Raw genomic sequence first — 115,343 nt, 5'->3', positions numbered from 1 at the left:
TGGCGTGGTCGAAATCCAGGGAGATAAACGCGATCTGCTAAAACAGCTGCTGGAAGCGAAAGGAATGAAGGTTAAGCTGGCTGGCGGCTAATCATTGTAGATATACTCTAAATAATTCGAGTTGCGTGAAGGCGGCAAGAGAGGGAATCCCGATGAGCTTACATAAGTAAGTGATTCGGGTGACAAATCTGCCGGGAGCAGATTTGAACGCTGCTTGCAGCGGCCCTTCAGGGCGAGGCTCACGACGGGCCGAGTATTTGAACGTAGCCAACGTACATGCAGCTTGAAGTATGACGAGTATAAAAGCAGCAGGTTTACTCCCGTTAACCTGCTGCTATCAATTCGTTATTTATCGACCTGACGGCCAATCAGCCCACCGATAGCGGCTCCGCCCAGCGTTCCTAATGTTCCGCCATCCGTTAAGATAGCCCCACCTACCGCACCGGCACTGGCACCAATCGCGGTATTACGATCACGTTTAGACATGTTTGAACAGCCTGCGAGCGTAACAGCAAGCGTAATTGCCAGAGCGGCTGTCGCAAAACGTTTGTTTAATTTCATCTTTTTTCCCCTTCTGCTCTTGGTCTCACGTTTCTTGTGAGGAAATATCGAACAACGTGCTTTTTACGGTATTAAATAAACAAACCGAGCCTTTTACCGCTTGATGACAAGTATAATCATCGGAAAAAACTGCAACAGGTAAAAACTCTTAATTCCCCTGCGTTATGTTAACGATAGCAATAATTGATAAAGCTGGCGGTTTTTTACACAATTCTGTGGTGTGTCTCTTTCTTTTTCCCATAGCAGAACACCGCTAGGTCTTTAGCGATTTAGCCCATAGCGACGCGCTCGTCAGGCCGCGAAAATGGTGTCATCTCGCCGATGGGAGGCCGACATGTTAGAAACGCTAAAAAAACAGGTGCTGGAAGCCAATCTGGCCTTGCCGCAGCACAACCTGGTGACGTTTACGTGGGGAAATGTCAGCGCGGTGGATCGGCAGCGTGGCCTGATGGTGATCAAACCCTCCGGCGTGGAGTATTCAGCCATGACGCTGGAGGATATGGTGGTCGTTGAGCTGGAAAGCGGCAAGGTGGTAGAAGGCACGAAGAAACCGTCGTCAGATACCGATACCCACCGTGTGTTATATCTGGCGTTTGCCGATATTGGCGGTATTGTGCATACCCATTCCCGCCATGCCACGATCTGGGCGCAGGCCGGTAAAGATATTCCCGCCTGGGGAACCACACACGCAGACTACTTTTATGGCCCTATTCCCTGTACACGCCTGATGACGGATGACGAAATCAATGGTCGCTACGAGTGGGAAACCGGGCAAGTGATCGTCGAAACGTTCCAGCAGCGTGGCATTTCTCCGGTAGATGTCCCCGCCGTATTAGTTAACTCGCACGGCCCCTTTGCATGGGGGAAAGATGCCGACAACGCGGTGCACAATGCTGTTGTTTTGGAGGAACTGGCCTACATGGGGATTTTCTCGCGCCAGTTAACGCCTCAACTGGGCGAGATGCAGCAAACGCTGTTGGATAAACACTACTTACGCAAGCACGGTAAGAACGCGTATTACGGACAATAAACCATCGTGCTGTCGGGATCATCGTTTGGATATATCCCGGCGTTTTAAATAATGAAAGGATGTTCTTACCCTGCCAGCATATTGCTTGCGGGGTGTTATCCTATTTTAAAATAAAATTTTTTTATTTTTCCGGCAGGCAGTAATAAAATGTGAGCACTCTCACGCCGCGCAGGGAATAGCAGATTATTACTGGTCGCTAGCGAGACATTCATGACTGCGCTTTCTATTACAGGGTAACGTTGCTCGCATCAATACGGGCATATTTCCGGTAATGAGAACGCGAGGGTATCATGATAGATTCAAATAAAAATTATTACATGAGCTGTTTGTTTTTCCTTTTTTTCTTCATCGGTTGGGGGTGCTGCTTCCCTTATTTATCATTATGGCTAACGGAGACCATTGGCATTAGCTATGGAGATGTTGGTCTGGTGTACTCCTTTACTGCCATTGTGGCGGTATGTGTTCAGCCATTATTTGGTTTTATTTCTGACAAACTTATTTATCGTAAGCATCTTATGTGGATGCTGGCTCTTATCATTACGTTTTTCGCACCTTATTGGATATTCGTCTTTGCCCCGCTATTGAAATTTAACATTATTCTCGGTGCGTTTGCGGGCGGGATATATATCGGTATGGCTTACGGTGCAGGCTGCGGAATTTGTGAGGCGTATATTGATAAAGTCAGCCGGGCATCGGGTTTTGAATTCGGCCGTGCGAGAATGTTTGGCGGTATTGGTGCAGCATTAGGAACCTTTATTGCAGGGAAACTTTATGGCATCGATCAGAACTTGATCTTCTGGACGGCTAGCGCAGCGGGCGTGTGCTTATTGTTTGTTGTATGGAAAACGCAGGTCAGTTCCTCGCATCAGTATTCAAAGCAAATACGTATTCAATCGCCTGTTACACTCAATGATGCGGCCGCACTACTAAAACTAAAACAATTCTGGTTCTTCGCCATCTATATGATAGGCGTAGGCGCCGTTTATGAAACTTATGACCAGCAGTTTGCGATTTATTACACCCACTTTTTTGAAAACAAGGCACGTGGTGCGGAAGTCTTTGGTTATTTAACCACTGGACAGATTTTCCTGGATGCCGTGGTAATGTTCTTCGCCCCGTGGTTTGTGAATAAGATTGGACCAAAAAATGCGTTACTCTATTGTGGGTTTATTATGAGTTTTCGCATTATGGGTTCCGCATGGGCTATTGGTCCGGTATCTATTAGTTTAATCAAATTACTCCATGGGTTCGAAAGTTCAGTGCTGCTGGTTGCGGCGTTGAAATACATTACTGCGAATTTCAATCCGCTGCTTTCCGCTACGGTCTATCTTATTGGATTCCAATTCTCTAAAAGTTTCAGCTCGATTTTCCTATCCACCGGGATTGGCCATTTGTATCAAAAAATGGGATTTTCCAGTAGCTACCTGGTACTGGGAAGTGTCGCCTTGTGCTTCACCGTTATTTCATTCTTCACACTGGATAAAAATAGAGTGTTTGCCCATAAGCCTGGCTTGGTTTATTAATTTAAGGAGGAAGGCGTATGTCAAAATTATATTATGGTGTTGCCTATTACGATGAGTATATGCCGGAAGAACGTCTGGAAAAAGATATTTCACTCATGCTGGAAACGGGGATCAATGTTGTACGTATTGCAGAATCGACATGGAGCACGTTAGAACCGACAGAAGGTGAGTATAATTTTTATCACATCGATCGTGTTTTGGATGCGATGCATCGTGCAGGGATCGCTGTCATTATCGGCACGCCAACCTATGCGATTCCGTCGTGGCTTGCTCTCAAGCACCCCGAGGTCATGGTGACGACCGTCGAGGGTCAGCAAAAATACGGGCCCCGGCAAGTCATGGATATTGTTAGCCCTGTGTTTCGCCGTTATGCAGAAAATATCATCCGCGTGTTGCTGGAACATGTGCAGCATCACCCTGCGATCATCGGATACCAATTAGATAATGAAACTAAGCATTACGATAATATTGGACGCGACATGCAGGAAGGTTTTATTCAGTATTTGCGCGAAAAATACGTGAGTCTCGATAGGCTTAATCATGATTTCGGCCTCGATTATTGGAGCAACCGTGTCGATCGCTGGGAAGATTTCCCCCCCGTTGAAAACACCATTAATGCCAGCCTCTCTTGTGCTTTCAGTCGCTATCAGCGGCAGCAAGTGACGGATTATTTGGCCTGGCAGGCCAATCTTGTGCGGGAATATGCACAACCACATCATTTCATTACGCACAATTTTGATTTTGAATGGCGCGGTTATTCATTTGGCGTACAGCCTCGCGTCGATCATTTTGCTGCAGTGAAATGTCTGAGTGTTGCGGGCGTCGATATTTATCACCCAAGTCAGTCATATTTAACCGGGAGAGAAATTGCCTTTGGTGGTGACGTTGCGCGGAATCTGAGACAGGGGCGAAATTATTTTGTCCTCGAAACGCAGGCACAAGGGTTTCCGCAGTGGACACCTTATCCAGGGCAATTACGGCTACAAGCCTTTAGCCATATTGCCTCGGGGGCGGCGATGGTGGCGTACTGGCACTGGCATTCCATCCATAACTCGTTTGAAACCTACTGGAAAGGGCTACTGAGCCATGATTTCTCTCGCAATCCTACCTGGCAAGAAGCCACAACGATTGGGGCTGATTTTGCCCGGTTGTCTTCGTCTCTTGAATCATTACGGGCAGATCATGATGTGGCATTATTGGTCAGTAATGAAGCGATGGATGCCCTAAACCAATTCAAACCTGGAGACGCAAAAACTAACGTTTATAACGATATTATTCGTCGGTTTTATGATGCGCTGTATGATCACAATATTTCTCTCGACATTATTAACGATGTGGACGAAAGCACGGCGCGCTATAAGGCTGTGATTATTCCGGCGCTCTATGCCGCTGATAATGGGCTGTTGGAAAGGATTAATGGTTATATTGAACGGGGTGGCCATGCGTTGATTGGCTTCAAGTCGGGGTTCAGTGACGAAAATGTAAAAGTTCGACACAGCACCCAGCCAGGGTTGCTCAGCCGTGTTTGTGGCGTGAGCTACAGTCAGTTTACGTTGCCGGATGCGGTCACCGTTGCCGCCTGCTTGCCGGATATTGATTGCAGCCGTGATAATCGGGCTGATTTATGGATGGAGCTACTGACGCCTTTATCTGAAACTCGCACGTTGTTGCGTTACCTGCATCCGGCCTGGCGTGATTACGTTGCCGCAACCGAGGCGGATTATGGCGATGGACTAGCGATGTATGTAGGATTTCTGCCGCAACCTTTTCTTATTTGCCAGTTATTTGATCATTTGACGCGAGGCATATCGCTTCGTTCGCGCACATCACGCTATGCATTTCCGCTTATTGTGAAACGAATGAAAAATGCTCACGGTAAGTCAATTTCTTTTGTATTTAACTACTCAGGGAAACCCCAATCTTATCACTGTGAAATGGGTGGTTACGCTTTATTAACTGACACTGAGGTTGTAGAGGGTTCATCGTTACTGCTTAACGCTTGGGATTTTATTATTATTGAAAGCTAAGCCTATGCCAGCGGCCATATCGAGAGGTTAATATGGAACTCAATATCAATGAATTATTGAATTTTTCTCCGTTGATGAAAACCTTTACCTTTAATGCCTGGATGGTCGCTGGTTTCACTCCGATATCTCGTGGTTCGGTACTGGATTATTATATTAATCGGCCACAGGGAATGAAGGGATATATTATTAACCTGACGCTGCGCGGACAGGGATGTGCCAAAGTAGGGGAAGGATCGTTATTGTCCAAGGAGAATGAGTTATTGCTTTTTCCGCCGGGAGTTCCACACCATTATGGCCGAGATAAACACAGCGATCACTGGGATCATGTATGGATTTATTTTATTCCCCGGCCTTACTGGAATGACTGGTTAAAATGGGATGACAAAATGCAGGGTATTGGGAAAACAACCATCCAATCCGCTGCAATGAGCCAGAATATACAAGCACTTTTCTATGAGGCGATCCGCCATAACGCCGATTCAACGCCGCTGTCAGAAGCGTTGGCGATGAATGCGCTGGAGCGGTTGATCCTCGCCTGTTTTCAGTTACAGCCTATTAGCAGCCGGTTCGCGCACGATCCAAGGATAAATACGGTATGCACCTACTTAAACGAACATATTGCTGAAGAGCTGAAAATTGAAGCACTGGCGGGGATGGTATTTCTTTCTCCTTCTCGGCTGGCGCATCTGTTCAAAATTGAATTGGGGCAAACTATTTATGCCTGGCGTGAAGTTCAGCGCATCAATTGTGCCAAGCTCTTGATTCAGTCGACGCCATTGCCCATATTTAAAGTCGCGCAGTCAGTGGGGTACAGCGATCCGGTCTATTTCACGCGCTTATTTCGCAAGCATAATGGAATTCCACCGGCGGAATATAAAAAACGCTATGAAAGAATGGGCAGTCTACACGAACCCTGAAGCTGTTGGGCATTTCTCATGACCCCTGCTGGGTTTATCGAAAGGGATAAAAACCACCGTATACCATTACAGAAGTGCTTATTCCGGGCAAAAAAATCCCTCCGCGAGGGAGGGAATGAAGGGGGTACGCCGATGGCGTTTAAGGCTGAGCGCCGTCTCGTAAGACAATCGGGCTCTCTTTTGCCGTTGGGACATCGCTGTTCAGTGCACGACGAATGACGAAGAATGCGGAAACCAGCATTGTCACCGCCACCAGCATGAAGAAGCCACACAGCGCGGCGTTGATCTGGTTACTGAAGACGATGGTTTCCATGTCTTTAATCGATTTGGCCGGTGCGATCAGCGTATTTTGCTCAATACCCGTCGCGAAGCGTTTCGCCTGTGCCAGAAAACCGATGCTAGGCTTTTCATGGAAGATTTTTTGCCAACCCGCCGTCATCGACGTAATAAACAGCCAGACGGTAGGGACGATCGTCACCCACGCATAGCGCTGTTTCTTCATCTTGAACAACACCACGGTACCGAGAATTAACGCCATTGAAGCCAGCATTTGGTTACCGATACCGAACAACGGCCAGAGCGTGTTGATACCGCCCAGCGGATCGATGACACCCTGATACACGAAGAATCCCCAACCGGAAACGGCGACGGTCGTACCGGCCAGATTCCCCAGCCAGGAGTGGCTGTTGGCCAGTCTGGGAATCGCAATCCCAACCAGATCCTGCACCATGAAGCGACAGGCGCGCGTTCCGGCATCTACTGCGGTCAGAATGAACAGGGCTTCAAACAGAATCGCGAAGTGATACCAGAATGCCATCATCGCCCGGCTGTTAAAGATCTCGGTGATGATGTAGGCCATGCCTACTGCGAAGGTCGGCGCACCGCCAGCGCGGGAAAGAATAGAAGCTTCGCCAACGTCATGGGCAATCGCGCTCAATTCCTGCGGGGTAATCACAAATCCCCAGCTATTGATGGCCTGCGAGGCGCTTTCAACCGTGGTGCCGATCAGCGCGGCAGGTGAGTTCATGGCGAAGTAGATGCCTGGTTCGATGACCGAGGCACAAATCAGCGCCATGATGGCGACGAAGGATTCCATCAGCATGGCGCCATAGCCAATGAAGCGGATGTGGCTTTCACGTTCAACCAGTTTCGGCGTGGTGCCACTGGAAACCAGCGCATGGAAGCCCGAAATCGCGCCACAGGCGATGGTAATAAACAAGAAGGGGAACAGCGTACCGGAGAAGACCGGGCCGGTGCCGTCAATAAAGCGGGAAACGGCGGGCATTTTCATTTCCGGCATCGCGAACACGATACCGAAGGCCAGCCCGATAATGACCCCGATTTTCAGGAAGGTGGAGAGGTAATCACGCGGCGCCAGCAGCAGCCAGACCGGCAGCACGGAGGCGATGAAGCCGTAAATCACCAGAACCCAGGTGAGCGACGTGCCTTTCAGCGTAAAGAACGGCCCCCAGTAGGGGTGTGCGGCAATGTTACCGCCATACACAATCGCCAGCATCATCAGAACAAAACCGATGATGGACACTTCCGCGATTTTACCCGGACGTAAAAAGCGCATGTAAACGCCCATAAAGAGCGCGATAGGGATAGTGGCGGCAATGGTGAACAATCCCCACGGACTTTCTGCCAGCGCTTTAACGACAACCAGCGCCAGCGCCGAGAGAATGATGATCATCACGCCCAGTGCGCCAAGCATGGTGATAATACCCGCGAACGTGCCCAGTTCCTGTTTTGCCATCTCCCCCAGAGAGCGACCGTCCCGGCGGGTTGAGATAAATAGCACCAGAAAATCCTGTACGGCACCCGCCAGCATAACGCCGACCAGAATCCAGATCGTGCCGGGGAGGAAGCCCATCTGTGCGGCGAGGATCGGCCCGACCAGCGGTCCGGCCCCGGCGATGGCGGCGAAGTGGTGGCCGAACAGGACCCATTTATTGGTGGGAACGTAATCCAGACCGTCGTTATGACGCTCCGCCGGTGTCAGGCGGCGATCGTCGAGCTCAAAAACTTTTTTGGCGATAAACAGGCTGTAAAAGCGATAGGCAATGCTGTAACACGATACAGCAGCGACGACTAACCACACGGCATTGACGTGTTCACCGCGGCTCAGTGCCAGCGTGGCGAACGCAAAGGCGCCCGCCAGGCCGACTAGCAGCCAGATCACAATGCTCTTTACGTTACTCATAACAACGGCTCCTTCGTTATTCAGAAAGGGTGTAGCGCGAGTGTTAATGCAATTTAACAATAGTGGGTTTAATGGCGAAGAGAAGGGAATGGATGAGAAAATGTGAGCGAAGGTGAGTTTTTGTAAAGAAAATTAAAGCCCAAACAAGGGCTAACGAAATGCGCGGACATAACCCGCGCATTTTTGTATGTGCTGTTTATTTCATCAATGGCATTCTACTGATGCAGTCAACGGGCTGCTTCGTTTATCGACCACACCAACTGCGATAGCAAGGATCAGCGCACTCAGCGACAGGATCCCGCCAGCCCAGTTTGGTGCCGTGAAACCGAAGCCGTTGGCGATAACGCTCCCGCCTACCCAGGCACCGAGGGCATTACCAAGATTAAAGAGACCAATATTGACTGCGGAAGCCAGCGTTGGCGCACCTGCAGCTCGGGCCTTGTCCATCACCAGCTTCTGAATGGGAGAAACGGTCGCAAATCCAAAAGCCGCCATCAGGAATATGCACAATACTGAGGCAATCTGGCTGCTGGCCGTCAAATGGAAGATGAACAAAATGGCAGCCTGTCCAAACAACGTGATGTACAGCATGGGCATTAACGCTCTGTCAGCGAAACGGCCACCCAGCCAGTTGCCAACGAATAAGCCCAAACCAAATACCATCAACAGCCAGGTAATCGATCCTTCTGAGAAGTGGGCGACCTCCGTCATCATGGGCGCGATATAGGTAATTGAGGTAAAGAAAGCCGCGGGACCCAGAATAGTGATGCCCATTGACAACAGGACTTTTGAGTTTCCGAATGCGGCAAACTCATGCCCGATATGCTGTGCTTTGGGTTTGGCGGTGGGAGGAATAAGCATAATTACGCCAACCGCCGTGGCGACCCCAATCACCGTGATGACGTAGAACGTGGCTTGCCAGGAGAACTGATGGCTAATCCAGGTTCCCACTGGGACGCCGATAAGGTTCGCGACCGTAAGGCCGGAGAACATAAAGGCGATGGCACTGACACGTTTCTCTTTAGGCACCATTTCCGCGGCGAGTACAGAGCCAATCCCGAAGAAGGCACCGTGTGTCAGAGACGTGATAATGCGTCCAACGATCGCTATGCCTATAGACGGTGCGAGAGCGGTGACCAAATTCCCCAGAACAAAGAGCCCGGCAAGAAAAACCAGCATGGTTTTTTTGGGTAGCCGGGAGCCCAGAATAATAAGTACAGGCGCGCCGACAAAGACCCCAAGCGCATAGCTTGTCGCCATATACGCCGCCACAGGGATCGTTACTCCGTAATCGGCAGCGATTGCCGGCAGCAAACCCGCGATGATGAATTCTGTCGTTCCAATTCCAAAGGCGCCAATAACCAGGGCCCATAAAGCAATAGGCATGATATCCCCTATGTCTAACAATTTTTGCATGTGATAAATTATGCCTAATACCATTAGGGCAAGGAAACAAAATGACTAATGAAATAGAAAAAACGAATGTGCTTAGGCAGGAAAGACACATCCCCGCAAAACTGGATGATGTGGACCGAAAAATATTAGCCCTTCTGGCCACCGACAGCAGTCGGAGCTATGCCGAGTTAGGGGAAGCGCTGCACCTTTCTGCGCCGTCCGTGCATGAGAGAGTGAAGCGACTAAAAAAGGACGGGGTCATCAAGGGGACCATTGCAAAGATTGATGGCTGTAAGGTCGGTCGGACCTTATTAACCTTTGTGCTGGTAAACACGAAGAATGTCGTGAGTACCAAACGTTTACTGGCACTAAGTCATTTGCCGGAAATTGAGGAGTTTCATACTGTCGCCGGAGATTGTGGCGTCATGCTCAAGGTTCGTGCCCGGGATACGGAAGACTTAGAGGAACTGTTAGGTAAGCTACAGGAAGTGGAAGGTGTCGACAGCACACGTAGCTATATTGTCCTGTCGACCTTTGTTGAACGTGGCCCTATGCCTAGTTTGTAACGCGTTCCCGTTACCCGAGACGCAGGGCCTGTGCGCTTAAGACAACATGTGTCTTAAGGCAGAACGTTTCCGGCGGCACGGTAAATCTCGTACCATTCTTCGCGGCTGAGCGACAGGGTGGACGCCGCCGCGATGTCACGGATACGTTCCGGGCTCATGGTGCCGATAACTACCTGCATCGCGGCAGGGTGACGCAAGATCCACGCGGTGGCGATCGCGGTGTTGGTGACGCCATGCTGCTCGGCAATGTGATTAATCGTCGCGTTCAGCTTGGGGAATTTCTCATTATCGAGGAAAACGCCCTCAAAAAAGCCGTACTGGAAGGGTGACCAGGCCTGAATGGTCATGGTATTCAGGCGGCTGTATTCCAGAATGGCGCCATCGTGATTCACCGATGCCGGGTTCGTCATATTCACGTTAAAACCCGCATCAATCATCCCTGTGTGCATGATACTGAACTGCAATTGATTGGCGATAAGCGGCTGGCGCACGGATTGTTTCAGTAGCTCAATCTGCAACGGGTTCTGATTGCTGACGCCAAAATGGCGCACTTTCCCGCTGCTTTCCAGCTCATCGAAGGCGGCGGCAACCTCATCGGGTTCAAACAGCGTGTCTGGGCGATGCAGCAGGAGCGTATCAAGATAGTCCGTTTTTAAACGCTGTAGGCTGCCTTCAACGGAGGCGATGATGTGTGCTTTAGAGAAGTCAAAAAATCCCTTACGAATTCCGCACTTGGATTGCAGAAAAATCGTGTCCCGTTGGATGGACGTCTTTTGTAAACCGGCGGCGAAAATCTCTTCCGACAAGCCGGAACCATAGATATCCGCGTGATCGAAGAAATCGATGCCTGCCTCGACGGAAGCATTGAGGATCTCAGCCGCTTCATTCGTGCTTTTCTTCGCCATTCGCATACAGCCCAGCGCAATGTTGGAAGCCTGTATCGCGGATGTGCCGATTGTTATTTTTTTCATCGGGAACACTCCTGTTAGTAGGGTTGCCGCCTGCCGTTGACTGCTCTTAAAACGGTTCAGGCGTGGCTATTTCGATAAACAAATCATTGATCAAAGTCGGTGGTAAAGCATATCGCGGAATAAACGATGATGACGCGCGGAGTCGTTCGCGATGAACGCCCGCGCGGAGATGCTGTCCGCCGAGATGAATCGGCGGTATGACGCTTAGGCGGCTGGTTTTGCCACGACGCTGCGGGTTTCCAGACGCACTTCCGCGATGACGACGTCCAGCGTATCCCCCTGACGATAGACGACTTCGCCTTTCACTGCGAGCGTGCCCATTTCCTGGCTGCACACCAGTTCATCGCGCACGGCGTGGATAAAGGAGGACGGGATAAAGGCGACCGCGCCGTTATCCAACAGACGGACACGCAGACCGCCGCGTGTGACATCAATGATTTCCGCATTGAAGCGCACATCGGTACCCGCTTTGTCGCTGAGGTAGCGAGCATATAACCAGTCGCCGACATCACGCTCGGCCATACGGTTAAGGCGACGGCGTTCTGCCAGCTGTACCGTAACATCGTCCTGCGGTTTTTCCGCAGCCTGTCCGGTGATAACCGCTTTCAGCAAACGGTGATTCACCATATCGCCGTATTTACGGATAGGGGATGTCCAGGTGGCATAGGCTTCCAGCCCCAGACCAAAGTGCGGCCCCGGCGTGGTGCTGACTTCCGCGAAAGACTGGAAGCGGCGAATGCGACTATCCAGGAACTGTGTCGGTTGGGCATCCAGCTCGCGACGCAACTTACAGAACCCTGCCAGCGTCAACAGCGCCTGCGCATCGGCCTGAATACCGTGGGTGTCCAACACGGCAACGGCTTGGTCAATCGATGCCGGATCGAAGCCGTTATGGACGTTATAGATACCAAAGCCCAGTTTGTCGCGCAGCACAATGGCCGCACAGACGTTGGCGGCAATCATAGACTCTTCAACGATACGGTTGGCGATGCGGCGGTGTTCAACCACGATATCCAATACATCGCCTTTTTCACCCAGCAGGAAGCGGTAATCAGGACGATCTTTAAATACCAGCGCATGGGTGGTGCGCCATTCGCTGCGGGCCAGACAGACGCGGTGCAGCAAACGAATTTGTTCAGCAATCGCGTCATTTTGCGGCTGCCATTCGCCTTGTTCTTCCAGCCAGTCGGAGACATTGTCATACGCGAGCTTGGCTTTGGATTCGATCCAGGCGGCAAAGAAGTGAATATCTTCACCCAGCGCACCATCGGCGGCAATCGTCACGCGGCAAGCGAGGACAGGGCGACGTTCGTCCGGACGCAGGGAACAGATATCATCGGACAGCGAGCGCGGCAGCATCGGGATGTTGAAGCCGGGCAGGTAGTTGGTGAAGGCACGCTGGCGTGCAATCTTGTCCAATTCGCTACCCGCGTCGACATACGCGGTCGGATCGGCAATCGCGATAGTTAATTGTAGAGAACCATCGCCGTTGTCCTGTACGTACAGCGCATCGTCCATATCTTCAGTGCTGGCGCTGTCGATAGTGACAAAGCTCAGCGCGGTCAGATCTTCGCGGATGAGTTCACCGTCATGGCGCTCCGTTGCTTCAACGTCCGGTGCAGCACGCTCCAGATTATGCCGTGACAATGTCACCCACCACGGCACCAGCGGGTCATCGCCCGTGGTGATGTACTGCGTCAGTTCTGCATGAAATCCACGGTCACCCTTCAGCGGGTGACGGCGCATCTCTGCCACCGCCCAATCGCCGTCCTGAAAATTGTGCGTCACATCGCGCGCGGCACGGCAGGGAATCGCATCTTTCAGCAGCGGATGGTCAGGCGTAATGGATAAACGATCGTCTTTTTTATGAATGCGGCCAACAAATCGGGTCAGGAAGGGTTCGATTAGCGTTTCTGGCTCGACAATTTCCCGCTCTTTTTCTGTATGCAGGGTGGCGGTAATCCGGTCACCGTGCATCACTTTTTTCATGTGCGGAGGGGGAATGAAATAGCTTTTTTGTCCGTCAGCTTCAAGAAAGCCAAATCCTTTATCGGTGCCTTTGACGACACCTTCAACACGCGGTGTCTGAGAGTGAAGTTGCTGTTTTAGCTGTGCAAGCAGCGGATTATCTTGAAACATAGCGTCCAGAAATACGGTTGTGAATGGCTCAATTAGCGGTTCACAGTTTTACTCGAATCGGGTGCTGGCGGCAAGAATAATCGGGGGGAAGGTGGGCGCAGAGCGGCGGCCAAAGCGCGGATAAATTCGAGTCACGTCAGGGCCGACTTGAACACGTCCCCCTGCCGTACACGCTATCGATTTTACGGCACGGCAGGGGGAGCTTTTGATGCGGCGGCTAGAGGGCAGATGCCTAGGCGATGCGCAGCAGAGATTCAGTTTGCATACTACGACGAACGCTAACTGGTACCGATTTAGACGTCGGCGTGTGCGTTTCATCCCCGAAGCTAGACAGCGGTACCAGCGGGTTGGTTTCCGGGTAATACGCTGCCAGATTGCCGCGCGGAATGGCGTAGCTCACCAGCTTGAAACCGTTGACGACGCGGGTGATACCGTCGTTCCACAACGTTTCGATATCGACCCGATCGCCATCTTCCAGCCCCAGCGCGCGGATATCATCCGGGTGCATGAACAGAACTTCCCGCTGCCCGTACACGCCGCGGTAGCGGTCATCCAGCCCATAAATGGTGGTGTTGTACTGGTCGTGCGAACGCAGGGTTTGCAAGGTAAAAGGCACGTCGCTGCCTTGTAGCTGTGGGAACAGCGTATCGGGCAGCGCGACATGGCTGAATTGCGCTTTCCCGTTGAGGGTATTGAAGCGCAGCTCGGCGGCAGCGTTACCGAGATAGAATCCGCCCGGGAGGTCGCAGTTGGCATTGAAATCGGTAAAGCCGGGAATGGTCGCGGCGATGTGATCGCGGATGCGTGAGTAATCGTCCGCCAGCGCCAGCCAGTCGATCTGTTCATGACCGAGAACCGCATTGGCAATCCCGGCAACAATTGCTGTTTCCGAGCGCTGCAACGGCGAAAGCGGCTGTCCGACACCCTGTGACGCATGCACCATGCTGAAAGAATCTTCGACGGTAATAAACTGCGGGCCGCTGGCCTGCATGTCGAGATCGGTACGGCCAAGCGTCGGCAGAATCAATGCATCAACCTTGCCCGTAACCAGGTGGCTGCGATTGAGTTTGGTACTGATATGTACGGTCAGATCGCAACGGCTGAGCGCCTCTTCGGTACGCGCTGAATCCGGTGCAGCAGCGGCGAGGTTACCGCCCAGCGCGATGAGCACTTTTATCTCATCACGCAGCATCGCTTCCAGCGCTTCTACCGTGTTGTGGCCTGCGACGTAAGGCGGTGTGAAACCATAATGCGCCGCCAGACGATCGAGAAATGCCGCTGTCGGCTTCTCATCGATCCCCATGGTCCGGTTACCCTGCACATTACTGTGGCCGCGCACTGGACACAGACCTGCACCCGGTTTCCCTAACTGCCCGAACAGCAGTTGCAGGTTTACGATCTCCCGCACGGTAGCGACGGAATGCTTGTGCTGAGTAATGCCCATCGCCCAGGTGCAAATCACCCGCGGAGACTGCTGATAAATCGCCGCCACATAGCGCAGTTGCGCTTCGTTCAGGCCGGACTGCTGTTCGATTTTCTGCCAGCTTGTCGCGTCGACAACGGCCAGATACTCGTCCACCTGTTGGGTATGCGTAGACAGGAAATCCTGATCGAATAAACCCGCTTCCCCGGCAGACAGACGCTGGCGATGCGTTTCCAGCAGCGCTTTTACCATGCCGCGCACGGCGGCCATATCGCCGCCCAGATTAGGTTGCAGGTAGGTTTCACTAATGGTGCCGGACAGTGGCGTGAGCAGCTCCAGCGGATTCTGCGGATTGGCAAAACGTTCCAGACCGCGTTCGCGTAGCGTATTAAAGGAGACGATATGCGCGCCGCGATCGGCGGCGTGGCGCAGGCTGTGCAGCATGCGTGGGTGATTGGTGCCAGGATTCTGACCAAAAACGAAGATGGCGTCAGCGTGTTCAAAATCATCCAGCCGGATCGTGCCTTTCCCCACACCGATACTCTGTTTCAGGCCAATTCCGCTGGCCTCATGGCACATATTCGAGCAGTCGGGAAAATTGTTGGTGCCCAACATGCGGCCAAAAAGCTGATACAGATAAGAGGCTTCATTACTGGCACGGCCGGACGTATAAAGCTCCACCTGATCGGGATGAGCCATATTATTGATGTGCTGAGCAATCAGCGCAAACGCCGCGTCCCAGTCGATGGGAACATAGCGGTCGCTGGCGCGGTCATAGCGCATCGGGTGGGTTAAACGCCCCTGATACTCAAGGAAATAGTCGCTTTGCTGGCGTAGCGTCGTGACGCTATGGGCGGCGAAGAAATCCAGATCGACCGCTTTGCGCGTCGCTTCCCAACTGACCGCTTTCGCGCCGTTTTCGCAGAAACTGAACGTGCTGCTGTTGTCATCACCCCAGGCGCAGCCGGGGCAGTCAAAACCTTTCGATTTATTGACCCGCAACAAGTTTCGGATATTTTTCAGCGCTTGCTTGCTGTCGAGCACAAAACGCGTGGTGGCTTCCAACGAGCCCCAGCCGCCAGCCGCATTGCGGTATGGCTTGATGGATGGTTTGAATTTCATAGCATGTTCCGCAGGTGAATAAACCCGTCATACTTCAAGTTGCAGGTGTGTTGGCCGCCTCAAATACTCGGCCCGTCGTGGGCCTCGCCCTGAAGGGCCGCTGCAAGCAGCGTTCAAATCTGCTCCCAGCAGATTTGTCACCCCAGTCACTTACTTGAGTAAGCTCCTGGGGACTCGCTGCGTTGCCGCCGGCCTGAAACTCGAATTATTTAGGGTTTTGTTTTTTTTATGTGAACAAAATTTTAAATATTTGCTCTTGAGGGAAGTTTAGGTGCCGTCGGCGATCCCGTCTAATCAAATGCGGCTATGGTGGGATAGAGGTTATTTATCAGAGTATACTTATGGCTTACCCACTACAGAGTCTGACGATGGATATTAAGCAACTGCAATACCTGTGCAATCTGGAGAAAGAGCGCCATTTTGGCCGGGCAGCGGAAGCCAGTTTTGTCAGTCAGCCAACGCTCTCCATGCGGTTGAAGAATCTGGAAAAAGAGCTGGATCTGGCGCTAATCAACCGGGGTAACAATTTTGAGGGCTTTACCGCCGAAGGCGAGCGCGTGCTGGCCTGGGCACGGGAGATCGTCTCGGTGTATCAGGGGCTGAAGCTGGAAGTGGCGTCGCTGAAGCGTGGCGTGAGTGGCGTATTGCGCATCGGTGCGGTGCCGCAAAGCAGCATCGCGTTATCGAGCCTGCTGGCCGCGGTCAATGAGGTTTACCCGCAGTTGGATTTTCAGATTTCTCTGTTCAGTGCGGATCAACTGCTGGAAGCGCTGAATGCGCACTCGGTGGATGTCGGTATCGGCTTTTTTGAGTTTTCGACGCTACAGGAGCTGCACTTTCAGGCATCGCCGCTAATGGAGCAGGGCATCGATCTGTTGTTTCATCCTCACCATTTCCCGCAGTTAGTGGGTGACACGCCGCTGCCTCTCACCGCACTCTCCGATGTGCCGCTTTGTCTGGCGGAGGCCAGCCGTTATTTCCGTCGCTATCTGGATAGCCATTTCCGCGAAATGGGTGTCTCGCCGTGGGTAAAAGTGGAAAGCGCTTCTGTCCTGCAACTGATCCAAAGTACCTATGTCGGGCTGGGGTGTGGGATTGTTCCCCGCGGCAGCTTGATCTCGGAAATGACGCCCGCGTTAACGCTGCGGCCGCTGCACTTTCCGCCGATGCGCCGCCGCGCCGCGGTTGTTGTCGCACAGGCAGGCAGAGCGACACCGCTGGCGCAGAATTTCTTTGATGCGGCACAGCAGTGGTTGCAGGCTCAGTCGTAAAGGCTTTCGTCCTGTACGGGTGCTACCGATTTACTGGCGCGCAGCCGCCTGACGGATTGGCGAACGACCAGCGTACCGTTGAGTAGCGTGTTGCCAACCGGGGCTTCGGGACGGATCAGGCGGTATTGCAGCAGCCTGACGGCCTCTTCGCCCAGCGCTTCACGCGGCACGTGTACCGACGTGAGCGGCACATCGTGAATGGCCGACAGATTGAAGCCATCCATACTCATCACCGAGACGTCCTGCGGTACGCGCAATCCTGCCTTATGCAGCGCATTGACCACCCCGACCGCGATGAAATCACCGCCTGCCAGAATAGCCGTAGGCCATTTATCCTGCGGACAGCGGGACAAAAAGGCGTTCATCGCCTGTTCCGCATCTGCCGTGCTGAAATTATCTAACGACAGCAAGTTCTCCCCACTGGAAAACGGCAGATTATGGTACTGATAGGCATCCCGGATACCGTCCAGACGTAGCTCCATGGTGTAGCGACGCAGGCATAACAGCGTCAACACGGTATGGTGTCCTTGCTCGAAGAGATAGTGCGCGGAGAACTCGCCGATTAACCGGTGTGCCGGTGCCACACCCGGCAGTCGCATCTTACGGTCGAGACAGTTAATCAATATGCAGGGCTTACCGCTGTCTGCCGCCAGCGCGTGAATATAGGGATCGTCGATGCCGATCAGCAGTGCCGCCTCCGTGGCCGGATCGCGCATTTTGTCTAAAAAGAGCGCGGCATCGCTGTCATTTTCTTCCAGTCCACAGTATCGCACTCGCACATCGTGCGGCTTTAGGGCATCAATGATGCTCTGTACCACTTTGTGATAGAAGATGTCGGACCGAATATCAAAAGCGCGCGGTGGAGCGAATATTGTCAGCCCGTTCAAGAGCAGGCGGCCGTTGGCAAGATCGGCCAGTACGCCGCACTGGCGGGCACAGTTGAGAATCTCTGCTTTTGCGTGCTCGCTGGTATTGGACTGACCAGACAATACGCGTGAAACCGTACTGATCGAGTAGCCTGTCCGCTGCGCAATTTCACGTATTTTCAGGTTTCCTTTCATTTTGTGATCCCGTTCACCTTAGAAAATGACAAAGTTTTCATTGCTATCTGTTTCCTGTTTTCAGGCGATACAGAGGGTTTTTTGCCTGCATTTTGACCATAGCATGAAAATGTTTTCAAAAAAGTGAGTGTTTCACGATTTTCAATTGTTCTACTCTCGATTTGGTAAACCAATTTCAGTGGTTAGAGGCAATAAAAAAAGGATTTAAATTAATAAATACAATGACATGAAAATGGTTTGAGTGTTCGGCAGGCTATAAATACAAAAATGCCGCTGAGATATCAGACCAATGTAACCCTACTTTCCTGTATAGGAGTCACCATGAGTCTCGACATCAATTCGTCCTCCATCGCTACCAAAGGCAAACGGACATTCAGAAACCTGCGCTGGTGGGTTCTTGGCCTGTTTCTGCTTGGCGTTACTGTTAACTACATCACGCGTAACTCGCTCGGTATTCTGGCACCAGAACTGAAAACCACGATGGGTATCACCACCGAGCAATATTCCTGGATTGTGGGTGCATTCCAGCTTGCGTACACCATCTTTCAGCCGATTTGCGGCTGGCTGATCGATGTCATCGGTCTGAAAATGGGCTTTATGATCTGCGCCACAATCTGGGCGCTGATGTGCATCTTCCACGCGGGGGCGGGAAGCTGGCTGCATCTGGCGATTCTGCGCTTTTTTATGGGGGCATCGGAAGCCGCGGCGACACCGGCGAATGCGAAAACGTTGGGGGAGTGGTTCCCGAAAAAGGAACGTCCGATTGCGGCAGGTTGGGCCGGTGTCGGTTTCTCCATCGGCGCGATGCTGGCACCGCCGATTATCGTCGTGGCGCATGCCTATCTGGGCTGGCAGGGCGCATTTATGTTCACCGGTGGGCTGGCGCTGCTGTGGGTGGTACTGTGGTGGCTGTTCTACCATAACCCGGAAGATCACCCCAATTTAAGCCGCGAGGAGCTGGATTTCATCCGTCAGGACAATGAAGCGCCTCCTGTCAAACTGCCTTTCTTTACCGCGCTGAAAACCGTCTCAAAAAACAAACGCTTTTACGGTATTGCGATTCCCGCTTTTATGGCGGAACCCGCGTGGGCCGTGCTCAGCTTTTGGGTACCGCTCTATCTGGCAAATGAACGCGGTATGGATCTGAAACAAATCGCGATGTTTGCATGGCTACCGTTTCTTGCCGCCGATCTGGGCAGCGTCGCCAGCGGCTACCTCACTCGGCTCTACACCCGCTGGTTCGGCTGTTCGCGCGTTAACTCGATTGTGGCCAGCTCGGTAACGGGTGCGTTTCTGATGCTGTCGCTGGCGTTGGTCGCCATCAGTAAAGATCCGTGGGTCGCAATTCTGCTGATTTCCATCGGCGGGTTCGGCCATCAGGTGATTTCCTGCATGCTGAGCGCACTGGTGGTGGAATCGTTTGATAAAGGTCAGATGGCCACGGTGAACGGGATGCGCGGTTCGTTTGCCTGGATTGCCAGCTTCCTGTTCTCGCTGTTGATTGGCGTCACGGCCGACAAAATCGGGTTTAACCCGCTGTTTGTCGCCATGGGATTCTTCGATCTGATCGGTGCCGTCTTCCTGATCGCATTTATTGCTGAACGTCGTGGGAAAACGCGGTCGCAGGCATAACGGCTTATGCCATTCGTTTAAGACGCGAGATACACGGAGCGACCACGGGGCGAGGCTTCCCTAAGGGAACCTCATCCCCGTGTTTCTCCTAAAAATGGGCTTAAGGGACCTGCATTAAGCATAACGACGAGTTTATTCTTTCCTGAAAAGGACGCTGTATGAAAACGTTGAAAAATTGGGTGTTTCGTCATCAGAGCGCCGATCATGTTGAGCTGTTGGTGGATGATAAACATGTTTTTCGTCTGTACGTGCTGGAACCGATGTTGGCCCGCGTGCTGGTTAAACAAAATGGTGAACTCAAGCTGAACCGCACCTGGAGCATCGCGCCGCAGCAGGATGTTCCCTGGCAGGGACGCAGCCGCGAAAGTAGCGAAGGCTTTAGCCTGCCGGGATTCTCACTGGAACAGCTGGACGATGCATTGCGTATCAGCACCGCGCGGATGCGAATTACGATTCATCAACCGCTGTGGCTGGCATGGGAGTACCTCAATGAACAGGGCGAATGGCAGCCGTTTGCCGCCGATCGCCCCACCAGCGCCTACCTGCTGAACCCGCATGGTGACGGCGTGGCGCATTATCAGCGCCGTTTCGCGACAGAGCGTTATTACGGTCTGGGCGAGAAGGCGGGCGATCTTGAACGCACCGGACAGCGATTTGAGTTTCGCAATCTGGATGCGATGGGCTACAACGCGGCGAGCACCGATCCGCTGTATAAGCATGTCCCGTTTACCATTACCCGACGCGACGATGTCAGCTTCGGCCTGTTTTACGATAATCTGAGCACGACCTGGCTCGATCTCGGCAATGAAATCGATAACTACCATCTGGCTTATCGGCGCTATCAGGCGGAGGCGGGCGATCTCGACTATTACCTGTTCATCGGGCCGCGCGTGTTGGATGTAACGAAAGCGTTCGTTCGCCTGACGGGGAAAACGCTCTTTGGGCCAAAGTGGAGCCTCGGCTATAGCGGTTCCACCATGCATTACACCGACGCGCCGGATGCGCAGCAGCAACTGATGAAATTTATCGCGCTGTGTCGTGAGCACCATATTCCGTGTGATTCGTTCCAACTCTCATCGGGCTACACGTCGATTAACAATAAGCGCTATGTGTTTAACTGGAACTACGACAAAGTCCCCCAGCCGGAGGTGATGTCTCAGGCCTTCCACGATGCGGGCCTCAAGCTGGCTGCCAATATCAAGCCCTGTCTACTGCAAGATCATCCCAAATATGAAGAGGTATCGGCGCAGGGGCTATTTATCCTCGATTCCGAAGCCGATGTGCCAGAACGCTCCAGCTTTTGGGATGACGAAGGGTCGCACCTTGATTTCACCAACCCGGCAACGGTGGCGTGGTGGCAGGAGAACGTCACCCGGCAGTTGTTGGAGAAAGGGATTGATTCGACGTGGAATGACAATAACGAATATGAAGTCTGGGATGGCGAAGCCCGCTGCCACGGATTCGGCGACACGATGGCGATCAAACACATTCGCCCACTGATGCCGTTGCTGATGATGCGCGCCTCCCTAGAAGCACAGCAGCGTTTTGCCCCGACGCAGCGCCCTTATCTGATCTCCCGTTCCGGCTGTGCGGGAATGCAGCGCTACGTGCAAACCTGGAGCGGCGATAACCGCACCAACTGGCAGACGCTGCGCTACAACACCCGAATGGGCGTGGGAATGAGTCTGTCCGGCCTGTTTAATGTTGGGCATGACGTCGGCGGCTTCTCCGGTGACAAACCGGACGCTGAGCTTTTTGTGCGCTGGGTACAAAATGGCGTGATGCATCCGCGTTTCACTATCCATTCCTGGAATGATGACCATACGGTGAACGAACCGTGGATGTATCCCGCGGTAACGCCTGCGATCCGCAGCGCCATTGCGCTGCGCTATCGCCTGTTGCCGTATTTTTACACCTTGCTATGGCAGGCTAGTGCGGATGATGAGCCGATGCTGCGCCCAACGTTCCTCGACCATGAGCAGGACAGCGCGACGCTGGCAGAAACCGACGATTTCATGCTGGGACGAGACATTCTGGTTGCCAGCGTGGTTGAAGCGGGGCAGCGCAAGCGCACGGTGTACCTGCCGGCGAATACGTCAGGCTGGTACGATTTCCATTCCGGCCAGTGGTTCAGCGGCGGACAGACGATTGTGTTGGATGCTCCGCTGGAACGGCTCCCGCTGCTGGTCCGTGCGGGGGCGATGATCCCGCTGTCCGGACGAACGGCGCACGTCAGCCCACAGGAAGACGAACAGCGTGAATTCCTGCTATTCCCGCCTGCGGCGGGTGGCACGGACAGCGGGCTACTGTTTGAAGACGATGGTGAAACGTGGCAATGGCGTGAAGGTAATGCGCTGTGGCTGCGCTGGGAAATCTGTACTGATAGCCAACGGATTGACGTGACGTTCACATCGGAAGGGCGATATCAGCCTGCCTGGCGGCACGCGACGCTACGTCTTCCAGCGGGTGAGCAGCGTCAGCTGTACATTAACGGCGTCCACACGAATACCTATCAACACCAATAGCCATCCCATTTTTGCCCCGGTCTTATTTGTTTACCGGGGCGTTTTTTTGTTATGCAGAATATCAATAATATTCGATTGGTTATTTTCAGGATAAGAAAATGTTAACGAAGTGAATGGAGTATTAAATATAAAAAAGAGTTGTGCGAATACCCTTAATAAAAGCGGATCTACAAAATAGTTTAAATAGTAAGAAAACATTTTATAACATCAAAAAAAATAGATACTTGGTAAGTAATAAGTTCGCAAATTATCAGCCAAAAGAATTAATAAAAACAAACATGGCGGCTTCTGATTCATTTGCGAACAGAGTTTCTATTTTAAGTGGAGTATTCGCTATGAAGAATAATCACCATGATCTATTTGCCGCTTTTACACTCCCCAACGGCGCGACGCTGAAAAATCGGGTACTGATGGCACCCATGACCACCTGTAGTGGGTTTTACGATGGGAGCGTGACCAAAGAGCTGGTGGAATATTATCAGGCCAGAGCAGGCAGCATTGGTACCGTGATTGTGGAATGCTGTTTTATTGATGACAAAGGGTTGGCTTTTCCCGGTGCGATAGGAATAGACCACGACGACAAAATTGCCGGATTGGCCAAAATTGCGACGGCGATTAAAGAGAAAGGTTCGACGGCGATCCTGCAAATTTATCACGGCGGCCGCATGGTCGAACCGCGTTTTATCGGTGGTGCGACGCCGGTTGCGCCGAGCGCCATTGCCGCGCCGCGCGCAGGAGCGACGGTTCCGGTCGCGCTGTCGGGCGACGAGGTTGACGCCATGATCGGCAAGTTTGGTGATGCCGTCCGTCGTGCCATTCAGGCGGGGTTCGATGGGGTAGAAATTCACGGCGCGAACACCTACCTGATCCAACAGTTCTATTCTCCCCACTCTAATCAACGTTCAGATAAATGGGGCGGCAGCCGTGACAACCGTGCAGCATTTCCGCTGGCGGTACTGGATATCACCCATGAGGTCGCGGCTCAATACGCCGATCCTGCATTTATTATCGGCTATCGTTTCTCGCCAGAAGAGATCGAAGAGCCGGGTATTCATTTTGATGATTCACTCTATCTGCTGGAAAAATTAGCGGCGCGCGGGTTGGATTACGTCCACTTCTCTATGGGAAATATCCTGCGCTCATCCATTATTGAGATTAATGACCCGACGCCGTTGATTAAAAAATATGTTTCCCGTCGTTCTGCAACATTAGCCGCGATTCCGGTTATTGGCGTCGGGGATATTGTGAATCAGGCAGACGCCGATGCGGCGCTGGAAAATGGTTATGACCTGATTGCCGTCGGCAGAGCCTGTATTGCTTATCCAGACTGGGCAGATCGTATTGCCAAGCAGGAAAAGCTCGAACTTTATATTGCCAGTGATAAACGTGAAGCATTAATGATTCCCGAACCGCTGTGGCGTTTTTCATTAGTAGAAGCCATGATTCGGGATGTAAATTTAACCGGAAAAAAATTTAAATCCGGGGTTTATCAGGAAAATGTTCAGGATGAATGTGGCGAGCTGCGAATTCATGTTCATTTTGAGCAGAATCGGGTCGCCGATATCGCGCTGGAGAATAGCGAGATCGATGATTCATTGAAAATCAGTTTTGAGATTATCCGCGAACGCATTCTGGATACCAATAGTCCCCACGTTGATGCCGTAACGGGTGCCACGGCGCAGAGTGAAGCCATTAAAAAGGCGGTCACCAAGGCGATGGTGAAATCCAGCAAAGACGCCATTATTGCTGATGGCGGTAACCCAAACGCGCGCCGCGAAGCGGACGTGGTGGTGATTGGCAGCGGCGGTGCGGGGCTGGCGGCGGCGATTCAGGCCAGCGAAGAGGGCGCGCGCGTTATAGTGATTGAAAAGATGCCGGTCATTGGTGGGAATACCATCAAGGCGTCTGCTGGTATGAACGCGGCGGGAACCGTCTTCCAGCAAAATAAAGGCATCGAAGATAGCCACGCGCTGTTCTATGACGAAACCCTGAAAAGCGGTAAACAGAAGAACAATCCCGCGCTGGTGAAGTACTTCGTCGATCATGCGTCAGACGCCATTAACTGGCTGGCGCAGCACGATATTGAACTGAGCGATATCACCACGACGGGCGGCATGAGCGTTGACAGAACACATCGGCCAGCCAACGGCGCAGCGGTGGGCGGCTATCTGGTCAGCGGGCTGATTAAAAACCTCAATAAATACAATATTGAGGTGCTGCTGGAAACGTCAGTGACTGAAATTGTGCAGGAGAAGGGCAAGGTTACTGCTGTCAGCGTCGTCAATGAGGAGCAGGAAGAGAGCCAAATTGCGACAAAAGCGGTGATTGTCGCGACGGGCGGCTTTAGCGCGAACGCATCGATGGTGGTGTCATACCGACCAGACCTGAAAGGTTTCGTCACCACCAACCATAAAGGGGCGACGGGCGGTGGCATTCGCCTGCTGGAACAGATCGGTGCGGATACGGTGGACATGGGGGAAATTCAGACCCATCCGACGGTGGAACAGACGACGTCTTATCTGATTTCCGAATCCATTCGCGGCGGCGGAGCTATTCTGGTGTCGCAGCGTGGAGAACGTTTCTTTAACGAAATGGAGACGCGGGATAACGTCTCATCAGCCATCGTGAACCTGTCGGAAGGCTATGCGTACATCCTGTTTGATGAACAGGTGAGAAGCCGCAACCGGGCGGTCGAAGAGTATGTCGCGCAAGGGCTGACCGTTAGCGCGGACAGCATCGCGGAACTGGCCGACCTGCTGGATATGCCGCCAACTGCGCTGCAAGCCTCCCTCGAACGCTACAATGCCTTCATTGCCAATAAACAGGATGAAGATTTTGGTCGCACGACGGGGATGCGCGACCCGCTGAATCAGGCGCCTTACTACGCCATTAAGGTGGCGCCGGGCGTACACCATACGATGGGGGGCGTCACCATCAACGAGAAAGCGGAAGTGCTGAACCGTTATAAAGAGACGATTTCCGGGGCTTACGCAGCAGGGGAAGTGGTTGGCGGTATTCACGGGGCGAACCGGATTGGCGGCAACGCCGTAGCGGATATCATTATCTTCGGGATTCAGGCGGGTATTCAGGCGGCGGCCTATGCGCGGGCGCCGCGTCGTTCCGACGTTTTTCCAACGAAAGCACGTCAGCCAAAGTTTGCGAAAGCGGCGGCGAAAACGGCTGAAAACCAGCCGATGCTGATAGAGGAATAAGTGGTAGAAGAGTCAGTCATAAAATAGTCGTGCTGATGGCGAGCGTCTGAAAGGGCGCTCGCGATTGCCCACCCGTTTTCTCTCTGTTCCGCCATTCGTTCATGGGAGCCGCCTTATGCCTTCAGTCGATAACGCTTACGTTTATTCCGTTCATCTGATGGGCAGCCCGATTCTGCTCAAACTGTTTGTTCATGATGAAACTGCCGTCAGGCAGGTTTTCCAGCGCATCAAGCAGCTTGAAGACCTGCTAACCGTTAACCGAGCGCAGTCGGAAGTGATGAGCATCAATCACGCGGCGGGCAAGGCGTATGTGTCGGTCAGCCCGGTTGTCTTTGAGTTGATTAAGCGCGCCAAAGCGGTGAGTCTGATTGAAAATAGCGGCTTTAACGTTGCGATTGGCCCTGTCGTGAAACTCTGGAAAATCGGGTTTAGCGGCAGCACGGTACCTGACAGCGAACCGATACAACGGGCGCTGGCATTAACACATCCCGAACGCATTATTCTCAGAGAGCAGGACTGCGCCGTATTGCTAGAAAGCGCCGGAATGGAGATCGATCTGGGGGCGATTGCGAAAGGCTATATTGCCGATATCGTCCGTGATGTCCTGCATCAACATGCGATTCAGGATGCGCTGATCAATCTAGGGGGGAACGTGCTGGCAATCGGCAGTGCGCTGACGGATGAGCAAGGGCTCTGGAACGTCGGGTTGCAGAAACCTTTTGCGGATCGCGATAGCCTGCTTGGCATCATTAAGGTGAAGAACAAATCCGTAGTGACATCCGGCGTCTATGAACGCTTTTTTACCGTGGACGATCGCATCTATCACCATATTCTCGATCCTCGGACGGGTTATCCGCTGGATAACGAACTGCACAGCGTCACGGTTATCTCGAATGACTCTCTCGACGGTGATATCTACACCACGCTGCTCTACGGCATGGGCGTGAACGCGGGCATTGAGTTTCTACAAAACCAGCCGGATATCGAAGCGATATTTGTGACAAAAGCACGAGAGATTATTTTCTCTTCGCAGCGGGATTATACGTTTGAACTATTGAATAAGGATTATTCGGTGACCGTTGGAATTGAAAAGAAAGAGTAACAATCTGTTTACTAAAGGGATATTTAGTCCAGAGAGGCGTGACAAGCGTATTGTCTTACCCTATTTAACCGAGCCGCACCATTTAGGTGTTATAGCCGAAGGAGGAAAGTAGCCTATCAGGGATAGGCTACTTTTGATGACTTACTTCAGTTCCAGCTCGTTCATTGCAGCGATGCTGAAGCCGCCGTCAACGTGCAGAACTTCACCGGAGATACCGGCAGCCAGATCGGAACACAGGAACGCAGCAGAGTTGCCCACGTCTTCAATGGTAACGACACGGCGGATTGGCGTAACGGCTTCGCAATGCGACAGCATTTTCTTGAAGTCTTTGATGCCGGAGGCAGCCAGTGTACGAATCGGGCCCGCAGAGATGGCGTTAACGCGCACGCCCTGAGCACCCATGGCGTTCGCCATGTAACGTACGTTTGCTTCCAGAGACGCTTTTGCCAGACCCATCACGTTGTAGTTAGGGATGGCACGCTCAGCACCCAGGTAGGACAGGGTAACCAGCGCAGAGTTCGGGTTCAGCATTTTACGGCAGGCTTTCGCCATCGCGACGAAGCTGTAAGAGCTGATATCGTGAGCGATGTTGAAACCTTCACGGGTCACGGCATCAACGTAGTCACCGTCCAGTTGGTCGCCCGGTGCGTAAGCAATAGAGTGCACGAAGCCATCAAAGTTCGGCCATACGTTAGCCAGTTCGGTAAACAGTGCTTCGATGCTCGCATCTTCAGCGACATCACACGGCAGAACGATGCTGGAGCCCAGCTCGCTGGCAAAGCCTTCAACGCGTGCTTTCAATTTGTCGTTCTGATACGTGAAGGCCAGTTCGGCACCTTCACGCTGCATTGCTTGTGCAATACCGTAGGCAATAGAACGGTTGCTGGCAACACCTGTTACCAGAATGCGCTTACCGGTAAGAAAACCCATAGCAGTAATCCTTGTGATCATTGTTGCTGCGATCGCCACTTCGGTGCCGGTAAACCTACGCGGCAAGTGACGACCGAGATGAATAAACCGCGCGATTCTACCATGTTGGGGACGGTAGCGGTACTCCGAGCAGTATCCTCCCTTTTTTCACCGTCCTGCGGCCGTTGCGGGGATACCGTCGTCGTGCGCGGAGATTAACGTTGTGCGCCGTCGCGTCGCCAGGCATCGGCGCTGAGTGCTTCGCCGAAGTGGCTGGCAATTAAACGTTTCGTCAGGTCGTGGAGCGGGGCGGACAACACATCGGCGGTACTGCCGCGCTCGACCACTTCGCCAGCCTGCATCACCAGAATCTGGTCGCTGATATGCTTCATCATGCCCAGATGCTGCGTCACGTAAATATAAGAGATACCGTGCTTTTCCTGTAACTCCAGCATCAGATTGATAATCTGTGACCGCATAGACATATCCAGTGACGCCAGCGCCTCATCGGCAACAATCACCTTCGGTTGCAGGATCAGCGCACGTGCCAGACCGACACGCTGTTTTTGCCCCGGTGCGAGCGCATGTGGATAGTAATAGGCGTGATCGGGACGCAGCCCAACCTGATGCAGAGCCTGATTAATCGCTCTTTCGCGTGCTTCGGCGCTGAGATCGGTATTTAGCCGCAGCGGAACATCCAGCAGTTGCCCGATACGTTGACGCGGGTTGAGCGCATTGCCTGCATCCTGAAAGATCATACGAATGCGCTGGCTGCGATAACGGTAATCGCCGTAGTGCAGCGGGTGATCGTCAATAACCAGTTCGCCAGACGTCGGGGCAAGCATGCCCGACAGCATCTTAGCCAGCGTCGATTTCCCCGAACCGTTCTCACCGATAATGGCGAGCGTTTGTCGTTCACGCAGCGTAAAGCTGACGGATTTCACTGCCTCAACGTGCTGACGGCGGAATAGCCCGGTCCGATAGCGGAACGTCTTGGTCAGGTTGCGGGCTTCAAGCAGCATCTCAACCATCACGGTTCCTCCATGTTGAGCGGGAAGTGGCAGGCATATAAGTGGTTCTTAACCGAAAGCAGCGGCGGTGTTTGCATACACTGCTTTTGTGAATACGGGCAGCGCGGGCCGAGCCGGCAGCCAATCGGCAGGTGCTCCAGCGAGGGGATCGCACCGGTTAGCGTGTTCAGCCGGCTTTTGTGCGGCAGCGAACGACCGAAATCGGGCATCGCGCGAATCAGCGCCTGCGTATAAGGGTGGTGCGGCGCGGTGATCAAATCTTCACTGGTTGCGCTCTCTACCGTTTGCCCACAGTAGAGCACGTTGATCCGGTCAGCCCATTTGCTCATGGTTTGCAGGTCATGGCTGATGAGCAGAATCGTGGTGTTATTGTTCTGATTCAGCCGCGAAAGCAGGCGGAAAATCTGGGCCTGCGTGGTGGATTCCATCGCGTTGGTGGGTTCATCGGCAATCAGCAGGCGCGGCTGGTTCGCCAGCGCGATGGCAATCATCACTTTCTGGCATTCGCCGTCGCTCAGTTCATAAGGGTAGCTACCCATAATATCTTTATGATCTTTAATCCCGACGCGGTGCAGCAGTTCGATAGCGCGGCGTTTGCGCCAGTTGAATCGCTGCCACCAGCGGCCTTTATACGTCCAGCCGGGAATCGCCTGCACCAACTGCCGCCCGATACTCTCGGACGGATCGAGACAGGATTGTGGCTCCTGAAAAATCATGGAGACGTTATGGCCGACCAGTTTACGCCGTTCGCGCGACGACAGTTGCAGCAGGTCGATATCATCAAAGCGGAAGCGATCGGCGGTCACGCGCCAGTTCTCTTTGGTGATCCCGCAGATGGCTTTGGCGATCAGGCTTTTACCTGAGCCGGATTCGCCCACCAGCCCGCGAATTTCCCCTTCGCTCAGCGTCATGCTGACGCGGTCGACGGCTTTTACCGGGCCGTCGGCGGTGAGGAATTCAATCGTCAGGTTACGGATATCAAGTAATGGCATAGGGAGTCGTCGCCTCTTATTCCGTTTCCGCGACGAGCGCGCGGCGGATGCCGTCGCCCAGCAGGTTGACGATTAATACGCTCAGCGCGATAGCCGCGCCGGGCAACATCACGGTCCACGGTGCGGCATAAACCAGCTCCAGCGAGTTGCCAAGCAGCGCGCCCCATTCGGTGGTCGGCAGCTGTGCGCCCAAATCGAGAAAGCCCAGCGCGGCGATATCCAAAATGGCGATCGACAGCGCGCGGGTAAACTCGGAAACCAGCAGCGCGGCGATATTCGGCAGCACAACGTACCACACCAGATAAAACGTGGACGCACCGTCAAGACGGGCGGCGATCACGTACTCTTTGTCCATTTCTGCGTGTACGGCGCTGTAGATGGTGCGCACCATGCGCGGCAGCAGCGCTAGCCAAACGGCGAGCATCGCGTGTTCGAGCTTAGGGCCGATAAAGGCAATCACCACAATCGCCAGCAGCAGCGAGGGAATCGACAGCAGCGTATCCAGAATGTGGTTGAGCATTGCGGAGCGCAGCCCGCGAGTAACGCCCGCAAAGACGCCCAATACGATGCCGCACAGCGCCGCCGCGTAGGTGACGATGAGCGATGCGCCGACGGTCGGCGCCGCACCGCTCAGCAGACGGCTTAGCTGATCGCGCCCCAAATCGTCGGTGCCGAGAAAGAACGAGACTTCACCGTAGTGTGACCAGGAGGGGGGCAGCAGTTGGTAGCCCAAAAATTGCTGATCCACTTCATAAGGCGCGAGAAACTTGCCGAACAGGCACAGGCCAATCAGGATCAGAAAGCCATATAGCCCGATCATCGCCAGCATATCCTGATGGAATGCCCGCCAGGTATCGCCTAGTCGGCTAGGCAACCGCTTTTCGCTATAAACGTTATCGAAGGGCATACCATTCCTTGTGTTTCAACGGATTTGCCATAGCACCCCAAATGTCAGACAGGATGTTGACCGTGATGACCATCGCGCCCACCACCATTACGCCCGCAGAAATTGCAGCGAAGTCCTGCTGGCGAATGGCATTCACCAACCAGCGACCGATACCCGGCCAGTTAAAGACCACTTCGGTAATCATCGTCAGCGTCAGCATCGTGGAAAATTGTAATCCCAGTTTGGGAATAATCGGCGGCAGCGCGTTGTGAATCAGATGGCGGCGAATGATCGTAAAGCGCGACAGTCCGCGAGTTGCCGCCGCTTTAATGTAGTTTTTGCTGATAATGTCCGTGGTACTGACGCGCATCAGGCGGATCACTTCGGTGGTTGGCCCGACGGCCAGCACGGTAATCGGCAGAATCAGGTGGCGAATAGCGCTGACGATCATTTCGCCGCGATGTGGTGAATCTGACAGCCAGGCGTCAATCAGTGCAAATCCGGTGACGGTTTTCACCTGATAGAGCAGGTCGAAGCGGCCTGAAACCGGCAGCCAGCCAAGGTGCAGCGAGAAAAAGAGCGTCAGCAGCAGCGCCAGCCAGAATACCGGCAGAGAGAAGCCGATAAGCGCTAACGTACTGATCACAATGTCCGCGCCGCGGTTCTGCATCACGCCAGCGGTAATTCCCAGCGGAATACCGACCAGCAGCGAGAGCGCAAACGCCAGCAAACAAAGCTCGATCGTGGCCGGGAACACTTCTTTCAGCAGCTCGCTGATGGCCTGTCCGTTAATGCTGGAACGGCCGAAATCCCCCTGAAGCAGGCTGGTGAGGTAAAAATGATAGGCATCAAACAGCGCCGCGCCGTTGAGCGGGGCGTTGGGCGTGTAGTAACTGAGGCTAAAGCCAACCAGCGTCAGGAGTGACAGTGTCACTATCAGTAACACCAGACGTCGCAAGGTAAAAATAATCACGGCTGTGCTTCCTCCACGGTTTCCGGTGCAGAGGGTTTCTGCTGTGCCTCGCGGAAGACGCCTGCGAACGAGGCATTGCCGAAGGGGCTCAATACCAGCCCTTTCATATCATAGCGGTAGGCCAGCAGTCGCAATGACGACGCCAGCGGCAGAACGGGTAACTGTTCTGCCAGAATACGCTGTGCCTGCTGATAATAGTCAATCCGCTTAGAAAGCTGTTGTGACGAGAGCGCGTTTTGCAGCACTTCGTCAAACGTAGGATCGCACCAGTGTGCGTAGTTGCTCTGGGAACGAATTGCTGCGCAGCTTAGCAACGGTCGGAAAAAGCTGTCCGGGTCGTTACTGTCCGTTGCCCAACCTGCCAGCGTTAAATCGTGGCTGAGTTCCATCAGCCGTGCTTCCTGAAAACGGCCTTCCACGGGAACGATGGTCACGGTGACGCCAATTTGCGCCAGATCGGCCTGTATCAGCTCTGCGGTTTTCAGCGGGCTGGGGTTGTAGGACTGTGAGGCGCTGGGTACCCACAGGCGCAGGTTGAGGTTCGTTAGCCCCAGTTCCTGCAAGATTTGCCGCGCTTTCTGCGGGTTATATTCCGTAATCTGCGATTCATTATCGTACGCCCATGAGGCGCGGGGCAGAATCGACGCGGCGGTTTCTGCCGTGCCGTAATAGATCGACTGCATCAGCCTGTCGTTATTGATCGCCAGCGCGATGGCTTCCCGCACGCGGCGGTCGTCCAACGGCGGTTTACGCACGTTGAAGGCCAGATAGGCAACGTTCATGCCGGGGCGCAGCGACAGACGCAGACGGGGGTCGTTACGCAGAATCGTCAGCTGACTGGCAGCCGGATAGGCGAGAACATCACATTCACCGGTCAGCAGCTTGGATAAGCGACCCGTACCGCCGGAACCGAGATCGACAACCACCTGCCGCATACGTGGCAAGCCGCGCCAGTAATCGCCGTTACGCGTCAGCCGGATATATTGCCCGTTGCGGTATTCATCGAGCAGATAAGGGCCGGTGCCGACCGGTTCACGATCCAACAGCTCCTTTTTGTCCTCTTTCGCCAGACGTTGCGCGTATTCTGCGGACAGAATCGGCGCGTAGTGCGTAGCCAGATGCCAGAGGAAAGACGCATCCGGGCTGTTGAGCCGAATCTCAACGCTATACTCGCCCAGCTTACGGATGCTTTGCACCGAATCGGCGAATTGCAGGCTGTCAAAATAGGGGTATTCGCCGCCGTTGACATCATGATACGGGTGCTTTTCGTCCAGCATGCGCTGGAAGCTGAATATCACGTCATCGGCGTTCATATTGCGGGTCGGGCTGAACCAGGCGGTACGCTGAAACGGCACATCGCGGCGCAGATAGAAACGGTATGTCGAACCGTTGTCCAGCACTTCCCAGCGCTGGGCTAGTTCTGGCATCAGACGATAGGTATAAGGATCGACATCCAGCAGACGATCGTAAAGCTGCGCCGCCAGCGTATCAATGGTGACGCCGCTGCGCGCCATCTGCGGGTTAAACGTGTTCAGGACATCATTGACGCAATAGACAAAACCGCTCTGGTGAATACTTTCCAGCGGAGCAGATGATGTTGGCACGGGCTGCGGTGCGGCCAGTGCAGGCAATGCCAGCCAGGTGAATGCCAGTGCGAAACAGGTTTTTCCGAACATACGGGATTTTTCAGTCAATACGGTTATATACAGAGTGTATCGCACTCTTGGCATCCTCCCCACTCTTGTTATGCGCGTCTGGCGACTTTCCAACCGATTGAGTCATCAGATGAACAATTGAAAACGTCATAATGAATGCTATAGTTAAGTCATAATGACGAGGAAATAACTATGAATGCAGAAATCAGTCTTAAAGTTGAAAACTTTGCTCGCGAAGCTGAACTGCCTGATGGCGTGTTTCATGACCCGTTAATGTTCGTTAATGTCGTACGCGGCGGGATTTCCGGCGCGATGCTGAAACGTGGTGCGGATGCCAGCGGGTTAAGCCGCAAGCTGATTGGCTCGGCGCTGTCCGTCGATCCCTCTAATATCTCCCGTTTGTTTCGCCGTAAACATTTAACGCTGGAGCAGGGAGAGGCGGCGTTGGAGACGTTTCGCCTGTGGCTGAAAGCCATGACGACGTTTGAAGATGAGGCGAAGGCGCAGCTGTGGATGGAGAGCGGCATCCCGGCCTTTGGCGGGAAAACACCAGCGGAAATGCTGGACACGCACAAAGGGCGTCAGCTGGTTGATCATGCGCTGAGCCGGATCGAATACGGCGAATTTATATGAGGCTGTACCGCATTACTAAAGCGATCTGGCTGGAGTCATTTTCAGGGCAGACGGGCGTGAGCTTCCTGCACGGCGCACGTTTTAATCAGCCTAATACGCCGGTACTCTATTTTAGCGAAACGCCTGCGGTCGCCATGCTGGAAATGGGCAATTATCTGCCTTCGCCGCAGTTGCTGCCCGCCAGCTATCGTCTGGGCGTGTATGAACTGCCGGACGACGTCCCGCAAGAGTCCATTACGCTGGACATGCTGCCTGAGGATTGGCACCGCTACCCGTTTATGCCGGATGTGCAGGCGTTGGGGTCGCGCTGCCTGAACGCCGGGCAATCGCTGGTGATTTGGGTGCCGACCAGTACGGTTAAGCCGTTTGGCAGTATGCGGAATGCGCTGATTAATCCGCGACATCCTTCGTTAAGCCAGTTGCGATTGATTGAGGCGATCCCGGATTTTTACAGTCATAGGTTGTTTAACCCTATAGGGCACTAAACCTGCTACCGACAGCAATGAGGCAGGGAGGAACCCCATAGTCAGTATGGAAATGAGAAAAATTCTCAACAAAGTGCTTTACAGATGATACTGATAACTATTATCATTATTTTCGCACTTCGGAAGTGGCTTCTCGCAGGCACTGAAGGAGAGCACGACATTGCTCACATTGCTTCCAGTATTATTTTAGCCAGCCTACGTGCTGGCTTTTTTTTTGCCTGAAAAATGACCTCGCCAGATACTTACCTTGCTTTCTATTTTTCTGTAAATAATTAATAAAATCAATATCATTGGGATATTTCCTAAATTATTTGCGGGAACAGAAATCTCCCTTATCATGCCTGTACCCAAGATCATGGGTGTTCACAATGGAGATAAGGAATATGTGGATCAGAAGGAATCAACTCGTCAGGAAATTGACGTTAGGTGTGGTAACAGTAGCACTGGGGATGTCACTCAGTTTCTCTGCATTATCCGCCACACCGGTGGAAACGCATGGCCAACTGTCCATTGAAAATGGGCGGCTGGTGGACGAACAGGGAAAAAGGGTGCAACTGAGAGGGATCAGTTCGCACGGTTTGCAGTGGTTTGGTGACTACGTCAACAAAGACTCGATGAAGTGGCTGCGTGATGACTGGGGGATTAACGTATTCCGTGTTGCCATGTACACGGCAGCGGATGGCTATATTTCCAATCCTTCCCTTGCCAATAAGGTCAAAGAGGCCGTTGCGGCGGCACAAAGCCTCGGCGTCTACATCATCATTGACTGGCACATCTTGTCGGACAACGATCCTAATATTTATAAAGCACAGGCAAAAACCTTCTTTGCCGAAATGGCGGGGTTGTACGGTAATTCGCCGAACGTGATTTATGAAATCGCCAATGAACCCAACGGCGGCGTGACATGGAACGGGCAAATTCGGCCTTATGCGCTGGAAGTGACTGACACCATCCGTAGTAAAGATCCCGATAACCTCATTATCGTTGGCACGGGTACCTGGAGTCAGGATATTCATGACGCGGCGGATAATCCGCTGCCCGATCCGAATACGCTGTACGCGCTGCATTTCTATGCGGGTACGCACGGGCAGTTCCTGCGCGATCGCATTGATTATGCACAAAGCCGCGGTGCTGCGATTTTTGTCAGCGAGTGGGGCACAAGCGATGCGTCCGGCAACGGTGGACCGTTCTTGCCTGAATCGCAGACCTGGATCGATTTCCTGAACAACCGTGGCGTGAGCTGGGTTAACTGGTCACTTACCGACAAAGCCGAGGCCTCCGCCGCGCTGGCTCCGGGAGCGAGCAAATCTGGCGGTTGGACAGAGCAGAATTTGTCGGCGTCAGGAAAATTTGTCAGAGAGCAGATTCGTGCAGGTGCGGATCTGGGCAATGGCGATACCCCGACTACACCAACGGAACCGACCAATCCGGGTAACGGAACCACGGGTGACGTCGTGCTGCAATACCGTAATGTGGATAACAACCCTTCCGATGATGCGATTCGCATGGCGGTCAACATCAAAAATACCGGAAGTACGCCGATCAAATTGAGCGATCTGCAAGTGCGTTACTACTTCCATGATGATGGCAAACCGGGTGCGAACCTCTTTGTTGACTGGGCGAACGTCGGTCCTCACAACATCGTGACCAGCACAGGAACCCCTGCCGCCAGCACCGATAAGGCTAACCGCTACGTTCTGGTGACCTTCAGCAGCGGAGCCGGTTCTCTCCAGCCGGGTGCGGAAACGGGTGAAGTTCAGGTGCGTATCCACGCCGGTGACTGGAGCAACGTGAATGAAACGAATGATTATTCATACGGTGCTAACGTCACGAGCTACACCAACTGGGATAAGATCACCGTACACGATAAAGGTACGCTGGTCTGGGGTGTGGAGCCGTAATAGCGCGCTGTTAACCGACTAATCCATTTACTCTGCGGGCGTGAATTCGCCCGCCTTTTCTTTCCCGCCTCTCATTCATTCACTGCAATATCGTGTTTTTTCAGCAATCCACGCAGCTGATGATAGGTTAATCCCAGCAGTTCCGCGGCTTTACGCTGGTTAAACTTTGCCTGAGTTAATGCCCGATCGATCAAACCTTTCTCTTGTTCCAACAGCCACGGCTTCATGTCCAGCGGTAAATCCGGCTGAGTAGATGTTGTTTGTGTTTTTTCCTGAACGGCGGGAGTTCGGCGGAAGGGATTCAGAATGATGGCATCAAGAGGCTGTTCGCTGTCGCCGTGACGGTACACCGAACGTTCAACCACGTTTTTCAGCTCACGAATATTGCCCGGCCAGTCGTAATTTAGCAGCGTCTCACGCGCAGCAGGCGTAAAACCGGGAAACAGCGGTAGATGTAATTCACGGCACATCTGAATCGCAAAATTATCTGCCAGCAGCATGATATCCTGCTGGCGTTCACGCAGCGGCGGAAGCTGCACAACGTCAAAGGCCAGACGGTCGAGCAGGTCGGCACGGAATTTACCGCTGGCGGCAAGCGCAGGCAGGTCGTCATTGGTTGCACACACCAGCCGCACATCAACCTGTAGCTGATCTCTGCCGCCGACGCGCTCCAGCATGCCGTATTCGATCACCCGCAGTAATTTTTCCTGCACCAGCATCGGCGCGGTGGCTAGCTCATCCAAAAATAGCGTTCCGCCGTCGGCGCGCTCGAAGCGTCCCAGATGGCGTTTCTGCGCCCCGGTAAAGGCACCGGCTTCGTGACCAAATAGCTCAGAGTCGAGCAGGTTCTCGTTGAGTGCCGCACAGTTGAGAGAAACGAATGGCCCTTGCCAACGGGGGGAAAGGTAGTGCAGGCGGCTGGCTATCAGCTCTTTACCCGTACCGCGTTCGCCGATTACCAGCACTGGCTTATTCAACTGGGCCAACTGTGACACCTGTTCCAGTACCTCTAAAAAGCTGTTGGCCTCGCCCAGCAGATTCTCTTTTTCCTGAAGCATGATGTTCCACCGTGTTATTTTTACTAACTGTTAGCATATTTGACTAATCTAACGAAAAGAGAAAAATAGTCAAAATTATCTACTCCTTAATTTTCAATTAGTTAACGGAAGCTAAAAGTTGGCATGCTTATTGATATACCTATAGGGAGATCGCGACTGGCTCGGCTGGTCACGGTGATAAATCAGGCGTAATCAGACGCTGGAAATCATGAAGAGGATGTAATTATGGGTATTTTTTCTCGTTTTGCCGACATCGTGAACGCCAACATCAATTCATTGCTGGATAAAGCTGAAGATCCGCAGAAATTGGTGCGGCTGATGATTCAGGAAATGGAAGATACGCTGGTTGAAGTGCGTTCAACCTCGGCGCGGGCGTTGGCAGAAAAGAAACAGATTGCCCGCCGTATTGAACAAGCGCATGGTCAGCAAGATCAGTGGCAGGAAAAAGCCGAGCTGGCACTGCGTAAAGATAAAGACGATTTGGCCCGTGCGGCGCTGATTGAAAAGCAGAAACTGACTGATCTGATCGCTGTATTGCAGCATGAAGCCGAAAGCGTAGATGAAACGTTGGAGCGCATGAAGCGTGAAATCGGTGAGCTGGAAAACAAATTAAGTGAAACCCGCGCTCGGCAGCAGGCGCTGACGCTGCGTCATCAGGCTGCGGCATCGTCGCGTGATGTGCGCCGTCAATTGGATAGCGGTAAGCTGGACGAAGCGATGGCGCGTTTCGACCAGTTCGAACGCCGCATCGACACGATGGAAGCGGAAGCCGAAAGCCACGGGCTAGGGAAACAAAAATCGTTGGATCAGCAGTTTGCCGAGCTGAAAGCGGACGATGAAATCAGCGCGCAGCTGGCGGCGCTTAAAGCTAAAGTTAAGCCAGCAGAGTAATAAACGCGTAGACGCCATCGGATGGCTGTCGTTAGAAAACGGCAGCCACTGGCGTGTGAATAATAACTAAGGAGACACAATGAGTGCGTTGTTTCTTGCCATTCCGCTGACCATTTTCATGTTGTTTGTGGCGCCGATATGGCTTTGGCTACATTACAGCCAGCGTAAAAACAGTGCTCAACTGGGACAAACTGATATGCAACGTCTGACACGCTTAACGGAAGAGTCCAACCGCATGCGTGAGCGTATCAGAGCGCTGGAAGATATTCTGGATGCAGAACACCCGGACTGGAGAAACTCGTAATGAAAAATACGTGGTCAGGTAAAACGTTATACCGCATACCGGAAGAAGGCATGCTGAAAGGGGTTTGTGCTGGTTTAGCGCGTTATTTTGACGTGCCGGTGAAGCTCCTGCGGATAATCGTGGTGTTGTCGATGTTTTTCGGCCTGTTCTTTTTCACCATCGTGGCCTACATCATTCTGACCTTTATGCTCGATCCGGCTCCGGCGGGAATGGGATTTGAGGATGAAAAAACGGCTCGCACACCCAGCCAACTGCTGAATGAGGCGGATGCGACATTGCAGGCCAGCGAACAGCGCCTGCGCAGCATTGAGCGCTATGTCACCTCGGATACGTTTGGCGTTCAGAACCGCTTTCGTCACCTGTAATTTGTCATCGGTTATACGCTTTCGCTGACGTTATCCACCGTACGACTTACGTCGAGAGTGGATAACGTCACGCTGCTTTTTCGCTGCAATCTCTATGATCCGATCCCACTGTGCATCGGATGCCAGCCATTTCCTTCTTTCGCGCTGTAGCGCACATTCTGCAGAGGTATCAGTTTCCACTGACCATGACTGTCCTGCACGATTTCGCTGGCAATCGCACGACATTGATAATGCAGCGTATCGGTTTCCAACTGGAACTGATACTTTTTGCCTTTTTCTGGAATAAAGCGAGTGGTGATCAGGCATGAGTATTTACTTTCAACATAAACGTTGACTATCGCTGTTTCAACGCCTGCTACTAATGGTGTTTCGTAGTAGTCGATATCGTATTTTTCTCCAGATACTTTTGGCATTCCGCGATCCTGGGTGTTTTGTAAAACCCATTCACTGGAGCGAATAAGACCGCCAGTGCGTTGACCCTTTAGGGTCTGGTAAATGCTGGTTTGTTCAGTATTGTCTATAATACGAACCCATGCTGAATCAGCGTCTTGAGAGGCGGGGACAAAAAAATCATTATTTGGCATGATGGAGCAGGCAGAGCTCAAAGATGCAAGAATAGCAAGTTTAAATTTTAAGATATTTTTCACTTTATGTTCCTTATAAATAAGGCGTCCTTGCCTTATCGTAACATCTCAGCGGTTTTAGGTATTATTTCCCTGGTAAACCATAATGCGCGGGTAATTGATAACCTTCAGGGATCTCAGGCCAGTTATTCATTTTCAATAACACCTCACTATCTTCAGCTATGGCCTCGAAGAAACTTGAGAGAGTCATTGCGTGACTCCTTAACTTTAGCAAAGCTGATTGCATTGCCAGTTCATCATGTTCAGTACTGGCTTTTTGTAGTAAGTCAGTATGAACTTTCAGACAATTTAATTGATTCAGGAATTGTTCATTCAGTTGCCCATTGTAGTCAATCGACAGGTCATCTATTTCGATAGAAGATGTATTTTTTTTCTTCAATACCGCGATGAAATTGTTCTTCATTAACTCAAAAAAGAGATCATTTATCATTTAGGCAGCCTCCGTCCTTCTTTAATTGCACTAGCTGTTTTCGAATCGTTGTAAGAGCCATCCAGGTTCAGAACGGCTTTGACTTTTCCTTTGCTGTCAAAAACTTCAATATGATCTTTGTGGAGGCCATCAAGGTAGAACTTGTCACCTTTAGCAATATGGTCGCCGACAGTTCCTTTCGCCTGATAAACACTTTGTCCCTGAAATATTTGGTTGGTTTTTTGCGAGCTAGTCTTCATCTGGCCGCCAAAGCCTGACTGCTTGAAAAATTCTCCCATATTACCAACCGCGCCCTTATTTGGCTGGTACTTTGCTTTACCTACGCCAGTAATGGCACCCAGTGCGGCACTTGCAATCAGGTCAGCCTGTACCTGATCCAGACCATATTTAGCTCGCAGATTTTCCGATACGAAGTTACTGGAAACGACACCATCGGCATCCATCTGATGCATCCATAGAGCAGATAAATCATAACTCATACTCCAGGGAAGGTCTTCGCCCATTGCCCGGTCAATTGCCTGCTTAACCGCCAGACTATTGGCAAGAACACTGCCATATTTAGCCTGACAACTATCTGGATCGTTAGCGCAGTCGCTCATCAACTGCTCCTGCTGCACGATGCTGAGTTGCTGATATTTCTTCATAATAGGGCCGCAATCGCCGCCCTTAGCCTGGCAGGATTTGACTTCAGCGACCCAGTCATCGATCTGCTTCACGGTCAGATAGTTATTATCCACTGCATTTTTGCCAGCATCATGGCCACTCACCGCACCAGCAGAAGAGTCGCTTGCTACGCCGCCTGCCAGCATCGCCGCCAGCGATGCCAGGTTACTGATCTTACTCTTATCACTATCGGCCAAATCAGCAGTTGCGGTATCCGGGTAGAGATAGTCTTTGATTGCGCGCGCTGCAAGTTCGCCGGCTGCTGCGCCAACTGCGCCGGCAGTGGCATTACCACCGGATAGTTCAGCGATCACGCCACCCAGCACTGCGTGGCCAATCGCGTTTGCTGCAATTTGCCCGGCTGTAGGATTTTCATCAAACCCGACAGTCATGTCTTTAACCACACCCGTCATGTAAGGCGCAGCGCCCTGTGCCAGTGCTTTGACTGGATCGCCGCCTGCCAGCGCTGTAATGGCGGCTGCCGCTGCGCGGATACCTTTTTCCAGGTCGCCACCTGCCTTATACTGCTCGCTGATATCTTTATAAGCCGCAGTATTCTGCACGCGGTCCCAGTACTCTTTGCGCGTCTCTTTCGTCTTATCCCACTCACCCGCAGCTTCGATCCCGGCACTGTTCGCCATGATCTGCCCTTGGGTAAGGGTGATATTCACGCCCTGATTAACAACGTCACCAATCAATCGCAGCTGGCTCAGACGCTGCTGTTCCTTCGCCTTATCAAAGATGGGGCTGATGCTTTGATTCGCATGCTCAACATCGCGGCTCAGCTCGCTGACATCCTGCTGCTGGTTCGCCTGGTCACGGATAATCAGCGATCCCGGCGAAACGGCGGCATAAGTCGTACCGGAAGCATTCCCATCGCTGCCATCCGCTCCCAGACCATTGGCCGCCAGATTCTGTACGGCATTTTTCAGCAGATCCTGTGCACCCAGTCCGCCAGTGCTGATGCCGACGCTGCTGTGCGACACCTCAAACTCGGCACTGTTGTCGATGTTGCTGAAGCCCAGCGTGCCAGTACTGAGACGGTTTTTATCTTCGCTGGCGGTGCTGCCAATCACGGCGCCATCTAACTGCGTGTGGTTACCGACGGTGATATCGAAGCCGCCGTCACCCGCAAAGATGCCGGTCTGCTCCTGAACGCTGTTATAGGTGCTGTGGATTTTGTCCTTCGCCACGCTGACGCTGACGCTGCCAGTCATGCTGCCAAAGGTAAAGCTGGCGCCTGCTGAGCTGTTCTTCTGCTTCGAGTCGTAGTTGTTAACGTCCTGCTCACTCTGCAGCGTCAGGTTACGGCCGACATTCGCCACCACCTGATCGGCACTCAGCTGTGCGCCGCGCAGGGTGGTGTCACGCCCGCTGTTGAGCGTCAGCTTATTACCGGCGTCGACGGTGGTTTCGGTATGCGTCAGGCCATCGCCATTTTCGTTACCGGAACCTTTACTGGCGTTAGCAAACACACTGAGCCCCGCGCCGCCTTGGCCAGCGCCGATGCTGACACCCACGCCGCCGCCGCTGCTGCTGTTTTTTCCAGTCTGCAACTGCGCATTCTGCGCCGACAGCAGGTTGATATCGCGGTTCGCCGACAGCAGCACATCGTTGCCCGCTTTCAGTTGGCTGCCGCCAATCGTCAGATCGCCATCGTTGCCATTCTCTGAACCGGTCGCCACCAGATTGATATTGTTGCCCGCCTGCACGGTACTGCCGGAAGCGTTAACCGCTTCGCTGTGGCTCTCGCTCTTCGACTTTGAAGTGCTCAGCGACAGGCTGACGCCAATGGCATTCTGATCCTCGGTATTCTGCGAAGCCAGTACCGCGGCCTGAGCGGCCTGTACGCCTGCCAGACCTGATTTCAGCTTCTGCAGCGATGCCATACGGCTATCCTGCTGCTCATCGGCGGCTTTCGCGCTGGTGTAGGCGGCATTAATCGCGCTGCCGATCGCGCCGGACAGCGCCAGCGTCAGACCCGTCTGTTTACGCTCATAGGTGGTGTCGGTGGTGCTCTGGTTATTCGCGGCATCAATGGTGATATTGTTCGCCACCATATTGATGTCGTTACCGGCGATCACATCAGAACCCTGCACGGCGATGTTATTGCCCGCCACCAGACTGGTATTGCCATCGACGCTGCCCAGTGTGCTGTTGTTGTGGGTCAGCGCCGCAGTATCGGAGGTCGAACTCTCTTTGATTGAACCGACAAAGAAGCCAATGCCGCCGCTGCTCATCAGGCCTGACTTGGTGGTTTTTTTCATCGACCAGCTGTCGCGGCTCTCTTCTGCCGCCGTGACGTTGAGGTCATTACCGGCACGCAGCGCCAGATCCCGATCCGCCGCCACATCGCTGCCAGTGATGTTCAGGTTGTTACCCGCGCTGACGGAGATATTTTCCCCGCCCAGACTGCTGCCGTTTGCCAGCGTGGCATCGTAACCGGCGCGGGTGGTAGTGGTGCGTTTCGACAGGAAGCCGGAACCTTTCACCTTCGAATTCATATCCAGATATTCCTGGCTGCTGGCGCTGCCGAGGTTGATATCATTGGTGGCGGTCAGCGCAAACTGCCGATCGGCATTCAGTTTTGCCGCCTGGGCGTTAATATTATTGCCGGCATTCAGCGAGATATTGCCGTCGCTGGTGACTTCACTGCCCTGTACCTGAGTCAGCGTCTGCGTGACGTGGTTATCTTTATCCCACACGACTTTGTCGCTGCTGCCGGTGGTGACGGTGGTCATAGTGATATCGCGGTTAGCCGCGATCTGCGTCTGGCTGTTTTCACCGGAGCTGACCACCTGCGCGGCCTGCAGATTGACATCACGGCCTGCCTGCAGCAGCAGTTTGCCATCGTCACCCTGCACATACATGCCTGCCACTCGGTCGATATTGTCGCGGCTGAAGCGGTTACTGCCGTTCTGGCTCTCGGCGTGATTGGTCTCGCTGGCAACGGTGATATCGCGTCCGGCTTGCGCCAGCAGGGTATCGGTGGCACGCACCGTGCCGCCGGTGTTAGTGATATCGTTGGTCGCCTGCAGCGACACGGACTTACCAGCAATAATGCCGCCGACGTTAACGATATCGTCGCCGGAAACACTAACCAACTGGGTGGCGCTGATGCGTCCGCTGTTCAGCATGCCGCCGCTGATGCCAATGCTAACGTTCTTACCGGCCAGCAGCGCACCGCTGCCGTTCATATCACCTTGCTGCACCTGTGCATACACCTGCGGTACCAGTACGTTCTGGATGGTGCCATCCGGCATCTTCACATCCTGCGCCACCAGCCACACCATATCCTGAGTGATCTGCTTCATCTGCTCGGCGGTGAGCGCCACGCCCGGCACCAGATTGAATGTCTTCGCGAAGCTGACGCCCGCTTTCATCAGGCCCTTATACTGCTCTTCATCGCTGGTGTAATCGGCCAGATAACGCTGACCCACCAGCTCAACGATCTGCTCACGTACCAGACGTTGCTCATAGAAACCATCGCCGAGGCGTTTTTGCGTGATCGACGGATCGGTCTGCAGCTGGCGCAGCATATAGTCGGAGCTCAGCCAGATTCTCTGATTGGTGAAGCGCGGATCGGTTTCGATCAGGTAGCTGCTGGTGGCATCCGGCAGGGTGGTGAACAGACTGCCGGTTGGCAGAGAAGCATCCGGCGTCATGGAACGAATCACCTCGGTGTTGTGTCCGGCCACTTCCACGCGCTGCGCGGCGTAATCAGCCAGCGATGGGGCGCTGCTGGTCGCCTGAGTATTCTCCTTCATCACGCTCGGGCTGAGGCTGATGGACTGAATTTCCGCTGGTGGGGTATAGGCGGACGCTCTGGCTTTCTGGCTGTCTTTGCCTTTTTTATGGATACGATCCCATTCGATGACCTGACCGACTTTTTCCGTCAGTTTCTGACCGGTGACTTCGGTGTTCACCAGTTCCTTCACCGCCGTCAGCAGGCTGCTGCCAGCAATAATCTGGCTCTTGTCGTTCAGCAGCTTATCGCCGGAGAGCGAAATCTGACCGCCCGCGATGATTTTCGCCGGGTCGATCTGGGCGATCTGTTCTTCGCGCACCGTTTCGGTGTAGCTGTACTGATAATAGTGGTCACGACCACACACCACGCCTTCGATACAGATATGACGCACTTCATTTTTGTAGAAACTGATGTTGTAGTCGTCAGGACTGTAGTGGACGCCATTATTCAGGTCCACCACCATGTACTCATCTTTCTGCCTCTGGGACAACTGCACCATACTGGTGGCGAAGTTGTCATTGATATTGTTCAGCGCGGTGAAGCTGAGCGCCATATTGCCGACAGATTCGATAGTCGAACTGTGGTTGTTAATTTCGCCTGCCTTGCCGGTCGCCAGCGCATCCGCATCCAGCGCGCCGCCGATGGCCATATCACCATTGCTGTAGATCAGGGCGTGGTCGCGGTTATTCAGCGTGCCGACGCCCAGATCGAGACGCTGACGCGCCGCAATGGTGGCGCTGCTGTTATTTTCCGCCAGGTTATTCAACGTCGCTGCGCCGATCGCCAGGCCGTCGCCATAAATACGGCCGGTACCGATATTGTTGATGGTGCTGGCATTGATACGGGTCAATATGCCGTCGATCAGGCCGCGGTTGCTCAGCGTATCGCTGGCGTTCAGCGTGGTCTGTTGGGAACTTAGTTCGCCAGTGGTCTGGTTGTCGATGTTGCTGGCCTGCACATTCAGCTTACCGCCTGCGCCAAGCAGCGCATTGTTAATCAAACTGTTGTTGACGTTCAGCGTCAGATTGCCATTTGCCAGCGTTTTATTGTTGTTGCTGAAGCCGTCCGCGAAGCTGAGATCCATATCGCCAAGCGACAGAATTTCACCGCTGCCGTTAATCTCGCGGCCGCGGAAGGTCAGTTGCTGACCTGCCACTAGACGACCACCTTCATTGCTGATACGCAGATCGCTGCTGGTGGCTGCGGCGTGGGCGAGGGCGCTGCTGTTTTGCTGATCGAGCGTCAGCTGCTTATTGGCGGAGATCTGTCCCTGGTCGTTATTCAGCACCGGCGTGGCGATCGCCAGATCGCTGGCGGCGGCCAGCGTACCGTTCTGGTTATTCAGTTCACTGCTGGCCGCAACTTCCAACGAGCCGGAACTGGCTGCCATAATGGTGCCGCCTTGGTTATTCAGGCTGACGCTCTGTACGCTGAATTTTTTGGCATTGGTGGCGATGCGGCCATTCTGGTTATCAATGCTGTCGCTGCTGAGTTGCAGATCGCTGTCGCCGCTCTGCAGTAACTGGCCACCGCGGTTACTGATAACCGGGGTGCTGACCTGCAACGCATTGGCGTTAATCACGCCGCGATCGTTGCTGAGTTTACCGGCGGCGGAGAGTTTCAAATCGCCGCTCGCCAGCAGCTGCGCGTCGTCGGTGATGATATCGCTGCTGCTGGTCAGCGTGGCGTGATGCGCGGCGGTATCGCTGCCGCTGAGATCAATTTGGCTGGCGCTGGCGTTCAGATCGCCACCGGCCAGCGCCTGACCTTTGCTGGTCAGCTTACCGTCGCTGGCGAGTGTCAGATTGCCGCTGTCGGCCAGCGTGCCATCGGTTTTCATCCCGGCGGCAATGGCCGCGCCTTTGCTGTTGCGGATGCTGGCACCGCGCACACGGGTATTGCCTTTGGCGGCGATCAGGCCGGTATTCGCCACCGCGTCGCTGGCGGTGGTGCTGTGATCGCGCTGGGCAAACAGCGTACCGCTGTTATCGACTTTTTTACCGCCTAGCAGCAGATCCTGACCAGCATTGATCGTACCGCTGTTGACGATATCGCCATTAGCGTTAATGGTGATATCACCCGCCTGCGTGCCGAGTGTGCCTTTGTTGCTGACGCCGACCCCTTGCTCGGTCGCCACCAGACGGATTTTACCGGCATACATGCCACCCAACTGGGCGACGTCGATCGCCAGCGTCGGCTTGACATCGTTGTCCGTCGCGCTTGTGACTGTGGCGGTGCTGTTATCGGCGGCCACTTCGTTTTTGCCGGTGGTGACGGTCACATCTTTCGCCCAGATACCGGCATTGACTTTCACGGTACGGGCAATCAGGTCGGTGTAGTCCTGCCGACTGCTGTCCATGCCAGCGCCTTCCACCACGATTTCACCCTTGCCTACGCGGTAACCGCGCAGTTCACCGTTGGCGATTTGCGGTGTGCCAGTGGTCAGGGTGGCGCGATTGGCATTAATAAAGCCACAGCCGTCGCAGCTGATGCCCGCCGGGTTGGCGATGACCACCTGCGCCTTACGGCCTGCCACTTCGACATAGCCGTTCAGCTTGCTCGGGTCGCGCGAGTTGACCTCGTTAAGAATAATTTTGGCTTCGCCTTTCGCCAGCCATGGGTTACCCGCCACCCAGCCGCCCATCTGGGTCTGCACCTGTTTGTGCGAGTTATTCAGAATCGCACCTTTGTTATCGACGTCAAACTGGGTGTATTTGTTATGCGAAACACCACCGGCGCTCGGCGTCTGGATATTGACCTGCGGCGTGCCGTTGGCGCTCTGCATCACATTCGGCTGCTGGCCGCCCGGGGCGCTTTTGTCGGCGACAATTCCGGCCGCCAGCGCCTGTGGCGCGAGCGTGACCAGACCGAGTGCGGTCATGGTCAGGAAGGCGGCGGGCTTCATGCGGCCAATCAGCTGGCTCGGCGTATGGCCGACGCCGTTGGCGCCGCTTTTACCCTGGCCGCGGTTGATTTCGGAAACCACCATTAACAGGCCGCGAGCCTTGTTGAAAATGATGCGATAGAGGTTCTTATTCACGAAAAGTTATCCCTGCTAAAAGTGATGTTAAGCAACCAGCGGCGTGTTCTGCTGCCAGAGTCTGAATTGTTGTTGGGTGACGTCATCGCCACGGAATTGGAGTACCCGTTGTCCGCGTTCCGCCCCTTTGTGGTACAGCGCACGGCCACATAAGTGGGGAAACAGCGTGCCGCCGACGATGCGACGAAATGCCTGCTGATCGCCGAAGGGCGCGACCCAGTCGCGGAACCACAGGCGGTTGCCGCTGGTCCAGTCCTGCGGCTGCACCAGAATGCCGGGGCCGGTGAGGTAGCGTTGTTCCGCGTCTTCATCCATCCACGCCCAACTGAGGAAAAACATAGGCTTGTCATCGCGGCTGGCGATAACAAACTGCTGATGTTTGATGGCGGGAAGCAGCAGCGTTGGCAGCACACTGAGCGGAATATCGCGGTGCTGTTCCGAATGCATCCACAGCCAGACTGCCGCGCCAAGCGCCTCCGCTTCGCTGAACTGACCGCCGAGCAGCGGGGCGGTTAACTGATAGCCATTAACAGGAATCTTCATCACGCACCTCCTTAGTACTGCCAACTGAGGTTGAAACCGAGGGTGACCGGGCTGGTGTGGAAACCTTCCGGTTTGGAGAACGGCATACCGACAAACAGGTCGTAGCCGGTGTTAAAGGCGTTACCGCGTAGACCAAGCACGCCGCCCGCCAGATGTTTCCCTGCGAGGTAATCACGCGTGCCGTCCACTTCGCCGTAGTCAGCGCCGAGATACAGTTCTTGGTTAGGCAGCGGGGTGCGCCAGGCCAGATCGTTGCGCACGAACCAGCCGTTGTCGGCCGTCAGGGTGCGTTCACCATCAAAGCCGCGCACGGTCCAGCGGTTACCAATCGACAGCTGATCCTGTGGCGTCAGTTTGGTATGGTTGATCTGGCGCAGATACTGCACGTTGTAGCGGAAGGTCTGATTGCCCAGCGTAAACGGCATATCGAGTTGTGCATTCAACTGGATAATTTTCGCCAGCGCGGTGCCTTCATCGAAATACTCTTCCTGCGCCGGAATCGCGCCGAACCAGCGGGTGCCGCGCTGGTAGCTCACGGCGGCATCAAGGGTGGTGGCGCCGAAATAGTGGCGATGCTGGAGGCCCAGACGCCAGGCGCTGGTTTTACGCCGCTGCACATCCACTTCGGTATCGTTGACGAAGTTCTGCGATTCGCGCGTCAGAATTTCATAGCTCATTGAGGTTTTCTGACTGCCGCTGCGGTACAGCACCCGGCTCAGTTGGAAGTTAAGGTTTTTACTGTTGCCGCTGTAGTTGTAGTCTTCATAGGCGCCCGCCACATTCTGGTTGTAGTCGTAGCCGCTGGCGGTGACGCCCGCCATCCAATAACCGAACGGTACGGAGTAGTGCAGCATATAGTTCTTGCTGCCTTTTTCGCTGCCGGATTCAAGGTCATGGTTGCCGGAAATGTAGAACAAGTCGCTGAGTGCGAAGGGATTATCGATATACAGCGTCAGGCCGCCCTGATAACGACCGGTGGTTTCGGTGCCTGAATCATCGAGTGTCGCGCCGAGACGCCACATTTTTTCCTGTTTCCAGGTGACGTCAATGTCGCTTTCGCCGGGCTGTTCGCCCGGTACAATCGCCATCTCTGCCTGTACGGTGGGCACGCGCTGCAGGTTTTCCAGTCCCTGCTCAATATCACGCAAATCCAGCAGGTCGCCTTCACGTGCCGGCAGGGCGCTCCAGAGGCTCACGTAGCGATCGCTCTCTTTGGTCCGTTTGAGCTGGCGCGTTTTGCCCGGAATCAGGGTGATATGCAGGGTGCCGGTTTTCAGGTTTTGCGGCGGTGCCATTACGCGCGCGGTGACGTAGCCATGGTCGATCAGACGGTTTTGCAGCGCGCTCATCAGCAGGTTGACACCCTGAGCGCCCAGGCACTGGCCTTTACCCTGATCGGCCAGCTGTTGCAGCGGGATACGCAGCCAGGAGGGGAAATCGTCTTTGCCGGTCAGTATGATGTGATACAGCGTAAAGCACTGTTGCTCCTGCGGAAACTGCAACGTAGTAAAGAACGAGGAGGGGGGCTGCAAACGCACATCAGGCGTCTGCGGCGCTAATTGCTGCTGCATCGCACGCTGGCGATCCTGCTGGTTGATATTTAGCTGTTCATCCACCCGGTTCGGTGCGGCAAGAGGCGTCAGATTATTATCTGCCGCCCAGCTGCTTGCTGAGATGGTCAATAAAATAAATAGCGCAAGTGGGCTGAGACGCGCAGGTTGATACCCGTCAGTGAATGACGCATTCCGTAGCATAATTAATTAACCTGAATTATTAATTGTTATTGGGACACTATTCGTTTCCAGAAACAATTGGTTACTTGGTACAATTTCAGGTTATATACGTTAACAATTTGTTGGCTAAGAGTTGTCTTATTGCTTGCTAAGAGTTGTCTTAAAATTATCGTTTATTTACATTTTGGCGGTAAAAATACGGTATGAGATAGGTGATCGTGGTTGAACTTATATCGGCGTGAGCGTGAGGCGTTTGTCTGATTTTATTATATTGATACGATATATCTCTCAACCAAAGGAGTGATAGTTCATTCGATGAGTCGACTACAGAACGAAATTAACTCTCTGGTCAATCGCGGAGTGGATCGCCACCTGCGGATTGCCGTCACTGGGTTGAGCCGCAGTGGCAAAACCGCGTTTATCACTGCGTTCGTCAATCAATTATTGAATACCCACAGCGGTGCACACTTGCCGATGTTTTCTCCCGTGCGCGAAGAGCGTTTGCTGGGGGTGAAACGCGTGCCGCAGCGCGATCTGGGTGTACCGCGTTTTGCTTATGATGAAGGCATGGCGGCGCTGTATGGCTCGCCGCCGGCTTGGCCGACACCGACGCGCGGCGTGAGTGAGATTCGTCTGGCGCTGCGCTACCGCTCTAAAGATTCGTTGCTGCGTCATTTCAAAGACACCTCGACGCTCTATCTGGAAATTGTCGATTATCCCGGCGAATGGCTGCTGGATCTGCCGCTGCTGGAACAAACCTATTTGAGCTGGTCGCAGCAAATGAGCGGCTTGCTGCAAGGGGGACGCACCGAGTGGGCAAAGCCCTGGCTGGCGCTGTGTGAGAAAATTGATCCGCTGGCTCCGGCGGATGAAAATCAGCTTGCCGAGGTGGCGCAGGCTTACACCGACTATTTGCATCGCTGCAAACAGGAAGGGCTGCACTTTATTCAACCGGGGCGGTTTGTGCTACCGGGCGATCTGGCGGGTGCGCCGGTGCTGCAATTCTTCCCCTGGCCGCAGGTGAATCAGATCGGTGAAGCTAAGCTGGCGCAGGCGGATGAGAAAACCAACATCGGCATGCTGCGTAAGCGTTTTGACTATTACTGTCAGTCGGTCGTCAAAGGATTTTATAAAGATCACTTCGTGCGCTTCGACCGGCAGATTGTTCTGGTTGACTGCCTGCAACCGCTCAATAGCGGTATTCACGCGTTTAACGATATGCGACTGGCGCTGACCCAACTGATGCAAAGTTTTCATTACGGGAAACGCACGCTGTTCCGCCGTTTGTTCTCGCCCTGTATCGACAAGCTGATGTTTGCGGCGAGTAAAGTGGATCACATTACCGCCGATCAGCACGCCAATCTGGTGTCGTTGCTTCAGCAACTGGTGCAAGAAGCGTGGCAGAACGCCGCGTTTGAAGGCATCGATATGCGCTGTGAAGGCATTGCGTCGATCCAGTCAACGCAGAGTGGCGTCGTCGATCATCAGGGCCAGAAAATACCGGCGCTGAAAGGACATCGGCTCAGCGACGGCCAGCCGTTGACGGTCTATCCCGGTGAAGTGCCCGCGCGTTTACCGGGGGCGGCATTCTGGCAAACGCAGGGCTTCCATTTCGATCAATTCCGTCCGCGAGAAATGACGGTAGACACGCCGTTGCTGCATATCCGGCTGGATACGGTCATGGACTTTTTGTTAAAGGATAAATTGCGATGAACGAGCCACTGAAACCCCGTGTCACGTTCGATGATGCTTTACCGCAAGAGCCGCAACCGCAGTTGCGTGCCGGGTTAGCATTTGACGAGCAGAGCGGTACGCCATTTTCCCCCATCAGCCGCGAAGAGGAAGTGCCGGAAGAAGGGGTTGCGGAAGAGGCGATCAGCGCGGCGCTGCGGCCGAAGCGCAGCCTGTGGCGGCGTATGGTGATGGCGGGAATAGGGCTGTTTGGCGTCAGCGCGCTGGCGCAGGGCGTGCAGTCGCTACATAACGCCTGGGTGCAACAGGATTGGATCGCATTGGGTGGCATTACCGCGGGTAGCCTGATTGTGGCGGCGGGCGTCGGTTCGCTGGCCGTCGAGTGGCGACGGCTCTATCGCCTTCGGGAACGTGCGGAAGAGCGCGACGTGGCCCGCGATCTGCTACACAGCCATGGTGTCGGGCGTGGGCGTGAGTTCTGTGAAAAGCTGGCGCGGCAGGCAGGGCTCGATAGCGGCCATCCAGCGATACAGCGTTGGCAGGCTTCACTCCATGAAACCCATAATGACCGCGAAGTGCTGGAGCTTTATGCACGTCTGGTTCAGCCTGTACTGGACACGCAAGCACGGCGTGAAATCAGCCGCTCGGCGGCGGAATCCACCTTGATGATCGCCGTCAGCCCGCTGGCGCTGGTGGATATGGCCTTTATTGCCTGGCGCAACCTGCGCCTGATTAACCGTATTGCCGCGCTGTACGGTATCGAACTGGGCTATTTCAGCCGCATTCGCCTGTTCCGGCTGGTGCTAGTCAATATCGCGTTTGCCGGTGCCTCAGAGCTGGTGCGGGAAATTGGCATGGACTGGATGTCGCAGGATCTTGCCGCGCGGCTATCAACCCGTGCCGCACAGGGCATTGGTGCAGGGCTGCTGACCGCGCGTCTGGGCATCAAAGCGATGGAACTGTGCCGCCCGCTGCCGTGGCTGGATGACAAACCGCGTCTCGGTGATTTCCGCCGCGAGCTTATTGGTCAGGTGAAAGAAACGCTGCAAAAAGGGCGTTAGGGGTGAAAAGCATATCGAGCGTAGTAATGGATAGCTGACAAAGGTGGTCGCCAAGCGGGAGTAACGGATAGATCGTCCGTTACTCCCGTTTTCGTTCTGCACAAATAGGCTTGTCAACGGTCTGAGGAAGGGAATCCCCTTCCTTTTCTTTTGTTTATTCTCCATACAGTCACGCAGAAAACATCCATTAATATAATAATGTTCACGTTCACATTTGTGTTTTATCTGTGATCTTGATCGTTTTTTCAGTCTTGAATGAGAATGTGAACGTGCACATAATGCCCGCAGGCTGTATTCGGGGTGAACTATGAAAGTTACGCAGTTAAATGTTTACGATGTGGATCTAAGGCACCGTGCACCGGCACACAATCTTATCGTTGTTGAGATTGAAACCGATGAGGGAGTGACGGGGATTGGCGAAGTGGCGATGAGTTATGGCGTGGGCGCTAAGTCGGTCATTCCGATATTAGACGCGCTCACGAAAAAATTCCTGATCGGGCAATCGCCATTCGATTCTGAGAAAATTTTCCAGCAGTGCTTTGATAATACCTATTGGGGAAGAGGGCGCTCGCTGGCGATTTATGGTGCGATTAGCGCAATAGATATGGCGCTGTGGGATATCAAAGGCAAGCTATTAAACGTCCCAGTTTACCAACTGCTGGGAGGGAAATGCCGCGATACTATCCGGCTTTATGCCAACCATTGGTATTTTGATGCCTGGCGGCCTGAAGAATTTGCGGAAAAAGCACTGAAGGTGATCAACGACGGCTATACCGGATTAAAGTTTGATCCTTTCAAAATGTCGCCAACGGGTGAGAAATCAACGCCATCGCGTCCTATCAGTAAAGAATGGGGAGATATGGCGGTTGCTCGGGTGAAAGCCGTCAGAGAGGCCGTGGGTGAACATGTCGATATTATGCTCGACCTGCACGGCTGCCTGAGTGTTTCTGATGCCATTAAATGGGGAAAAAAATTAGAAGAATTTAATCCTTATTTTTATGAAGAGCCGACGGATACATTATTAATCAATTCAAGTCTGGAGGTAAAAGCAGGCGTTAATTTATCGCTGGCTGGCGGAGAGCGCTTATATACCCGCTTTGACTTCGCCCCTTTTATTGAAAATCGCGTATTCGAGCTGATTCAGCCAGATATGGGGCTGGCTGGCGGATTCACGGAAATGAAAAAAATTGCCTCTTATGCGGAAACACATCAGATCCAGGTTCAACCGCATAACGCCTCAGGGCCAATCTTAACCGCGGCCTGTATTCAATTTGATATCTGCACGACAAATGTACCAATACAAGAGTGGTTTCCCTATTGGCAGGATGAGCGCTACCACATTGTGCTGGAGGCTTTAGAACCACAGGCTAAAAATGGCTATTTCACCGTCGGTGAAATGAAGCCAGGTTTAGGTGTGACGTTAAATATCGATTATTTATCGAATTTTAAAAAGCATACTTTTCAATAAATAAAACTTGCTAAGGTGAAAAAATGAAAAAGATCTTCCTTTGCTGTAATGCAGGAATGAGCACATCCATGCTCGTAAAAAAAATGAAAGAAGCCGCAGCGGCAGAAAATATTGATGTGGAACTGACCGCGCTCCCGTTAGAGAAATTCAACGAAGGGATTGAGCAATACGACCTGTGTTTATTAGGCCCTCAGGTAAGATATAAACTGGATGAGTTCAAGAAAATTGCCGCACAGAAGAACAAAAAAGTGGAGGCAATAAACCCGATGGATTACGGCATGATGAAAGGCGATAATGTACTTAAATTCGCCCTCGGCCTGCTTGCATAAAATTTTGTCAACACCAGGGGGATGATAATGAGCATCTATAATAATGTAATCTCTTTTATTGAAAGAAAAATTGCACCCTTAGCCGGGAGTATTGGTGGACAACGGCATGTGCTTGCCGTTCGCGATGGTTTTATTTCCGCTATGCCTTTCATGATTGTCGGCAGCTTCTTGATGATTATGGCGTTTCCGCCTTTTTCAAAAGATACGACGTTCACGTTAGGGCAGATATGGTTGGAGTTCGCGACCAATAATAAAGACGCAATCATGATGCCGTTCCGCATGACAATGGGGATTATGACCATCTATATTGCCGTTGGGATCGGGTATAACCTTTCACAGGGTTATAATCTTAGCCCGCTGATGGGCGGATTACTGTCACTCTGTTCTTTCCTTATTGTTGCCGCGCCTTTTACCAACGGCAGCATTCCGGCGGCATTTATGGGAGGAACCGGTATTTTTACGGCATTGCTGACATCGATATACTCCGTCGAGCTAATGCGGTTTTTAAAAACCAGAAACCTGACTATTCGTTTGCCGGAGCAGGTGCCGGAAAAGATCGCCCAGTCATTTGAATTACTTGTACCTGTACTGGTGATGATTGCGACGCTCTATCCCTTATCGCTGCTGATTCAGCACTTTACGGGCATGCTGGTGCCTGAAGTGATTATGGCTGCCTTCAAACCGTTTGTTGCTGCTTCCGATAGCTTAACGGCAATACTCATCTGTGTACTGGTTTCCCACCTGCTATGGTTCTGCGGTATTCATGGTGCCGCTATCGTGACCAATTTACTGCAACCGTTCTGGCTGGCGAATATTGCAGCTAACCAAACGGCGCTGGAATTAGGGCAGGCGCTTCCCCATAGCTTCGTTGATCCATTCTGGCGCTTCTATATTGTTATTGGTGGCTGTGGTTCTACGCTTGCGCTGGTGATCATGTATTTGCGCAGTCGTTCCGCGCATTTGCGTTCGATCGGAAAATTGAGCGTCGTTCCCTCGTTTTTTAATATCAATGAACCCGTTATTTTTGGTTCGCCAATTATCATGAATCCTCTGATGCTGCTTCCTTTCGTGGGTGCGCCGCTAATTAATGCAACCGTCGCCTGGTTTGCATTGAGTTCGGGGTTTGTTGATAAGCCAATGTCTATCGTTCCCTGGACGACGCCTTCTATTTTAGGCGCGCCGTGGGCGGCCGGATGGTCACTTGGGCCAATACTCTTAGTGCTGACTAATTTCGCTATTTCTTGTGTGATTTGGCTCCCTTTTTACCGGGCATATGAAAAGCAGCTTTTAGCGCAAGAAGCAGAATCGAAAGCGTAACAGATAATTTAATGTTGAAAGAGGGTAACGTTATGGATCTTGAATTGGAAATAATGGAGATCATTACCAATGCGGGAGAAAGTAAAAGCGAAGCGATGATCGCATTACAGCATGCGAAAAAAGGCGAATGGGAAGCCTGTGATAATGCATTGCTTCGTTCTCGAGAGGCGGCAAGCCGAGCGCATGGCGTGCAAACTAAATTGATCGGTATGGATGAAGGGGAAGGTAAAATCCCCGTCACGCTAGTTATGGTGCATGCACAAGATCATTTAATGACCTCGATGCTGGCGAATGACTTGATCAAAGAAATGATTGAAGTTTATCGCGATAAAGTGTAATAGTTTCAGCCAATTTAATAGTAAATAAGCAGTGCCGCAGTCAGGCATTGCTTTTCTTTATAATGGAATTCTATGTCAACAATAGTCGATGTGGCACGGATGGCAAATGTTTCGCGCGCAACGGTAACTCGCGTACTTAACGAGCCGGAAAAAGTTAAGGCAGAGACAAAGTTACGCGTCGAGAATGCCATTAGGCTGTTGAACTATAAACCCAATTTAAGCGCCCGTTCTTTGGTGAGCAAAAGTAGCGGCGTGATAGGCATGCTTATTCCTAACAACGTGTCAGGCTTCTTTGGCTCGGTGATGAGCGCGGTTCATAAAGAAGTGAATGCCAAAGGAAAGATGCTCATGGTGCTGGAAAGCGCCGGTCAAGCTGAAGAAGAAAATGCATTAAGAAAATTGGATGAAATTAACTGTGATGGATTTCTTCTCTATACCCGCCATTTATCAACCGAAACGATTAAAGCCTATACGGAAAATAAACCTGTAGTATTACTCGATTCCTCTGGTTCAGCGGATATTCACTCGGTTTCATTCGATCATTATTTATCTGCGTTTGATGCGACAAATAAATTGATTGCAGCAGGCCATAAAAATATCGCGGTAATTGGTGGCCCCGAGTCGCGTCACAGCGCGTCTCAACGATTAAAAGGCTGCGTTGATGCCATTCGCGCGGTGAATAAAGAATGGAACGACGAATATTATATTCAAGGCAGCTATGATCATGCCTTTGGTGAGAAAGCGACGTTAAAATTAATAGAACGAAAACTCGATATGACCGCCATTGTATATTGTGGTGAGCGAGCCTGTTCGGGAGGATTAAAAACGCTACGCTTACAGGGTTTGTCTGTTCCTGACGATATTTCGGTTATTTCTTTTGACAGCTTCGGGCTTACTGAATATCTGGCACCGCATATTGATAGCGTGGTTTATCCGGTAAAAGAAATGGCGGAATACGGGGCAAGAGAAATTCTTATGAAACTGACCCGTAAGGACTATCTTATACAGTCGCGGCAGTTCCCTCACTCCTTCATCGAAGGGCAATCCATTAGCCCGGTGCGTGATACCGCGCGATAGTCCGTTAATATATACCCTAAATAATTCGAGTTTCAGGAAGGCGGCAAGAGAAGGAATCCCGATGAGCTTACTCAGGTAAGTGATTCGGGTGAGTGACAAATCTGCCAGAGGCAGATTTGAACGCTGCTTGCAGCGACCCCAACGGGGCGAGGTACACGCCAGTGTGCCGAGTAGCGCAGCCAACGCACATGCAACTTGAAGTATGACGGGTATAGACAGAATACCGGTACGGCAGACAGTACCGCTATGACAGAATCGTGTGTAGGATAAAAACTCCTCATCGCTATATAACAGGACGTTTTTATGATTCCCGGTAAAAAATTGACGCTGGCGGCACTGTCGCTGTCGGCCGCCATTCTCTGTTTACCTGCCAGCGCACAGTTGGTGCTGACACCTGCCGATGCTGAGCGTTATGCGCAACACAGCTTTCCTGAATATCTCGAATTACTCACGCTGCCAAATGATGCTGCCGTGCCGGCGGATATCCAGCGCAATGCTGACTGGCTGGAAAAGGCTTTTCAGAAGCGCGGCTTCACCACACAGCAATTGGCGAATGGTGATAAACCGCTGGTTTATGCTGAGCTGGGCACGCCAAGAGACGATCGTAAAACCATCTTGTTTTACATGCATTTTGACGGACAGCCCGTGAATCCGACCGAATGGCAAACGCCACCATGGCAGCCCGTGCTGAAAGAAAAAGATGCTGCGGGCAAATGGCAGACGCTGCCTGAGTCACGTCTTCTGAAAGGGGATATCAACCCGGAATGGCGTCTCTTCGCCCGGGCATCGGCCGATGATAAAGGACCGATCGCGATGTTTCTCGCCGCCATGGACGCCATGAAAGATAAGGGTGTTGAACCCGCGGTTAACATCAAAGTGCTGCTGGACTCCGAAGAGGAAAAGGGCTCGCCCGGCCTGACGACGGTGATGGCCGAACATTTGAGGCTGCTGAAAAGTGATGGGATGGTGATTTATGACGGCGCGATGCCGTCCAGCAATCGCCCTGGCATCAATTTCGGCAACCGTGGTTCCATTCAAATCGATATGACAGTTTTCGGTGCTAACGCGGCGGCGCACAGCGGCGGTTATGGCAATGTCATTCCCAATCCGGTACAAAATCTGGTTACGCTGCTCGCCAGCATGAAAGATGCGGACGGTAAGGTCACGATTCCCGGTTACTATGACCGCGTCACGCTTAGCGATAGCGATAAAAAACAGGTAGCTGAGACTGCACCACCTGCGGGTTCGTTGGAAAAACGCTTTGGTGTGGCTCAGTTAGAGAAGGTCGCCAGCAATGCGGCAGAGGCCGTGCAATATCCTTCGTTGGATATTCTCGGCATTAAAGCGGGCGATACAGGCAAAAAAGCGGCTAATGCCATTCCGTCAACCGCAACGGCCAGCGTGAATATTCGCACCGTGCCGGAGACGTCGCCGGATGAGATGTATACCCTGTTACGCCAGTATATCGCCAGCAAAGGTTTTCATATCATTGCCGGTGAAGCACCTACGCAGGCTGAGCGCGAGCAGTATCCGCATTTGATTTCCCTTCATCTGACGGCGTATCCGAGCAGTGCTTATGCGGCCAGAACCGAGATCGATTCTCCGCTGGGGCGCTGGGCAGTCGCGACCACAACCGCGCCGCGTGGCATCGCACCGGAGAAGAACCGTATGATGGGCGGAACGTTGCCAATGAGTGGGGCAGTCAGCGTGCTGAAAGTGCCTTACGTCATCGTTCCTTTGGTGAATGCCGATAATAACCAGCATAGTTTTGATGAGAATTTACGTCTCGGTAACTACCTGGAAGGCGTTCGAACCATTGTGACGATGGCCACGACGCCGCTGCCATAATTCCGTTTCACTATTGACGTGGAAAAAACATACAGATGTGTCAACTTTTGCTGCCACCTTACTTCATCCGGCGCAAACGAAAGGGTATTATCAGCAGCAATAGCCATATCGTGTCTCTTGAAGAAGGTAGCCGTTGATGCATCTGGAAGTGATTTGTGAAGACCGCATTGGTATGGTCCGTGAACTGTTAGATCTGCTGGCGTCACGCAATATTGATTTACGCGGCATCGAAATTGCACCCATTGGCCGTATTTACCTCAATTTCGCCACTCTCGATTTTGATGCTTTTCGCCTGCTGATGACAGAAATCCGCCGCATTGACAGCGTCAGCGATGTGCGTACTGTGGCATTTATGCCGTCTGAACGCGAGCATCGGGCGCTGAATGCGTTGCTGGAATCCATGCCGGAGCCGGTATTCTCGCTGGATATGAAAGGGAAACCTGAACTGTTTAACCCCGCCGCGCTGGCGCTGTTTGAACAGTCGGCAGAGACCATTAGCGATTTGACGATTGGCAGTATGATCCCCGGTTTTAATTTCGCCAGTTGGCTGGAAAAGAGTAGCAGCGTTGTCGCCGAGCGCGTCGTGATTCGCGGTCAGGATTTCTTGCTGGAAATGACGCCAGTCCGTCTGGAAGATGATGCTGGCAAAACCGCCACGGCGGGAGCGCTGGTGATGCTGAAATCGGCCGCTCGCATGGGGCGGCAATTACAGAATCTCACCGTAAACGATGAAAATGAATTCGATCACATCGTTGCCGTTAGCCCGAAAATGCGTCAGGTGGTTGAGCAGGCGCGCAAGCTGGCAATGTTGGACGCGCCGCTGCTGATTGTCGGCGACACGGGGACAGGTAAAGATATGTTGGCACGAGCGTGCCATCTGCGCGGACCACGCGGCAAAAACCCTTTCCTGGCGCTGAACTGCGCGGCGTTACCTGATGATGTGATGGAGAGTGAACTGTTCGGCCATGCGCCCGGTGCGTATCTCAATGCGCAGGAAGGTAAGAAAGGGTTTTTTGAACAGGCTAACGGCGGTTCGGTTCTGTTAGATGAAGTCGGTGAAATGTCAGCGCAGATGCAGACTAAGTTACTGCGTTTCCTGAATGACGGGACATTTCGTCGCGTGGGTGAAGATCACGAAGTCCATGTCGACGTGCGGGTGATTTGCGCGACTAAGAAAAACCTGTTGGAGCTGGTGCAGCGTGGTGAGTTTCGGGAGGATCTTTATTATCGCCTCAATGTGCTCACGCTGATGTTACCGCCGCTGCGTGAGCGTCCGGCGGACATTATGCCGTTGGCCGAGCTCTTTGTGGCGCGGTTTGCCGATGAACAGGGGATTTCACGGCCTAAACTGGCAGCAGATGTGGAACATTTCCTGCCGCAGTACGGTTGGCCGGGTAACGTTCGGCAGTTGAGGAATACCATTTATCGGGCGCTAACGCAGTTGGAAGGCAACGAACTGCATATGCAGGACATCGATCTCCCAGCGTTTTCGATTGATACGCCACAGGATGAAACCCTGCTTGATGGCTCGCTGGACGACATCAACAAACGTTTCGAGCGCTCTGTGCTGACCCGCCTTTATCAATCCTATCCAAGCACACGTAAACTGGCGAAGCGGTTAGGGGTATCGCACACGGCGATAGCCAACAAACTGCGGGAATATGGACTCAGCCAACGCAAATCGGCAGGGGACGACGAAGAGTAAATAACAAAACGGCTGCGTAAGCAGCCGTTTTTTCAATACTGACAGTGCGAATAGCTGTCAGCGTTGTTTATTTCAGAACAGCCAGTGCTGCGTCGTAGTCTGGTTCAGTGGTGATTTCGTTCACCAGCTCGCTATGCAACACGTTGTCGTTTTCATCCAGTACGACAACCGCACGAGCGGTCAGGCCTTTCAGCGCGCCATCAGCGATAGCAACACCGTAGTTTTCTTTGAACTCACCGCCACGCAGGGTAGACAGCACAACGACGTTGTTCAGACCTTCCGCGCCGCAGAAACGGGACTGCGCGAACGGCAGATCGGAAGAAATACACAGAACAACAGTGTTATCCAGCTCAGAACCCAACTGGTTGAATTTGCGCACGGACGCGGCACAAACACCGGTATCGATGCTTGGGAAAATGTTCAGGATTTTGCGCTTGCCAGCATAGTTGCTGAGTGGGGTATCTGACAAATCTTTAGCCACCAGAGTAAATGCCGGGGCTTTGCTTCCTTTGGCTGGGAATGACCCTGCTACTGGCACAGGATTGCCTTGAAAATGTACGTTCTGTGACATGTTTGCGTCCTTAATTACAGGTGATTAACACGCTGCTCAGTTTAGGGCAACATTAGCAACATTGGTATAAAAATTACGATTAAAATTGCTGGCTTAGCAGCGCGACCATCGCGTTAAGGTAGCATTCGCTGGCGGCATCTGCCGAGATCGGCGGAAGCTCAGCGGTAATGCAATGAAGCGAACGATCGGCGCACCAGCTTCCGAAAGAGCCAGGTGTGTCGTAACCGATACTCGATACTAACGGCAGCTCGCATTGCTGCGCCAACCATTGCCCCAATTCGGAACGATGTGGATCTTCAATGCAGGCGAGTGGCTCATGAAAAGAGACAACCCAGTGAGGATTAAGTTTCTCAATCAGTGTGCAAAGGGCTTTCGTTTCCGGTTCTGAACCGGCGGTTTCACCCGTAGATAACTCGACATCGCGTTCATCCGCCGCGCTATTCCAGCGGTAAACGGTTTTCCCCGGCTGCCAGTTACTGGCTGGAAAATTGCGGTTGAGATCGACGCCGTTAGCATTGGCGCGCAGACCCAACTGACACCCGTCTGGGTTCACGGCAAGAATGACGTGATGGCGACGCTGCCCCGAAAAAAGCGTACGCAGCGCGCAGGAAAGCGCCACCACCGCTGCGGTTTCATCACCGTGTGTTCCAGCAATAATCAGCCCGCTCTCCGAGGGCGCTAGCTCGGCGGGGAAATACAGCAGCGGTGCGCCCAGCAGCGATTTTCCATAAGGTTCGCCCAACGACGGCAAATTGCCTCGCTGCTGACGTGCCTGAAGAGGAATAATCGTGTTTTCCATGATATTGCCCTGTGGTTGCGTATGCGCTTCATCATAAAAAAATCAACCAGGAGACGCAAACAGCGATGTGAGCTGACAAATTGCGGGGGATCGCTGGATGATAGCGTTGATTTCTGACTATTATATTCTTCAATCATTTCATTATGCTTTCAGGTCAAATCATCATGCACTATGGGTATTCTGCATTTTATATCGCGTTGATGGCGGCCATGGCGGGCAATGCCGTCGCGGCACAGGTTCCGGCGGGAGCGGCTCTGGCCGAAAAACAGGAAATCGTCCGCCATATTAAAGACGAACCGGCTTCTCTCGATCCGATAAAAGCGGTGGGGCTGCCGGAAGCACAGGTAGCACGTGACTTATTTGAAGGGTTGGTCAATCAGGATGCCAACGGAAACATCGTTCCGGGCGTGGCGCTACGCTGGCAGACGACCGATAACCGCGCGTTTATCTTTACCCTGCGCGATAATGCCCGCTGGTCTAACGGTGAACCCGTTACGGCAAACGATTTTGTCTACAGTTGGCGTCGTCTGGTTACGCCTGAAAATAGCTCGCCATTCTCCTGGTTTGCCCGCCTTGCGGGGATTCAGAATGCCGAGCAAATTCTTGCGGGCAAGCTGCCTGTCGATCAGCTCGGCGTGACGGCGGTCAATGACCATACGCTGAAAGTGCAGCTCAGCAAGCCAGTCCCTTATTTTGTCAGCCTGACGGCGAATTTCAGCCTGTTTCCGGTACATCAGGCCACGGTAGAAAAATTCGGGAACGACTGGACGAAGCCGGGTAACCTGGTTGGTAATGGCGCGTTTAAGCTGGATCAGCGCGTGGTGAATGAGAAACTGGTGCTGACGCAGAATCCATATTATTGGGATAACGCTAACACGCGCCTGACAAAGGTGACTTTTGTTCCCATCAATCAGGAATCGAACGCGACGAAGCGCTATCTGTCTGGGGATATCGACATCACCGAGTCGTTCCCTAAGAACCTGTATCAAAAGTTGTTGAAAGACTTGCCCGGTCAGGTTTATACGCCGGATCAGCTGGGTACGTATTATTACGCGTTTAACACGCAGCGGGCGCCAACTAACGATGCCCGAGTGCGAAAAGCGCTGTCTTACGCCATCGATCGCAAAGTGATTGCGGAAAAAGTGCTGGGCACGGGGGAAAAACCTGCCTGGCACTTCACGCCGGATGTCACCGCAGGCTTCAAACCGACGGAAAGCCTGTTGCAGCAGTATTCTCAGGATGAGCTGGACGCGCAGGCAAAAGCGCTGATGGCGGCGGCGGGCTATGGTCCAAACAATCCGCTGAAATTATCGCTGCTGTACAACACGTCGGAAAGCCACCAGAAGATCGCGATTGCCGTGGCGTCCATGTGGAAAAAAACGCTGGGGGTAGACGTCCGCCTGTCCAATCAAGAGTGGCAAACCTACATCGACAGCCGCAATAGTGGCAATTTTGATGTCGTGCGGGCGTCGTGGGTGGGTGATTATAACGAGCCGTCGACATTCCTCTCACTGCTGACGTCGCACCACAGCGGTAACATCGCGCGCTTTAAAAATGCGAATTACGATCGCGTTCTGGATGAAGCGGGCAGTCAGACTAACCCGCAGGCGCTGAATGCGGACTACAACCGGGCGGAGCAGATTTTGATGGATGAAGCACCGATTGCACCGATCTATCAATACACCAACGGACGCTTGATCAAACCGTGGGTGAAGGGCTATCCGATTACTAACCCGGAAGACGTGGCCTACAGCCATATGCTTTACATCGAAAAGCATTAAGTACCGTAGTAATACATTGAATGATGTAGCAATAAAGTCGGAGCGGGTGTGATGTCGCTCCGGCTGGTAGAGAGCAGTACTGATAGCAAAAGAACTGATAGCAAAACCGTTGGAGGCAAGACGTGGAATCCTTGGCAGGAAAAGAGTTGCAACACAGCGGTGCGGTTCATGCGTATCAGTTGGATGGAAAGGGGGGGATAACCCCGATTGGCGAGCAGGACGTGGTTAACAGCGAGAAACCCTGTTGGCTGCACCTGGACTCTACGTTGCCCGCCAGCGCGCGCTGGTTGAATAAAACGACACTGGTGCCGGATAGCGTGCGCAATGCGCTGGCGGGGGAAAGCGTCCGCCCCAGAGTGACGCGATTGGGGGAAGGCACGTTAATTACGCTGCGCAGCATTAACCTGAATGCCAATGCGCGGCCGGATCAACTGGTGGCCGTTCGGGTATTCATTACCGACAAACTGATTATTTCTACCCGACGCCGTAAAATTCTGGCTATCGACGAGATTCTTACCGATCTCAAGGAAGGCAATGGTCCGACGGACAGCGGAAGTTGGCTGGTTTCCATTGCGGAATCGTTGACCGATCATACCAGCGAGTTTATTGATGATTTGCATGAGAAAATCATCGATCTGGAAGAGGATTTGCTGGAGCAAAAAATTCCGCCGCGCGGCGAGCTGGCGCTGATTCGCAAACAGCTTATCGTATTACGCCGCTATATGACGCCACAGCGTGACGTATTCTCGCGTATTTCCGGCGAGAAACTGCCCTGGATGCAGGATGACGATCGCCGCAGAATGCAGGAAATTGCCGATCGGTTAGGGCGTGGCCTGGAGGATCTGGATGCCAGTATTGCACGTACCACGGTGCTTTCGGATGAAATCACTGCACTGATGACCGAAGCGATGAACCGCCGCACCTATACGATGTCGCTTTTGGCGATGGTTTTCCTGCCGACGACGTTCTTAACCGGGCTATTTGGCGTCAATTTAGGGGGAATTCCCGGCGGCGATGCGCCGTTTGGTTTTTTCACTTTCTGCCTGATGTTGGTGATATTGGTGGGCGGCGTTGCATGGTGGTTAAAACGCAGTAAATGGCTATAACGACTTGCGGCGACTGGGTGCGCCGATAATCACAAACTGTCGCGAACGGCTAAAAAACCACGCGTAAATTGAGCAATATCAACATTTTTTACCCTGTAGTGCGGCACTATCATTCCCGCAGGTGAATGCAACGTCAAGCGATGGGCGTTGCGCTCCATATTGTCTTACTTCCTTTTTTGAATTACTGCATAGCACAATTGATTCACACCATGCCGACAGTTTTGTCGGCTTTTTTTTTGTCTTCCGATCCCACTCGTGCCTGTTCATCCAAGCGACGTTGCCAAATGCCTTTGGCATTTTATTGTCAGCTTTAAACCACCTCCCGAGGAGATTTAAAGCTGACAATAAAAACGGTGGCGAAACAGCAACTGCTGCTGTTTGCCACCGTGTTCAGTGTCTTAATGCTATTCCTGACGAGATTTTGCGCTTATTTAATTTCCAGCACATCGAGGCGGGTGAGTGATGGTGTCTCATCATCGTCTTCCGGTTGCCAGCCAACAGGCTGCAGCGGCAGTTCTTCTCGGTCGAAAGCCAGATCGCCACCATCCACCACGTCACTACCGTGACGAATGCCTTTGAAATCAAATAGCGCATGATCGGCAAGGTGAGACGGCACAACGTTCTGCATCGCGCTGAACATGGTCTCAATACGGCCAGGGTAACGTTTGTCCCAGTCGCGTAGCATATCTTTAATCACCTGACGTTGCAGGTTTGGCTGTGAGCCGCACAGGTTGCACGGAATAATCGGGTATTGGCGAGCTTCCGCAAAACGTTCGATATCTTTTTCACGGCAGTAGGCTAGCGGGCGGATAACGACATGTTTGCCGTCATCGCTCATCAGCTTCGGTGGCATGCCTTTCAGTTTCCCACCGTAGAACATATTTAGGAACAGCGTTTGCAGAATATCGTCGCGGTGGTGACCAAGGGCGATTTTTGTCGCGCCGAGTTCCGTCGCGGTACGGTACAAAATCCCGCGACGCAGGCGTGAACACAGTGAACACGTGGTTTTGCCTTCTGGGATCTTGTCTTTCACAATCCCGTAGGTATTTTCTTCGACGATCTTGTATTCCACGCCGATGCTATCAAGGTATTGCGGCAGAACGTGCTCTGGGAACCCTGGTTGCTTCTGATCTAAATTCACCGCGACCAGAGAAAAATTAACGGGCGCGCTCTGTTGCAGATTGCGCAAAATTTCCAGCATGGTGAAGCTATCTTTCCCGCCAGACAGGCACACCATGATGCGGTCGCCTTCTTCAATCATATTAAAGTCAGCGATAGCTTCGCCGACGTTACGCCGCAGGCGCTTTTGCAATTTGTTGAGGTTGTATTGCTGTTTCTGGTTAATTTGTTGATTTTCTGACATTTTATTCTATTCCTACACCCGTAAGGGGCACCAAAGGGGCAAAACGATTCACAGCGCGAGTTTCCGATTCAGCATGCCAACCTGATCTTCATTCATGTCTTCAATCCATTTCCCGTAGATTTCGTACACCATTTGCGCGTTCTCATGTCCCATTTGGCTCGCAATAAACGAAGGGTTTGCACCTGCCGAGAGTAACCAGCAAGCATAAGTATGGCGCGTATGGTACGGATTACGGCGACGAATACCAGATCGTTTTACAGCGGCGTTCCACAATGGCCCTATAGTGGCGCATGCGTAACTGATTTTTTGTTCACCATTACATACTCGTGGTAGAAAAACGAAACGTAAACGCTGAATTTCAGTAAGGCCATATTCTCTGTGGTGATAGACAATATCGTTGGTACGCTTGCTACCTGTGATTTTCATTTGAGACTGAAGTGCTTCCAGGGCTGGTTTAAGCAAGGTGACTGTACGGATACCAGCCTGAGTTTTAGGCGGGCCAAAGTGCCCGAGGATGGTTAAATTACGTGAGATATGGATAACACCTGCATCTAGGTCGATATCTTCCCAGGCCAATGCAGCTAACTCACCATGGCGTAGCCCGGTGTAAACCGCCAATTGCCATAGGTTCTTGCTTTGCCCCGACAAACTACCGATAAGCTGGTCAAACTCATGCTTAAGCAACGGATCGGGGCGTGGGCGGCTTTTTTGTAGCTTCTTTACAGGCTCAGAGCAATAACCTGGCACAACAGCGGTTTGATTTTCAGGTGAACGAACAAAAGCGGAAAGAACGTCTGGATTCTGAAACCCCTATAGCGAAAGCAGCGTGGGATCGTCTTGGTGCAGGAATTTATGACGATGAATCTTTGCGCCTTATGAATATGATATCTGACGATAATCCGCTGAGTCCGAAACGGTTGTTTGGTCCGGATAAAATCCAAACTGTCAGAGACATCAACATGCTTATGCCAAAAGTAAATGATGGTTCCATAGCCTATGACGACCCTGCGGTAATTCGTGTCGGTAATACGGTTCTCTCCGATTTGATTCAACGAAATGTTGGTGAAACCGATCCCCAGACGGGCAAAGTAATTAAAAATAAAGAGTTGGCACATTGGGGCTTAACAGAAGATCAACGAGGTATTATTCCAACGTTGAAAGTAACATATGGTGATGGCTCGACAGCAATGAAACCAATGACGAAAAATGGTTCGTCAGACGAACGAGACGATGGAGTTGCTGCTATTCCGGTTGAGAAGTTGTATGAGCGTATTCGTGGCTACAGCCAAATGGTGGGGGCTGCAAATGATCCACGACTGGCGCAGTTCATGAATAGTATCGTCAACCCGCCAGATAAGACAGCGGTACGAGAGGAAGCAAAAGGGCTGCGTAAAGACTTGCTGGATGTTGGCAAGGCGAGAGCGAAGGCTCTGGCTGATCCAATGGCGCAAGATCCGCAGACTGCGGCGGGGATTAACTCACAATACGACCAGTTGGAACAGCAGGTGAGAGATTCATATGGGCAGCCTCAGCAGCAGCCGAAAGCAAAGGATGACAGTGGGTTGCAGCAATGGGCAGCAGGCGATCAGGGCAAAATTGCATTTGCTCAGAAAGCTATAGCTATGGGGGTGCCAGTCTCCTCATTGAGCGCTGAGCAATTGGATACTAAGTATTTGCAGTATACGAAAGGAGCGAAGTCGTCTGCCGATGCTGCTGTAGCCAATCAGTTGAGGCAGTCGCAAACTAGTCAGCCAGCGCATCCACCGTATTATACTGGGAAGTAAGTGGTTAATTTCTTTGATTTAAGATAATTTAACTAAAATTTGGTAAATAATGCATTTTAAATTATTAATAACACCAGGAATTACCTGTTAAAATAAGTTGCGCAGATGGTTTTTGCCAAAATTGCGCAATGATTTAAAAGTCATAAGATATATTAATAACGTCATCTATCTTGGGGGGAGATGGTGAAAATATATTATTTTTCTTTAACGTTATTTTCTAATTTTTTTCTTCTTATGTAGGTAGTAAATTCTTTTCCGTACTTAGAGAGGGATAGATATTTTTCTTTGTCTTTAATTGCATGTTTTTTCTTGGATGGCTCTATAAGCTCTAAAGCTGATATGTCAGCCATTATTTCGTTGAATTGGTTCAATGAAATAGGGTGGGCGATGTCTATGATTGATTGGTTCTTAGATAAATACATTGCGATCAATATTCTTGTTTCTTTTTCAGAATACTCACTAATCATGAATGGAGAGAGCCAAGTGAATATTGTATATAAATCAGAGTTATATTTCTTGCAGTCCCTCCATTCTTGGTCTTCTTTTTCTTTTACAGGTATTGAGAGTTTATTGGCTTTTAAGATGTCAAAGGTTTTTTGGAATGATTCTTTAATGTTATTTTCTTTACTTATTTTTATCTTAAGTGTTTCATTTTCTTTTCTTAACTCATTTAACTCTGATAAAACTTCATTTGAAGCTATAGTATTAGCTCTGACCCAGCCGATAGCCGGAAAGGTTGTTATTGTTTTATTGAGGCTAACGGAAACCAAACCTGGTATTTCATCTTTTGAATTCCAAAATTTAACCAGTCTTCCATTACATACTTTATTTCTAAACTCTTCAAGTTTGTCTGCAATATCTGTTTTTGATTCTGTTTTAGCTTTAGTAAGAGAATTTATGTCTTTATGAACTAGAGCTATAACTTTTATCCCTTTACTAACAGCATAATCATACTCCATCTCGGTATAACTAAGCTCAGTGTCAGGAGAAATACTCCCATACTTACCAGCAACCAAAATGATATAATAATCGCTATCGTCAATTACCTTTTTGATGAAATCAAACTGTTCTTGATCTATGGCTGGGAAGTGTTCCATTCCTGCGGGAATGCAATCCATTTCCATTAAAGTCTGAGTGATGCGCTGCCGTTCTTCAACTAAATCTTTATAAGTTGAGCTAACAAATACTTGGTATCTTTTATTCATGATTGCCCTTGAGGTATATGTAGATATTATTATTTTTTCTTTTCTTGATTCATGCTGAATATCATAACTTCTCTCATGTATTCATGAGGTTTTAAACCACGCTTTTGAGATTCATTATTAATGATTTCGGCCAAACTTTCAGGGAGGTAAACTGTGAACTCAGTTTCACCTTCTGGATTTGGTTCTTGAATCATATCTTTGGTGTCGCCGTAGGCAAGCCATGAGAAAGGAACCATGAGCCCTTTAGCCAACTTAGCAATAACGTTTGCCCGAGGTTCGTTGATACCTGCTTCGTAGCGGGAAATTTGAGCGGCAGCAACCCCTGATTCTTTAGAAAGCTGTTCTTGCGACCAGCCCAACTCAGCTCTGCGTTCGATGATTCTTGATATCAAAGTGTCTTTTTTAGTCATGATGGGTGTTTAGGTGCATTGGTAAGTCGAGTTTCATTACATAAGATTAATAGAAACTCATCCAAAGATTAACACAACGTCAGGTGGTTATTTTGTTGGTCATTTACCCAGGGATTTCCACCAGAAAGCCTTCGACATCCCAAGATGTTTCTCCAATGATGTATCCCAATTCTTTTAGGCGGTTAAAAGTTGGCTGGAATACTGAATTAAAGTCATCATCATTAAGGCCTGCAAGATCAAGGTCATCTAGGTCAACATTGAAGGTTGTGTGTCCGATACGTATCTTTTTGTTAATCTCAGCAAAAGTTCTTTTGAAGATGATGCCGGAGAGTTCCTCTTTGGCCTTATTCACAATCTGAATGGCATCTTTAGCCGAAATTATTTCATCAGTAGGGATTTCGTTCAGAAAACTCACATCTAGCCTTTGAACTATTTCAGCATTCAGTGACCGGCTGTTTGCTTTTGCTGACTCTTCAATTTTTTCTTTTAATTCAATCGGCAGCCTGATTCTAAACTGAGGATCTTCTCTGCTCATTGTGAGTCCAAATTAGCGTAAAAATGAGATTTATAGAAGTATGCCCCACCGTGTGCTTGACTTCAATGACGCACGGTGTGACAGTTTATTCGTCACGCCGTGGGGCATTCGGGGGAAGGGTGCAAAAAGCTAAAGATATGTATCAACGTAAAATTCGCTTCCCAGAAGAGATATGTCTGGAGATTCAACGTAATGGCGAGAAACAGTGCCGCCAAGCCATGGTGCGCAATCACTTCATGACGCAACTTGGCACGTAGTTCACGGGCGTTTGCGATGTTGTCCGCGATGACGATCACACGGCTCAGCTCTGGCTGGTAAATGGCATGAACTGTGCCGAATTCCGCAGGAATGCCGTTAGGTATCATCGCGGCGGCTTCGGCCTGCGTCTGCACCGCTTTCACTTTAATTTTGGCCGCTCCGTTAAGGTGGGAGACAAACCCATCGGCGGCCAACTGTACGCGGTCGCGCAACATGCCAGTTTCAGGCTTACTACCATCACGGCTAAAGCTACCATCGTGAATGATGTTGCCGCCGCCAATATCAGCCCCAGAAACAGAAACGCCCCCAGATTTGGAGGCGTTTTGGCGGGAGTAGAAAGCTGTTCCCTTATCAGTTTCTTTGGTCTTTAGCGTTAGGAAGAGTTTATCGAACGCCTCGCGAATACCGCCATCCAATTCCGCATTCGTTGGATAAGCATAGCTTTGCGGATCTGCATGCTCATCTGCCTTTCGGATATTAACCAGGTAATCATTGCTTATGCCTTTCGCTTGGGCTTTATCCAGCACGTAGCGTTCGAAAGAACGGGCGGAAAGCTCGACTACCGTAGACCAGTAAGACTTGCTGCGGGAAGCATCGAGTGTCTGAGCACGCTCAATCATGCCGCTGTTGTTAATGGCCTGCATTGCGCCCTTAAAAGCGTCGAACACCTCTTACCGAGCCTTCACGATGATCGACTTGGAGCGTAGTAACTCTCTGTTCATGCGAGCTGCGCGACAGGCCAAGCGCGTGTTAACGATCGGCACCACATCAATGCCAGACTTCATCATCCGTAACTTTATGCGTGATGCTATCCATTCATGGGCGATAAATAAGGACGGGTTCAAACCTGCAATTTCCTCATGGCAGGGGCTGAAGAAAGCCATGCGCACAGATGATACGCTGGTGGATATGATGTTTGCTGGCGCTACGTTCGGTGGTGGCTACTCCAATGTTTACGATCCAGCGGGCACCGCTTCCAGTATCCGTAAGGTGCTGCGGCGCAAGGGTTATAACGATAGCCAAATCCGTGAGTTTGAATCATCGATTGTGCGTAATAGCAAAGAGGTGATGGATAAAATCGGTGCAGGATTGGAGAAATACCAGAAAGTCAGTGAAGGGGCGGAGAACGCTAACCGAATCGCTACTTACGATGCGGCGCTAAAGGCAGGAAAGAGCAAGGCACAGGCTGCCTTTGAATCTCGCGATCTGATGGATTTCAGCATGCAAGGTTCCAGCGGCCTGGTAATCGCGCTGTCTGATATGGTGCCGTTCTTCAATGCGCGTTTGCAGGGCATGAGCAAACTTGGCCGCGCAATTAAAGAGGATCCGCGAGAAGTTCTGAAGCGAGGCGGCTATATTGCGGGGTTATCGCTAGCGCTGCTGGCGTTGAACTGGGACGATGATCGCTATGAGGAGCTACCTGATTGGGATAAGGACGCCTACTGGCATGCATGGATTGGCGAACAGCATGTTCGCTTCCCGAAACCGTTTGAAATTGGCCTGATGTTCGGCACGTTGCCAGAGCGTTTTGTCCGCACGCTGGGTGGCGCTGATACGCCTGAAAAATTCGGCAAAGTCGTTGCACATAACTTCTTTGAAACGATGGCATTCAACCCGATACCGCAGGCGACCCGACCGATTCTGGAAACATTCGTTAACTACGATTTCTTCAGGGGCGGACCGATTGAGAACATGGCCGATAGTAACGTGATAGCCGGCGCTCGTTATAACGATCAGACCAGCTTGTTGATGCGTGAAATCGGCGGGGCTGCGAATCTTTCACCTAAGATGTTAGATCACATCATCACTGGGTACACCGGCACGCTGGGTTCGTACATTCTGGGTGCGACGAATATTATCATGCGCAACATGGGGGATAGTGGTACGTCACCGTCGCTGCGGCTGGATGAAATGCCCGTTATTAAAGCATTCGCCCGTGGTGCCGATCCTGCGAAGTCTACTCAATTTACTGAGGACTTTTACCGTATGATGACGGAGGCCAACCAGATAAACAGCACGATTAATGATTATCGGAAACAGGGGAAGCTGGGTGAGGCTAACGAGCTGCTGCAAGACAACCGTGAAAAACTATCGCAGCGCAAGGCATTCACGGCAACACAAAAGCAGGTGAAGCAACTCAATGACCAAATCGAGCTAACCCGGATTGATCGTATCTTAACGGCAGACCAGAAGCGGGAACGTATTGATCGCCTGATGGGTAAGCGGAACGCGCTGGTTCAGCAGACCGTGAAGCGGATACATCCGTATTTCGACTAATCAGATTACTTCAACCAACTCCTGATACACATAACGAGTGTCAGAAGTAACAGAAAACCGGTAATGCCCAGAATGATGCTGGTCGTGCTATCCAGGTGCATTCGGCACTTACCGGTTATCAGGCATGCGCCAATGATAAATGGCACTGAGAATATCGGATGTACCAGCACCATAACGGCGGCAAAAATCAGGCAAATAATGAAGGCAGTAGATGACATATTTATCCTTAAATGTCGGTGGCAAAAAAGGGCAAAACAGAGAGAAAAGGGCAAGAAAGGGGCAGTTTATGGGGTGCAAAAGGTAGCTTGTGGTAATAAGTTTATTTATCTAACACCATGAAATATAAATAAAATATAGATGTTTCAGTTGTTTATATTTCAGGGTGAAACTTGTTGCGGTTGTATTGCTGTTTCTGATTAATCTGTTGATTTTCTGACATTTTTATCTGTGCTCGTTGCAAAAAGCGTTGCGGATGGAAAACGGTTCAGCGCAGACGCCAACACGGTCTGCATGATCATGGCGTGTATGGTACGGATTACGGCGACGAATACCAGATCGTTTTACAGCGGTGTTCCAGAATTACCCGGTGAGTGAGGGGGAATCACTACTTTGACTCACTTTTTCACAGGGATAACAGCAAAGCACAACCTGCATTCTGTTTGGCTGTACTCGTGACATGAAGCCATTTTTGGCAACGGTGTCGCTTATGACTATCCTGATAGAGGAGTGTTCACCAAGAGAGGAAGATATCATGAGTAAAGGCGCATCAAGAGGAGCATCGTCAAGTCACCCTCAACAGGGAGGGAATTGGCCCAGCACAACCGGAAATCCATCGGGTGGTAATAGAGGTAATGCTCCTTCATCCTCAGGCGGAAATTCAGGCAAGGCAGGAGGCGGTTCTGGCAAAGCAGGGAAGTAGAAGATATAAAACCACGCTACGGCTAGTGAGTTAAATCCACTAGCTGTAGCGTTATTTATTGCGTTATTGCGGCAGGACTTCTTCAATTTTAGTAATGTGCGCATCGCCGCTCAGCGGCTTATAAATATGAATTTTGACAATTTTTAGCGGGGATTCTGGGGTTGTGACCGTGCCTTTCGTCAGGAACGAGTAATTCGTCCCGGATACTACCTGTGTTGCAACAAACAGCGGTGTGTAAGCCACCCCCAGCAAATGTACGGTAGATTTAAAAAGTGATTTATCAGCATCATTCAAATCACGGAAAGCAGTCCATCCACCAGAAAGTTGATCTGACATTATTTCACCTCATTTAATTTGATTGATAATGTATTGCTATGTTGCCCTATTAGTCTATTCACAGGGCAGTGAAATGAGACTAGGTTGTTTAATTTTCTTTGGCAAGGAGGAATGCTATTTTCTTTATATAAATAAGATGAAATTATATCAAAAAATAAAATAAGGGGGATAGATGTCTTCCCAGTGACGAATATATTTAAAAGTCAGGTTTGTAATCATTGAAATTATCGCATATAAAATTATATTTATTGATATAAGTATCAAGAATACTATGCAGCAAGCCATCGACGTAACCACGTTACGTTCTGACTGAACGCTGTTCCCTTTTCCCTCCCCATGATATTGCCATCGAAGGCTGTCGTAAATTTCTACTGCCGCTTGTTTGCTCGTTAATGCAAGCCGAGTCGTACTCAGTGCTGACCAAAAAATCATTGGGTTAGTAAAGTGCTTTAAAATAATAAAATAGGTATTAAACGTAATATACCTCTTGCGCTGTGACAGCTGCCATTGGCTGAGCGGAAATTTCCACCATGCTCACGAATCAATTTAATAAAGAGGGAAAAATGGAAAAAGAAATCAATGAACGTTTGAAGAATGAACGTGTGTCAGAAGAAATTAATAAAAAAGAGGAGGGCGCTGATAAAGAGCATCGCGCCGATGACTCAAATAAAAGACGGCCAGGGTGCAATCGCGCGAAGTGTTTCTGTGCGCGATGAAATAAATTTTCACTATTAAAAAAGGATGCAGAAATGGCGGTTTATAACGTTAGAGATTTAACTACGGGGGCTGTAATTCAAGTTCCTGATGACGTGTGTATTTTAGATGCATTTGAAGAGGAGGGGGTCAATTTACCCTACTCATGCCGTGCTGGAGCATGTTCTTCATGTGTTGCGCTACTGATTACCGGTCTCGTCGATCAGTCGGATGGCTCATTCCTAAGTGATAAGCAAAAAGTTAAATTTATATTAACATGCTCTGCGTATCCTCAAAGCGATTGTGTTATTCGGACATATGCAGAAGCTCTTCTGGATGATGAAGAAAAAGCAGATCAAGTCTTCTTTGACGACTGGCAGAGATGGAACTGATTGCGGATTTTTTAAACTTGGATCTTTAAAATGGAAAAATATGTCCCCTTCACGAAGAAGGGGACATTATCAAATTTTATCTTTTCCCGATCACCCGCATTGAATCCTGTGTTGTCATCACGAGGTGTGATAGATATAGTCCTTGTCTGAAAAATCTATTCGATAAGTGTTGATGCCAAACGTGGTGTCAGAACTTTCGCTCCACCCGATCCGAGGCCAAAACATGAAATTATTGCCATGGCTATGTACTGCCGCTGTGTTGTTGCTGGCAGGATGCAGCAATCATAGTGAGAACGCTGCCGCTGCCCAGCAAGGTGCCACGCAAGATGATGATAAAAACGCCGTCGTGTTACTGAAAAGCAGTTCTCCGGTTGACGTCAACTGTACGCTGATTGGCGGAACGATGGCGATCTCCCGACAGTTGGACGGTGCGAGCGTAGGGGCCTGCCAGTTAGCCAATGGTAAGCGCTGTAGCGAACAGTCGCTGATGAATGGAAGCTGTCCGGCGGGGTAAGTGTGCGGCAGTCAGCACTGCCGCAGGAAAACTTAAGATGTAACCAGATTTGCACAAGGCGCGTTCTGGCTGATGTCTTTCAGGTTCTGGAGCGTGGTTTGTGAAATGCTGATCAGCGCTTCTTCCGTCAGGAATGCCTGATGTCCGGTAAACAGCACGTTGTGGCACGCGGATAAGCGGCGGAAAACATCGTCCTGAATCACATCGTTGGATTTATCGGCAAAGAAGAGATCGCGCTCGTTTTCATAAACATCCATACCCAGCGCGCCAATTTTCTGTTGCTTCAATGCGTCGATAGCCGCCTGTGAGTCGATCAGTCCACCACGGCTGGTATTGACGATCATGACGCCGTTTTTCATTTGCGCAAAGGCCGTCTGATTCAGCAGGTGATGATTCTCCGGCGTCAGCGGGCAGTGCAGGGAAATGACGTCCGCGTTGGCATACAGCGTTTTCAGATCGACATACTCAGCCCCTAATTCCAATGCCTGTGGGTTCGGATAGGGATCGAAGGCCAGCAGACGCATGCCAAAACCTTTCAGGATACGCATAGTCGCGATGCCGATTTTTCCGGTGCCGATAATGCCCGCCGTCCGGTTGTGCATATTGAACCCAATCAGCCCTTCCAAAGAGAAGTTCGCGTCGCGAGTACGCTGATAGGCACGATGAATGCGGCGGTTAAGCGTCAGCATCAGGCCGACGGCGTGTTCGGCGACGGCCTCAGGGGAATACGCGGGAACGCGCACCACACTGATACCCAGTTCCTTAGCGGCTTCCAAATCGACATTGTTAAAGCCTGCGCAACGTAGCGCCAGCGTTTTAATGCCCATCTCTGCCAGTTCGGTCAGCACTTCACGACCACCGTCATCGTTCACAAAGATGCAGACGGCCTGACTGCCCGCCGCTGTTTTGGCAGTGCGCGACGTCAGCATGAAATCAAAAAATTCCAGCTCATAACCAAACTGCTGGTTGACCTGTTCCAGGTATTTACGGTCATACTGCTTAGTGCTGTAAATTGCCAGTTTCATTGATAGTTTCTCCGAAAAATCCTTAGATTAAGCTATCAGAAAATAGGGCGGTGACAAACCGTTACCTGACTGACAGTAACGGTTTGAAATTGAGGGGCAATAATAACGTAAGAACGGGGTTAGCGAGGTGTACTGAAAACCGACACGGCTTCGGACATTGTGGAGATCTGCTGTTCTAGGCTGTTAATGGCAGAACTGGAATGTGTCGCCAAAATGGTGTTCTGGCGCGTCAATTCATCAATGTTGTTCACCGCCGAGTTAATCTGCCCCAGTCCTTGCGATTGCTCTTGTGTCGCCAGGCTGATTTGGTTCACAAGCTGAGTAACCTGCTGCACCTGCATCAATATATTGTGCATCGACTGGCTGGTGTGGTTGACCAATTTATCGCTGGTATGAATGTTCGCGATTGTGGCGTCGATAATCGCCGCGATATCTTTGGCGGCAGCGGCGCTACGCTGTGCCAGAATACGGACTTCTCCCGCGACCACAGCGAAGCTCTTGCCCTGTTCTCCCGCGTGAGCGGCTTCGACTGCCGCATTGAGCGCCAGAATGTTGGTTTGGAACGCCAGATTATCCAGCACGCTGATGATGTCGGTGATCTCTTTGCTGGAGCGGGTCATGACCGCCATTGTATCCGTGACCTGACTCACCGCTTTCTCACCAGCATCGACGGCCTGATTAGCATCGTTCGCACAGCGTGTTGCCAACTGCGAAGCAGAGGCGTTGCTTTGAATCGTCGCCGTCAGCTCTTCCATTGATGATGCGGTGGATTGCAAACTTTGTGCGGTATCTTCACAGCGCTGGCTCAGCGTGTAATTCCCGGAGGCGATCTCGCCGCAGGCGTGGCGCAGTTCGGCTAGCTTGCCGTTGACATCATCGACAAACGTGCGGAAATTCATGCCGGATTGATTGACGGCACGTAATAACATCCCCACTTCATCCACGCGATTAAGTTGAAACGAGTTATCTGCCTGCCCGGATGCGGAATTAATGGCCTGACGTAGAATTCTTTCCAGTGGTTTTGCTAAGTGCTGAACTAATAGTTCACTGGTTATGGCTGCGCCAGCGAGTAACGCCAAAGCAAAAATTAATAGCGGCGTTGTGGGTTGAAGCGTCGCAAGTAAGAAAAGTAGCGCGAATAGCATGAAAAGGAATATATAGCTTCTTATCCGCCAGCGTACGGGAATAACGTTAAATAAGCTAAGAAATTTTAGCGCGCCTTTATAAATCAGCAGTCCCTGAAAGAGTTGGCGTTTTTTTAATTTATTCTCATTCATTTGGCGGTAAAGTGCTTCCGCTTGCCGAATCTCTTCCTGCGAACTCCGAGTTCGTACCGACATGTATCCTGTTATTCTCCCGTCCTTCATCAGCGGCGTTGTACTGGCTTTGACCCAATAGTAATCGCCATTCTTGCGGCGGTTCTTGACGACGGCTGTCCAGATTTTACCTGCCTTTAGCGTTGCCCACATGTCGGCAAACGCCTGCGGGGGCATGTCCGGGTGGCGCACGATATTGTGAGGTTGGTGGAGGACTTCCTCAAAGTCGTAACCACTGGCATCAATAAAATCGTCATTTGCATAAGTGATATGACTATCGATGGTGGTCACCGACATTAGCTTGGCTTTTTCATCTAATAAATACTGAATATCACTGACCGGAAAATTCTTACGCATTTATTGATCCTTTTAGTATAAGCAAGCATACATATGATGTTTTTAGATCTATTAGCGAACGGAAAGGCGGTTGATGCTATTTAATTAACGGCAATATTGGCGAAATAATTAGCGGGTAGACTTATATATTGTCACTAATATCGCCCGTTATTTTTTCTTCGGGAAAGTAGTTATCTCCCCCAAATCGTGACAAACGCATGTGCCGATGACCAAAAGCATTCACTTGTTAAGTATATTATGAGTCTGGGAATTTGCACTGCGGCTAACGCACGCTGGAGAGCGGGTAAATGGTGAGAAGAGGTGGCGACGGGCGCCCTGATATGAACGCCCGTGAGAATGAGATTAGCGGGAAAGACTGAAGACGGATGCCGCCTGTACCATGCTCGATATTTGCTGTTGCAGATGATCGGTAGCCGAATGTGACTGACTGGCCAGTGCGGTATTCTGGTGCGTGAGCTCATCGATGCGGTTCACCGCTTCATTGATTTGTTCCAGCCCCAGAGACTGTTCCTGCGTTGCGAGGCTGATCTCATTCATCAAGTTGGTGACGTGCTGAACCTGAAGCAGAATATTGCTCATGGATTTGTGTGTATGCGAAACCTGCTGCTCACCGGTACGGATACTATTCAACGTTTCATCAATAATGGTTGAAATATCGCTGGAAGAGGAAGCGCTGCGTTGTGCCAACGAGCGAACCTCACTGGCGACCACGGCAAAGCTTTTACCCTGTTCGCCGGCATGTGCGGCTTCAACGGCGGCGTTCACGGCCAGAATATTGGTCTGGAACGCGAGATTATCCATCACGCTGACGATATCGGTAATGCGTTCGCTGGAACGCGTGATCGTCTCCATTGTATCAGAGACCTGGCTGACGGCCTGCTCGCCAGAGTTCACCGCCTGATTCACATCCTGCGTATATATCGAAGCCTGAAGTGAGGCTTCCGCATTGCTTTTTATCGTTGCGGTAAGCTGTTCCACGGAAGCGGCCGTTTGTTGCAGGCTTTCTTCCGTTTCCTCGCAGCACTGCGCCAACGTATGGTTGCCTTGCGCGATTTCATTACAGGCGTTTTTCAGCTCGCTCAGATTGGTGTTCACATCATCCACGAAGGTGCGGAAATTCATACCGGACTGGTTTACTGCCCGCATTAGCATGCCAATTTCATCCACGCGATTAAGCTGCGTCAGGTTATCTGCTTGTCCGGCCGCGGAACGCATGGCCTGAGACAGGATTTGCTCGATGGGGCGGGCGACATGGTGCACCAGAAGCTCGCCACTGACAAAACAGCAGGCGATGAGCAGCGGAAAGAGGACGGAAGCCAATGCCGTTCCCGCCAGCAGGGAATAGGCGGCGATCAATGGGATCAGGCTAAAGAGCAGAAAATAGCTGCGGATGCGCCAGCGCAGCGGCATGGTTTTAAACAGGCTCAGAATACGCAATGGGCCGGTATAAATGAGCAGGCCGTGATGGAAGGTACGGTATTTCTGTTTCCCTTCGTTTGCACTGGCGTAGAGTGCTTCAGCCTGACGGATTTCTTCGGGCGATGCGGCAGTGCGCACTGACATGTACCCGGAAATCTCCCCACCTTTTCTCAATGGCGTGGTGCTGGATTTTACCCAGTAATGGTCGCCATTTTTACAGCGGTTTTTCACAATCCCCGTCCAGATATTGCCCGCCCGCAGCGTTTTCCACATATCCGCGAAGGCGGCTGGTGGCATATCCGGGTGTCGGATAAGATTATGGGGCTGCCCCATTAACTCATCGGTGCTATAACCGCTGACGTCAATAAAATCTTTGTTTGCGTAGGTAATATGGCTTTCTGGCGTGGTGACCGACATCAATCTGGTTTTTTCAGAAAGAGGGAGCTGGCGATCGGTGACAGGGGTGTTATTACGCATGAAGCAGTCCTTGATATGCTGTGTCCGAATACTGATTTAGCTGAGGTATACCCACGAAGATGAATCAGCGGATAGCGGTAATGGTTCAGGTTGCTCATTGTTTTTTTAAGGCGAGTCGGGCAGAAGGAGATAATCCTGATATTCACCCGGAAACGCTTTGTTCATGATGAGGTAACGCGATTCATTACAAAATATAACCTCAATTAAACATTTTACCACGAAAGGGTAATGAGCATGTACGCACAATGGTGGTAAATGTGAGTTGGATAGGATTGTTTGTTAACAAAAAGAGCGATTTGTGAATGAATAATCGACAAGGGCATACAGGACGGATTTTTACCGCAATTGAACAGGATGCTTAACTCTCGCTAATGATTAAAAAACATGCACTTCCAGCTGTTTTTCTGCTTACCGCACTGCTGTTTCTTTCTTGGCGAACACTGCCGCAGTGGCTGCCGCGTATCGCCACAATCTGGCTACCGGCGGAGATGTCTTTGTCTGTGAGTGGGACACCTGGCTGGCAGGACGGTGGGCTACATAGCGCGGGGGTCAGCATTATGGTCGGGGAATGCACGCTCGTTGACGTACGGAATATGACGCTGCGTTGGCATCGCTGGCGCTGGCATGTCGATATGGATGCCGTGACATTAAACAGCGACTGCCTGCAACATGTGCCAGCAAGTAGCCGTTCCGAGTCCCCAGCACAGCTGGCGCAGTGGCAACAGCGATTGCCTGCTGCCGATATTCAGATAAAAGCGTTTACGCTGCTGCCCTGGCAGGATTATGCCGGGCAGGTGCGACTCAGTAGTGACGGTAAACGGCGACAAAAGCTGGATTATCAGGGCGATCAGTTGGTGGTGAGGGCAGAGCTGAATGAGGCACAGCTGACCTTGCATGAAAGTATGCTCGCCACGCCCGCGGGATTCGTACGCTTACAGGTTAGCGGTGAGATGACGCTGGCCGATACGCTGGATGCGGCTCCGACACAGGGACGGCTGACCGGAAAACTGGACTCAGGGCAGACGCCGGATCCGCTTTCGCTCCTGCTGGACTGGCATAATCAGCAAGGTGAATTGGTGCTGAATGCGGCGCATGATGACACGCCGCTGATATCGCTGCCGTGGCAACTGACGGATGAGGTTATCCAGGTGACTAACGGCATCTGGCGCTGGCCTTATGCCGATCAGCCGCTCTCTGGGCACGTCGCCATGACCTTACAGCATTGGCGGCAAGGGCTGGATGCCACCACGATTAATGCGCGTTTGAACATGTTGACGCAAGGACATAACGGCAAGGCGAACGCCGTGCTGGTGCTGGGGCCGGGCAATATTGGTCTGCTCAACAGCGAATTGCGCTTTCAGCTTACCGGGCAGGCTAATTTACCGGCGCTCTCCCTGACGGCGACGCTACCGGGGGTGTTGCAGGGCTCGATTCTCAATCCTGAGCTTGCTCTTTTACCGGGGGCGCTGCTGCGTGCCTGGGGAACGCCTGCGCCGCAGGTTTATCTGGAAGAGGCTCGCTGGCCGCTGGCGGGCGTTCGGGTCAGTGCGACTGGCGTGAATGGGCGACTACAGGCGATTGTAAAGGCGCGGGAGGAATATTGGGGGCGCGTTAACCTGCACCTTGATGGTCAGGCGCAGGATTTCTGGCCGGATCAAGGGCAGTGGCAATGGCGTTATTGGGGCAATGGTCACCTGCCGCCGCTGAAAGGTCAGTGGGACGTGGCCGGGCGAGGCCAGTGGCAGGACACCCTGATTGAAGTCAGTCAGCTGTCGAGTGGCCTGGATCAACTGGGTTATGGCATTGTGACGGTGCACCAGCCTCGGCTGACGATTACGGAGCCGATCCGTTGGCAGCGCGCCCGTTCGGGCGAATATTTTCAAGGGGCGCTGCAACTGGCCTCAGAGCGGACGCATTTCAGCAACGGTGGCTATCTGCCGCCGTCGTGGTTAACGCTGGCGATGCAGGGGCGTAGCCCAGATGATTTCCAGCTACAGGGGCAGCTACAGGCCGAAGATATTGGCCCGGTGAGGCTGCGCGGGCGCTGGGATGGCGAGCGACTGCGCGGTGGTGCATGGTGGCCGACACAGCCGCTTAAAGTGTTTCAGCCTCTGCTTTCCCCACAGTTGAAAATGAACATTCGCGCCGGGCAGTTTTACGCACAGGCGGCATTTTCCGCTGCACGTAAAGAAGGGGTCAGCGCGGGCGGACATTGGGTTGTGAAAAATGGCGGCCTGTGGCTACAGGATGGTGAAGTCAGCGGCGTAAACTTTGTCCTGCCTTACCGCTTGAAAGATCAGCGCTGGCAACTGGGCGTCAGACAGCCCGTTACGTTGCGAATTGACGTACTGGATAACCTGTTTCGCATGAGCAATATCCGCGTCGATCTCCAGGGGTTTTACCCGTACAGCGAACGACGACCGCTGATTATGTCGCAGGCGGATATGGACGTATTGGATGGGCATATCGGGCTGTCGACGCTGCGCTGGCCACAGCGGGAACCCGCGTTGTTTACCGTTAAAAGCGTGGATCTCAGCGAACTGCTGACGGTGTTGAAGCAAAAGCAATTTGCCCTGTCCGGGCGCGTGAGCGGCACGCTTCCGTTGAATTTTAATCATCCGACCATGTTGATTGAAGGTGGGCGAATTACCAATGATGGCTTCCTGACGCTGCGGCTGGATAACCAACTGGCTGATGAGCTCGCGAGTAAAAATCTGGCGGGCGGTGCGGCGATTGGCTGGCTGCGCTATCTCGAGATAGGACGTTCCTATGCCACGCTTGATCTGAATAATCAGGGTGAACTGGCATTGACCTCGCAGGTGCAGGGGAAAAATCCGCAGCTCAGTGCGAATCGACAGGTTATTCTTAACTATCGCCATCAGGAGAATATCTTCCAGCTATGGCGCAGCTTACGTTTTGGCGATAACTTGCGGGATACGCTGGAACAGCAGGCAAATGAATAAATTCAAGGCAGAACAATGAACAAGAGCGAGATATTGCTGGCGGCATGTTGCACGGTCGTTTTCCTGACGGGATGCGTGCCGCGTATCGAGGTGGCTGCGCCTAAAGAGCCCATTACCATCAATATGAACGTGAAGATCGAGCATGAAATTCACATCAAGGCGGACAAAGAAGCGACGAAACTGCTCGAAAAATCGGACAATGCGGCCGGTGATGAGATAAAGAAAAGCGCGCCGGAGGGCGCGCAATAATTAAGCCAATTAAAGCAATATAATGGCAAGGTCGGTAACAATGATTCGCGATGAATAACGAGTCGTTATGCTGTGACCAGTTGAGACAGCTGGGTTTTCGCTGCTTCGGTCGCTTTCTGTGCCACATCTGGGCCGTAGCCGTAGCCTTCAGCGAACACGAATTCAAGGTCGGTCAGGCCGAGGAAGCCCAGGAAGACACGCAGGTACGGTTCCAGCAGATCGGTTGGTGTGCCTTTATGGATACCGCCACGGCTGGTTAAGACGATGGCGCGTTTACCTTTCACCAGACCTTCCGGGCCTTGCTCGGTGTAGCGGAACGTGACGCCAGCACGGGCAACCAGGTCGAAGTAGTTCTTCAACTGGGTAGGAATGTTGAAGTTATACATTGGTGCGGCGATCACGATAATGTCATGCGCCTGCAGCTCGGCGATCAGATCGTCGGACAGTTTCAGGGCTTCTTGCTGACGTGGGGTCAGTGCAGCATCGGAAGGACGCAGTGCGCCGACTAACTCGCCATCAAGAACCGGAATCGGTTGAGCGGCCAGGTCGCGTACGGTGATGCTGTCGTTTGGATGTGCAGACTGCCACTCGGTGGTGAAGTGGTCGGCCAGTTGGTTTGACTGAGAATAACCTGCCAGAATGCTTGATTTCAGAACCAATACTTTGCTCATTGCCAATTCCTTTAGTGATTGAAGTGGGCGACAACATAACGCCCTTTGATGTGTCACATCTTATGCGGTGCTTTGGAAAGTGAAAAGTGCAAATATTCGAGGTCTTTATTCGATTTTCTTGAATAAGACGACGTTTGGATAAGACCGCGCGGGGCGATTAGAGCCGCCTATGACAATGTGCTACTATCCACGTCTTAAAAATCCCCACGGCTTAACCATTTTCATCGTTTAAACATGCCGTGTTTTGAAATCAGGTTAGGCTCAATCGAGCCAGATTCGGGACGAGCATTGTCCCGGCAGAGAAAAGAATTAGAGAAATAATTAAGGAAGAGCAACGTGAAATCACCTCTCAGTGCATTATCTACGCAGTTAAGTGAGTTAATGCTTCGCGATCGGCAACGTCTGCGCCGTCGTTTGCAGGGCGCAGAGAAGGTCAGCAGCCCGCAGGCTCAGGCTGCGATCGCGCAGGAAATTGAGGGGGAAATTGTCGCTGCGCGCCAGAAGGTCGAGAACCGGCGGGCAAGCCGTCCGGCGATTCGCTACCCTGAACAGCTTCCTGTTAGCCAGAAAAAAGACGAGATACTGGAAGCGCTGCGTCACCATCAGGTGATTATCGTCGCGGGTGAAACGGGGTCGGGGAAGACCACGCAGTTGCCGAAGATCTGCCTCGAATTGGGTCGTGGCGTGCACGGCCTGATTGGCCATACGCAGCCGCGTCGTCTGGCGGCCAGAACCGTCGCCGATCGTATTGCCGCCGAACTGGAAACACCGCTGGGCGGCAGCGTCGGCTATAAAGTTCGTTTTAACGATCAGGTGAGTGACAATACGTTGGTCAAACTGATGACCGACGGCATTTTACTGGCGGAAATTCAGCAGGATCGCCTGTTGATGCAGTACGACACGTTGATTATCGATGAAGCGCACGAGCGCAGCCTGAATATCGATTTCATTATGGGCTATTTGCGTCAGCTGTTGCCAAAACGCCCTGATTTAAAAGTGATTATTACATCTGCTACTATCGATCCGCAGCGTTTCTCTCGCCACTTTAATAACGCACCGATCATCGAAGTGTCCGGGCGGACGTATCCGGTGGATGTGCGCTATCGTCCTGTGGTGGAAGATGCCGATGACAGCGAACGCGATCAGTTACAGGCGATTTTTGATGCGGTAGACGAGCTGACGCGCGAAGGGCCGGGGGATATTCTGGTCTTCATGAGCGGCGAACGTGAAATTCGCGATACGGCAGAGGCGTTGACCCGTCTGGACTTGCCGCATACCGAAATCCTCCCGCTGTACGCCCGCCTGTCGAATCAGGAACAGAACCGCGTCTTTCAATCACATCATGGCCGCCGCATTGTGCTGGCGACCAACGTAGCGGAAACCTCGCTAACCGTGCCGGGGATCCGCTATGTGATCGATCCCGGCACCGCGCGTATCAGCCGCTACAGCTTCCGTACCAAAGTCCAGCGCCTGCCAATTGAGCCCATCTCACAGGCGTCGGCGAATCAGCGTAAAGGGCGCTGTGGCCGTGTGGCCGCCGGGGTATGCATCCGACTCTATTCCGAGCAGGATTTCCTGTCGCGGCCCGAATTTACCGATCCCGAAATTCTGCGTACCAATCTGGCTTCCGTTATTCTGCAAATGACGTCGCTGGGGCTCGGCGATATTGCTGCGTTCCCGTTTGTTGAAGCGCCGGATAAGCGCAATATTCAGGACGGCGTGCGGTTGCTGGAGGAATTAGGCGCGATTAATCTGGCGGAAAATGGGCATTATCGCCTGACGCCGCAGGGGCAGCAGTTAGCGCAATTGCCGATCGATCCACGCTTGGCGCGAATGGTGCTGGAAGCGCGTAAAACCGGCTGTGTGCGTGAAGTGATGATCATCACCGCTGCGCTATCGATTCAGGATCCGCGCGAAAGGCCGCTGGATAAGAAGCAGGCATCGGATGAGAAACACCGTCGTTTTGCCGATAAAGACTCCGATTTTCTGGCTTTCGTCAATCTGTGGGACTACTTGCGTGAGCAGCAGAAAACGCTGTCTTCCAGTCAGTTCCGCCGTCAGTGCCGCACCGATTTCCTTAACTACCTGCGCGTGCGCGAATGGCAAGATATTTACACGCAATTGCGTCAGGTGGTGAAAGAGCTGGGGCTACCAGTCAACAGTGAACCAGCCGATTACCTGAGTATTCACTGCTCGCTGCTCACTGGGCTGTTGTCGCATATCGGGCAGAAAGATATTGAAAAACAGGAATTCAGCGGCGCGCGTAACGCCCGGTTTGCGATTTTCCCTGGCTCTGGGCTATTCAAAAAGCCGCCTAAGTGGACGATGGTGGCGGAACTGGTGGAAACCAGCCGCTTGTGGGGACGTATTGCCGCGCGTATTGAACCCGAGTGGATCGAACCGCTAGCCCAGCATCTGATTAAGCGGAGCTACAGCGAACCTCACTGGGAAAAAGCGCAGGGCACGGTGATGGCGCAGGAGAAGGTGACGCTTTTCGGGCTGCCGATTGTGGCGGCGCGCAAGGTGAACTACAGCCAAATCGATCCAACGCTGGCGCGTGAGATGTTTATCCGCCATGCGCTGGTGGAAGGCGACTGGCAAACGCATCACGCCTTTTTCCGCGCTAACCTCAAGCTGTTGGCGGAAGTAGAAGATTTAGAGCACAAATCGCGTCGCCGCGACATTCTGGTGGATGACGAGACGCTGTTTGCTTTCTACGATCAGCGCTTGCCGCACGATGTCATCTCGTCGCGCCACTTTGACAAGTGGTGGAAAGTCGCCAGCCGGGATAATGCCGACCTGCTTAATTTTGAAAAGAGCATGTTGATTAAAGACGGCGCGGAGAAGGTAAGCGCGCTGGATTATCCGAATTTCTGGCATCAGGGCAGCTTGAAATTACGGCTGTCCTATCAGTTTGAGCCGGGTGCGGATGCGGATGGCGTGACGGTGCATATTCCGCTGCCCATCCTCAATCAGGTGCGTGAAGAGGGCTTCGAGTGGCAGATCCCCGGTGTGCGCCGCGAACTGACGATCGCGCTGATTAAATCCTTGCCCAAACCGTTACGTCGTAACTTTGTCCCCGCGCCAAATTACGCTGAGGCGTTTCTGGCGCGTACCACGCCATTAGATAAAGGGCTATTGGATGCGCTGGAGCGTGAGCTACGGTTGATGACGGGTGTGACGGTACCGCGCGAGGCATGGCAGTGGGATCAGGTGCCCGATCATCTGAAAATCACGTTCCGCGTCATCGATGAGAAAAATCGGACGCAGCGGGAAGGCAAAGACCTGAACGCGCTGAAAGATCAGCTCAAAGATAAAGTGCAGCAAACGCTGTCCTCCGTGGCGGATGACGGGCTGGAGCAGCGCGGTCTACACGTCTGGAGCTTTGGTTCACTGCCGGACTGCTATGAGCAGAAACGCGGCGGCTACTCGGTTAAAGCCTATCCGGCGTTGGTGGATGAAAAGGATAGCGTGGCGATTCGTCTGTTCGATACGCCACACCAGCAACAACAGGTGATGCGGCAGGGGCTTCGCCGCCTGTTACTGTTGAATATTCCGTCACCGATCAAATATCTGCATGACAAGCTACCGAACAAGGCGAAACTCGGCCTCTATTTCAACCCGTATGGCAAAGTGTTGGATCTCATTGATGACTGTATCGCCTGTGCGGTGGATAAGCTGATTGAATCAGCTGGCGGTCCGGTCTGGCAGGAAGACGCTTTCCAGCAGTTGCATGAAAAAGTGCGTGCGGAGCTGAACGATACGGTAGTGGATATCGCCAAACAGGTTGAGCAAATCCTGACGACCGTTTTCACCATTAATAAACGTCTGAAAGGGCGCGTAGACATGGCGATGGCGCTGGCGTTAAGCGATATCAAGAGTCAGATGAACGGTCTGGTGTTCCGTGGCTTTGTGACCGAAAACGGCTGGCAGCGCCTGCCGGACGTGCTGCGCTATCTGCAAGCGATAGAACGACGTCTAGAGAAGCTGGCACAGGATGTCCACCGCGATCGGGCACAGATGTTGAAGGTGGAGCAGGTTCAACAGACGTGGCAGCAGTGGTGGAACAAGTTGCCAGCGGAGCGACGTGACGATGACGACGTGAAAGCGGTACGCTGGATGCTTGAAGAGCTGCGCGTCAGCTACTTTGCCCAGCAATTAGGGACGCCATTCCCTATTTCCGATAAGCGCGTATTGCAGGCGATGGAGCAGGTTGAAGGCTAACTTTTTGTTATCACATCAGGTCGGCGATGGCTGTTTTTGAGCTCAAGGTAAGCCGACCTGATCGCCTCTTCACCATAGGTCTGTTCCAGACGTTTTATGATGAAATGGCCTTTCGCCATGTTTTGGTAGTGGTGAATAAACAGCGTATTAATGGCAGCGCCGCTAGCGGCACCAATTACCGGAACAATCTGCGCGGCCATTTTCTCTGTCATGGTCACACCGAGTCTGGTGGCGACGGCATCAATCAGCTTTGCCAGCGTTTTTCCTGCCTGTGAGGTGCTCATTCTTGCAGAGGCTTTCCCTGCGCTTTTTTTGCCAGCAATGCCGATTAATTCGCGGCTGGCATGCTTGGTGATATCAGCCAGAACGGCGCGTGAGGTGTAATAGGCCGAATCGGCCGCGTCATCGCTTTCTTGCGTCCCACCGAGTGCGAAAACCTCCACACAGGCGGCTTTGACGGAAAGATCGGCGAGGGAGAAACCTTCGCTGCGGGCGATGTCCGCCACGGAACGCATCATGATCGTCGTGCTGATAGGCAGTTCGACCAGTAGACCGGCTGCACCAAAAAAGCCGCTGACCGCACCGGACGCGGCGACGGCCAGCTTATGTGTCTTGGGCGATGCCACGCGAGCGGGTGCATCGTCCAGCGTATAGAGCGCGGCGTCTACCGCTTTGTACAGCGCCGAGTGAACCACATCCTGTATTTTGTTTTTCACCATGGCGGGTAATTTCGATAGGCTCCATTCAATCGGTTTTCCAACCAGATTCGCCGCCTGTATGGCAAAAGAGGGGGCTTCCAGTCGCGCCATGGCATTTCTGATAGCGAGCTCATCCTGCGACGTAAGAAGCGTCATGCGCGTTCTCCTACCGTTTGTTGAATAGCCCGCCGACGGGGATGTTATGTCGAGGCTTGTGACGAGCGCGTCGTTAACCATGTGGTGAATGCCGCTGGAGGAATGGGCCGGGAAAAATAGTAGCCCTGCACTTCATCACATCCAAAGCAGGCCAGATAGTCGAGTGTTTCTTTGTTTTCCACGCCTTCCGCCAGCACAACATAATTCAGTTTGTGCAGCATGCTGATAATCGATTCCACAATGACGCGGCTTTTATGGTCCGTTTTTATATCTTTAATCAGCGATTTATCCAGCTTTATCACCGTAGAGGGGATATTGCGCAGATAGCTTAGGTTGCTATATCCCGTGCCAAAATCATCAAGCGCAATAGTGAATCCGAGCTGTTGCAGCGTTTGAATGGTGGCGAGCGTTTCAGTGCTTTCGATGATTTTCTGCGTCTCGACACATTCGATGTCAATGTCCTGAGGGGTAAGACCGTGGTTCTCCAGAATGGTGATGAGGCGCGGGATAAAGTCATTCTCGGAGAAGTTTCTGGCAGAAACGTTAATCGACACCGGGAAGTGTAGCCCCTGCTGACGCCACTGTTTCACCTGGCATGCCGCTTCCCGGGTAACCCAGTCCGTTAACGGGCGCATCAGCGTGGTGCCTTCCGCGAGTGGAATAAACTGGTCAGGGTAAATCTCGCCCAAATCGGGATGACGCCAGCGAATCAGCGCTTCGGCGCCGATGACGGTATTCGTCTTGATGCTTAATTTCGGCTGATAAACCAGATAGAGACCCGGTTTGTTGTTCTGTAATACATCGGCCAGTTCATTGAGCAAGGTAAAGGCGATTTGCTGTGCTTTATCGGCCTCGCGGTTGTAGGCGAACTGGCGAATATTCTTGGTGATAGCAGCGCGCAGCGCGCTCATTGACTCACGCAGAATTCGCTGAGGATCGTTTGCCGGAATCTGGAATTCGGTATAGCCAACGAAAAACTCCAGCTTGAGTGGTATATGGCTGGTGATGCTTTCATGAATCCGTTCGGCACAGGCGTCGAGCTCCGCCAGAACCTGTTCTTTATTTTCCGCCTTCACCAGCAGGGCGAAACGACCTACAGCGACGCTGTAAATATTATCTGGCGAACTCAAACTGAGACGCAGGAAGATGCCGATATCTTTCAGCAGACCTTCTACGGTGGGCATCCCCAGCGCACATCCCATTTCATAGGCGTAAGAGATGTCGATGGTATCAATCAGAATCAGCAGGTAGCGCTCGTGGATGTCGGTAATGTGGCTGATGTCGTCAACCAGGCGCTGGCGGTTGGGCAACAGAGTCACGGCATCAATCAGCCCAATCGCGTTGCGGTATTCCATTAACACCATCGCAATGGCGGCTAAATCGTGCAGTAGCCGCAGTTGGATTTTACTGAAAGTGCGCGGAACATAATCAATAATGCAAAACGTCCCGATGGAATAGCCTTCTTTGGTTTTCAGCGGAACGCCAGCATAAAAGCGGATAAACGGCTTGCCAGTTACGTAAGGACTATCGTTAAAACGCTCGTCATGCATGGCATCGGGACAGATAAAGGATTGACCCGTTTGTACGGTAAAATGGTCGAATGAACCGATTTTCTCCATATCATCGAATGGGAAATGGGTTTTTGCTTTAACGTGCAGAGATTTGGTGCCGGTTAGCGTCACAAGTGCCGTTGGGGTTTCAAGCAGCTGGCAGGCCAATTTCGTGAGTTTGTGAAGAATATCGTCTTGAGATATATCGGTTTTTTGTAGTTCGTCGAGAGTCTGCATGCGTATTTTTTCGTCATGGCTCAAATGTTTTAACATGTAGACTCTTCCTTTTCGCAATAATAATCGCGACGACATCAATTTAATTTAACGGCGACACAATAACATAGAGGCTAAAAATTGAGGTAACTTATTATACCACCTTTATCTTTCCGTTAAGATTTCGGCGCTTTTTGGCCTTAAATCATGTTTTTGGTTTTCAACGTACGATAGAAATTTATGATATTTTCCCATCACTTGCGGGCGGAGATAAACGGTTTGGCTGAGAAAATGCTCTGCGAATAAATGGGAATCTAATTATAAAAAATGGCATGTTCCATAAGTTAAAAATAACATCCTGATAATGGCGACGCCATTGTTACAGTAACAATATGGATGATTAACCTATATCTCTGACAAGAATAGAACAGATATTTTTTTATATCATGACGTTGAAGGGAAGTCGCTGACGCCAGACGACCCCGAAATAACGGTTTCTGTCTGGCGGTGGTGCATCGCGTGAGGGGTTAGCGTTGTTTTGCCAATGCTTCTAACTGCTGACGAATCGCGGTAACGGAAACGGCACGATTATCGGCCCGTGCGCGTTCACTGGCATCGGGCGCAGAACTTTGAATGCCCATGAGCACCCAACCTGCCGCTGAATTCAGCATCAGAGGGGAACCGCTATCGCCGGGCAGTGTATCGCACTGGTGTGCCATCACGGCGGTATGAACCCAGCCGGTGATCGCACAGTTTTGATGACGGTACAGCGTCTCCTGATGATCTTCCGGGTAACCGGCCTGCGTGACGCGCTGGCCGTTATCCTTCAACGCCTGCATCAATTCCTGGCGGCTGCCTTGCCAAAGCGGGAGCGGGCGAATTCCCGGCGGCGTTTGCTTTAGCCGAATCAGGGCATAATCCAACGGTGCGGCTGAAGGCGGAACGATCCATCCTTCGCCGTCGGCTTTCAATTTTTTGGCGAGCGTTTTATTCGCCAGCGCTTCAATCTCCGTTGTTTCATAACGCCAGCCATTTTCTGTCGCCAGAAAACGCAGCGCGACAGGTTTATCGATCTCGCCTTTTGGTGGCGTGACCACGCAATGCCCGGCCGTCAGCGCCAGATGAGGGGAAATCAGCGTCGCCGTACAGAGGTTACCGCTGGCGGTTTCCAACTGCCCGATAGCCTGCCACGGCCAGACAGCTGTATCAGGAACCACATCCCGATCGTCGTGGTTGAAAAATAAAATTTGCTGCTGCTTCTGGGCGTCGGTATCTGTTGGTGAGGATTCAGCCCAACTTAGCGGGGCAATAAATGATAATGAACATAACAACCAGGCTGATATGCGCATGTAGTGAATAAACCTTATGATAAAAGCCATCTTGAGGCGCTAAATATAGCGCGTTGGATTAACTATAGATGTATTTGTTGGTGAGGGACTGAAAATTAAAATGTTATTGAGTGTAAAAGGCGTGGTATGACATCACGGCACGGTAGGATACTGGGTATTATCGATCGTCAAAATGGTTATTACGGGGTGAGAGTATTTGCGGAAAAATCGTTCTGCGGCTGTCCCCATATATTAAACGCTACACCACAGTCTTACATGGCGTAGCGTTCTCGCATCACTAAACGACATCTCGCCGCGCCATCAGCCTTATTCGTAGCTAACGGTCACGATACGTACATTTGCACTCAAGGTTTTTGCGCTCACGGAACCGATGTTCTGTGGTAAGGCTGCATAGTGTGAGCTGTTTTTCATGTGTAGCGTTTGTACTCTTCCTTGCCGTTCGCAACTGACGGCCACATTGCTTGACTGTGTCGTAACATCACAAACGGGCTCGACGATGGCACCGGAAAAGCGAATGACACCGGCTGATGGAGAAGGTGACGCGAAGGTATACGATGTGGCAGCCAGAGTGCTAAGCAATATTGCAGATATTTGCAGGAGTTTTTTCATTATGACGTTCTCGGTATTGCCCGGAGTGTAATGATATAAACGGCGCTGAATGATAAAACTTTATTATTCTGGAATCTTTGTTTAGCTTGATTTGTAACTATTTGAAATATTCTGGTTTATTTTTTAACGCCGTCCGGCGATCAAATCTCATATCGCGCATTATTGGTTTTAGCGTTCTTTTATCTGGTGATCTTGATTCATCACTGCGTAATGCCGAAGTATTATGGACTAGAGAAAAAAACTCAGGGTGATAAGGCCACAAAGTAGAACGAGGGAGAACATAATTTCAAATGAATAACGGCGCATCATTTTCCCGTCCCCCGATGAAATAAACACCCGGTAAACCGGGTGTTTGATGGTTGTTCTATTGTGGTCAGCCTTTAGCGATGTGCTTCAAATCGGGACTGACCTAAAGTGGCTCCTTCCCAGTGGGGAAGGAGCGGGTGTTTACCGATTACGCTGCTGGCGTGGTGGTAGCGGGTTTTGCCGTTTTCGCTTTCTTCACGTGTTTTTTGGCTGCTTGTGCTTTCTGAGCAGGAACGTGCTTCGTTTTCTTCACATGTTTCTTGGCAGCCTGCGCTTTCTGAGCAGGAACGTGTTTCGTTTTCTTCACGTGTTTCTTGGTAGCCTGCGCTTTCTGAGCAGGAACGTTTTTCGTTTTCTTCACATGTTTCTTGGTAGCCTGCGCTTTTTGCTCAGCAGTTTTCACTTTCTTCACGTGTTTTTTATGGGGAACGGCTTTAGCCGGAGCAGATGTTGTCGCCGTCGGCTGAGCTGGGGCGGTGGTAACCGTGTCCGCGGCAAACGCTACAGAGGACAGACCCAGTGCCGCACCTGCGATCATAACTAATACTTTATTCATCATCATTTCCTCGTTATCTCATTCACGTTTCGTAGCCCTCGGTTGGGCCGGTGAAGAGAGAATAGGAGAAACAGAGCGCGGCTTCAGTGAGTGATTGGTTTCGGCGTGTAACCTAATGTACAAGCTGGGAAAACGAGGGTAACAGGAGAAAAACGGCGGGGTTACCGCCGTCTCTGTGCTAGTGCTGACTGGTGATGACCGTCTGCGCTGTCGTGGTTTTTACCTGCCAGCAAAAGCGGAAACGAGCGCCGCCGAGCGGGCTTTCATCCACGGTAATGCTGCCTTCGTAGGCGCGGGCGATAGCATGAACAATGGCCAGCCCGAGCCCACACCCGCCGCTGCTGTTCTCGATACCCGCTTCCAGACGGATAAACGGCTCAAACACGCTTTCCCGACTTTCGGGCGCAATACCGGGGCCGTCATCTTCGACTTGCAGACAAGCGATGTGCTCGGTGTCGGATGTCAGGCTGATGTGCAATCGGCTATGACAGAAGCGTAACCCGTTACCGATCAGATTATTCAGAACCCGTTCCATCAGGCGCAGGTCGAGGGCGCCAATTTGCGCTGAGTGTGGCATATCCAGCGAAATATGTTTGTCAGGGTGGATCAGACGAAAATCGTCAACTTTTGCCTGTAACCACGAAGGAATATCGATATTGGCAAGGTGCAACGTCACCTGCGGACGGTCGAGTCTGGCATAGGTCAGCAGCTCGTCAATTAGCGCTTCAAGCTGACCAATATCCCGGTTTAACGCCTGCTGCTCGTCTTCCGTCAGGTTGTCGCTCATCGCCAGGCGATAACGCAGCCTGACCAGCGGCGTACGCAGCTCGTGTGCAATATTATCAATCAGCTGTTTTTTACTGTTGATGAGCTGGTTCAGGTTATCGGCCATGCGGTTGAAGGCAATGCCAAGCCGGAACAGGCTTGAGGTGCTATCGAAGTGAATACGCTCTTCGAGATGACCATCGCCCAGGCGCTGTGCGGCATTCTCCAGTTTTAGCATGGCTTGCCAGTGTGGCCGCATCCAGAGGAACACCGGCAGCGCCAGCGACAGCCCAATCAGCATCACCAGCAGTAAATCCAGCAGCCGCATTTCGTGCAGGAAGAACAGATAGGGAATAGGGCCGACGGCAAGAACGTAGTGGCTGCGAGGGATGCGTTGGATAAACGTATATTCGTCATCCAGTGCGATAATTTCCCCTTGATTCAGACGCTGGCGGTTCTTGGGGCTCAGCGCATATTTGCTCACCGGTTCGATGTGCAGTTTGAACGACAGGTTCAAATCCAACTGGTTGATCGTTTTATGCCAGTCGCGGGGCGGAATCGCACGCAGCTCATTACGAATGAGATAGAGCGAGCTTTTCATCAGGTCATCCATAGACTGGCGGCCTGCGCGTTCGGCCGTGACCTTATAGACCAGCCCGACCAGTAGCGTCATGACGACAAAGCAGGCGAACAGCAATAGAAAAAACTGGACGAACAGCTTTCTCATAGCGTGACGCTCTCCCAGGTATTGGGGGCGAACAGATAACCCTTGTTACGCACCGTTTTGATGCGGAACGGCTCCAGTGGGTTGTCGTACAGTTTTTTACGCAGGCGGGAAATCGCAACGTCAATACTGCGATCCATGCCATCGTAAGTGACGCCGCGCAGATTTTTCAGCAGCGCATCCCGATCCATGATGTGTCCAGCGTGGGTCGCCAGTTGCCAGAGCAGGTCGAAATCCGCGGTGGATAATACGATGTGCTCTTGTCCTAATGTCACTTCGCGATTGACCGGATCGATGCAGAGCAGGCCGAAGTGCAGGGATTTGTGCACCTGCAATGCGGCAGGTACGGTGTTTTCCGCCACAACCTGTGGTGCGGCGGCATACTGGCGTAAATGCAGGCGCAAGCGAGCGAGCAGCACGGCGGGCGGTGTGGTTTTCAGGATGTAATCATCGGCGCCCATTTCCAGCGCCAGAATATGATTCATATCGCTGTCCAGCGACGTCAGCAGCACAATCGGGCCGGTGTACTGTGGCCGCAATTCCCGACAGATGGTCATACCGTCTTTACCGGGCAGCATGATGTCTAACAGCACAAGGTCGGGCTGCTGCTGTTCAATAAAGGCCAATGCCTGATCGCCTCGTGCTTCAACCTGAACATCAATGTCATGCTTGCCGAGGTAGGCCGCGATCAATTTTCCCACCTCGGTATCATCTTCTATAAAAACAATCTTATGCATGGTATCTACGTCATCCCCATCTTACTGCTGATAGCATAGCCTGATGATAGATCATAAACGAGAAGTGAAGCGTAAATGGGTGTTAAGTATTTGTTTACTTGCCCAAATTAGATAAGCTGCGGAGCAGGCTTTTTTAGGCGATATTGCACCGGATTCTCGTCGTTTATCGAGAACGGCCACGCCACCATTACCGATTATTCCACTGGGAACCGCGCTGAAGATGAAACCGATTGACCAGATAAACAGCTGGATGCAGGAAGCCTTACGCCCTTATTTTGGGCTGGAGCCGTTATCGTCTGCATGGGAGATTGTAACCGTACGTGATGGCTATTTTATCTGTTTTGATGGCGACACGATCCGCAAGCGTATTACCGCCACCGCGCTAAATTATCAGGAAGAAGACGTCATTATTCACACGCGCGGCCGTGACGTTATTTTGCCGAGAACCGCACGCGGTAAAGAAAAGAAACTGACTTATACCAGCGTTTCCAGCGTGATGGCCGATGGCATTGTGTTTTCTGCGGGCGTCAGAACGCTGAACTCGGGAAACTACGGCTATATCAACGCCAGCAATTATCGAAATTCTATCCGACTACCGCTGCCGGAATGCCGCCATTTGACCAGCAAAGAAGAGATTGTCGACTGGCTGCGATCTTATCGTGAACGATTGCCGGTTGATTATGCACACAAACTGGAACGGCTGATGAGTATGAAAAACCAGCAGCATAAAACGGTTCCAGGCGACATCTTTCGGGTCGAGATAGACTTGCATACCGATGGTTATGTTTTGGTTATTGGCAACCTGCGTCAGATGCAAAAGGATGAACTGTTTGCTGAACACAGCATCTGGAATGATGTGATGACGATGCCGCTGTTTGTCCGGCCTTATCTTTTCCGCACGACTGAGCGTAATCCCGCCTTGTCGGAGATTGTGGCATCGCCTTTGTCTGAAAAATGCTGGATCGTTATGGATGACGCTTTTCTGCGCGGTAACTATGCGTATGTGGGATCAAAAATGCTGGCGGAAGAGGACATTCTGTTTCCGGTGGGCTATGGCCCCAGTATCAGTGTACAGAAAAGCGACTATCGCCTGTCATGGGGGCCTTGTTCGATCAATAAAGCTAGCCAGGATACAGTTTTCAGGGCCGGACGCAGCTACATGAACAATGGCGCCTATAGCAGCGTGTCGGCCGAATCCTTTGCCGATAGCGGTTTCCCTCACTACGATAAAACGCTACTCAATCCGGAGCACCGTGAAGCATGGGAACAGGTGTTGGCCGAGTTCGAGTTGCCGCCCGATACCACTTACGATGCCTTTGCCCAACATATTGGTGGGATGACGCGTGCGGCCTACCTGACGTATGTCGCCAGCAATAAAGCGTACCAGCGTAAGGTGCGTGCGAAGAAAAGAGAGGCGAAATAATTCCTGTCATCTCGTTGCACGTGCTTTTGGGCGCGTGCATGCCAGTGGACTGTGGTGGTGTAATAATTATCGGTAATAATGTATATGGAATACATTAATGTATGACTGGTTATTTCTTTATGTAATCAAATGGTTACTCTCATGGTTTTTTAATCGATATTGTTTAATAAAGCGAAGCTGATTTATTAACCGAAGTGAATTATAAAAATGTGCTAATTTTAACTGCGTGTTTTTGAAAGAACTGGACACGAAAATTTCATCTGGTTACTATCGCTGGCCTGGATTTAAATGCTCTTTTGAGTATTAACTGACATTGGACTGCGATGCGTTTTTCAGGGTTTAAAAAGATAACAACAACCATTTCTATGATGGTTTTTATCTCATTTTCTTTTTTGTTTTCATTAAATGAATTATTAGTTAATTATCAGGAAAGTAAATTAATATTGCGCTCTGAAAAATTACGTTTTCAGACTGAAATGTTAGCAGAACAAGCACTGTCTGCGTTGGGTGACATTAACGCTATTGATGATGATATTTGTTCGCCAAACTATATTGAAAAATTAAGAATGATAAGGTGGCGTCATCTCAATATTGAAGATGTTGCTTCTTTGAAAGAAAATCGTATTTATTGCAGCGCCTTTTGGGGGGAAGTGAATCCCCCTCTACATATTACTGTGAAAAATGATAAGGAAAATAATAAGCTAGCATTAATTGAAGTGAGGAATAATAGTAAGACGCTGTATAACAATATCGGGCTCTATCAAGGCCATGCTGCGGTTTTTGTTGCGCGGGGAACCTATGAAAGTATATTGAATACAGTAACTGATGGGTATTTCGTTATGACATCAGCGGATAAATCGCAAAAGTATTTTGAATCGAATTCGAAGGAGTATGTTGCTTCGGGTAATCCGTTATTGAGTAAAATATTTACCGCCAACACCAGCCTTTGTAGTCCTCAATGGCTGTTTTGCGTGATGGCGCAAAATGCGCGCAGCGGGTTGCTGTCGCTCACACCGGGTCTCCTGTCTTTTGTTATGGTGGTCGTATTAACGCTGGGTGGCTTCCTGACTTTCTTCTGTTTAAATATTGTCGATAAAAGACAGTCGCTGAAGTCTCGTTTGAAGACGTCCATCAAGAGAGGGGATATTTTTCTTGAATATCAACCGATGGTGAACGCTATTGATGGGAAAGTAGCCGGTCTTGAGGCGCTAGTCAGATGGCGTGATGGCATACATGGCTCTGTTTCTCCTGAGATCTTTATAAAAACTTCAGAAAAAATCGGGTTTTACTCAAAAATATCTGATTTTGTAATAAAAACCTCAGTGAGAGAGATGGCTGCTGTTCTTAATGGCAACAGGAAGTTGACGCTGTCTATAAATATAACCGACTATGAGATTAGCGATCCGGCTTTCATGAACCGATTGCTTGAGGTGTGTGCTTTTCACGGTGTTGAACCTGCTCAGATAAAGTTGGAAATATCAGAGCGCTGCCAGCTATCGCAAAAGGACATCCAGCTTTTTGCCGAGCGTGTGGCAAAAATGAACATCAAACTGGCGATTGATGATTTTGGCGTGGCAAATTCGAACTTAGCATGGCTCACCGGCTTCAGATTTGATGAAGTTAAGCTTGACGGTTCGTTAATGAAAAGCTTGGATAACAAGAATAAAGAAAAAATATTGCATGCAATCTGCTCGCTCATTAAAGATATGGGGAAAGATATTGTTTTTGAAGGCGTTGAAGATGCTGAGCAATTAGCGATTGCCAGAGAAATTGATGCAGATTGCTTAATTCAGGGGTGGTTTTTTTATCGCTCGCTGTCAGCGAAAAATATTGAAAGCCTGTTAATCAATCAGGAAGAAATCACGTAGTGTGTCCCTGATTTTTATGCTTTTTCCCATGTTAAGAGCATTAACTTAACGGCCGAGCGAGATGCAAAAGAAGAAAACATGGCGTGAAATATCCGGCTATGTCTTTGTGGCAGAGCTTTAACGCAAAGTCCGCCCCTCATCAACGCTCGGTGTTTTCTCTGCATCGAAAAAATAATAAGGATTGACCGAATAAATTAGCACGCCTGAGCGTTTACGCGTTGTTTACTCTGAGGAGAATCCTGTTATGACGCGCATTGTTCCCGTACTGGCCACCGGGCTGCTCATCAGCCCACTGTTGCACGCTATGCCTCTCAACTACACCATTGCCACGGATAAAACCGCCATTGCGCTTTCATGGCAAGCATTCGGTCACCTTTCACAGGCTTCTCTCGACGGCGTGACGGGCAACATTACACTGGACGCTGAAAAGGAAATAAACGACCGTATTGATGTGAAAATCCCCATTACGACGCTGCAGGCTTCCAATGGCCTGCTGACTTACCAGTTAAAAAGCAGCCTGTTTTTTGATGCTGAGCACTATCCCGATATTATTTTCACTAGCAGCAGGGTTGTCGCGCTGGGGCAGGGCCATTTTCGGGTTTTTGGTTCACTGTCGGTAAAAAACGTTCAACGTCCGGTCATTCTGGAAGCCACGCTTGAAGAACAGGGCGGAACTTCATCGCATGACGGTTCGCTGTCTCTTCATGCCACCACCGCGATTTCGCGTTCTTCGTTTAACATGGATCGGTTTACCGGGGTGGTAGACGATCGCGTCGCGATTAATATTGAAATCCGGGCGAAAGCCCGACACGCCGTATAACCCAACACGCCTTATAAATAGTGGCTTTCCACACGTGGAGTCGTCCGTGTGTGGAAGGCTGTTCACGGGCTATGTCAGCGACGTTTGTAACCTGAGTGCACTTTCTGTGAGCGGTGCTACAGGGCTGCGGCCAATTAAGACGAATTGATAGCCGTGAGCGTACCACCAGACAACCTGCATATCATGACGCTGTTCATCGTTAAGCACCGTGGATGCTGCCTGACGCTCGGGGGAAATGCACAGCGCCATCGGCCCATATTCGGCATGCAACCAGGTAATCTGTGCAATGGCGGTGCTATCGTAGCGCAGCATACGCACTATTTTCAGCTCCGCGCCTTGAAGCGTCAGCTGCCGTTCATTGAGTGGCAGCCCAATCTCTTGAGTGGCACGAGACAGCCCGCGCTGTAAGGTGGGTAAGGAACTGTCTGCATCAAGCAGGGTTTCCGCGCGGTACAGTGACATGTACTGCGCTTCAAGATCGCGAATTTTCTCGCTGTCGCTGAGAATCATCCCTGGAGAACGCGCGAGGTAGCCTAGCCCCGATCCCAGCACTAAAAAACTGAGTGAAGCAGCAATGAGTGAACGACGGCTAACACCGGCATAAGATGAAGCCGTGGCTGATGTTGGTGCCTTCGTCAATAACGTCTCCAGTCTGGCCTGCATCCTCGCTTCAGGCGCTTTGTCGAGCAAGGGAGCGAAGGCGGCTTCAAAATCAAGCTGACTTTTCATCAGTTCGGCGACTCGCTCGGCAAGCTGTTCATCTCCCTCAAGTTGCGCCTTGAATCGTTGCGTATCGGCCTCATTCATCTCGCCATCCAGCCAGGCAACGATGGCTTCGTCACTGTAAGGGGGAGTAAAACGCATTGTTTTCAAGACAGTCTCTCCTTTGCCGAGTGCTGGGTGTCAATGGATTTCACCAGCGTACCTCGTGCTGCGGCCAGTCGGCTCATAATGGTGCCGATGGGTACCGATAGCGTGTCTGCCGCCTCCTGATAGGTAAACCCTTCGACATAAACTAAAAAGACGGTGTTGCGCTGAGCTTCTGGAAGCGCGCTGACGCGCTGCATGATTTTCTGGTAATGCAGGCGATTGTCATCCTGCTCATGGGTATCTGGTGCCAGCAATGCTTCGCTTTCGATAAACCCTTGTCCCTGACGTACGCGGCGGGCGCGCAGTTCGGAAATCCATATCGAATGAAGAATGGAGAACAGCCATCTGTCGATACGCGTGCCAGGCGTAAACTGTGCACTCTTTTCGAGTGCACGAACGCAGGTAGACTGGACGAGTTCTTCGGCCACCTCATGGCTACGCGACAGCACCAGGCCATAGCGCCATAGGCGCGTCAAATGAGCAGTCAGCTGCTGACGAACTTCGCTGGTGGTGATGTTTTTATCCTCACATTGAGACTTAGGGGCTTAACGCAAAGCCCGCCCACCATCAACGCCCAGCGTTTTCCCGGTGACGTAGTTGCTGCTGAACAGATAATCCACCAGTCGGACGATTTCCGCTTCGCCGGGGACAATTTTCATCAAGGATTTGTCCAGCGCCTGCTGACGATAGGATTCGTCATCCTGTTCATTAAACAGGATTAGACCGGGGGCGATCGCGTTGACTTTCACCTCCGGCGCCAGTTTGCGGGCAAACGAGCGCGTCATGTTATCCAGCGCCGCTTTACTGGCGGCATAGGCAATGTGTTTGTCGCTGCCTTTTTCTACCACGTAATCCGTCAGATGGATGATATCCGCGCCAGCAACGCCTTGCCCACGCAGGCAAGATTCCAGTAACTGGTTGAGCAAGTAGGGCGTATAGACATGAATTTGCAGCATATCGGCCAGCGTTTGTTCTGGCGGTGTAGTGGGGCTTTCTGGCTCCCAGCGGCTGGCATTGTGAATAATGGCGCGTAGCCGCGGCGTGAGCGACTGGATTTGCCCCGCAAACGCATAGATATTTTCCGTGGTGGAAAAATCAGCGGTTAGACAAATTGCGCCGTCTTGCTGTAGTGCTTCCAGCTCGGGATAAGGCGTGCGATAGCTGATGATGACCGGAATCGACTGGGCCAGAAACGAACGCGCCAGTGCCAGCCCGATACGCCGTGCGCCGCCGGTAATTAACACGGGAGCAGAAGAAAAAGTTGTCACAATTAGGTCTCCTCAACACGCTAGTCAAAAGGGGGCGAAGCGTGACAATATACCTGAATTAACGACTATACAGGCTATGGTTTATACCCGTCAGGGTAGTACGCCACAAAACACTGGTGAAGAGGAGAGGAGGGAATATGGAAAAATCCCCTGAGTCTGCAAGTTCCAGTGAGCAACTCTGTCTGGACTATACGGATTATTTGGCAACACTGTGTAAGAAACGCTGGCGCTTCATGGATGCGATGTACGGCGTGATGCCGATTTTTGGCATGGTGACCAGGACGGCGCCGTCTCGGCAGAGTGCGCCGAAAGAGCGGCTGAAGGTACTGGCGCTACAGGTGCTGTCTACGCAGGTGAGTGACGAAACCAACATTGTCAGGCTGATTACGCTGGCACGCCAGCAAGGCTTGAACGTGTTTGATATCCAACTGCCTTATTCGTTGACGAACGAGCAGCTGAGCACGATTAGCCGCGAATGTGACGCGGCGCTGGATTTAACGTTGCGGGACGAACGTCTGTCTGTCCGGTTCAACATGCCAGCCGTGCAGCATTAGCACGGCGTGGCCTGCACGATCTTTCTACTCTGTCTTTGCTACGCTGGGGTGCACCGTCGTCGCCTCAATCGCCTGCGCTAATGAGCCGTAGAAGCTAAGCCGCCCTTCAATCGGGTGGATCTTTGCCCGCGCCAGCGTTTTTAACGGCTGGAAGGGAATGTCGGTGATGATGAGCTGCTTGCCTTCAGGCAGCGTCTCGCTAAAGCGCAGGAACGCGTTGAGCCCGCCGGCATCCAGCACCGGCACCGCATCCCACTGCAAGATGATATTTTGATAGCCTTCGCTGCGCACGGTCAGATCGTTGAAGATGCGCTCTGCTGCGGCGAAAAACAGCGGGCCGTTAACACGCAGTACCAGATGGTCCGGTATTTTGGTGTCCGGCAGTTCGCTCAGGCGGGTCATCTGCGCGATGCGCCGCATGAAGAGCAGAGACGCCAGCACGATGCCGACCGTAATGGCGATCACCATGTCGAACAGTACGGTTAACGACATGCAAAGCAGCATCACGATGATGTCGTCTTTCGGGGCGTGGCGCAGTAAATCCACCACCTTGTGCGCTTCGCTCATGTTCCAGGCGACAATCAGCAGCAGCGACGCCATTGCCGCCAGCGGCAGATAAGACAGCCACGGCGCAAGTATCAGCAACGCCAATAGCACCAACAGCGCGTGAATCACGGCGGCGAGCGGCGAGTTGGCGCCTGCGCGCACATTAGCGGCGGAGCGGGCAATCGCGGCGGTCGCGGTAATGCCGCCAAAGAAGGGAGCAATGATGTTACCGAATCCCTGGCCCATCAGCTCCGCGTTAGAATTGTGTTTTTTGCCCGTCATCCCGTCCAGCACGACCGCGCACAGCAGCGATTCGATCGCGCCCAGCATCGCCATAGAGAATGCGGCAGGCAGCAGTGCGGAAATACTTTTCCAATCCAGCGTCATCGTCTTGCCATCCGGTGACGGAATATCCCACGGCAGAATGAGCTGCGGCAGGATGGGCGGGATGCCTTGCCCTTGCGAACCGTCCGCGAGCATATAGCTGAACCGGGAACCGATTGTAGCCACGTTTTCACCGAGCAGAGACATGATCCCCATCACCGCAACGCCTGCCAGCAGTGCGGGCAAATGGCCGGGCAGGCGAATACCGAGTCTGGGCCAAACGATGAGAACCAGCAGTGTCGTTGCGCCAATCAGCGTATCAGCAAGGTGCAGAGTCGGAAGCGATTGCGCCAGCGCCGCCACTTTTTCGACGTAATGTTCGGGAACCACGGCCATCTGCAAGCCGAAGAAATCCTTGATTTGCATGGTACCGATGGTGATAGCGATCCCGGAGGTAAACCCCAGCGTCACGGAAAGCGGAATGTATTCAATCAGGCGGCCGAAGCGGCAGATCCCCATCAACAGCAGAAATACGCCGGAAAGCAAGGTGGCAACCAGCAGGCCAGAGAGCCCGAACTGTTGCGACACGGGATACAAAATAACGACGAAAGCGGCTGTCGGGCCTGAGACGCTGTAGCGCGAACCGCCGCTGACGGCGATGACGATCCCGGCAATCGCTGAGGTATAGAGCCCATACTGTGGCGGAACGCCGCTGGCAATCGCCAGTGCCATCGCCAGGGGAATGGCGATGATACCGACGGTAACGCCGGCGATAATGTCGTGGGTAAAACGTTGCAGCGTATATTTTTCGCGCCAGCACGCGTCAATCAGCGCGCTGAACGGCCTGACGCCGTTAATTCCGTGCGTTTTCATCTAAGCAGAAACCAAAGTAAGGAAGTAAATCAACATGGCGGGCCTGCCGGTCCGTCGACGACAGCCTTACGATACGCCGGACGCGCTCAGAAGATCCAGATATACATCAAGAGAAGTGCAGTCTTGCGGGGCCGACGCGGCGAAAACCGCGTCGGCAGAGGGGTTACAGCGTGATGGTGATCAGATAGGCGGCAAAAAGTGCCAGATGCGCACTGCCGCTTAATACGTTGGTTCTGCCAGTGGAGAACGTAATGTGGCACAGCACCAACACCGACAGCATCACGACGATGTGCGGCATATCCAGACCGAAGTTCAGCGTGCGGCCGGTGAGCATGGCGATGATCGTAACGGTAGGAACCGTGAGTGAAATGGTTGCCAGCACGGAACCGAAAAACAGGTTCATCGCGCGCTGTACCTGATTTTTCAGGACGGCGCGGATCGCTCCCAACCCTTCAGGAGAGAGGATTAACAGCGCGACCAGGAAGCCCGTAAACTGCGTTGGCGCGTTCATTTCGGTCAGCAGCGTTTCCAACGGCATGGAGTTCATTTTGGTTACCGCGATAACGGCAATCAGGTGAATCAGAAGCCAGCCAGTGTGCCACAGCGAACTGTGCGCGGAGGGTTTACCGTGATGAGGGTCATCACCGTCGCCTTCGTCTTCGTGTTCATACACAAACAGGCTTTGGTGCGTACGCGTTTGAATCAACAGGAACACGCCGTACATCGCCGCGGAAATCGCGGCAATAATCAGCGACTGCGCTACGCTGAAATTACCATCTGGCAACGCGCTGGGGAAAACCAGCACAATCACCGCCAAGGGGAAGATCGCCATCAGGTACTGCTTGATGCCGCTGAGATTAACATACTGTGTTGCGAACTTACGGCCGCCGAGCAAGAGGGCGAAGCCCACCAGGCCACCGGTGACAATCACGATAATCGAATAGAGGGTGTCACGCATCAGGTCTGGGCCGGCGTCACCGGTTGCCATCAGCGCTGAAATCAGGCTGACTTCCAGAATGACGACGGACAGACTGAGGATCAGCGATCCATAGGGTTCACCCAGACGGTGCGCGAGCACGTCGGCGTGACGTACCACGCTGAACGCGCTGAAAAGTATTCCGGCTAACGCAAGGGCGTTGATGCCGAGAATAGCGATGAAATCTTGTGAACTGCCCCACATGTAGAGCACGGCCAGCGCAATAACAGGAAAAATGAGTGAGTATTCATGATGGCGAGTTTTGACCACCTCAGCATGAGACTTCATTGCGGGAGTTCTCCTTATCCAGAGGAATGATACGGCAAAATATCCCCGTCATACTTCAAGCTAGCATACCGCCCACTCGACGTATTCAGGGCATAAAACGGTAATAAACAGCAAAAGGTTACTAAAAAGTAGTTATAACGTAATGAAACGAACAAGATGATAACAGATTGTCGGCATAACGCGGGGAGTTTTACGGATTTTTACGCTTTGAGATGAAATTCAAATGAAGAGGGAGAATCTGTGTATCTTCTCCCTATCATAATAATATCAAATGTATTTTTTGTGGTTATTCGTCAGGATTGTCCATGATATCGTGGCGTTTATGATGATAATCCTCTTCATTTAACCCCTCTCGCCAATAAGGTACTGCATACATCTGATTTCGTTCACCCCCACGCTCGCGACGCACATGGCGACGGAGCTGAACCACGATACGATCCTCACCCGCTAACCAGTAAAATGCATTTTCAGCTGTTGGAAGCGCCTGAAAACGTTGCAACAGCGTATCGGTCGCGTCGGTTCCGCCGACGATCCAGTGCAGTTGAAGCTGTGATGGTTTAGCGATATCGAGCTTATCTGCCTCGCTGTCGACACGAATGACGGCATGTCCCTGAGCGCCGTCGGGCAGGTTCTCCAACAGCGCCATGAGCGCAGGGAGCGAAGACGGGTCAGCGGCCAGGTAATAAGCGGAGGCTGGCGGCAGCATAGGGAGCGGGCCGCCGGGTTGTGAAATGCCGACCCAATCACCGGGTTTGGCCTGACGGGCAAACGTGACGGCAGGCCCGGCGTGTTCATGCAGCGCGAAAACCATATCCAGCTCCGCCTCTTCTGGTCGCAGTGCGCGGACGCTATAAGTGCGAACGATAGGGCGGGCTTCGCCCTCCGGCCAGACCGGGCCGCGTTCACCAATGGCAGGCAGAACCGGTTTTTGCTGTCCTGCCTGCGGTAGAAAAAGTTTGAGATGCGCGCCATAGCGCTCGGCTGGGTAATCGCGCAACGCGTCATGCTGGAAAGTAATGCAGCGCAAATGAGGGGAAATATCGTGGATCTGTTTAACCTGAACTAAAACAGGCTGACGCGGCGTTGCCATTCAGTGTCTCCGTGGGTAGTCGATTCCGGTATGGGAAATAATAACAATACGAGATGATAATTATTATCATTTTGTGTTTAGTCGTTGTCATTCCATCGAAATAAATACGCTGTTGGGCTTTCATATACAGCAAAAGGTCGAAAACAGGCTTCTGTTATCACAAAAATGAGGTTTGTATCCGTAAAGCGTCAAGTCTGGCGACGCGTTGCCGATTAAGTTGATATACCCGTCATACTTCAAGTTGCATGTGCGTTGGCTACGTTTAGTCACCCGAATCACTTACTTGAGTAAGCTCATCGGGATGCCTTCTCTTGCCGCCTTCCTGAAACTCGAATTATTTAGGGTACAAAAGCGGAATATCGCGCGGATGAAACATTATCACGAACTTTTTTAGTTTTTGTGACCACTATCAAACTTGATCGCAAAGCCATAAATGAATAACCTCATGATTGATGGTGTTGTAAAATTAAGCAGATGAAGCAGTTAGGTTTTTAAACGCAGGGCGAGAGCCGATCTGACGAGCAGGAAAAGAGTAGGGTTGGGGGTGGTAAGTAGTGTTAACACGCGATTTTTTGCAGAAAGCAGATTGTAGAACGTCTTTTGGTTGTATTGAAGAAACCTTACTGCTCACGCCGCAACAGCGGGCTGATTCGTTGGACAGAATGCTGGCGCTCCGGCCCAATAGCTGTCCGGTCTGGGTGTTTGGCTACGGTTCGCTGATGTGGAACCCGGTTTTTGACGCCGAAGAAACCTGTCTGGCGACGCTGACAGGGTGGCAGCGTGCCTTTTGCCTGCGTCTCACCATTGGCCGTGGCACGGTAACCCAGCCGGGACGGATGCTGGCGTTACAGCCCGGCGGGCAAACGACAGGTCTGGCTTTCCGTTTACCGGAAGCGTCTCTGCGTGAAGATCTGGAGCTGCTGTGGAAGCGTGAAATGCTGACGGGCTGCTATCGTCCGCTCTGGTGTGAACTGCAGCGGAAAAACGGCACGCCGCTGACGGCGCTGGTGTTTGTGTCCGAACCGGAGCATCCCCTTAATGAAAATGATACCTGCATTCAGAGCGTTGCCCCGCTGATTGCGCGTGCGAGCGGGCCGCTTGGCACCAATGCGCAATATCTGTTTGCGCTGGAGCAAGAGCTGAAAAATCACGGGACGGAAGATGCAAGCGTGAGCGAACTGGCACAGCGGGTGCGTGTTCTGCAACAGTCGTGTTCTGCGGCGGCAGGGAAGGGACAATAACGGCGCGACGAGCGTGAGAATCGAGGTGAACGACAATATCGCCGTTCACCTTGAGACGTGTGAAGCGACCGAATTACCAGCCGACGCCAACACCCATGGTGTACAGCGTGTCGTCAACATTCCCCTGATTACTTTCGATACGGGTACGTGACACTTTCATCGTCATCGAAGACCAGTCGGTCAGCTTGAAGCGCATGCCTGCATCCGCTTTCAGATAGATTGGCGCAGTGCCGTCAAATGAACGCCCCAATTCACCGTTGGTGAAGGCTTCAACCGATTTGCTGAACAGGTAGCGGTTGTACGCCCATTTGAGCCCACCGGAGTAGAAGTCATCCTCGCCCTGATCGCGGTAGACGAAGGTTTGGGAGTTGACCAGTGAGGTCAGAGAGAACGCGCCTAAATCGTTATCCCAGAACTGATAGCCGGGACCGAGACCGAAAGAACGGTTGATTTTAATGCTTTCGATCCAGTCGCGTTTGTACTGGTAACGACCCTGCCAGAACCAGTTCTCATCCACGAATTTATCCAGCGCATATTCGCCAGCCGCATTCTTGGTGCTCTCGACTTTATCCTCTTTTGCCAAATGGTAACTGGCATCAAGGTTGTGTCGCCACGTATCGTGACGCGCTTTGGTGTTCAGCGCCACATCGTAGTTATCCGTTTCTGTCGAACTTTTCTTGTGCGACATGCCGGCATCAATGTTGCCTTTCCAGGCGAAATCGGTCACCAGCGGCTTCTGCGCGACGATGGACGTAATTTCAGAAAGCGGCAATGTTTGCGGACCAGCAGCTTCGTTAGCAAGCGACGGGTTCGCGACGATAGCGCGGTTCTCGCCCGCTTTGATCGTCGGATACAGAACGCCTTTCTCGTAGCGTTCGCCTTGAATCACCAGACCATGGTCGGATTCAAAGGTTTTCACCTTGTCCCAGGCTACAGAAATAGAGCCAGCATAGTCGGTGTTGATAAACAGTTTACCGCCGTCGAGCAGCGTGATTTTCCCTGTGAGCTTGTCGCCGTTGTTCAACCAAATGGTGTCAGCGCGGCTCTGCGTAACGCCAGCAGAGAGGGCGATAACCAGGCTGAGGGAAGAGATTGCGTGTTTGGATAGTGTCATTATTGCCAAGTAAACAGTGGTGACAGGTATTGAGATGTCCGTCGGAGACAAAGACGTACAGCCGTTGATAACGAACCGGTTTAGCCCGGAACGGCAAACATTAACAGGAATCGAAGTGATGCTCTACCCGAAAACGGTAATTGATTAGAATGTAAATAGTTATAAAAGTTGCTATTGATGATTAACGGCTATAACGCGACGGTTGTCACATTTTTGGGCTACTGGAAAGGCAATGCGTCATGCAGGAACGGCCTCTCTGGCCCAGACGGTTTCAGGCCAGAGAAGCGCGTGCGAGAACTGATGCTACGCAGTACGTTGCGTGCGTGAGGTACTGTTGGTGTTCAGGAAACGCGAGGTCAGGAACGTCCTCACGCGCAGCACGATCCGTTCCTGGAAGAGCACACAGAGCGTCACGGTGGTGAGCAGGAAAATGACATAGCCCGTCATGGAGAGCTGCACCTGGCCGGCGGCGGCAATGCACTGATCCCAGTCGCTGAAGCAGGCCATCGGGTTACCGCGCACCAGCTGTTCCAGCGTGCGGAACAGATTGAAGAGCGGAACGTGCAGCGCAAAGATCGAGAGCGAGGCTGCCCCCAGACGCGGCGACCAATGTCGCAGCCACTCGCTATTAGGTTCACGTGCCAGCGCGCTGAGGCAGACCAAGCCGACCTGAGCTGGCAGGAGCAAGCCGTTATGCAGCAGGAAATACCAATAGGCTTCGCCTTTTGTAAACAGCCAGGTAGCGACAAGGAAATTCACACTGATAAAGAGGGCGAGTGCAGAGCGCTGGCCTTTGGTCAGCGGTAAGCGATCTTTCTGACGATAATGACGGAACAGCGCATACCCCAAAATCCCGGCGAGGAATTCCGGCAGACGGAAGATCGGCCCGCGCTGCAATAACCCAGTGTACGGCATGCCGAACTGCTGCTGCCAGATCACCCAAATCGGCGGGAGCAGGTACAACAAACAGACGATCCCCATCCACAGCCACGGATGACGGCTGTTCAACAGACGTGGGGCTAACAATGGAAATGCCAGATAGAAAAAGAACAGGGTAGAAAGCGACCATAACGGGGCATTGAAGGTCAGGAAGTAAGGATTCCATGCCTGCAACATCAGTACCTGCAATAACCCGTTGAACGCCAACTGTGCATTCGTCATGTAATGGCGCAGTGTTTCGGGGTCGGCTGCGGGATCGTTGGTGTCATAAATGACAAAACGCGCGCTGGCGACTTGCCCTTCCGGCGGCACGGCCAGCCACTGCATCAGCGTGACAACGGCAATCGAAGACAGCAGGGCAATGATATGGATGGGATAAAGATTAAAGAAGCGTTTGGCCCAGAACTGGCGAACAGGTTCACGCAGACGTCCGTCCTTAATGTAGACATGGGCTAGCAAGAAGCCAGACAGGACAAAGAACGTGCTGGTCGCGAAGAATCCCATGCTGGTGAGCTCGCTCAGGAAGGGAATGCGCTCACGCTGGGGATAAACGTGTACTGTGTGATAAATCATCACATAGCAGCCGAGCAAAAACCGTAACCATTCCAGGCCGATAAACCGCTCCTTACTGACCTTTTTCATGTTGTTCCTCAACGTTAAACTCGGTGTAAAAGCCGAAAAATGCGATTACTAACTAGTTTAGACGAGAGCAACGTCACATTAATTAGGATAATGGCTATAAATGCCGGTGCCGTTTAGCAAGCGTTTAGATTGGGCGGGGTGTTGATGGTATTTCCAACAATTATTTTCATCAACTTTGTTTTCGTTAGCTACGGCGGCATCCTCGCTCACGCGAGGATAATCTCGGACGGTAGGGCGCCAGAGCGCCTTATCCGTACCGCTGACAATAGCTGTTTTTTATGACGATTTGATTAAATCACTTTTTCTTGTAATACCCAGACGGCCGCTTCAACCCGTGATTTTAGTTTCATTTTTTTCAACAGGTGTTTGACGTGAACCTTAACGGTGCTTTCGGTAATCGTGAGTTTGCGGGCAATGACTTTATTGGACAACCCCTGAGCCAGCAGCTTCAGGATATCGCGTTCGCGCGGCGTGAGCTGCTGAATATCCCGGTCGCTGCTGTGACGGCTTTCACGCAGGCTGGCGGCCAGAATCGGCGTCAGTGTTTCACTCAGCACCATTTTCCCTGATGCCGCCTGATGCAGCGCAGCCAGTAAATCTTCCGGCTCCATATCTTTCAGCAGGTAACCATCGGCACCATTTTTTAAGGCGTTAACAACATCGTCTTCGTGGTTAGATACGCTAAAGACGACAATACGGCCAGACAGCGATTTTTCCCGCAGACGATTCAACGTTTCCAGGCCATTCATGCCAGGCATGTTCAAATCGAGCAGAATCAAATCCGGGTCCAGTTGCTCCGCGAGTTCGACACCCTGTTCGCCGTGACTGGCTTCACCCGCCACCTGTAATTCTGGATCCATGCTGATGAGTTGCTTAACGCCATTGCGCAACATGGGGTGGTCATCAATCAGCAGTAGGGTGGCGGCATCTTCGTTAATCATGAGTTTCTCCTGTTAATGGCAGCCGGTGACGGTATTCGGAGAGGAAGCTAACGTTCACTTCAGTCCCCCCCGACGGCCGGCGTCGAACAATGCATTCGCCGTGCAAACCCCGTGCACGGTCGCGCATGATAATAAGTCCATAGTGGTTGGCGCGGCTGGCATCATCAGGAATGCCGATGCCATTATCGGCCACGCTGAGTTCGATGTGGCCCTGACGTAGCTGCAGAGTGATATCGACCTGTGTGGCCTGCGCATGTTTGTAAATATTGCTCAGCGCTTCACGCACAATTTGCAGGACGTGAATGCCCTGATGCGCGGAGACCGACTGCGGCGGCAGACGGTAGTGAAGTTCGATGGGGTACCCAAGCCGCTTGCTGAATTCATCGACCGAGGCCCGCAGCGCGGCAAGTAAACCGGATTCCGAGAGTTTGAGCCGGAAGGTGGTCAGCAGTTCACGCAGTTGGCGATAGGCGGTGTTCAACTCTTCCCGCATTTCCGTCAACAGCTGCTGTGACGCAGAGGGTAAATCGCCACCCTGCATTTGCAGGCAGCTCACCTGAATTTTCAGGCAGGAGAGGGACTGAGCGATAGAGTCGTGCAGCTCGCGGGCAATCGTTGCGCGTTCTTCCATCAGCATCAGCTGCTGTTGATGGTTCGATTGACGTTCCAGCGCCAGCGTACTGGTCAACTGTTCCAATAAAGTATTCAGCAACTGATTCTGATCGCGGCTCAGCGCGGTATTGCCCGGCAGCGTGGCCAGCACGACGCCGTACTGCCCGTGCTTATCGTGCAGATCCCAACAGTGAGGTTCACCCCGCAGGTCCTCACGTTTTACCTGCATGCCGCAACTCTGGCAGCTGTTGTCCGGGCAGTGATCAGGCTGCGACGGGCTGTCATCGCTGAACTGATGAAACTGTTCCTGATTGTTATCTTCATACAGCCGCAGTTGAATATTGCGAAGCGGTGTCAACGACGGGAGTTCGTTCAGGATCGGCATTAGCCTGCTGCACAGTGGCGCGCCGGTATGCAGGCGTCGACTGGCGCGATAAAGGAAAGAGAGCAGATCGTTTTTCTGTTGCAGGTCGGCGGTTTTCTCGGCCACGCGTTGCTCCAGACTGTGGTACATGGCGGACAGTTCATCCGACATGCTGTTCAGCACCTGTCCCAGCGTGCTCATTTCATCATGACCGTTAATGGTGACGCGCTGGGTGAAATCGCCGTGACCGATGGCCTGCGCCATCGACACCAGACGTCGCCACGGTGTCAACAGGCGGCGACGCAGGTAAAAGAACGTGGTGACCAGCAGAATAAACATGATGCCGATAAAGACGCGCTGCACCAGCGTGACCATCCTCAATCGCTGTTCGGTCTTATGATCGATAGCGGAAACCAGATCGTCGAGTTGCTTCACGAAGCGGGCGACATCCGCTGAAGCGTCAGAGGCCTGTGTGGCCTGCCGCAGATGCGGTTGCAGATTTTCCAGCCAGAAAATGCGTAGCGCGGTAAATTGTTCGCTAAGTCCTTCCCGACGTACGGCCTGTTGCAGGTCGCTGCTGATTTCGTCTTCTTCCAGTTCTTGCAGGTAAATTTCATTCTCGGTAGAGAGCGGTACCATCGAGAGCAGGCGGTAACTCTGCATACGCAGCGAGCCCGCTTTATTAATGGCGTGCGCGTTCCCTTGGATGCTCTGAGACATCCAACTGGAAACCGACATACCTGCAATACCCAGCAAACCGAGTAGCAACATCAATAGTGCAACCTGATTGACGAGCGATAGCGGCAGCAGGAAACGTTTCAACATAAACAGCGACCTCTGCTGGAGGAGTAGAAAACCAGTACCGTGAAGGATAACCCTTTTGGCATTTTTCCCGATCCTACATGATAACCCTATACCCACTAGTGAGTACCACCGAATATCCGCGCCTTGAAAGGGGATATGACAGTCAGAAAAATTGGAGATATAACAGATTGAATTATCGCTGCTTATTTTTCTATTTTTATTACTCATTAAGGAGTGTGGTTATTTTTACACGGTTTTTTTACCTGACAGCGCGTTGATTTGCATCAACTTTACCTGCGGTGTAATCCCTAATGTTGCGCCTTAATTCTACCGCGTTTTTATTTATCGAGGTTTTTATGACGCAGCCTTCATCACCCGAAAAAGTATCGCAAAGCACGCTGATCAGGGAATGGAATCCTGAAGATACAAAATTCTGGCAATCTGGCGGCCAACGGATAGCACAGCGTAACCTTTGGATCTCTGTTCCCTGTCTGCTGTTGTCGTTTTGTGTCTGGATGATATTCAGCACCGTGGCCGTTAACCTAAACAAGGTCGGATTTCGTTTTACCACAGACCAGCTATTTTTACTGACCGCACTGCCTTCTGTCTCCGGCGCGCTGTTGCGTGTGCCTTACTCTTTCGTTATCCCGCTGGTTGGCGGCCGCCGCTGGACGACGCTGAGTACCTTCATTCTGGTTATCCCGTGTATCTGGCTCGGGTTTGTCGTTCAGGATCCGCAAACGCCTTATAGCATTTTCGTGACGATTTCCCTGATGTGCGGCTTCGCGGGTGCTAACTTCGCGTCCAGTATGGCTAACATCAGTTTCTTTTTCCCCAAATCACGGCAGGGCAGCGCGCTCGGCATTAACGGCGGCTTGGGTAACCTCGGCGTGAGCGTGATGCAGTTGCTGGTGCCGGTGGTGATTTTCCTGCCGATTCTGGGCTTCTCTGGCAATGGCGTTGTTCAGCCTGACGGGCACCAGATTTGGCTGCACCATGCGGCATGGATGTGGGTACCGTTTTTGGTGATTGCTGCAACCGCGGCCTGGTTTGGCATGAACGATCTTCCTGCGCCTAATGCGTCAATACGCAAGCAGTTGCCGGTTCTGAAGCAAATGCACCTGTGGGTGCTCAGCTTTCTGTACTTGTCCACCTTTGGCTCATTTATCGGCTTTTCAGCGGGCTTCGGCATGCTGTCCAGAACACAGTTTCCAGACATCGTGATTCTGTACTACGCGTTCTTCGGGCCGCTGCTGGGGGCGTTGGCGCGTCCGGTAGGCGGAATGCTGTCTGACCGTTTTGGCGGCGTGAAGGTGACGCTGATTAACTTCATCCTGATGGCAATTTTCTCGGTATTACTGTTCCTGTCTCTGCCAAGTGCGAACTCTGCGGGTTCATTCGGAATGTTCTTTGGCATCTTCATGATGCTGTTCCTGACGGCCGGTCTGGGTAGTGGGTCAACTTTCCAGATGATCGCCGTGATTTTCCGTAAATTAACGGCAGATCGCGTAAAAACTCAAGGTGGAAGCGATGCGGATGCGCAGCGTACAGCAGCCACGGATACCGCAGCAGCGCTGGGCTTTATTTCTGCCATTGGCGCTATCGGCGGCTTCTTCATTCCTCAGGCCTTCGGGATGTCACTGGAGTTAACCGGTTCACCCACCGGCGCGATGAAGGTGTTTGTGGTGTGCTACGTCGTGTGTGTATTGGTGACCTGGTTGTTCTACGCCAGAAAGCAACGCTAAGCGTTGAGTTGATTTGCTTCATTCCTCCCAACTGCCTCCTAGTCACATTTTTATGCCGACTAAGAGGCGGTTTCGTGCGCGATTAACACTGTCATTTTCATGCTACTCCGTAGCGTGCGCCCGACAAGGAGCACTCAATTGCCGTGCTCCTTGACCTCTGGCTTTCGGCGGAAATTATGCCGCTGACGCGGTGCCTTCGTCGGTATCGGACTTTGCGGATCGCTTGCGACACGTTTACTCGCCCCATAAATGGGGCTCGCCCTTCGGGCCAGCACGAGTGCTGTTCAAAAACGTCTCTGACGTTTTTGTCCGACGTGGCGCAAGCTTTCGCCGCA

89 protein-coding genes and 3 pseudogenes (1 of these 92 running past the window's edge) are annotated in these 115,343 nt (G+C 52.0%); 44 read left to right on the top strand and 48 right to left on the bottom strand.

Features of this window, described 5'->3' with window-relative positions:
• Window positions 1-91 carry the 3' end of a stress response translation initiation inhibitor YciH gene (yciH, locus tag WCT94_RS06275; RefSeq protein ID WP_336868604.1) on the top strand. 245 nt of this gene lie to the left of the window's left edge, so only the last 91 of its 336 coding nucleotides appear in the window; its start codon lies beyond the left edge, outside the window; the stop codon is at window positions 89-91.
• A 254-nt stretch (window positions 92-345) separates the two neighbouring features.
• Here the strand turns inward: yciH and osmB are convergent, their stop codons facing one another.
• Window positions 346-561: an osmotically-inducible lipoprotein OsmB gene (gene osmB / locus WCT94_RS06270; RefSeq protein WP_336868603.1), complete on the bottom strand. Its 216-nt coding sequence runs from the start codon at window positions 559-561 to the stop codon at window positions 346-348.
• 334 nt (window positions 562-895) lie between these two features.
• Between osmB and araD the strand changes: the two genes are divergently transcribed.
• From araD to araC, 4 genes are all read left to right on the top strand, one after another.
• Window positions 896-1,591, top strand: a complete 696-nt coding sequence (gene araD, locus WCT94_RS06265) for an L-ribulose-5-phosphate 4-epimerase (protein ID WP_336868602.1) — start codon at window positions 896-898, stop codon at window positions 1,589-1,591.
• Between the two features lie 290 nt (window positions 1,592-1,881).
• The gene (locus WCT94_RS06260) at window positions 1,882-3,114 is read left to right on the top strand and encodes an oligosaccharide MFS transporter (protein WP_336868600.1); all 1,233 of its coding nucleotides are present in this window, start codon (window positions 1,882-1,884) and stop codon (window positions 3,112-3,114) included.
• A 17-nt stretch (window positions 3,115-3,131) separates the two neighbouring features.
• Window positions 3,132-5,141, top strand: coding sequence for a beta-galactosidase (locus WCT94_RS06255; RefSeq protein ID WP_336868599.1), 2,010 nt, complete (start codon window positions 3,132-3,134; stop codon window positions 5,139-5,141).
• 32 nt (window positions 5,142-5,173) lie between these two features.
• Complete coding sequence (gene araC, locus WCT94_RS06250) at window positions 5,174-6,058, top strand: arabinose operon transcriptional regulator AraC (RefSeq protein ID WP_336868597.1); 885 nt, start codon at window positions 5,174-5,176, stop codon at window positions 6,056-6,058.
• Between the two features lie 139 nt (window positions 6,059-6,197).
• On the opposite strand, the gene WCT94_RS06245 is transcribed toward araC, so the two are convergent.
• Both WCT94_RS06245 and WCT94_RS06240 read right to left on the bottom strand, forming a co-directional pair.
• Entirely contained in the window at window positions 6,198-8,261 is a 2,064-nt protein-coding gene (locus WCT94_RS06245; protein WP_336868595.1) for a carbon starvation CstA family protein, read from the bottom strand.
• 204 nt (window positions 8,262-8,465) lie between these two features.
• Window positions 8,466-9,647: an MFS transporter gene (locus WCT94_RS06240; protein WP_336868594.1), complete on the bottom strand. Its 1,182-nt coding sequence runs from the start codon at window positions 9,645-9,647 to the stop codon at window positions 8,466-8,468.
• A gap of 71 nt (window positions 9,648-9,718) precedes the next feature.
• Between WCT94_RS06240 and WCT94_RS06235 the strand changes: the two genes are divergently transcribed.
• Window positions 9,719-10,222 carry an Lrp/AsnC family transcriptional regulator gene (locus WCT94_RS06235; RefSeq protein ID WP_336868593.1) on the top strand — a complete coding sequence of 168 codons (504 nt, stop codon included), beginning with the start codon at window positions 9,719-9,721 and terminating at the stop codon, window positions 10,220-10,222.
• A 53-nt stretch (window positions 10,223-10,275) separates the two neighbouring features.
• On the opposite strand, the gene WCT94_RS06230 is transcribed toward WCT94_RS06235, so the two are convergent.
• The 3 genes from WCT94_RS06230 to WCT94_RS06220 all read right to left on the bottom strand — a co-directional run bounded on the left by WCT94_RS06230 (window position 10,276) and on the right by WCT94_RS06220 (window position 15,877).
• A complete protein-coding gene (locus tag WCT94_RS06230; RefSeq protein WP_336868592.1) occupies window positions 10,276-11,193 on the bottom strand; it encodes an aldo/keto reductase in 918 nt (305 codons plus the stop codon).
• 204 nt (window positions 11,194-11,397) lie between these two features.
• Window positions 11,398-13,332, bottom strand: coding sequence for an exoribonuclease II (locus WCT94_RS06225; protein WP_336868590.1), 1,935 nt, complete (start codon window positions 13,330-13,332; stop codon window positions 11,398-11,400).
• A 232-nt stretch (window positions 13,333-13,564) separates the two neighbouring features.
• A complete protein-coding gene (locus WCT94_RS06220) occupies window positions 13,565-15,877 on the bottom strand; it encodes an FdhF/YdeP family oxidoreductase (RefSeq protein ID WP_336868588.1) in 2,313 nt (770 codons plus the stop codon).
• A 368-nt stretch (window positions 15,878-16,245) separates the two neighbouring features.
• On the opposite strand from WCT94_RS06220, the gene WCT94_RS06215 reads away from it, so the two are divergent.
• The gene (locus tag WCT94_RS06215) at window positions 16,246-17,148 is read left to right on the top strand and encodes a LysR family transcriptional regulator (RefSeq protein ID WP_336868852.1); all 903 of its coding nucleotides are present in this window, start codon (window positions 16,246-16,248) and stop codon (window positions 17,146-17,148) included.
• Here the strand turns inward: WCT94_RS06215 and WCT94_RS06210 are convergent.
• On the bottom strand, window positions 17,139-18,209 hold the full coding sequence (locus tag WCT94_RS06210; RefSeq protein ID WP_336868586.1) for a LacI family DNA-binding transcriptional regulator: 1,071 nt from the start codon (window positions 18,207-18,209) through the stop codon (window positions 17,139-17,141). The two genes, WCT94_RS06215 and WCT94_RS06210, sit on opposite strands and share 10 nt — an antisense overlap.
• Window positions 18,210-18,530: 321 nt before the next feature.
• Here WCT94_RS06210 and WCT94_RS06205 point away from each other — a divergent pair, with 321 nt between their 5' ends.
• From WCT94_RS06205 to WCT94_RS06190, 4 genes are all read left to right on the top strand, one after another.
• Window positions 18,531-19,841, top strand: coding sequence for an MFS transporter (locus WCT94_RS06205; RefSeq protein ID WP_336868584.1), 1,311 nt, complete (start codon window positions 18,531-18,533; stop codon window positions 19,839-19,841).
• 158 nt (window positions 19,842-19,999) lie between these two features.
• Window positions 20,000-22,366, top strand: a complete 2,367-nt coding sequence (locus tag WCT94_RS06200) for a glycoside hydrolase family 31 protein (RefSeq protein WP_336868582.1) — start codon at window positions 20,000-20,002, stop codon at window positions 22,364-22,366.
• A 335-nt stretch (window positions 22,367-22,701) separates the two neighbouring features.
• Window positions 22,702-25,578 carry a flavocytochrome c gene (locus WCT94_RS06195; RefSeq protein WP_336868581.1) on the top strand — a complete coding sequence of 959 codons (2,877 nt, stop codon included), beginning with the start codon at window positions 22,702-22,704 and terminating at the stop codon, window positions 25,576-25,578.
• Window positions 25,579-25,693: 115 nt separating this feature from the next.
• Window positions 25,694-26,680 carry an FAD:protein FMN transferase gene (locus WCT94_RS06190; RefSeq protein ID WP_336868579.1) on the top strand — a complete coding sequence of 329 codons (987 nt, stop codon included), beginning with the start codon at window positions 25,694-25,696 and terminating at the stop codon, window positions 26,678-26,680.
• 141 nt (window positions 26,681-26,821) lie between these two features.
• Here the strand turns inward: WCT94_RS06190 and fabI are convergent, their stop codons facing one another.
• The 6 genes from fabI to sapA all read right to left on the bottom strand — a co-directional run bounded on the left by fabI (window position 26,822) and on the right by sapA (window position 33,147).
• Window positions 26,822-27,610 carry an enoyl-ACP reductase FabI gene (gene fabI / locus WCT94_RS06185; RefSeq protein ID WP_015840562.1) on the bottom strand — a complete coding sequence of 263 codons (789 nt, stop codon included), beginning with the start codon at window positions 27,608-27,610 and terminating at the stop codon, window positions 26,822-26,824.
• A 194-nt stretch (window positions 27,611-27,804) separates the two neighbouring features.
• Window positions 27,805-28,620 carry a putrescine export ABC transporter ATP-binding protein SapF gene (sapF, locus tag WCT94_RS06180; protein ID WP_336868851.1) on the bottom strand — a complete coding sequence of 272 codons (816 nt, stop codon included), beginning with the start codon at window positions 28,618-28,620 and terminating at the stop codon, window positions 27,805-27,807.
• The gene (gene sapD, locus WCT94_RS06175) at window positions 28,620-29,612 is read right to left on the bottom strand and encodes a putrescine export ABC transporter ATP-binding protein SapD (RefSeq protein WP_180778000.1); all 993 of its coding nucleotides are present in this window, start codon (window positions 29,610-29,612) and stop codon (window positions 28,620-28,622) included. Before sapD ends, sapF begins: the two co-directional genes overlap by 1 nt.
• A gap of 16 nt (window positions 29,613-29,628) precedes the next feature.
• The gene (gene sapC / locus WCT94_RS06170; RefSeq protein ID WP_015840559.1) at window positions 29,629-30,519 is read right to left on the bottom strand and encodes a putrescine export ABC transporter permease SapC; all 891 of its coding nucleotides are present in this window, start codon (window positions 30,517-30,519) and stop codon (window positions 29,629-29,631) included.
• Complete coding sequence (sapB, locus tag WCT94_RS06165) at window positions 30,506-31,471, bottom strand: putrescine export ABC transporter permease SapB (RefSeq protein WP_319847970.1); 966 nt, start codon at window positions 31,469-31,471, stop codon at window positions 30,506-30,508. The genes sapC and sapB overlap by 14 nt, the downstream gene beginning before the upstream one ends.
• Complete coding sequence (sapA, locus tag WCT94_RS06160) at window positions 31,468-33,147, bottom strand: ABC transporter substrate-binding protein SapA (RefSeq protein ID WP_336868850.1); 1,680 nt, start codon at window positions 33,145-33,147, stop codon at window positions 31,468-31,470. The genes sapB and sapA overlap by 4 nt, the downstream gene beginning before the upstream one ends.
• Window positions 33,148-33,318: 171 nt before the next feature.
• Between sapA and WCT94_RS06155 the strand changes: the two genes are divergently transcribed.
• The 3 genes from WCT94_RS06155 (at window position 33,319) to WCT94_RS06145 (ending at window position 36,145) form a co-directional block, all read left to right on the top strand.
• Entirely contained in the window at window positions 33,319-33,759 is a 441-nt protein-coding gene (locus WCT94_RS06155) for an antitoxin Xre/MbcA/ParS toxin-binding domain-containing protein (RefSeq protein WP_336868576.1), read from the top strand.
• The gene (locus tag WCT94_RS06150; RefSeq protein ID WP_336868574.1) at window positions 33,756-34,244 is read left to right on the top strand and encodes an RES family NAD+ phosphorylase; all 489 of its coding nucleotides are present in this window, start codon (window positions 33,756-33,758) and stop codon (window positions 34,242-34,244) included. Before WCT94_RS06155 ends, WCT94_RS06150 begins: the two co-directional genes overlap by 4 nt.
• Window positions 34,245-34,627: 383 nt before the next feature.
• The gene (locus tag WCT94_RS06145) at window positions 34,628-36,145 is read left to right on the top strand and encodes a cellulase family glycosylhydrolase (protein WP_336868573.1); all 1,518 of its coding nucleotides are present in this window, start codon (window positions 34,628-34,630) and stop codon (window positions 36,143-36,145) included.
• A gap of 71 nt (window positions 36,146-36,216) precedes the next feature.
• Here the strand turns inward: WCT94_RS06145 and pspF are convergent, their stop codons facing one another.
• Window positions 36,217-37,203 (bottom strand): phage shock protein operon transcriptional activator, encoded by a 987-nt coding sequence (gene pspF / locus WCT94_RS06140; protein ID WP_336868571.1) that lies wholly within the window; start codon window positions 37,201-37,203, stop codon window positions 36,217-36,219.
• Window positions 37,204-37,428: 225 nt separating this feature from the next.
• Between pspF and pspA the strand changes: the two genes are divergently transcribed.
• The 3 genes from pspA (at window position 37,429) to pspC (ending at window position 38,763) form a co-directional block, all read left to right on the top strand.
• Complete coding sequence (gene pspA / locus WCT94_RS06135; RefSeq protein WP_010276756.1) at window positions 37,429-38,094, top strand: phage shock protein PspA; 666 nt, start codon at window positions 37,429-37,431, stop codon at window positions 38,092-38,094.
• A 79-nt stretch (window positions 38,095-38,173) separates the two neighbouring features.
• A complete protein-coding gene (pspB, locus tag WCT94_RS06130; RefSeq protein WP_336868570.1) occupies window positions 38,174-38,398 on the top strand; it encodes an envelope stress response membrane protein PspB in 225 nt (74 codons plus the stop codon).
• Window positions 38,398-38,763 carry an envelope stress response membrane protein PspC gene (gene pspC / locus WCT94_RS06125; protein ID WP_015840550.1) on the top strand — a complete coding sequence of 122 codons (366 nt, stop codon included), beginning with the start codon at window positions 38,398-38,400 and terminating at the stop codon, window positions 38,761-38,763. The genes pspB and pspC overlap by 1 nt, the downstream gene beginning before the upstream one ends.
• Window positions 38,764-38,855: 92 nt before the next feature.
• Here the strand turns inward: pspC and WCT94_RS06120 are convergent, their stop codons facing one another.
• The 5 genes from WCT94_RS06120 to WCT94_RS06100 form a co-directional block, all read right to left on the bottom strand.
• Window positions 38,856-39,410 (bottom strand): hypothetical protein, encoded by a 555-nt coding sequence (locus WCT94_RS06120; RefSeq protein WP_336868569.1) that lies wholly within the window; start codon window positions 39,408-39,410, stop codon window positions 38,856-38,858.
• Window positions 39,411-39,471: 61 nt separating this feature from the next.
• Window positions 39,472-39,837, bottom strand: coding sequence for a hypothetical protein (locus WCT94_RS06115; protein ID WP_336868567.1), 366 nt, complete (start codon window positions 39,835-39,837; stop codon window positions 39,472-39,474).
• Complete coding sequence (locus tag WCT94_RS06110; RefSeq protein WP_336868565.1) at window positions 39,834-47,288, bottom strand: hemagglutinin repeat-containing protein; 7,455 nt, start codon at window positions 47,286-47,288, stop codon at window positions 39,834-39,836. The genes WCT94_RS06115 and WCT94_RS06110 overlap by 4 nt, the downstream gene beginning before the upstream one ends.
• 27 nt (window positions 47,289-47,315) lie before the next feature.
• Entirely contained in the window at window positions 47,316-47,831 is a 516-nt protein-coding gene (locus WCT94_RS06105; RefSeq protein WP_336868564.1) for a toxin-activating lysine-acyltransferase, read from the bottom strand.
• Window positions 47,832-47,842: 11 nt separating this feature from the next.
• The gene (locus tag WCT94_RS06100; RefSeq protein ID WP_336868563.1) at window positions 47,843-49,585 is read right to left on the bottom strand and encodes a ShlB/FhaC/HecB family hemolysin secretion/activation protein; all 1,743 of its coding nucleotides are present in this window, start codon (window positions 49,583-49,585) and stop codon (window positions 47,843-47,845) included.
• A gap of 294 nt (window positions 49,586-49,879) precedes the next feature.
• Here WCT94_RS06100 and WCT94_RS06095 point away from each other — a divergent pair, with 294 nt between their 5' ends.
• The 9 genes from WCT94_RS06095 (at window position 49,880) to tyrR (ending at window position 60,399) form a co-directional block, all read left to right on the top strand.
• Window positions 49,880-51,277: a YcjX family protein gene (locus tag WCT94_RS06095; protein ID WP_336868561.1), complete on the top strand. Its 1,398-nt coding sequence runs from the start codon at window positions 49,880-49,882 to the stop codon at window positions 51,275-51,277.
• Window positions 51,274-52,317, top strand: a complete 1,044-nt coding sequence (locus WCT94_RS06090; RefSeq protein ID WP_336868559.1) for a YcjF family protein — start codon at window positions 51,274-51,276, stop codon at window positions 52,315-52,317. Before WCT94_RS06095 ends, WCT94_RS06090 begins: the two co-directional genes overlap by 4 nt.
• A 307-nt stretch (window positions 52,318-52,624) precedes the next feature.
• Window positions 52,625-53,785 (top strand): mandelate racemase/muconate lactonizing enzyme family protein, encoded by a 1,161-nt coding sequence (locus tag WCT94_RS06085; RefSeq protein ID WP_336868558.1) that lies wholly within the window; start codon window positions 52,625-52,627, stop codon window positions 53,783-53,785.
• Between the two features lie 23 nt (window positions 53,786-53,808).
• The gene (locus tag WCT94_RS06080; RefSeq protein WP_319847956.1) at window positions 53,809-54,114 is read left to right on the top strand and encodes a PTS sugar transporter subunit IIB; all 306 of its coding nucleotides are present in this window, start codon (window positions 53,809-53,811) and stop codon (window positions 54,112-54,114) included.
• Between the two features lie 27 nt (window positions 54,115-54,141).
• Entirely contained in the window at window positions 54,142-55,431 is a 1,290-nt protein-coding gene (locus tag WCT94_RS06075; RefSeq protein WP_336868555.1) for a PTS sugar transporter subunit IIC, read from the top strand.
• Window positions 55,432-55,463: 32 nt separating this feature from the next.
• Window positions 55,464-55,769 carry a PTS lactose/cellobiose transporter subunit IIA gene (locus WCT94_RS06070; protein ID WP_319847954.1) on the top strand — a complete coding sequence of 102 codons (306 nt, stop codon included), beginning with the start codon at window positions 55,464-55,466 and terminating at the stop codon, window positions 55,767-55,769.
• Window positions 55,770-55,841: 72 nt separating this feature from the next.
• A complete protein-coding gene (locus tag WCT94_RS06065) occupies window positions 55,842-56,846 on the top strand; it encodes a LacI family DNA-binding transcriptional regulator (RefSeq protein ID WP_336868552.1) in 1,005 nt (334 codons plus the stop codon).
• Window positions 56,847-57,149: 303 nt separating this feature from the next.
• Window positions 57,150-58,694 carry a M20/M25/M40 family metallo-hydrolase gene (locus WCT94_RS06060; RefSeq protein WP_336868550.1) on the top strand — a complete coding sequence of 515 codons (1,545 nt, stop codon included), beginning with the start codon at window positions 57,150-57,152 and terminating at the stop codon, window positions 58,692-58,694.
• Between the two features lie 136 nt (window positions 58,695-58,830).
• The gene (tyrR, locus tag WCT94_RS06055) at window positions 58,831-60,399 is read left to right on the top strand and encodes a transcriptional regulator TyrR (protein ID WP_336868548.1); all 1,569 of its coding nucleotides are present in this window, start codon (window positions 58,831-58,833) and stop codon (window positions 60,397-60,399) included.
• Between the two features lie 67 nt (window positions 60,400-60,466).
• Here tyrR and tpx read toward each other — a convergent pair whose 3' ends face one another.
• Both tpx and mpaA read right to left on the bottom strand, forming a co-directional pair.
• Entirely contained in the window at window positions 60,467-60,970 is a 504-nt protein-coding gene (tpx, locus tag WCT94_RS06050; RefSeq protein WP_039288920.1) for a thiol peroxidase, read from the bottom strand.
• Between the two features lie 79 nt (window positions 60,971-61,049).
• On the bottom strand, window positions 61,050-61,769 hold the full coding sequence (gene mpaA, locus WCT94_RS06045; protein WP_336868546.1) for a murein tripeptide amidase MpaA: 720 nt from the start codon (window positions 61,767-61,769) through the stop codon (window positions 61,050-61,052).
• Between the two features lie 164 nt (window positions 61,770-61,933).
• Here mpaA and WCT94_RS06040 point away from each other — a divergent pair, with 164 nt between their 5' ends.
• Together WCT94_RS06040 and zntB are read left to right on the top strand one after the other, a co-directional pair.
• The gene (locus WCT94_RS06040) at window positions 61,934-63,550 is read left to right on the top strand and encodes a peptide ABC transporter substrate-binding protein (protein ID WP_336868545.1); all 1,617 of its coding nucleotides are present in this window, start codon (window positions 61,934-61,936) and stop codon (window positions 63,548-63,550) included.
• Between the two features lie 122 nt (window positions 63,551-63,672).
• Window positions 63,673-64,656, top strand: coding sequence for a zinc transporter ZntB (zntB, locus tag WCT94_RS06035; RefSeq protein WP_336868544.1), 984 nt, complete (start codon window positions 63,673-63,675; stop codon window positions 64,654-64,656).
• A 427-nt stretch (window positions 64,657-65,083) separates the two neighbouring features.
• Here zntB and ttcA read toward each other — a convergent pair whose 3' ends face one another.
• Window positions 65,084-66,019: a tRNA 2-thiocytidine(32) synthetase TtcA gene (gene ttcA, locus WCT94_RS06030; RefSeq protein WP_336868543.1), complete on the bottom strand. Its 936-nt coding sequence runs from the start codon at window positions 66,017-66,019 to the stop codon at window positions 65,084-65,086.
• A 48-nt stretch (window positions 66,020-66,067) separates the two neighbouring features.
• Window positions 66,068-66,748, bottom strand: a pseudogene (locus WCT94_RS06025) (site-specific integrase); the annotation flags it as partial.
• On the opposite strand from WCT94_RS06025, the gene WCT94_RS06020 reads away from it, so the two are divergent.
• Window positions 66,715-67,803: a hypothetical protein gene (locus WCT94_RS06020; RefSeq protein WP_336868541.1), complete on the top strand. Its 1,089-nt coding sequence runs from the start codon at window positions 66,715-66,717 to the stop codon at window positions 67,801-67,803. The pseudogene WCT94_RS06025 and the gene WCT94_RS06020 sit on opposite strands and share 34 nt — an antisense overlap.
• 194 nt (window positions 67,804-67,997) lie before the next feature.
• On the opposite strand, the gene WCT94_RS06015 is transcribed toward WCT94_RS06020, so the two are convergent.
• The 3 genes from WCT94_RS06015 to WCT94_RS06005 form a co-directional block, all read right to left on the bottom strand.
• Window positions 67,998-69,008: a DUF4062 domain-containing protein gene (locus WCT94_RS06015; protein ID WP_336868539.1), complete on the bottom strand. Its 1,011-nt coding sequence runs from the start codon at window positions 69,006-69,008 to the stop codon at window positions 67,998-68,000.
• A gap of 29 nt (window positions 69,009-69,037) precedes the next feature.
• Window positions 69,038-69,418 (bottom strand): helix-turn-helix domain-containing protein, encoded by a 381-nt coding sequence (locus WCT94_RS06010; protein WP_336868536.1) that lies wholly within the window; start codon window positions 69,416-69,418, stop codon window positions 69,038-69,040.
• Between the two features lie 103 nt (window positions 69,419-69,521).
• A complete protein-coding gene (locus tag WCT94_RS06005; RefSeq protein ID WP_336868535.1) occupies window positions 69,522-69,953 on the bottom strand; it encodes an Arc family DNA-binding protein in 432 nt (143 codons plus the stop codon).
• 119 nt (window positions 69,954-70,072) lie between these two features.
• Between WCT94_RS06005 and WCT94_RS06000 the strand changes: the two are divergent.
• Window positions 70,073-70,168: pseudogene (locus WCT94_RS06000) on the top strand (Arc family DNA binding domain-containing protein); the annotation flags it as partial.
• A gap of 108 nt (window positions 70,169-70,276) precedes the next feature.
• The gene (locus WCT94_RS20815) at window positions 70,277-70,582 is read left to right on the top strand and encodes a hypothetical protein (protein ID WP_442955480.1); all 306 of its coding nucleotides are present in this window, start codon (window positions 70,277-70,279) and stop codon (window positions 70,580-70,582) included.
• Here the strand turns inward: WCT94_RS20815 and WCT94_RS05995 are convergent.
• Window positions 70,520-70,882: pseudogene (locus tag WCT94_RS05995) on the bottom strand (LPD1 domain-containing protein); the annotation flags it as partial. The gene WCT94_RS20815 and the pseudogene WCT94_RS05995 overlap by 63 nt on opposite strands.
• Window positions 70,883-70,898: 16 nt before the next feature.
• Here WCT94_RS05995 and WCT94_RS05990 point away from each other — a divergent pair.
• On the top strand, window positions 70,899-72,488 hold the full coding sequence (locus WCT94_RS05990; RefSeq protein ID WP_336868534.1) for an LPD38 domain-containing protein: 1,590 nt from the start codon (window positions 70,899-70,901) through the stop codon (window positions 72,486-72,488).
• Window positions 72,489-73,470: 982 nt separating this feature from the next.
• Here WCT94_RS05990 and WCT94_RS05985 read toward each other — a convergent pair.
• Window positions 73,471-73,743 (bottom strand): hypothetical protein, encoded by a 273-nt coding sequence (locus WCT94_RS05985; protein WP_336868532.1) that lies wholly within the window; start codon window positions 73,741-73,743, stop codon window positions 73,471-73,473.
• Window positions 73,744-74,273: 530 nt separating this feature from the next.
• Here WCT94_RS05985 and WCT94_RS05980 point away from each other — a divergent pair.
• From WCT94_RS05980 to WCT94_RS05970, 3 genes are all read left to right on the top strand, one after another.
• Window positions 74,274-74,459: a hypothetical protein gene (locus WCT94_RS05980; RefSeq protein ID WP_336868531.1), complete on the top strand. Its 186-nt coding sequence runs from the start codon at window positions 74,274-74,276 to the stop codon at window positions 74,457-74,459.
• A gap of 33 nt (window positions 74,460-74,492) precedes the next feature.
• Window positions 74,493-74,828 (top strand): 2Fe-2S iron-sulfur cluster-binding protein, encoded by a 336-nt coding sequence (locus tag WCT94_RS05975; RefSeq protein ID WP_336868529.1) that lies wholly within the window; start codon window positions 74,493-74,495, stop codon window positions 74,826-74,828.
• A gap of 223 nt (window positions 74,829-75,051) precedes the next feature.
• Window positions 75,052-75,342, top strand: a complete 291-nt coding sequence (locus WCT94_RS05970; RefSeq protein WP_336868528.1) for a putative hemolysin — start codon at window positions 75,052-75,054, stop codon at window positions 75,340-75,342.
• A 32-nt stretch (window positions 75,343-75,374) separates the two neighbouring features.
• Here the strand turns inward: WCT94_RS05970 and WCT94_RS05965 are convergent, their stop codons facing one another.
• From WCT94_RS05965 to WCT94_RS05955, 3 genes are all read right to left on the bottom strand, one after another.
• A complete protein-coding gene (locus WCT94_RS05965) occupies window positions 75,375-76,367 on the bottom strand; it encodes a 2-hydroxyacid dehydrogenase (RefSeq protein ID WP_336868527.1) in 993 nt (330 codons plus the stop codon).
• Between the two features lie 119 nt (window positions 76,368-76,486).
• Complete coding sequence (locus tag WCT94_RS05960) at window positions 76,487-78,040, bottom strand: methyl-accepting chemotaxis protein (protein WP_336868525.1); 1,554 nt, start codon at window positions 78,038-78,040, stop codon at window positions 76,487-76,489.
• A gap of 342 nt (window positions 78,041-78,382) precedes the next feature.
• Window positions 78,383-79,936, bottom strand: a complete 1,554-nt coding sequence (locus tag WCT94_RS05955) for a methyl-accepting chemotaxis protein (RefSeq protein WP_336868523.1) — start codon at window positions 79,934-79,936, stop codon at window positions 78,383-78,385.
• A 371-nt stretch (window positions 79,937-80,307) separates the two neighbouring features.
• On the opposite strand from WCT94_RS05955, the gene WCT94_RS05950 reads away from it, so the two are divergent.
• Together WCT94_RS05950 and WCT94_RS05945 are read left to right on the top strand one after the other, a co-directional pair.
• The gene (locus WCT94_RS05950; protein WP_336868522.1) at window positions 80,308-82,899 is read left to right on the top strand and encodes a YdbH family protein; all 2,592 of its coding nucleotides are present in this window, start codon (window positions 80,308-80,310) and stop codon (window positions 82,897-82,899) included.
• A gap of 15 nt (window positions 82,900-82,914) precedes the next feature.
• Entirely contained in the window at window positions 82,915-83,148 is a 234-nt protein-coding gene (locus WCT94_RS05945) for a YnbE family lipoprotein (protein WP_336868520.1), read from the top strand.
• A gap of 65 nt (window positions 83,149-83,213) precedes the next feature.
• Here WCT94_RS05945 and WCT94_RS05940 read toward each other — a convergent pair whose 3' ends face one another.
• A complete protein-coding gene (locus WCT94_RS05940; RefSeq protein WP_336868519.1) occupies window positions 83,214-83,819 on the bottom strand; it encodes an FMN-dependent NADH-azoreductase in 606 nt (201 codons plus the stop codon).
• A 336-nt stretch (window positions 83,820-84,155) separates the two neighbouring features.
• Here WCT94_RS05940 and hrpA point away from each other — a divergent pair, with 336 nt between their 5' ends.
• Window positions 84,156-88,043 (top strand): ATP-dependent RNA helicase HrpA, encoded by a 3,888-nt coding sequence (gene hrpA, locus WCT94_RS05935; RefSeq protein ID WP_336868517.1) that lies wholly within the window; start codon window positions 84,156-84,158, stop codon window positions 88,041-88,043.
• Here hrpA and WCT94_RS05930 read toward each other — a convergent pair.
• The 6 genes from WCT94_RS05930 to rstA form a co-directional block, all read right to left on the bottom strand.
• Window positions 88,040-88,897, bottom strand: coding sequence for an EcsC family protein (locus WCT94_RS05930; RefSeq protein ID WP_336868515.1), 858 nt, complete (start codon window positions 88,895-88,897; stop codon window positions 88,040-88,042). The genes hrpA and WCT94_RS05930 overlap by 4 nt on opposite strands.
• A 44-nt stretch (window positions 88,898-88,941) precedes the next feature.
• Window positions 88,942-90,720: a sensor domain-containing phosphodiesterase gene (locus tag WCT94_RS05925; protein ID WP_336868513.1), complete on the bottom strand. Its 1,779-nt coding sequence runs from the start codon at window positions 90,718-90,720 to the stop codon at window positions 88,942-88,944.
• A 467-nt stretch (window positions 90,721-91,187) separates the two neighbouring features.
• Complete coding sequence (locus WCT94_RS05920) at window positions 91,188-92,009, bottom strand: trypsin-like serine peptidase (protein WP_336868512.1); 822 nt, start codon at window positions 92,007-92,009, stop codon at window positions 91,188-91,190.
• Between the two features lie 1,063 nt (window positions 92,010-93,072).
• On the bottom strand, window positions 93,073-93,480 hold the full coding sequence (gene asr / locus WCT94_RS05915) for an acid resistance repetitive basic protein Asr (RefSeq protein WP_336868511.1): 408 nt from the start codon (window positions 93,478-93,480) through the stop codon (window positions 93,073-93,075).
• A 178-nt stretch (window positions 93,481-93,658) separates the two neighbouring features.
• The gene (rstB, locus tag WCT94_RS05910) at window positions 93,659-94,972 is read right to left on the bottom strand and encodes a two-component system sensor histidine kinase RstB (RefSeq protein WP_336868510.1); all 1,314 of its coding nucleotides are present in this window, start codon (window positions 94,970-94,972) and stop codon (window positions 93,659-93,661) included.
• Complete coding sequence (rstA, locus tag WCT94_RS05905; RefSeq protein WP_336868509.1) at window positions 94,969-95,706, bottom strand: two-component system response regulator RstA; 738 nt, start codon at window positions 95,704-95,706, stop codon at window positions 94,969-94,971. The genes rstB and rstA overlap by 4 nt, the downstream gene beginning before the upstream one ends.
• Window positions 95,707-95,926: 220 nt before the next feature.
• Here rstA and WCT94_RS05900 point away from each other — a divergent pair, with 220 nt between their 5' ends.
• The 3 genes from WCT94_RS05900 to WCT94_RS05890 all read left to right on the top strand — a co-directional run bounded on the left by WCT94_RS05900 (window position 95,927) and on the right by WCT94_RS05890 (window position 99,817).
• A complete protein-coding gene (locus tag WCT94_RS05900; protein ID WP_336868508.1) occupies window positions 95,927-97,129 on the top strand; it encodes an immunity 26/phosphotriesterase HocA family protein in 1,203 nt (400 codons plus the stop codon).
• 323 nt (window positions 97,130-97,452) lie between these two features.
• On the top strand, window positions 97,453-98,997 hold the full coding sequence (locus WCT94_RS05895) for an EAL domain-containing protein (RefSeq protein WP_336868507.1): 1,545 nt from the start codon (window positions 97,453-97,455) through the stop codon (window positions 98,995-98,997).
• A gap of 244 nt (window positions 98,998-99,241) precedes the next feature.
• Window positions 99,242-99,817 (top strand): YceI family protein, encoded by a 576-nt coding sequence (locus tag WCT94_RS05890; protein ID WP_336868506.1) that lies wholly within the window; start codon window positions 99,242-99,244, stop codon window positions 99,815-99,817.
• Window positions 99,818-99,886: 69 nt separating this feature from the next.
• Here WCT94_RS05890 and WCT94_RS05885 read toward each other — a convergent pair whose 3' ends face one another.
• Genes WCT94_RS05885 through folM form a run of 3 tightly spaced genes read right to left on the bottom strand, consistent with a single transcriptional unit; the run spans window position 99,887 to window position 101,955 of the window.
• Window positions 99,887-100,690, bottom strand: a complete 804-nt coding sequence (locus WCT94_RS05885; RefSeq protein ID WP_336868504.1) for an anti-sigma factor family protein — start codon at window positions 100,688-100,690, stop codon at window positions 99,887-99,889.
• Window positions 100,687-101,202, bottom strand: coding sequence for a sigma-70 family RNA polymerase sigma factor (locus WCT94_RS05880; RefSeq protein WP_336868848.1), 516 nt, complete (start codon window positions 101,200-101,202; stop codon window positions 100,687-100,689). Before WCT94_RS05880 ends, WCT94_RS05885 begins: the two co-directional genes overlap by 4 nt.
• A gap of 30 nt (window positions 101,203-101,232) precedes the next feature.
• Window positions 101,233-101,955, bottom strand: coding sequence for a dihydromonapterin reductase (folM, locus tag WCT94_RS05875; protein ID WP_336868503.1), 723 nt, complete (start codon window positions 101,953-101,955; stop codon window positions 101,233-101,235).
• A 137-nt stretch (window positions 101,956-102,092) separates the two neighbouring features.
• On the opposite strand from folM, the gene WCT94_RS05870 reads away from it, so the two are divergent.
• Window positions 102,093-102,509: a hypothetical protein gene (locus tag WCT94_RS05870; protein ID WP_336868501.1), complete on the top strand. Its 417-nt coding sequence runs from the start codon at window positions 102,093-102,095 to the stop codon at window positions 102,507-102,509.
• 24 nt (window positions 102,510-102,533) lie between these two features.
• On the opposite strand, the gene dauA is transcribed toward WCT94_RS05870, so the two are convergent.
• From dauA to WCT94_RS05855, 3 genes are all read right to left on the bottom strand, one after another.
• On the bottom strand, window positions 102,534-104,252 hold the full coding sequence (dauA, locus tag WCT94_RS05865; protein ID WP_336868500.1) for a C4-dicarboxylic acid transporter DauA: 1,719 nt from the start codon (window positions 104,250-104,252) through the stop codon (window positions 102,534-102,536).
• 163 nt (window positions 104,253-104,415) lie between these two features.
• Entirely contained in the window at window positions 104,416-105,516 is a 1,101-nt protein-coding gene (gene chaA, locus WCT94_RS05860; protein WP_336868498.1) for a sodium-potassium/proton antiporter ChaA, read from the bottom strand.
• Window positions 105,517-105,802: 286 nt separating this feature from the next.
• Complete coding sequence (locus WCT94_RS05855; protein ID WP_336868496.1) at window positions 105,803-106,606, bottom strand: siderophore-interacting protein; 804 nt, start codon at window positions 106,604-106,606, stop codon at window positions 105,803-105,805.
• A 554-nt stretch (window positions 106,607-107,160) separates the two neighbouring features.
• Here WCT94_RS05855 and WCT94_RS05850 point away from each other — a divergent pair.
• Window positions 107,161-107,847, top strand: coding sequence for a gamma-glutamylcyclotransferase (locus tag WCT94_RS05850; RefSeq protein ID WP_336868495.1), 687 nt, complete (start codon window positions 107,161-107,163; stop codon window positions 107,845-107,847).
• 73 nt (window positions 107,848-107,920) lie between these two features.
• Here the strand turns inward: WCT94_RS05850 and WCT94_RS05845 are convergent, their stop codons facing one another.
• The 4 genes from WCT94_RS05845 to narX form a co-directional block, all read right to left on the bottom strand.
• Window positions 107,921-108,961, bottom strand: coding sequence for a DUF481 domain-containing protein (locus WCT94_RS05845; RefSeq protein ID WP_336868493.1), 1,041 nt, complete (start codon window positions 108,959-108,961; stop codon window positions 107,921-107,923).
• 303 nt (window positions 108,962-109,264) lie between these two features.
• On the bottom strand, window positions 109,265-110,542 hold the full coding sequence (locus tag WCT94_RS05840; RefSeq protein WP_336868492.1) for an acyltransferase family protein: 1,278 nt from the start codon (window positions 110,540-110,542) through the stop codon (window positions 109,265-109,267).
• A gap of 290 nt (window positions 110,543-110,832) precedes the next feature.
• Complete coding sequence (narL, locus tag WCT94_RS05835) at window positions 110,833-111,483, bottom strand: two-component system response regulator NarL (protein ID WP_010276892.1); 651 nt, start codon at window positions 111,481-111,483, stop codon at window positions 110,833-110,835.
• Window positions 111,476-113,284 carry a nitrate/nitrite two-component system sensor histidine kinase NarX gene (narX, locus tag WCT94_RS05830; RefSeq protein WP_336868491.1) on the bottom strand — a complete coding sequence of 603 codons (1,809 nt, stop codon included), beginning with the start codon at window positions 113,282-113,284 and terminating at the stop codon, window positions 111,476-111,478. Before narX ends, narL begins: the two co-directional genes overlap by 8 nt.
• Before the next feature lie 335 nt (window positions 113,285-113,619).
• Here narX and WCT94_RS05825 point away from each other — a divergent pair, with 335 nt between their 5' ends.
• The gene (locus WCT94_RS05825) at window positions 113,620-115,008 is read left to right on the top strand and encodes a NarK family nitrate/nitrite MFS transporter (RefSeq protein ID WP_336868490.1); all 1,389 of its coding nucleotides are present in this window, start codon (window positions 113,620-113,622) and stop codon (window positions 115,006-115,008) included.
• Window positions 115,009-115,343 lie beyond the last annotated feature (335 nt).

Origin of the sequence: Pectobacterium sp. 1950-15, assembly GCF_037136835.1 — a bacterium.
Lineage (GTDB): Bacteria > Pseudomonadota > Gammaproteobacteria > Enterobacterales > Enterobacteriaceae > Pectobacterium.
The sequence above is the reverse complement of the archived record's forward strand: the minus strand, read 5'-3'. Positions and strand labels throughout refer to the sequence as shown.

Excerpts from the sequence above, each read along its gene's own strand:
- osmB (WP_336868603.1), bottom strand. The coding sequence starts at position 561 with ATGAAATTAAACAAACGTTTTGCGACAGCCGCTCTGGCAATTACGCTT.
- araD (WP_336868602.1), top strand. The coding sequence starts at position 896 with ATGTTAGAAACGCTAAAAAAACAGGTGCTGGAAGCCAATCTGGCCTTG.
- WCT94_RS06260 (WP_336868600.1), top strand. The coding sequence starts at position 1,882 with ATGATAGATTCAAATAAAAATTATTACATGAGCTGTTTGTTTTTCCTT.
- WCT94_RS06255 (WP_336868599.1), top strand. The coding sequence starts at position 3,132 with ATGTCAAAATTATATTATGGTGTTGCCTATTACGATGAGTATATGCCG.
- araC (WP_336868597.1), top strand. The coding sequence starts at position 5,174 with ATGGAACTCAATATCAATGAATTATTGAATTTTTCTCCGTTGATGAAA.
- WCT94_RS06245 (WP_336868595.1), bottom strand. The coding sequence starts at position 8,261 with ATGAGTAACGTAAAGAGCATTGTGATCTGGCTGCTAGTCGGCCTGGCG.
- WCT94_RS06240 (WP_336868594.1), bottom strand. The coding sequence starts at position 9,647 with ATGCCTATTGCTTTATGGGCCCTGGTTATTGGCGCCTTTGGAATTGGA.
- WCT94_RS06235 (WP_336868593.1), top strand. The coding sequence starts at position 9,719 with ATGACTAATGAAATAGAAAAAACGAATGTGCTTAGGCAGGAAAGACAC.
- WCT94_RS06230 (WP_336868592.1), bottom strand. The coding sequence starts at position 11,193 with ATGAAAAAAATAACAATCGGCACATCCGCGATACAGGCTTCCAACATT.
- WCT94_RS06225 (WP_336868590.1), bottom strand. The coding sequence starts at position 13,332 with ATGTTTCAAGATAATCCGCTGCTTGCACAGCTAAAACAGCAACTTCAC.
- WCT94_RS06220 (WP_336868588.1), bottom strand. The coding sequence starts at position 15,877 with ATGAAATTCAAACCATCCATCAAGCCATACCGCAATGCGGCTGGCGGC.
- WCT94_RS06215 (WP_336868852.1), top strand. The coding sequence starts at position 16,246 with ATGGATATTAAGCAACTGCAATACCTGTGCAATCTGGAGAAAGAGCGC.
- WCT94_RS06210 (WP_336868586.1), bottom strand. The coding sequence starts at position 18,209 with ATGAAAGGAAACCTGAAAATACGTGAAATTGCGCAGCGGACAGGCTAC.
- WCT94_RS06205 (WP_336868584.1), top strand. The coding sequence starts at position 18,531 with ATGAGTCTCGACATCAATTCGTCCTCCATCGCTACCAAAGGCAAACGG.
- WCT94_RS06200 (WP_336868582.1), top strand. The coding sequence starts at position 20,000 with ATGAAAACGTTGAAAAATTGGGTGTTTCGTCATCAGAGCGCCGATCAT.
- WCT94_RS06195 (WP_336868581.1), top strand. The coding sequence starts at position 22,702 with ATGAAGAATAATCACCATGATCTATTTGCCGCTTTTACACTCCCCAAC.
- WCT94_RS06190 (WP_336868579.1), top strand. The coding sequence starts at position 25,694 with ATGCCTTCAGTCGATAACGCTTACGTTTATTCCGTTCATCTGATGGGC.
- fabI (WP_015840562.1), bottom strand. The coding sequence starts at position 27,610 with ATGGGTTTTCTTACCGGTAAGCGCATTCTGGTAACAGGTGTTGCCAGC.
- sapF (WP_336868851.1), bottom strand. The coding sequence starts at position 28,620 with ATGGTTGAGATGCTGCTTGAAGCCCGCAACCTGACCAAGACGTTCCGC.
- sapD (WP_180778000.1), bottom strand. The coding sequence starts at position 29,612 with ATGCCATTACTTGATATCCGTAACCTGACGATTGAATTCCTCACCGCC.
- sapC (WP_015840559.1), bottom strand. The coding sequence starts at position 30,519 with ATGCCCTTCGATAACGTTTATAGCGAAAAGCGGTTGCCTAGCCGACTA.
- sapA (WP_336868850.1), bottom strand. The coding sequence starts at position 33,147 with ATGTTCGGAAAAACCTGTTTCGCACTGGCATTCACCTGGCTGGCATTG.
- WCT94_RS06155 (WP_336868576.1), top strand. The coding sequence starts at position 33,319 with ATGAATGCAGAAATCAGTCTTAAAGTTGAAAACTTTGCTCGCGAAGCT.
- WCT94_RS06150 (WP_336868574.1), top strand. The coding sequence starts at position 33,756 with ATGAGGCTGTACCGCATTACTAAAGCGATCTGGCTGGAGTCATTTTCA.
- WCT94_RS06145 (WP_336868573.1), top strand. The coding sequence starts at position 34,628 with ATGTGGATCAGAAGGAATCAACTCGTCAGGAAATTGACGTTAGGTGTG.
- pspF (WP_336868571.1), bottom strand. The coding sequence starts at position 37,203 with ATGCTTCAGGAAAAAGAGAATCTGCTGGGCGAGGCCAACAGCTTTTTA.
- pspA (WP_010276756.1), top strand. The coding sequence starts at position 37,429 with ATGGGTATTTTTTCTCGTTTTGCCGACATCGTGAACGCCAACATCAAT.
- pspB (WP_336868570.1), top strand. The coding sequence starts at position 38,174 with ATGAGTGCGTTGTTTCTTGCCATTCCGCTGACCATTTTCATGTTGTTT.
- pspC (WP_015840550.1), top strand. The coding sequence starts at position 38,398 with ATGAAAAATACGTGGTCAGGTAAAACGTTATACCGCATACCGGAAGAA.
- WCT94_RS06115 (WP_336868567.1), bottom strand. The coding sequence starts at position 39,837 with ATGATAAATGATCTCTTTTTTGAGTTAATGAAGAACAATTTCATCGCG.
- WCT94_RS06105 (WP_336868564.1), bottom strand. The coding sequence starts at position 47,831 with ATGAAGATTCCTGTTAATGGCTATCAGTTAACCGCCCCGCTGCTCGGC.
- WCT94_RS06100 (WP_336868563.1), bottom strand. The coding sequence starts at position 49,585 with ATGCTACGGAATGCGTCATTCACTGACGGGTATCAACCTGCGCGTCTC.
- WCT94_RS06095 (WP_336868561.1), top strand. The coding sequence starts at position 49,880 with ATGAGTCGACTACAGAACGAAATTAACTCTCTGGTCAATCGCGGAGTG.
- WCT94_RS06090 (WP_336868559.1), top strand. The coding sequence starts at position 51,274 with ATGAACGAGCCACTGAAACCCCGTGTCACGTTCGATGATGCTTTACCG.
- WCT94_RS06085 (WP_336868558.1), top strand. The coding sequence starts at position 52,625 with ATGAAAGTTACGCAGTTAAATGTTTACGATGTGGATCTAAGGCACCGT.
- WCT94_RS06080 (WP_319847956.1), top strand. The coding sequence starts at position 53,809 with ATGAAAAAGATCTTCCTTTGCTGTAATGCAGGAATGAGCACATCCATG.
- WCT94_RS06075 (WP_336868555.1), top strand. The coding sequence starts at position 54,142 with ATGAGCATCTATAATAATGTAATCTCTTTTATTGAAAGAAAAATTGCA.
- WCT94_RS06070 (WP_319847954.1), top strand. The coding sequence starts at position 55,464 with ATGGATCTTGAATTGGAAATAATGGAGATCATTACCAATGCGGGAGAA.
- WCT94_RS06065 (WP_336868552.1), top strand. The coding sequence starts at position 55,842 with ATGTCAACAATAGTCGATGTGGCACGGATGGCAAATGTTTCGCGCGCA.
- WCT94_RS06060 (WP_336868550.1), top strand. The coding sequence starts at position 57,150 with ATGATTCCCGGTAAAAAATTGACGCTGGCGGCACTGTCGCTGTCGGCC.
- tyrR (WP_336868548.1), top strand. The coding sequence starts at position 58,831 with ATGCATCTGGAAGTGATTTGTGAAGACCGCATTGGTATGGTCCGTGAA.
- tpx (WP_039288920.1), bottom strand. The coding sequence starts at position 60,970 with ATGTCACAGAACGTACATTTTCAAGGCAATCCTGTGCCAGTAGCAGGG.
- mpaA (WP_336868546.1), bottom strand. The coding sequence starts at position 61,769 with ATGGAAAACACGATTATTCCTCTTCAGGCACGTCAGCAGCGAGGCAAT.
- WCT94_RS06040 (WP_336868545.1), top strand. The coding sequence starts at position 61,934 with ATGCACTATGGGTATTCTGCATTTTATATCGCGTTGATGGCGGCCATG.
- ttcA (WP_336868543.1), bottom strand. The coding sequence starts at position 66,019 with ATGTCAGAAAATCAACAAATTAACCAGAAACAGCAATACAACCTCAAC.
- WCT94_RS06015 (WP_336868539.1), bottom strand. The coding sequence starts at position 69,008 with ATGAATAAAAGATACCAAGTATTTGTTAGCTCAACTTATAAAGATTTA.
- WCT94_RS06010 (WP_336868536.1), bottom strand. The coding sequence starts at position 69,418 with ATGACTAAAAAAGACACTTTGATATCAAGAATCATCGAACGCAGAGCT.
- WCT94_RS06005 (WP_336868535.1), bottom strand. The coding sequence starts at position 69,953 with ATGAGCAGAGAAGATCCTCAGTTTAGAATCAGGCTGCCGATTGAATTA.
- WCT94_RS20815 (WP_442955480.1), top strand. The coding sequence starts at position 70,277 with ATGAACTGTGCCGAATTCCGCAGGAATGCCGTTAGGTATCATCGCGGC.
- WCT94_RS05990 (WP_336868534.1), top strand. The coding sequence starts at position 70,899 with ATGATCGACTTGGAGCGTAGTAACTCTCTGTTCATGCGAGCTGCGCGA.
- WCT94_RS05985 (WP_336868532.1), bottom strand. The coding sequence starts at position 73,743 with ATGTCAGATCAACTTTCTGGTGGATGGACTGCTTTCCGTGATTTGAAT.
- WCT94_RS05980 (WP_336868531.1), top strand. The coding sequence starts at position 74,274 with ATGCTCACGAATCAATTTAATAAAGAGGGAAAAATGGAAAAAGAAATC.
- WCT94_RS05975 (WP_336868529.1), top strand. The coding sequence starts at position 74,493 with ATGGCGGTTTATAACGTTAGAGATTTAACTACGGGGGCTGTAATTCAA.
- WCT94_RS05970 (WP_336868528.1), top strand. The coding sequence starts at position 75,052 with ATGAAATTATTGCCATGGCTATGTACTGCCGCTGTGTTGTTGCTGGCA.
- WCT94_RS05965 (WP_336868527.1), bottom strand. The coding sequence starts at position 76,367 with ATGAAACTGGCAATTTACAGCACTAAGCAGTATGACCGTAAATACCTG.
- WCT94_RS05960 (WP_336868525.1), bottom strand. The coding sequence starts at position 78,040 with ATGCGTAAGAATTTTCCGGTCAGTGATATTCAGTATTTATTAGATGAA.
- WCT94_RS05955 (WP_336868523.1), bottom strand. The coding sequence starts at position 79,936 with ATGCGTAATAACACCCCTGTCACCGATCGCCAGCTCCCTCTTTCTGAA.
- WCT94_RS05950 (WP_336868522.1), top strand. The coding sequence starts at position 80,308 with ATGATTAAAAAACATGCACTTCCAGCTGTTTTTCTGCTTACCGCACTG.
- WCT94_RS05945 (WP_336868520.1), top strand. The coding sequence starts at position 82,915 with ATGAACAAGAGCGAGATATTGCTGGCGGCATGTTGCACGGTCGTTTTC.
- WCT94_RS05940 (WP_336868519.1), bottom strand. The coding sequence starts at position 83,819 with ATGAGCAAAGTATTGGTTCTGAAATCAAGCATTCTGGCAGGTTATTCT.
- WCT94_RS05930 (WP_336868515.1), bottom strand. The coding sequence starts at position 88,897 with ATGACGCTTCTTACGTCGCAGGATGAGCTCGCTATCAGAAATGCCATG.
- WCT94_RS05925 (WP_336868513.1), bottom strand. The coding sequence starts at position 90,720 with ATGTTAAAACATTTGAGCCATGACGAAAAAATACGCATGCAGACTCTC.
- WCT94_RS05920 (WP_336868512.1), bottom strand. The coding sequence starts at position 92,009 with ATGCGCATATCAGCCTGGTTGTTATGTTCATTATCATTTATTGCCCCG.
- asr (WP_336868511.1), bottom strand. The coding sequence starts at position 93,480 with ATGAATAAAGTATTAGTTATGATCGCAGGTGCGGCACTGGGTCTGTCC.
- rstB (WP_336868510.1), bottom strand. The coding sequence starts at position 94,972 with ATGAGAAAGCTGTTCGTCCAGTTTTTTCTATTGCTGTTCGCCTGCTTT.
- rstA (WP_336868509.1), bottom strand. The coding sequence starts at position 95,706 with ATGCATAAGATTGTTTTTATAGAAGATGATACCGAGGTGGGAAAATTG.
- WCT94_RS05900 (WP_336868508.1), top strand. The coding sequence starts at position 95,927 with ATGAAACCGATTGACCAGATAAACAGCTGGATGCAGGAAGCCTTACGC.
- WCT94_RS05895 (WP_336868507.1), top strand. The coding sequence starts at position 97,453 with ATGCGTTTTTCAGGGTTTAAAAAGATAACAACAACCATTTCTATGATG.
- WCT94_RS05890 (WP_336868506.1), top strand. The coding sequence starts at position 99,242 with ATGACGCGCATTGTTCCCGTACTGGCCACCGGGCTGCTCATCAGCCCA.
- WCT94_RS05870 (WP_336868501.1), top strand. The coding sequence starts at position 102,093 with ATGGAAAAATCCCCTGAGTCTGCAAGTTCCAGTGAGCAACTCTGTCTG.
- dauA (WP_336868500.1), bottom strand. The coding sequence starts at position 104,252 with ATGAAAACGCACGGAATTAACGGCGTCAGGCCGTTCAGCGCGCTGATT.
- chaA (WP_336868498.1), bottom strand. The coding sequence starts at position 105,516 with ATGAAGTCTCATGCTGAGGTGGTCAAAACTCGCCATCATGAATACTCA.
- WCT94_RS05855 (WP_336868496.1), bottom strand. The coding sequence starts at position 106,606 with ATGGCAACGCCGCGTCAGCCTGTTTTAGTTCAGGTTAAACAGATCCAC.
- WCT94_RS05845 (WP_336868493.1), bottom strand. The coding sequence starts at position 108,961 with ATGACACTATCCAAACACGCAATCTCTTCCCTCAGCCTGGTTATCGCC.
- WCT94_RS05840 (WP_336868492.1), bottom strand. The coding sequence starts at position 110,542 with ATGAAAAAGGTCAGTAAGGAGCGGTTTATCGGCCTGGAATGGTTACGG.
- narL (WP_010276892.1), bottom strand. The coding sequence starts at position 111,483 with ATGATTAACGAAGATGCCGCCACCCTACTGCTGATTGATGACCACCCC.
- narX (WP_336868491.1), bottom strand. The coding sequence starts at position 113,284 with ATGTTGAAACGTTTCCTGCTGCCGCTATCGCTCGTCAATCAGGTTGCA.
- WCT94_RS05825 (WP_336868490.1), top strand. The coding sequence starts at position 113,620 with ATGACGCAGCCTTCATCACCCGAAAAAGTATCGCAAAGCACGCTGATC.